At 43.5% G+C, this 115,343-nt stretch carries 78 protein-coding genes, 1 tRNA gene and 1 riboswitch (2 of these 80 cut by a window edge); of the genes, 46 read left to right on the top strand and 33 right to left on the bottom strand.

The features are described from left to right. The 7 genes from DW640_RS08430 to recJ form a co-directional block, all read right to left on the bottom strand. A protein-coding gene (locus tag DW640_RS08430; protein WP_008760853.1) for a prephenate dehydrogenase/arogenate dehydrogenase family protein crosses the window boundary here: on the bottom strand, nucleotides 1–642 show its 5' portion. Its footprint begins 132 nt before the window's first position; only the first 642 of its 774 coding nucleotides appear in the window; it begins with the start codon at nucleotides 640–642; its stop codon lies off the left edge, out of view. A 216-nt stretch (nucleotides 643–858) separates the two neighbouring features. After that, on the bottom strand, nucleotides 859–1,920 hold the full coding sequence (locus tag DW640_RS08425; RefSeq protein ID WP_008760854.1) for a bifunctional 3-deoxy-7-phosphoheptulonate synthase/chorismate mutase type II: 1,062 nt from the start codon (nucleotides 1,918–1,920) through the stop codon (nucleotides 859–861). A gap of 92 nt (nucleotides 1,921–2,012) precedes the next feature. Further along, complete coding sequence (locus DW640_RS08420) at nucleotides 2,013–3,194, bottom strand: pyridoxal phosphate-dependent aminotransferase (protein ID WP_048697019.1); 1,182 nt, start codon at nucleotides 3,192–3,194, stop codon at nucleotides 2,013–2,015. Continuing rightward, complete coding sequence (locus DW640_RS08415) at nucleotides 3,169–4,017, bottom strand: prephenate dehydratase (protein WP_008760856.1); 849 nt, start codon at nucleotides 4,015–4,017, stop codon at nucleotides 3,169–3,171. The genes DW640_RS08420 and DW640_RS08415 overlap by 26 nt, the downstream gene beginning before the upstream one ends. 350 nt (nucleotides 4,018–4,367) lie before the next feature. Next, a complete protein-coding gene (locus DW640_RS08410; protein ID WP_008764184.1) occupies nucleotides 4,368–5,330 on the bottom strand; it encodes a lipopolysaccharide assembly protein LapB in 963 nt (320 codons plus the stop codon). Nucleotides 5,331–5,369: 39 nt separating this feature from the next. Continuing rightward, a complete protein-coding gene (locus tag DW640_RS08405) occupies nucleotides 5,370–7,274 on the bottom strand; it encodes an ATP-dependent DNA helicase RecQ (RefSeq protein WP_048697022.1) in 1,905 nt (634 codons plus the stop codon). Further along, nucleotides 7,267–8,985 (bottom strand): single-stranded-DNA-specific exonuclease RecJ, encoded by a 1,719-nt coding sequence (recJ, locus tag DW640_RS08400; protein WP_008760859.1) that lies wholly within the window; start codon nucleotides 8,983–8,985, stop codon nucleotides 7,267–7,269. The genes DW640_RS08405 and recJ overlap by 8 nt, the downstream gene beginning before the upstream one ends. Before the next feature lie 861 nt (nucleotides 8,986–9,846). Between recJ and DW640_RS08390 the strand changes: the two genes are divergently transcribed. Then, complete coding sequence (locus tag DW640_RS08390) at nucleotides 9,847–10,701, top strand: phosphodiester glycosidase family protein (protein WP_032840570.1); 855 nt, start codon at nucleotides 9,847–9,849, stop codon at nucleotides 10,699–10,701. Nucleotides 10,702–10,891: 190 nt separating this feature from the next. On the opposite strand, the gene DW640_RS08385 is transcribed toward DW640_RS08390, so the two are convergent. After that, nucleotides 10,892–11,329 carry a thioesterase family protein gene (locus tag DW640_RS08385; protein WP_011109028.1) on the bottom strand — a complete coding sequence of 146 codons (438 nt, stop codon included), beginning with the start codon at nucleotides 11,327–11,329 and terminating at the stop codon, nucleotides 10,892–10,894. 78 nt (nucleotides 11,330–11,407) lie between these two features. Here DW640_RS08385 and DW640_RS08380 point away from each other — a divergent pair, with 78 nt between their 5' ends. From DW640_RS08380 to DW640_RS08270, 23 genes are all read left to right on the top strand, one after another. Further along, nucleotides 11,408–11,971 (top strand): L-threonylcarbamoyladenylate synthase, encoded by a 564-nt coding sequence (locus DW640_RS08380; RefSeq protein ID WP_008760863.1) that lies wholly within the window; start codon nucleotides 11,408–11,410, stop codon nucleotides 11,969–11,971. After that, complete coding sequence (locus tag DW640_RS08375) at nucleotides 11,972–13,768, top strand: chloride channel protein (protein WP_008760864.1); 1,797 nt, start codon at nucleotides 11,972–11,974, stop codon at nucleotides 13,766–13,768. Nucleotides 13,769–13,830: 62 nt separating this feature from the next. After that, on the top strand, nucleotides 13,831–14,799 hold the full coding sequence (fmt, locus tag DW640_RS08370; protein WP_011109030.1) for a methionyl-tRNA formyltransferase: 969 nt from the start codon (nucleotides 13,831–13,833) through the stop codon (nucleotides 14,797–14,799). A gap of 52 nt (nucleotides 14,800–14,851) precedes the next feature. Next, the gene (gene rpe / locus DW640_RS08365; RefSeq protein ID WP_022470924.1) at nucleotides 14,852–15,502 is read left to right on the top strand and encodes a ribulose-phosphate 3-epimerase; all 651 of its coding nucleotides are present in this window, start codon (nucleotides 14,852–14,854) and stop codon (nucleotides 15,500–15,502) included. An 8-nt stretch (nucleotides 15,503–15,510) separates the two neighbouring features. Then, nucleotides 15,511–17,613: a ComEC/Rec2 family competence protein gene (locus DW640_RS08360; RefSeq protein ID WP_048696030.1), complete on the top strand. Its 2,103-nt coding sequence runs from the start codon at nucleotides 15,511–15,513 to the stop codon at nucleotides 17,611–17,613. A 45-nt stretch (nucleotides 17,614–17,658) separates the two neighbouring features. Further along, a complete protein-coding gene (locus DW640_RS08355; RefSeq protein WP_008760868.1) occupies nucleotides 17,659–18,696 on the top strand; it encodes a bifunctional oligoribonuclease/PAP phosphatase NrnA in 1,038 nt (345 codons plus the stop codon). A gap of 118 nt (nucleotides 18,697–18,814) precedes the next feature. After that, the gene (locus DW640_RS08350) at nucleotides 18,815–19,459 is read left to right on the top strand and encodes a DUF4827 domain-containing protein (protein WP_008760869.1); all 645 of its coding nucleotides are present in this window, start codon (nucleotides 18,815–18,817) and stop codon (nucleotides 19,457–19,459) included. 29 nt (nucleotides 19,460–19,488) lie between these two features. Then, complete coding sequence (gene glmM, locus DW640_RS08345) at nucleotides 19,489–20,877, top strand: phosphoglucosamine mutase (RefSeq protein WP_048694982.1); 1,389 nt, start codon at nucleotides 19,489–19,491, stop codon at nucleotides 20,875–20,877. Between the two features lie 194 nt (nucleotides 20,878–21,071). Further along, nucleotides 21,072–25,046: a two-component regulator propeller domain-containing protein gene (locus tag DW640_RS08340; RefSeq protein ID WP_048695110.1), complete on the top strand. Its 3,975-nt coding sequence runs from the start codon at nucleotides 21,072–21,074 to the stop codon at nucleotides 25,044–25,046. Nucleotides 25,047–25,342: 296 nt separating this feature from the next. Continuing rightward, the gene (locus DW640_RS08335) at nucleotides 25,343–28,486 is read left to right on the top strand and encodes a TonB-dependent receptor (protein WP_008760872.1); all 3,144 of its coding nucleotides are present in this window, start codon (nucleotides 25,343–25,345) and stop codon (nucleotides 28,484–28,486) included. 21 nt (nucleotides 28,487–28,507) lie between these two features. Then, entirely contained in the window at nucleotides 28,508–30,442 is a 1,935-nt protein-coding gene (locus tag DW640_RS08330) for a RagB/SusD family nutrient uptake outer membrane protein (RefSeq protein ID WP_016269470.1), read from the top strand. Nucleotides 30,443–30,479: 37 nt separating this feature from the next. Beyond that, on the top strand, nucleotides 30,480–31,835 hold the full coding sequence (locus DW640_RS08325; protein ID WP_008760873.1) for a basic secretory protein-like protein: 1,356 nt from the start codon (nucleotides 30,480–30,482) through the stop codon (nucleotides 31,833–31,835). Between the two features lie 24 nt (nucleotides 31,836–31,859). Further along, complete coding sequence (locus DW640_RS08320) at nucleotides 31,860–33,215, top strand: hypothetical protein (protein WP_224200590.1); 1,356 nt, start codon at nucleotides 31,860–31,862, stop codon at nucleotides 33,213–33,215. Between the two features lie 78 nt (nucleotides 33,216–33,293). Further along, nucleotides 33,294–34,685 carry an alpha-L-fucosidase gene (locus DW640_RS08315; RefSeq protein WP_008764196.1) on the top strand — a complete coding sequence of 464 codons (1,392 nt, stop codon included), beginning with the start codon at nucleotides 33,294–33,296 and terminating at the stop codon, nucleotides 34,683–34,685. A 304-nt stretch (nucleotides 34,686–34,989) separates the two neighbouring features. Beyond that, nucleotides 34,990–38,937, top strand: a complete 3,948-nt coding sequence (locus DW640_RS08310; protein WP_048694989.1) for a helix-turn-helix domain-containing protein — start codon at nucleotides 34,990–34,992, stop codon at nucleotides 38,935–38,937. A gap of 631 nt (nucleotides 38,938–39,568) precedes the next feature. Beyond that, nucleotides 39,569–42,721 carry a TonB-dependent receptor gene (locus tag DW640_RS08305; protein ID WP_008764197.1) on the top strand — a complete coding sequence of 1,051 codons (3,153 nt, stop codon included), beginning with the start codon at nucleotides 39,569–39,571 and terminating at the stop codon, nucleotides 42,719–42,721. A gap of 24 nt (nucleotides 42,722–42,745) precedes the next feature. Beyond that, nucleotides 42,746–44,710: a RagB/SusD family nutrient uptake outer membrane protein gene (locus DW640_RS08300; RefSeq protein WP_011109040.1), complete on the top strand. Its 1,965-nt coding sequence runs from the start codon at nucleotides 42,746–42,748 to the stop codon at nucleotides 44,708–44,710. A gap of 57 nt (nucleotides 44,711–44,767) precedes the next feature. Then, nucleotides 44,768–46,294 (top strand): C2 family cysteine protease, encoded by a 1,527-nt coding sequence (locus DW640_RS08295; protein ID WP_011109041.1) that lies wholly within the window; start codon nucleotides 44,768–44,770, stop codon nucleotides 46,292–46,294. A gap of 25 nt (nucleotides 46,295–46,319) precedes the next feature. Beyond that, on the top strand, nucleotides 46,320–47,555 hold the full coding sequence (locus DW640_RS08290) for a DUF4302 domain-containing protein (protein ID WP_008760880.1): 1,236 nt from the start codon (nucleotides 46,320–46,322) through the stop codon (nucleotides 47,553–47,555). A 281-nt stretch (nucleotides 47,556–47,836) separates the two neighbouring features. After that, nucleotides 47,837–50,122, top strand: coding sequence for a GH92 family glycosyl hydrolase (locus DW640_RS08285; RefSeq protein WP_117577826.1), 2,286 nt, complete (start codon nucleotides 47,837–47,839; stop codon nucleotides 50,120–50,122). A gap of 6 nt (nucleotides 50,123–50,128) precedes the next feature. Continuing rightward, nucleotides 50,129–52,468, top strand: a complete 2,340-nt coding sequence (locus DW640_RS08280; protein WP_117577824.1) for a GH92 family glycosyl hydrolase — start codon at nucleotides 50,129–50,131, stop codon at nucleotides 52,466–52,468. A 29-nt stretch (nucleotides 52,469–52,497) separates the two neighbouring features. After that, nucleotides 52,498–53,292, top strand: a complete 795-nt coding sequence (locus DW640_RS08275; protein WP_008764203.1) for a basic secretory family protein — start codon at nucleotides 52,498–52,500, stop codon at nucleotides 53,290–53,292. Between the two features lie 13 nt (nucleotides 53,293–53,305). Continuing rightward, entirely contained in the window at nucleotides 53,306–55,645 is a 2,340-nt protein-coding gene (locus DW640_RS08270; RefSeq protein ID WP_117577822.1) for a GH92 family glycosyl hydrolase, read from the top strand. A 130-nt stretch (nucleotides 55,646–55,775) separates the two neighbouring features. Here the strand turns inward: DW640_RS08270 and DW640_RS08265 are convergent, their stop codons facing one another. The 4 genes from DW640_RS08265 to DW640_RS08250 form a co-directional block, all read right to left on the bottom strand. Continuing rightward, complete coding sequence (locus tag DW640_RS08265) at nucleotides 55,776–56,567, bottom strand: LytTR family DNA-binding domain-containing protein (RefSeq protein WP_054960201.1); 792 nt, start codon at nucleotides 56,565–56,567, stop codon at nucleotides 55,776–55,778. 17 nt (nucleotides 56,568–56,584) lie between these two features. Further along, the gene (locus tag DW640_RS08260) at nucleotides 56,585–57,643 is read right to left on the bottom strand and encodes a sensor histidine kinase (protein WP_008760884.1); all 1,059 of its coding nucleotides are present in this window, start codon (nucleotides 57,641–57,643) and stop codon (nucleotides 56,585–56,587) included. Between the two features lie 62 nt (nucleotides 57,644–57,705). Next, nucleotides 57,706–58,635, bottom strand: coding sequence for an efflux RND transporter periplasmic adaptor subunit (locus DW640_RS08255; RefSeq protein WP_055229269.1), 930 nt, complete (start codon nucleotides 58,633–58,635; stop codon nucleotides 57,706–57,708). An 82-nt stretch (nucleotides 58,636–58,717) separates the two neighbouring features. Next, nucleotides 58,718–63,043: a CusA/CzcA family heavy metal efflux RND transporter gene (locus DW640_RS08250; protein WP_117577820.1), complete on the bottom strand. Its 4,326-nt coding sequence runs from the start codon at nucleotides 63,041–63,043 to the stop codon at nucleotides 58,718–58,720. Nucleotides 63,044–63,651: 608 nt separating this feature from the next. Here DW640_RS08250 and DW640_RS08245 point away from each other — a divergent pair. Together DW640_RS08245 and DW640_RS08240 are read left to right on the top strand one after the other, a co-directional pair. Beyond that, entirely contained in the window at nucleotides 63,652–64,035 is a 384-nt protein-coding gene (locus DW640_RS08245; RefSeq protein WP_016268251.1) for a transposase, read from the top strand. Between the two features lie 8 nt (nucleotides 64,036–64,043). Then, on the top strand, nucleotides 64,044–64,928 hold the full coding sequence (locus DW640_RS08240; RefSeq protein ID WP_230475076.1) for an IS3 family transposase: 885 nt from the start codon (nucleotides 64,044–64,046) through the stop codon (nucleotides 64,926–64,928). Nucleotides 64,929–65,927: 999 nt separating this feature from the next. Here the strand turns inward: DW640_RS08240 and DW640_RS08235 are convergent. From DW640_RS08235 to DW640_RS08195, 8 genes are all read right to left on the bottom strand, one after another. Further along, entirely contained in the window at nucleotides 65,928–67,916 is a 1,989-nt protein-coding gene (locus DW640_RS08235; protein ID WP_011108029.1) for a glycoside hydrolase family 97 protein, read from the bottom strand. A 32-nt stretch (nucleotides 67,917–67,948) separates the two neighbouring features. Next, on the bottom strand, nucleotides 67,949–70,228 hold the full coding sequence (gene bglX, locus DW640_RS08230) for a beta-glucosidase BglX (RefSeq protein ID WP_117577817.1): 2,280 nt from the start codon (nucleotides 70,226–70,228) through the stop codon (nucleotides 67,949–67,951). 193 nt (nucleotides 70,229–70,421) lie between these two features. After that, nucleotides 70,422–71,405 carry a glycoside hydrolase family 43 protein gene (locus DW640_RS08225; RefSeq protein ID WP_008765460.1) on the bottom strand — a complete coding sequence of 328 codons (984 nt, stop codon included), beginning with the start codon at nucleotides 71,403–71,405 and terminating at the stop codon, nucleotides 70,422–70,424. 58 nt (nucleotides 71,406–71,463) lie between these two features. Beyond that, nucleotides 71,464–73,422, bottom strand: coding sequence for a RagB/SusD family nutrient uptake outer membrane protein (locus DW640_RS08220; protein WP_008765461.1), 1,959 nt, complete (start codon nucleotides 73,420–73,422; stop codon nucleotides 71,464–71,466). Between the two features lie 11 nt (nucleotides 73,423–73,433). Next, nucleotides 73,434–76,796 (bottom strand): TonB-dependent receptor, encoded by a 3,363-nt coding sequence (locus tag DW640_RS08215; protein ID WP_117577815.1) that lies wholly within the window; start codon nucleotides 76,794–76,796, stop codon nucleotides 73,434–73,436. Between the two features lie 271 nt (nucleotides 76,797–77,067). Beyond that, nucleotides 77,068–78,081, bottom strand: coding sequence for a FecR family protein (locus DW640_RS08205; protein ID WP_008765463.1), 1,014 nt, complete (start codon nucleotides 78,079–78,081; stop codon nucleotides 77,068–77,070). A 70-nt stretch (nucleotides 78,082–78,151) separates the two neighbouring features. Then, nucleotides 78,152–78,742 carry an RNA polymerase sigma-70 factor gene (locus DW640_RS08200; RefSeq protein ID WP_008765464.1) on the bottom strand — a complete coding sequence of 197 codons (591 nt, stop codon included), beginning with the start codon at nucleotides 78,740–78,742 and terminating at the stop codon, nucleotides 78,152–78,154. Between the two features lie 126 nt (nucleotides 78,743–78,868). Then, a complete protein-coding gene (locus DW640_RS08195) occupies nucleotides 78,869–81,061 on the bottom strand; it encodes a GH92 family glycosyl hydrolase (RefSeq protein WP_048696997.1) in 2,193 nt (730 codons plus the stop codon). Nucleotides 81,062–81,319: 258 nt separating this feature from the next. Between DW640_RS08195 and sppA the strand changes: the two genes are divergently transcribed. The 5 genes from sppA (at nucleotide 81,320) to DW640_RS08170 (ending at nucleotide 86,287) form a co-directional block, all read left to right on the top strand. Continuing rightward, on the top strand, nucleotides 81,320–83,098 hold the full coding sequence (gene sppA, locus DW640_RS08190) for a signal peptide peptidase SppA (protein WP_117577813.1): 1,779 nt from the start codon (nucleotides 81,320–81,322) through the stop codon (nucleotides 83,096–83,098). A 10-nt stretch (nucleotides 83,099–83,108) separates the two neighbouring features. Continuing rightward, nucleotides 83,109–84,251 carry a tetraacyldisaccharide 4'-kinase gene (gene lpxK, locus DW640_RS08185; RefSeq protein WP_055301199.1) on the top strand — a complete coding sequence of 381 codons (1,143 nt, stop codon included), beginning with the start codon at nucleotides 83,109–83,111 and terminating at the stop codon, nucleotides 84,249–84,251. Then, nucleotides 84,190–84,999 carry a purine-nucleoside phosphorylase gene (locus tag DW640_RS08180; RefSeq protein WP_008761225.1) on the top strand — a complete coding sequence of 270 codons (810 nt, stop codon included), beginning with the start codon at nucleotides 84,190–84,192 and terminating at the stop codon, nucleotides 84,997–84,999. The genes lpxK and DW640_RS08180 overlap by 62 nt, the downstream gene beginning before the upstream one ends. Before the next feature lie 15 nt (nucleotides 85,000–85,014). Then, nucleotides 85,015–86,049 carry a thiamine-phosphate kinase gene (thiL, locus tag DW640_RS08175; protein WP_008761224.1) on the top strand — a complete coding sequence of 345 codons (1,035 nt, stop codon included), beginning with the start codon at nucleotides 85,015–85,017 and terminating at the stop codon, nucleotides 86,047–86,049. 165 nt (nucleotides 86,050–86,214) lie between these two features. After that, nucleotides 86,215–86,287: transfer RNA gene (locus tag DW640_RS08170), tRNA-Phe, on the top strand. A 77-nt stretch (nucleotides 86,288–86,364) separates the two neighbouring features. On the opposite strand, the gene DW640_RS08165 is transcribed toward DW640_RS08170, so the two are convergent. From DW640_RS08165 to DW640_RS08140, 5 genes are all read right to left on the bottom strand, one after another. Then, nucleotides 86,365–87,591, bottom strand: a complete 1,227-nt coding sequence (locus tag DW640_RS08165) for a glycoside hydrolase family 76 protein (RefSeq protein WP_022470651.1) — start codon at nucleotides 87,589–87,591, stop codon at nucleotides 86,365–86,367. A 270-nt stretch (nucleotides 87,592–87,861) separates the two neighbouring features. Then, complete coding sequence (locus DW640_RS08160; RefSeq protein WP_008765470.1) at nucleotides 87,862–88,320, bottom strand: cold shock domain-containing protein; 459 nt, start codon at nucleotides 88,318–88,320, stop codon at nucleotides 87,862–87,864. A gap of 54 nt (nucleotides 88,321–88,374) precedes the next feature. Continuing rightward, entirely contained in the window at nucleotides 88,375–89,499 is a 1,125-nt protein-coding gene (locus DW640_RS08155) for a DEAD/DEAH box helicase (protein ID WP_008761181.1), read from the bottom strand. Between the two features lie 94 nt (nucleotides 89,500–89,593). Continuing rightward, nucleotides 89,594–90,667, bottom strand: a complete 1,074-nt coding sequence (locus tag DW640_RS08150; protein ID WP_199610296.1) for a nitronate monooxygenase family protein — start codon at nucleotides 90,665–90,667, stop codon at nucleotides 89,594–89,596. A gap of 363 nt (nucleotides 90,668–91,030) precedes the next feature. Beyond that, complete coding sequence (locus tag DW640_RS08140; RefSeq protein ID WP_008761179.1) at nucleotides 91,031–91,333, bottom strand: RNA-binding protein; 303 nt, start codon at nucleotides 91,331–91,333, stop codon at nucleotides 91,031–91,033. A 319-nt stretch (nucleotides 91,334–91,652) separates the two neighbouring features. Here DW640_RS08140 and DW640_RS08135 point away from each other — a divergent pair, with 319 nt between their 5' ends. Then, on the top strand, nucleotides 91,653–92,429 hold the full coding sequence (locus DW640_RS08135) for a LuxR C-terminal-related transcriptional regulator (protein ID WP_117577809.1): 777 nt from the start codon (nucleotides 91,653–91,655) through the stop codon (nucleotides 92,427–92,429). On the opposite strand, the gene DW640_RS08130 is transcribed toward DW640_RS08135, so the two are convergent. After that, nucleotides 92,430–93,014 (bottom strand): phosphoglycerate mutase family protein, encoded by a 585-nt coding sequence (locus tag DW640_RS08130; protein ID WP_117577807.1) that lies wholly within the window; start codon nucleotides 93,012–93,014, stop codon nucleotides 92,430–92,432. It lies immediately after the preceding gene. 141 nt (nucleotides 93,015–93,155) lie between these two features. Between DW640_RS08130 and DW640_RS08125 the strand changes: the two genes are divergently transcribed. The 6 genes from DW640_RS08125 to DW640_RS08100 all read left to right on the top strand — a co-directional run bounded on the left by DW640_RS08125 (nucleotide 93,156) and on the right by DW640_RS08100 (nucleotide 101,189). Continuing rightward, on the top strand, nucleotides 93,156–95,216 hold the full coding sequence (locus DW640_RS08125; protein ID WP_117577805.1) for a UvrD-helicase domain-containing protein: 2,061 nt from the start codon (nucleotides 93,156–93,158) through the stop codon (nucleotides 95,214–95,216). A 706-nt stretch (nucleotides 95,217–95,922) separates the two neighbouring features. Beyond that, a complete protein-coding gene (locus DW640_RS08120) occupies nucleotides 95,923–97,578 on the top strand; it encodes a lipopolysaccharide assembly protein LapB (RefSeq protein ID WP_117577803.1) in 1,656 nt (551 codons plus the stop codon). Nucleotides 97,579–97,740: 162 nt separating this feature from the next. Beyond that, complete coding sequence (locus DW640_RS08115; RefSeq protein WP_016269651.1) at nucleotides 97,741–98,145, top strand: hypothetical protein; 405 nt, start codon at nucleotides 97,741–97,743, stop codon at nucleotides 98,143–98,145. Nucleotides 98,146–98,157: 12 nt separating this feature from the next. Then, entirely contained in the window at nucleotides 98,158–99,444 is a 1,287-nt protein-coding gene (locus DW640_RS08110; protein WP_182423048.1) for a leucine-rich repeat protein, read from the top strand. A 245-nt stretch (nucleotides 99,445–99,689) separates the two neighbouring features. Continuing rightward, on the top strand, nucleotides 99,690–100,241 hold the full coding sequence (locus DW640_RS08105) for a LemA family protein (protein ID WP_008761174.1): 552 nt from the start codon (nucleotides 99,690–99,692) through the stop codon (nucleotides 100,239–100,241). A 15-nt stretch (nucleotides 100,242–100,256) separates the two neighbouring features. Then, complete coding sequence (locus DW640_RS08100; protein ID WP_008761173.1) at nucleotides 100,257–101,189, top strand: DUF3137 domain-containing protein; 933 nt, start codon at nucleotides 100,257–100,259, stop codon at nucleotides 101,187–101,189. Between the two features lie 82 nt (nucleotides 101,190–101,271). On the opposite strand, the gene DW640_RS08095 is transcribed toward DW640_RS08100, so the two are convergent. Beyond that, complete coding sequence (locus tag DW640_RS08095) at nucleotides 101,272–101,979, bottom strand: TIGR02757 family protein (RefSeq protein ID WP_008761172.1); 708 nt, start codon at nucleotides 101,977–101,979, stop codon at nucleotides 101,272–101,274. Between the two features lie 12 nt (nucleotides 101,980–101,991). Beyond that, on the bottom strand, nucleotides 101,992–103,314 hold the full coding sequence (locus DW640_RS08090) for an MATE family efflux transporter (RefSeq protein ID WP_117577799.1): 1,323 nt from the start codon (nucleotides 103,312–103,314) through the stop codon (nucleotides 101,992–101,994). Between the two features lie 438 nt (nucleotides 103,315–103,752). On the opposite strand from DW640_RS08090, the gene DW640_RS08085 reads away from it, so the two are divergent. Beyond that, on the top strand, nucleotides 103,753–105,063 hold the full coding sequence (locus DW640_RS08085; RefSeq protein ID WP_055298627.1) for an aspartokinase: 1,311 nt from the start codon (nucleotides 103,753–103,755) through the stop codon (nucleotides 105,061–105,063). 33 nt (nucleotides 105,064–105,096) lie between these two features. Next, nucleotides 105,097–105,897 carry a pyrroline-5-carboxylate reductase gene (locus DW640_RS08080; RefSeq protein WP_117577798.1) on the top strand — a complete coding sequence of 267 codons (801 nt, stop codon included), beginning with the start codon at nucleotides 105,097–105,099 and terminating at the stop codon, nucleotides 105,895–105,897. Nucleotides 105,898–106,150: 253 nt separating this feature from the next. On the opposite strand, the gene DW640_RS08075 is transcribed toward DW640_RS08080, so the two are convergent. Continuing rightward, entirely contained in the window at nucleotides 106,151–106,375 is a 225-nt protein-coding gene (locus DW640_RS08075; RefSeq protein ID WP_008761168.1) for a winged helix-turn-helix domain-containing protein, read from the bottom strand. 312 nt (nucleotides 106,376–106,687) lie between these two features. Between DW640_RS08075 and DW640_RS08070 the strand changes: the two genes are divergently transcribed. Then, nucleotides 106,688–107,545 (top strand): GyrI-like domain-containing protein, encoded by an 858-nt coding sequence (locus DW640_RS08070; RefSeq protein WP_117577796.1) that lies wholly within the window; start codon nucleotides 106,688–106,690, stop codon nucleotides 107,543–107,545. A 122-nt stretch (nucleotides 107,546–107,667) separates the two neighbouring features. Here the strand turns inward: DW640_RS08070 and DW640_RS08065 are convergent, their stop codons facing one another. The 3 genes from DW640_RS08065 to DW640_RS08055 all read right to left on the bottom strand — a co-directional run bounded on the left by DW640_RS08065 (nucleotide 107,668) and on the right by DW640_RS08055 (nucleotide 109,947). Next, nucleotides 107,668–108,033 carry a VOC family protein gene (locus tag DW640_RS08065; protein WP_011108047.1) on the bottom strand — a complete coding sequence of 122 codons (366 nt, stop codon included), beginning with the start codon at nucleotides 108,031–108,033 and terminating at the stop codon, nucleotides 107,668–107,670. A 94-nt stretch (nucleotides 108,034–108,127) separates the two neighbouring features. Next, nucleotides 108,128–108,931 carry a helix-turn-helix domain-containing protein gene (locus DW640_RS08060; protein ID WP_048692083.1) on the bottom strand — a complete coding sequence of 268 codons (804 nt, stop codon included), beginning with the start codon at nucleotides 108,929–108,931 and terminating at the stop codon, nucleotides 108,128–108,130. Nucleotides 108,932–109,077: 146 nt separating this feature from the next. Next, a complete protein-coding gene (locus tag DW640_RS08055) occupies nucleotides 109,078–109,947 on the bottom strand; it encodes a hypothetical protein (protein ID WP_117577794.1) in 870 nt (289 codons plus the stop codon). A gap of 530 nt (nucleotides 109,948–110,477) precedes the next feature. On the opposite strand from DW640_RS08055, the gene DW640_RS08045 reads away from it, so the two are divergent. From DW640_RS08045 to pncB, 4 genes are all read left to right on the top strand, one after another. Continuing rightward, nucleotides 110,478–111,416 carry a DUF1848 domain-containing protein gene (locus tag DW640_RS08045; protein WP_008766262.1) on the top strand — a complete coding sequence of 313 codons (939 nt, stop codon included), beginning with the start codon at nucleotides 110,478–110,480 and terminating at the stop codon, nucleotides 111,414–111,416. A 383-nt stretch (nucleotides 111,417–111,799) separates the two neighbouring features. After that, nucleotides 111,800–112,579 (top strand): SDR family NAD(P)-dependent oxidoreductase, encoded by a 780-nt coding sequence (locus DW640_RS08040; RefSeq protein WP_008761163.1) that lies wholly within the window; start codon nucleotides 111,800–111,802, stop codon nucleotides 112,577–112,579. 149 nt (nucleotides 112,580–112,728) lie between these two features. Next, the gene (locus DW640_RS08035) at nucleotides 112,729–113,001 is read left to right on the top strand and encodes a hypothetical protein (RefSeq protein WP_176702621.1); all 273 of its coding nucleotides are present in this window, start codon (nucleotides 112,729–112,731) and stop codon (nucleotides 112,999–113,001) included. An 83-nt stretch (nucleotides 113,002–113,084) separates the two neighbouring features. Beyond that, nucleotides 113,085–114,254: a nicotinate phosphoribosyltransferase gene (pncB, locus tag DW640_RS08030; RefSeq protein WP_016269635.1), complete on the top strand. Its 1,170-nt coding sequence runs from the start codon at nucleotides 113,085–113,087 to the stop codon at nucleotides 114,252–114,254. A 212-nt stretch (nucleotides 114,255–114,466) separates the two neighbouring features. Here the strand turns inward: pncB and DW640_RS08020 are convergent, their stop codons facing one another. Next, nucleotides 114,467–114,790: a thioredoxin family protein gene (locus DW640_RS08020; RefSeq protein WP_008761158.1), complete on the bottom strand. Its 324-nt coding sequence runs from the start codon at nucleotides 114,788–114,790 to the stop codon at nucleotides 114,467–114,469. Between the two features lie 192 nt (nucleotides 114,791–114,982). Next, nucleotides 114,983–115,189: riboswitch (cobalamin riboswitch) on the top strand. Nucleotides 115,190–115,324: 135 nt separating this feature from the next. Here DW640_RS08020 and accC point away from each other — a divergent pair. Continuing rightward, nucleotides 115,325–115,343 carry the beginning of an acetyl-CoA carboxylase biotin carboxylase subunit gene (accC, locus tag DW640_RS08015; RefSeq protein ID WP_008761157.1) on the top strand. It continues 1,493 nt past the right edge of the window, so 19 of the gene's 1,512 nt are visible here — the first part of the coding sequence; it begins with the start codon at nucleotides 115,325–115,327; its stop codon lies off the right edge, out of view.

The raw sequence follows: 115,343 nt of genomic DNA, 5'->3' as shown, positions 1-115,343 counted from the left end.
CAGGATTTCCTGCAGCAGGTAGTCATCTTCGCTCAGCAGCCCCTTTGCGATAGCCATGTGCTTCTTGAAAGTTGTTCCCGGAGCTTCCTGATGCTTCATCACGGCAGCAAATACGAAAGTCGAAACGAATGGGATGGAGAGCGAGTATGCCACCGTTTCATCATGTTCGTCGAACGTATATTCGAAGATGTTCAGGCGCAGCGTCTGGTAAAGGTCTTTGAAGAAAATCTTTCCCAAATGATCTCCTTCGCTGATGATAATCGCATTCTCGCTGCTCAGATTGCTGAGACTGGCAAACGTCGGTCCGAACATAGGGTGACTGGAAACGTAGCGGAATCCGCTTTCTTCGTAGAACTTCTTCAGTCCTGTCTTTACGGAAGCGATGTCACTGATGATACAGTCTTTGGGCAGCACAGGCAATACCTTGCGGAAAGCATCCAGCGTGTATTTTACGGTGACGGCATTGATGACCAGTTCGGGTTCGAATTCTTTGATTTCCTCCAGTGTGGTGAAACGATACGTGTTATACACGAAACGCAACTGGTGCGGGTTGACGTCAAACACGGCCGTCTCGTGCTGAAAACTCAGTATATCCGTAAAGAAGGAACCCATTTTACCGGCTCCGAGGATTAATATTCTCATATCTATTATTATTGGGGAGTTTCTCAAAAGTCAATAGTATCTCTAAAAGTTAATAGTATCTCACATTGGGGTGACTAACAAGTCGATTCTATCTTTATTCTCCTCCTTCCAGAAGGAGGAGAGTTAAGATACTACCGACTTTCTAGTCGGTCTCAGTTGTGTTACTGCTGACTTATTTGTTAGTTTCCATTTGATTTTTGAGTTCTTTTGGGCTTTTTATTTATTAATAATCTCTATCTGCTGGCGGACAGACTCTTCGTGGATTGCTTCGAAGATCAGCTTCATAAAGTCTGCGCTCATACCGCATTGTTCTCCTTGCGCACCGCGCTTTTCCAGGATTTCATTGTAGCGTCCTGCTTGAAGAACGGTGATTCCGTGTTCTTTTTTGTAAGTACCGATCTCACGTGCTACGCGCATTCTTTTAGCCAGTTCCTGGATGATGTTATCGTCGCATTCGTCGATTTGCTTACGCAGTTGGCTCAGGCTTTCTGTCGTCTGGGTTTCGGTACGGATCACCAATAAGTTGAGGATGTAGTCGAGTACATCGGGCGTTACCTGTTGAGAAGCGTCGCTCCACGCACAGTCCGGATTGCAGTGACTTTCCACGATCAGACCATCGAAGTTCAGGTCCATTGCCTGCTGGCAGAGCGGGGCAACCAGTTCGCGTTTTCCTCCGATGTGACTTGGGTCACAGAAAATCGGCAGGTTAGGCAGACGGCGACGCAGTTCGATAGGAATGTGCCATTGCGGAAGGTTGCGGTATATTTTTTTGTCGTAGCTGCTGAAACCACGGTGGATAGCTCCCAAACGCTTCAAGCCTGCGTTGTGGATACGTTCCAGTGCACCGATCCACAATTCCAGGTCTGGGTTTACCGGATTTTTTACCAGCACGGGGATGTCGACCCCTTTCAATGCGTCGGCAATTTCCTGTACGGCGAAAGGATTGGCTGTGGTACGTGCGCCTACCCAAAGGATGTCGATTCCTGCTTTCAGACATTCGTAAACGTGTTTGGCAGTCGCTACTTCGGTAGAAACATACATACCTGTTTCTTTCTTCACTTCCTTCAGCCAGGCAAGTCCTTCCACACCGATTCCTTCGAAACCTCCCGGTTTGGTACGCGGTTTCCAGATACCGGCACGGTATATCTTTTGTCCTTTGGCTGCCAGTTGTTTGGCGGTTTCCATTACTTGTTCTTCAGTCTCTGCGCTACACGGGCCGGCGATAACAATCGGTCTTTTGGCTTCGATGCCCGGTAATAAAATTGATTCGAGTTCCATATTCTTATTGTTTTTATTTTATTCTTGTTCTTACTCTTTCGGGCAGGCGTTTCCTGGTCTGCCGCTGATTTACTTTTATCGGTCTTTTCTTTTTAAGAAAGCTTCTTGATTCTTTCCAATGCTTCCGCCAGTTTGGCATCCTTGCAACAAAGGGAAATACGGATAAACCTTGCTCCGTTGCTGCCAAAGATGAATCCCGGCGTGATAAATACCCTTGCCTGGTGCAATACTTTTTCGGTCAGTTCTTCTACATCCTTGCACGAAGCGGGAATCTTTCCCCAAAGGAACATACCCACCTGGTTTTCGTCGTAGGTACACCCCAGTGTTTTCATGATTTCGCCGGCCAGATGGCGACGGCCGCGATAGTTGTGGTTGTTACCTTCGTACCAGTCCGCTTCGGCTTCCAGAGCTGTGGCGGCTGCCAGTTGCATGGCACGGAACATACCGCTGTCGATATTGCTTTTTACTTTCAGTATCCATTGTACGAATTCGGCATTCGAAGCCAGCATTCCGATACGCCATCCCGGCATATTGTGGCTCTTGCTCATGGAGTTGAATTCGATGCAGCACTCTTTGGCTCCCGGTACGCTGAGAATACTGATCGGCTTTTCGTTCAGGATAAAGCTGTACGGGTTGTCATTCACGATGACGATATTCTTGCGGCGTGCGAAGTCTACCAGACGTTCGTAGAGTTCCGGAGTGGCGTTGGCTCCTGTCGGCATATTCGGATAGTTGGTCCACATTAGTTTCACGCGGCTCAGGTCCATCTTTTCCAATGTTTCGAAATCGGGCATCCAGCCGTCTTCTTCTTTCAGGTCGTAGCTGATTACTTCCGCACCGAGTATTTTACTCAGAGAAGTATAGGTGGGGTATCCCGGATTCGGCACCAGTACCTGTTCGCCCGGATTGACAAAAGCCAGTGTGACGTGAAGAATACCTTCTTTGGAACCGATCAGCGGCTGTATTTCCGTATTCGGATTCAGTTCCACTCCATACCAGCGTTGATACCAGGCTGCGAAACCTTTACGGAGTTCCGGTATGCCCACATACGGTTGGTAACCGTGTCCGTTGGGATCGTGAGCATTGTTGCACAATGTTTCGATGGTAACCTTTGAAGGAGGCATATCGGGACTTCCGATACCCAGACTGATAACGTCTTTTCCTTCTGCATTCATTTGTGCTACCTCTTTCAGCTTCTTTGAGAAGTAGTATTCGCTGACACTTGCCAGTCTTTCGGCAGGAGCGATTTTATACGTTTGACTTTCCTTCTGCATATTCGCCTAATATTTTAAGTTCTTTGGTTAATGGAGTAATTGCTGCTATAGATTGTTTATATCTCAGATAATCATTGAAAGATACATCGACGTAAAACTGATATTCCCATTCCCGTCCGATGATCGGCAGCGATTGTATCTTTGTCAGATTGATGTTGTAGAACGAAAGAATGGATAATACTTGCGACAGGCTTCCTTCTGTGTGTGGCAATGTGAATACCATGCTTGCCTTGTTGGTCGCCTTTGCGTGATGCTGGCGGAGTTCGTCCACTTGCCACGGATCGGCAACTACCAGAAAACGGGTGAAGTTGTGCTTGTTGGTTTCGATGCCTTCTTGGAGCACTTTCATTCCGTAGCGTTCTGCCGCCGTTTTCGAGCAAATGGCTGCATGCCCTTTCAGGTTTTCTTTCTTGATGATTTCCGCGCTGCGTGCCGTATCTTCTCCTTCCACTACTTTGAGTTGCGGATGCTGATTCAGAAAATCACGGCATTGCATCAGGGCGATAGGGTGGGAGTTGACTTCTGTCAGGTCTTCCCAGCTTTCTTCGGGCAGGCAGACGAAGCTATGTGAGATGCGCAGCTTGTATTCGCCGATAATCTGCGTACCGCTTTGTCTCAACAGTTCATTGTTGTGCAGCAGGCTTCCCGCTATCGTATTTTCGATGGCTAGCATTCCGATGACCTGGCTGTCTTTCCGTATCGAAGTAAACACGTCTTCGAAGTTGGCACAACAGATTAACTCTATTTCTTCTCCCTCGAAGTACTTGTGTGCGGCGATATCGTGATATGAGCCGAGTGTTCCTTGAATTGCTATCTTTTTCATTGTTCTAATAGGGTTATATAAAAAAATCCCGCGTCCATATGGAAGCGGGATTTATATGATTAATTTCTTCATCTCAGTCCTTAAGCATCATGTCACTTGATACATACAAACTCCCGCTCTACTTTCTGGCTAAAGTAAAAGTAAAAAAAGAAGTAATATGCATAAGAAAATGATTTCATACGAATCTTTGTTTCTGCTTTGGTTTCTAATTCTGGGGCAAAAGTAATAATTTTCTGTTAGATGCAAACAAAAAGCGATACTTTTTTTGTTTTCTTCTCTAAAAAAGATGAAAAGGTCACCTGATATGACAGTAATGTTTCAGTTAAAAATGAGTATATACCGCCGTCTGCCTAGAAGATTCCCGGGAGTGCTTCCGGTTTCGGTCCCAGGTTCTTGAATTCTCCGTTCAGACTAGCTTCGTCTTTTGGATTCAGCTCCAGTGACTTCTTCATGTCTTCTACGGAACCGTCTTTATCACCGTTCAGTAGTTTGGCGCGTCCGCGTTCTTTATAGGCTTCGGCGAAGTTCGGGTTCAACTCGATGGCTTCGTCAAACAGGGCGATTGCTTCCGCCAGTTTCTTCTGATTGATATAAAGCTGTCCCAGATAGAGATAGGCTTGTTCGTTGAATGGGTTTATTTCCGTTACAAACTTGTAGTCCGTTTCCGCTTCTTCTTCCTGTCCGTTGGCTTCTTTCACCTTGCCACGCAGCAGGATGGCGGTCTCTTCTTCCGGATTCTGGGCGAGTACGGCGTCTATGTCTTCCATTGTTTCCTTGTATTGCTTCATTTTCAGCAGAGCTTCCGCACGCATCAGACGGGCTTCGATGAAGTCGTCTTTCAGAGTGATGGCTTTCGTCAGATGAGCGATGGTCATGATTTCGTCATCCTGTCCTTTGCGGGCTTTTCCGAGCAGGAAGTGTGCGACTGCATTTCCTTCTTCGATGGCGATTGCTTTGCCGGCAGCCTCTTCCATTGCTTTGTAATCTTCCTGGATGTAGCAGACATTGGCCAGTGTGAGGAATGTGCTGGTCACATGAGGTTCCATTACTGCCATTTTCTCCAGAAGTTCGCGGGCTTTTTCGGTTTCTCCCATCGGGATGTAAAGTTGGCTGAGATAGCCCATCGTTTCGAAATCCTCTTCGATGGCAAGCGCCTCGGTAAAGCACTTTATGGCATAATCCGGACGTCCCATGCGTTGTGCACGCAAGCCGTCATATTTGAATATCTCGAAGTTTTTCTGATCGTTTTTCTGTTTTTCACTCTCCGGAGTTTCGGACTTACCGGAGAAAAAAGACTTAAAAAAGTTCGGCATGATAGTGTTGTTTTAGAGTTTATCTGCAAATGTAATAACTTATTTTGAAATATGTAGCATTCCGTCCTGCATCTTCAGCTCGCCTTCGTCCAATAAATATCGGATTACTTGTCCGATATCCTCTTTTTCCGCCTTTATCTGATCGGCTGTTTCGGCAGGAGTGAGAGGGCTGTGGCTGAGTAAGTTGAGTATTTGCCTTTTCACTTCTTCGTAAGATTTCTCGGATAAGTTGTCGGTGGCACGCTTGCTGAGGCAGACATCGCATTGCCCGCAGTTGTGTTCGTTTTTCTCTCCGAAGTAGCGGAGAAGCATCCGGCTCCGGCATATGTTTTCGGTGGTGACGTATTCTTCCATTGCCTTGATGCGTGCTTCATAGCGTGCTTTGCGCTCTTCGTAGACGCTGGGGGGGATATGCAGGAAACGTAATTCCAGTCGTTCGCGCGTATATATAATATAAGGTGTCTTTTTGCGGGGAATGTAGTCCACGATGCGGCGTTTGGTTAACGTCACCAATATATTATAGATTTGCTGGCGTGTCAGTCCGGTGCGGATGGCAAGAGACTCTTCGCTGATGTAGGCATAATCGGTGAAAACTCCTGTGTATGAGCGAAGAATACTCTGTATCAGAGCTTCCGCCTCCTTTCCCATCTCCCGCAACTTGTATAGTTCGTCCCGACGGATGGTAAAGAGAATCCGTGATGAATTATCCTGTTCGTCCGTGTATTCCAGATAGCCTGCCTGAGTCAGTATTTTCAAGGCACTGTCTACCGGCACCGGAAAGTATTTGAACTTCCGGCAGAACTCTTCCAGATTGAATTCGCGGATACATTGAAAACCGTCGCCCATCGCCATTTGGTAATAGTACTGGAGATGTTCGTAGACATTCAGAATGTACTCCTTGTCGGGGAAGGTGTCGACCACTCGTTTATGGAGTGTTGTCTTGTCCGATTTGGAGTACAGGATGACGGCATAGGCTTTCTCTCCGTCTCTTCCGGCACGTCCGGCTTCCTGAAAGTAGGCTTCGGGAGAATCGGGCAGGTCGAGATGCAGCACGATGCGGACATCCGGCTTGTCGATACCCATGCCGAAGGCATTGGTTGCCACCATGACGCGGACTTCTCCGCTTTGCCAGCGTTTCTGCCGGAGGTCTTTGACGGCATTGTCCAGCCCTGCATGATAGAAGTCGGCGGTTATACCTTCGTTCATCAGCAGTTCGGTGATTTCTTTGGTGCGGCGTCTGTTGCGGACATAGATGATGGCACTGCCCGATATTCGTTGCAGGATATACGGGATTTCTTTCGTTTTATTGTCGGTTTTGCGCACGATATATGCCAGATTCTTCCGTTCAAAGCTCATGCGGAAGACATTTCCTTCCCGGAATTTCAGACGGGCCTGAATATCTGTTACGACTTCCGGAGTGGCCGTAGCTGTCAGTGCCAGTACCGGAACTTCCGGCAATAGTTCCCGTATCTCTGCAATTTTCAGATATGCCGGGCGGAAGTCGTATCCCCATTGTGAGATACAGTGGCTTTCGTCTACCGTAATCATGGAGACTTTCATCGAACGCAACTTGGTGCGGAATATTTCCGTATCCAGCCGTTCCGGAGAAATATAAAGGAATTTGTAATTGCCGAAGATGCAGTTTTCGAGTGCGGTAAGTATTTCCTGCCGCGTCATGCCCGAATAGATGGCAAGAGCTTTGATTTCCCGCTTCCGCAGATTCTGCACCTGATCTTTCATCAGGGCGATAAGCGGGGTGATGACGATACAAATGCCCTCCTGGGCGAGAGCGGGCACTTGAAATGTAATAGACTTACCGCCTCCGGTAGGCATCAGTCCCAGTGTGTCTTTGCCTTCGCCGATACTGGTGATGATCTCCTCCTGCAAGTCGCGGAAGGAGTCATAACCCCAGTATTGTTTTAATATCTCCTGATACTTATTCAATCGGCTTTATATCCTCGATTTGAAGTTGGACTTCGCCACGCTTGTGCGTGTTCTCCTCGATCGTATAGCAGATGTCGAATGAACGCTTCGTCTTGATATAGCGCACATGAGAACTCTGTCCGAATGCGATGCCGTTCATGACGTTATTCGACTTGTTGTCAACTAGTTCCAGCTTGATATGTTCCTGGTCGCGTCCCACTACTTTGCTGGTTCCGTAGTCATAGACGTGATGCGTACAGAAGATCGGTTTGATATTGTCCGGACCGAAAGGATTGAATTTCTTCAGGTCATTGAAGAATTTCGATGTGATGTCTCTGAAGTCGATCTCCGCATCTATATTGATGACGGCGCTGGTTTGTTCCGGCAGAATATGTTGTGACACATATTCTTCAAATCGTCGGGTAAAGGCTTCCACATTCTCCACTTTCATGGATAACCCCGCTGCATAGGTATGTCCGCCGAAGTTCTCCAACAGGTCGCGGCAATGTTCAATCGCTTTGTACACATCAAATCCGGAGACGGAACGTGCGGAACCGGTGGCCATATCATCCGTCCGTGTGAGTACTACTGCCGGGCGGTAGTAAACTTCTGTCAGACGGGATGCTACGATGCCGATGACACCTTTGTGCCATTCCTCATTATAAAGCACGATGGAACGGCGTTCGGACAGCCCTTCCAGATTGGCCACAATATTGTTAGCTTCTTCTGTCATGCTCTTGTCGAGGTCTTTCCGGGTTTCGTTGTACTGATTGATCTGTCCCGCTTTCTCCAGTGCGGCAGAAAAGTCCTTCTCTGTGAGGAGGTCCACCGCTTCCTTACCGTTCTGGATGCGTCCCGATGCGTTGATACGTGGTCCGATTTTGAACACGATATCGCTGACGGTGATCTCCTTTTCGGAGAGTCCGCATACATCGATGATGGCTTTCATGCCGACGCTGGGGTTGCTGTTCAGTTGCTTCAGACCGTGATAGGCGAGAATACGGTTTTCGCCCATGATCGGGACGATGTCCGACGCAATGCTCACCGCTACGAGGTCGAGCAATGGAATCAGATGATGAAATTCAATACCATTGTTGATAGCAAATGCCTGCATAAACTTAAAACCGACTCCGCAACCGGAAAGGTGGGTGTATGGATAAGTGTTGTCCAGGCGTTTGGCATTCAGGATTGCGACGGCAGGGGGGAGGATATCGTCCGGCACATGATGGTCGCAGATGATAAAGTCGATTCCCTTTTCTTTCGCATACGTTATTTCCTCCACTGCTTTGATTCCGCAGTCGAGTACGATGATCAATCCTACGCCGGTCTCTGAGGCATAGTCAACTCCTTTTTTAGAAATGCCATACCCTTCGTTGTAGCGGTCGGGTATGTAATAGTCAATGTTCGAATAGAACTGTTGAATAAACTTGTAGACCAGTGCTACGGCAGTAGTACCGTCTACATCATAATCTCCATAAATCAGAATACGCTCTTTCTTTCCCATCGCCTTGTTCAGACGTTCTACTGCAATGTCCATGTCCTTCATCAGGAACGGATCGTGCAGGTCGGGCAATTGCGGGCGGAAAAACTTCTTGGCATCTCCTGCCTTCGTTATTCCCCGCTGCACCAAAAGTTGTCCAAGTATCGGGCTAATGCCTAATTCCTGGGCCAATGTCTGGCTTGTCTCTGCCTGTTCGGGTGTAATGGGTTGATAATTCCATTTGTGATTCATTTTATATATTGTTTTTTCTTTTTCTGTTCTCAGGGGTCAGAAAGGCGCTACTTTCCAACAAGGGGTAAAAGTACGAAAAAAAGCGGAAGGGTATAGTAGATATGACGAAAATATTTCAAAACCTGTGGAATTAGCTCCTTACGGGCTTGGTATTCAAATGGAGCAAATGCATACAGATTTGAATCAACCGCTGATTCGTATTAATAGCTAATAAAGCGAAAATAAAAATTAAGTCCGAAGATTATTCTCCTCATAACATCATAAGGTATTCAGTTATATGACACAAAAAGAGAAAGGTAGTATTGTAGCAATAATTCATCGATTTACCTAGAAAATAAAGAACTTTTCAAAATCAGCACCAACATCTATACGAAAGACTTTGACTAATTATGTAGTAACCTCCAATCATTTATTAATAAATTCTTTCATCGTTTATTATAAACGTCCTCCAAGTTTATTATAAACTCGGATTTCGTTATTCCTGCAATAAATATCAATATTAAGCAACAAAAAGGGCCGCAATTCCCATAAAGAATCGCAGCCCTTAGCTTGTATCAGACTATCCAACAAGCATTACCCGGAGTGGGAATGCCTGTAATCTGTTGTTATATAATACTTATTATTGCTCATATTTCGTCTATATTATCAATGTTATCGAATTTACTTCCGGTTTTCACTTACAAAGATACAACATTAAAAGCGGTTTGTCAAGTCCTCCATGCTTCTTTCATACATCTGATTACAAATCACATATAAATGAATTAATTTATATCCGAATATATTAGTTATATGACGGGAGAAGTATATCTTTGTGTGATTAGTTGCTACACGAAATATGAATCCAAAACTTACAGACTGTTTATGAGAAGAAATCTTGTTGGTATCATTGTTCTAATCTTGTTGTCCGTTAGGGTCGTAAATGCACAGACTGTTGCTGACTCTATAGCAATAGTGACAGCTCCTTGGGAAGTGGTGACCGTAGAAAATGGAATTGTACATAAGCGGGCTTCCATCCCTTTTCTTTATCAAGGCGCTCAGTCCATTAATATATTGGAGATAAATCCGAGGACTGGCAAAAAGATCGGCATTGCCTTTACCGGACAATTGGAGAAAATAAGCCGGATTGCCCGGAAACATCAGGCCATCGGAGCCATCAACGGCTCCTATTTTGATATGACGAAAGGAAACTCCGTCTGTTTTCTGAAGGTGGGAAGTCAGGTTGTGGACACTACTTCGTTGGATGAATTGAAGTTGCGGGTGACAGGAGCGGTTTATGAGAAGAAAGGAAAAGTGAAGCTCATTCCTTGGGACAGGCAGATCGAGAAGAACTACAAGAAAAATAAAGGTTCTGTGTTAGCTTCTGGCCCGTTGATGCTGAAAGACGGGGAATACTATGACTGGAGTCAGTGCAATGCCAATTTTATAGAAACCAAACATCCGCGTAGTGCTATTTGTCTGACTGAAGAAGGAAAGATTCTGTTTGTTACTGTCGATGGGCGATCTCCGGAAAATGCTGTCGGAATCAACATTCCGGAACTGGCACATCTGCTTCATGTATTGGGTGGAAAAGATGCGCTGAATCTGGATGGAGGAGGTTCTACCGCCTTATGGCTGTCCGGTGCACCGGAAGAGGGAATTGTGAACTTTCCCTGTGATAACAGAAACTATGATCATCAAGGAGAGCGTAAAGTGGCAAACTTCCTTTATGTTCATTAAGAGAGTATTCACATGGTTGCTGTTCACTTTTGGAGAGAGGAATTATATATAATATAATGTATAAGCAAGTAATTTCTATTATATAGCGGACATGATTCAGTATAAAACTTTTCTTATCGCTCAGGTTTTGGCTCTCCGAAGTCAGGCAGCGATGAGGAATGGTCCTGGCACCGGGGAAGGCTTATTTCTTTCAGTTTTTCTTCTTGCGTACGTCCTTCCCTTCGAATTTGCAGATTGCCTCTATCCAGTCTTCGGTTAGCGGCATCGACTCATGTTTTTCCAGGTCGAAAGTTACCATGATCGATTTGCAGATACATTTCACCTCTAGGGTTTCCGTGTCGATCACCCGTTGGATGAGATGAAAGCTTTTGGTTCCAATTTCAGAAACGGCGGTTTGTACGGCAATATGATCGGATGCGAAAATCTGCTTTACAAAATTGGCTTCGATATGAACGACCACTATACCGATCTTTTCCCAGTCCACTCCCGGACATACGGAGGCGAAATATTCAGTCTTCCCTAAGTCATAGAAAGAAAAGTAGACAGTGTTGTTGACGTGACCGAATTTATCTACGTCGTTGAAGCGCAACTGGATAGGCAGTGCATGATGAAATACGATTTCTTCCATTGTTTTCCCTTAATCTTTTTTATTTCGACGCAAAAGTACTACTTTTGCGTGTTATTCTCAACAGAAATAGTTCAAGAAATGATAGAAGATATTAAAAAAGCCTGTCAGGTGATGAATGAAGGAGGTGTCATCCTTTATCCTACCGATACTGTATGGGGCATAGGCTGCGACGCTACTAACGAAGAGGCTGTACACCGGGTGTATGAGATAAAAAAACGTGCCGATAGCAAGGCTATGCTGGTACTGGTAGACTCTCCTGTGAAGGTGGATTTTTATGTACAGGATGTCCCCGATGTGGCATGGGACCTGATAGAAGTAGCCGATAAACCATTGACTATTATTTATTCCGGTGCACGGAATTTGGCTCCGAACCTGCTGGCGGAAGATGGCAGCGTGGGTATCCGGGTGACCAATGAAGAATTCTCCAGACGACTTTGTCAGCAATTTCGTAAAGCCATTGTTTCCACTTCTGCCAATATCAGCGGACAGCCGGGAGCGGCCAACTTTACTGAGATCAGCGAAGAAGTCAAGTCGGCAGTGGACTATATAGTCGGCTTCCGACAGGATGATATGAGCCGTCCCAAGCCCTCAAGTATTATAAAGTTAGATAAAGGCGGAGTGATCAAGATAATTCGTGAATAGATGAAAAGAGAGGAGAGACAGAGTTTACTACAGCGTTGCATCAAATGGCGGGAAGCTAATATTAAGGAAAAGCAGTTTATCCTGATATTGAGCTTTCTGGTCGGGATCTTCACTGCGATTGCCGCTTTATTTTTGAAGTTCCTTATTCATCAGATACAGAATTTTCTGACAAACAACTTTAATGCGACATCGGCCAACTATTTGTATTTGGTATATCCGGTGATCGGTATTTTCCTGGCGGGATGGTTTGTGCGTAATATCGTGAAGGATGACATCAGTCATGGTGTTACCAAGATCCTGTATGCGATTTCGCGTCGTCAGGGGCGTATCAAACGACATAATATCTGGTCGTCTACAATTGCCAGTGCCATCACGATCGGCTTCGGTGGATCGGTTGGAGCGGAGGCACCGATTGTGCTGACGGGTTCGGCCATCGGCTCCAATCTGGGAAGTGTTTTCAAGATGGAACACCGCACGCTGATGCTGCTCGTCGGCTGTGGCGCGGCAGGGGCGATTGCGGGAATCTTTAAGGCCCCGATTGCCGGACTGGTATTTACGCTGGAAGTGCTGATGATCGACCTTACGATGTCTTCTCTACTTCCTTTGCTGATTTCCGCCGTGACTGCGGCAACTGTTTCCTATATCACAACCGGAACGGAGGCTATGTTCAAGTTCAACCTCGACCAGGCTTTCGAACTGGAACGTATCCCTTACGTGATCTTGCTGGGAATCTTCTGCGGACTGATTTCTCTCTACTTCACACGGGCGATGAACTCCATTGAAGGGGTATTCGGAAAACTCAAGAACCCTTATCAGAAACTTGCTTTTGGCGGTGTGATGCTGAGTGTGCTGATTTTCCTTTTTCCTCCGCTCTACGGTGAAGGCTATGATACAATCGAACTTCTGCTGAACGGAACTTCGGCAGCGGAATGGGACACGGTTATGAACAACTCTATGTTCTACGGCTATGGTAATCTGTTGCAGGTTTATCTGATGCTGATTATCTTGCTGAAAGTGTTTGCTTCCAGTGCGACGAACGGTGGCGGCGGGTGTGGTGGTATTTTCGCTCCTTCGCTTTATCTAGGGTGTATTGCCGGATTCGTGTTTTCTCATTTCAGCAATGACTTTGCCTTTTCCGCCTATCTGCCCGAAAAGAATTTCGCCTTGATGGGAATGGCGGGTGTTATGAGTGGGGTTATGCACGCTCCGTTGACAGGAGTGTTCCTGATAGCCGAGCTGACCGGAGGTTACGATTTGTTCCTGCCGTTGATGATTGTGTCTGTCAGTTCTTATTTAACGATTATAGCTTTCGAGCCTCATAGTATTTACTCCATGCGTCTTGCCAAGCGCGGTCAACTCCTCACACATCATAAGGATAAGGCAGTGCTGACCTTGATGAAGATGGAGAATGTGGTGGAGAAAGATTTTGTAGCCGTGCATCCGGAAATGGACTTGGGAGAGTTGGTAAAAGCCATTGCCGCTTCCCACCGTAATATGTTTCCGGTGACGGATAAAAAGACCGGCGAATTGTTGGGAATTGTCCTGCTCGACGATATCCGCAACATCATGTTCCGGCAAGAACTTTATCACCGTTTTACTGTTAATAAATTAATGACATCTGCTCCTGCCAAGATATTCGATACGGATGGAATGGAACAAGTGATGCAGACGTTTGATGATACCAAAGCATGGAATCTGCCGGTAGTGGACGAAGAAGGACGATATCAGGGATTTGTCTCCAAATCAAAGATATTTAACTCATACCGCCAAGTACTGGTACATTTTTCTGAAGATTAACCGGCAAGGTGCCGGAGCCAGGTTACTATGCAGATAACTTCTACGAAGATAATAAGAAGATTATGAAGAAAGAAGATTTAAGGATCGTTTATATGGGTACTCCCGATTTTGCGGTGGAGGCCCTGCGTCAGTTGGTAGAGGGTGGTTATAACGTGGTAGGCGTGATAACGATGCCCGATAAACCGGCCGGACGCGGACACAAAATTCAATATTCTCCTGTCAAGCAATATGCACTCGAACAGAACTTGCCGTTGCTGCAACCGGAGAAACTGAAGGATGAGGCTTTTGTGCAGGCACTTCGTGAGTGGAAAGCTGATCTTCAGATTGTGGTTGCTTTTCGTATGTTGCCGGAGGTGGTCTGGAATATGCCGCGGTTGGGTACTTTCAACTTGCACGCTTCGTTGCTTCCTCAGTATCGGGGTGCTGCTCCTATCAATTGGGCGGTTATCAACGGCGATACGGAGACTGGTATCACTACCTTCTTCCTGCAACACGAGATTGATACCGGAAAAGTGATTCAGCAAGTACGTGTCCCCATTGCCGACACGGATAATGTGGAAGTGGTGCACGATAAACTGATGATCCTCGGTGGTAAGCTGGTGCTCGAAACCGTGGATGCGATCTTGAATGATACGGTGAAACCAATTGCTCAGGAAGATATGGCAGTGGTGGGCGAACTACGTCCCGCTCCGAAGATATTTAAGGAGACTTGCCGGATTGACTGGAATTCTCCGGTGAAAAAGGTGTATGATTTCATTCGTGGTCTGTCGCCTTATCCTGCTGCATGGAGTGAGTTGGTCAGTCCGGAAGGAGAAGCGGTGGTGATGAAGATTTTTGAGAGCGAGAAGATTTATGAGGCACATCAGTTGCCTGTCGGAACAGTTGTGACGGATGGCAAGAAATATATAAAGGTGGCTGTGCCCGATGGATTTGTTTCTGTCCTCTCTTTGCAGCTTCCCGGCAAGAAACGTCTGAAGACCGATGAATTGCTTCGTGGATTCCGCTTGTCGGATGGATATAAAATGAATTGATAGAATGAACTGACCACGGTCAAGCTAACTTAGAACTTAAAACAATAGAATGATGAAACCGATTATTTCTCCTTCCATCCTTTCTGCCGACTTTGGTTATCTGGCGAGAGATATTGAAATGATAAACCGCAGCGAAGCGGAGTGGGTACATATTGATATAATGGATGGAGTATTTGTTCCTAATATTTCATTCGGCTTCCCGGTGTTGAAGTATGTAGCAAAGTTGACGGACAAACCGTTGGATGTACATCTGATGATAGTCAATCCGGAGAAGTTTATCCCTGAAGTGAAAGCGTTGGGCGCACATACGATGAATGTTCACTATGAGGCTTGTACGCATCTTCATCGGGTGATTCAGCAAATCAAAGAAGCTGGAATGCAGCCGGCAGTGACAATCAATCCGGCAACTCCTGTTGCTTTATTGCAGGATATCATTCAGGATGTGTATATGGTACTTATCATGAGTGTGAATCCGGGTTTTGGCGGGCAGAAGTTCATTGAGCATTCTGTAGAGAAAGTCCGTGAATTGCGTGCTTTAATAGAACGGACCGGTTCAAAAGCATTGATTGAAGTGGATGGAGGTGTGAATTTGGAAACGGGTGCCCGACTGGTGGAAGCAGGAGCGGATGTGCTGGTAGCCGGCAATGCTGTCTTCGGAGCACCGGACCCGGAAGAGATGATCCGCCAGTTACACAAGTTGTAACGGACACATTGAATACTGCCTCTTTACATCAGTATCCTTATATACGCCTGATTATCCCGTGGATAGCAGGCGTTTTTTGTGGAGATTGCTTCTTTGATCAATCGACGGAACTGTTTTGGAGTATTCTGAACTTTGGTCTCTTTGCCGGACTGTGCATTGCCCTCTATTTTCTGAAACGGCGTTCACTTCGGTGGTGTTTTGGAATATCTGTCTTTGTGCTTTGTTTCGCAGGCGGGTGGCTAGGCATTACTTGTCAATTAAAACAAACGGTATATGACTTTCCGGAGAAGGAAGCGGTTTATCGGGTACGACTAACGGATACTCCGGAGACTAAAGAACGGACGTTGCTCTGTAGGGTATTGCTTAAAGAGCTGCGAGATTCGTCAGGGGTATGTCCGATAGGGCGAAAGGCTATTCTTTATTTGCAGAAAGATTCATTGTTTACTTTATTGAAACTGGGGGATAAACAATTAAAGATAGGAGATGAACTGCTGGTATCTGCCCGCATTGCTCCACCCGCTAACGGAGGAAACTTTGATGAGTTTGACTATGCCCGCTATTTGATGCGTCATGGCATTAGTGGAACGGGGTACGTAGCATCCGGGAAATGGGCGTTATGGTCACCATCTATCAGGTATACTGCGATGTTTTGTCAGGAAAAGGTGATAAACCTTTATCGGAAGCTGGGATTTGAAGGAGATGAACTGGCTGTGCTTTCAGCGTTGACCGTGGGTGAGAAGACCGATTTAAGTGACTCTATCCGTGAAAGTTATTCAGTATCCGGTGCCAGTCATGTCTTGGCTCTATCCGGCCTGCATATAGGGCTTTTGTATGCTTTGCTTTTCCTCCTTTTGAAACCTCTAGCAAGGAAGTGGCAGGCAGGGCGATATTTCCGTTCCGTTCTGCTCCTTGTTTTATTATGGTCTTTTGCCTTTTTTACCGGTCTGTCACCGTCTGTCGTCCGTTCGGTAAGTATGTTCTCGGTTTTGGCAATAGCGGAACTGTTCGGACGCCAATCATTGACTCTGAATACACTGGCTGCTACCGCATGGGTAATGCTGTTGGTCAATCCGGCTTGGTTGTTCGATGTTGGTTTTCAATTATCTTTTCTAGCTGTACTTTCTATTTTGATGATTCAGAAACCGGTCTATCAGTTGTTGCCTGTGAAGAGCAGGATAGGAAAATATGTTTGGGGATTGATGAGTGTATCGATAGCTGCGCAAATAGGAACTGCTCCGCTTGTAATGCTGTATTTCTCCCGTTTCTCCACTCATTTTCTGCTGACTAATTTAGTAGTCATACCTTTGGTGACTGTAACTTTGTATGCTGCCGTTCTTATGCTTCTTCTGACTCCACTGCCTGCCGTTCAGTTTGTTATGGCGGGAGCAGTCAGATTCCTGTTGAAAGTGTTGAATGATTTTGTCCGGTGGGTTGAGCAACTTCCTTATGCTTCCTTGGATGGTATCTGGCTTTATCGTCTGGAGGTGTTGGGCATCTACATTTTCTTGTTGCTTTTTCTTTATTATTTGAAGACCCGAAGGTTCAGGAATCTTGTTGTTTGCTTTTCCTGCCTGTTGTGTCTGGGCATTTATCACACGGTCATGCGCTGGTATGACCGTCCTTGTCCGAGCCTTGTATTTTACAATGTCCGTGGTTGTCCGGCGATTCATTGTATTGCTGAGGATGGGACTTCTTGGCTGAACTATGCCGATACCCTTTCTGATAAGCGCCGTTTGCAGGCTGTAGCGGCTAATTATTGGAGACGTCATCAACTTCTGCCTCCAATAGAAGTAACGGCTGATTGTCAGAACGTTGACTTCTGTCGTCATCAGCAGATTGTATTTTATCATGGCTACCGTATTTGTATGGTGACCGATAATCGATGGCGGAACAAATCTGCCGCTTCACCGTTATTTATTAATTATATGTACTTATGCAAAGGCTATAACGGTCGTCTGGAAGAACTTACCGGACTCTTTTCTCCATCTTGTATCCTGTTGGATGCTTCCCTTTCCGATGATCGCAAACAGTTCTTCCGGGAGGAATGTAAGAGACTGCATCTGCATTTTATCACTCTGTCTGAAGAAGGTTCTGTGCGGTTTTTGCTCTAAGTACGAAGAATTATCGTACATTTGCAACTCGAAAAAGAATATGGTATGTTGACTAAAGTAATAGAACAGGCAAAAATCGACCACTTTACCAAGTGGTTTGAGCGCGCTGACAAAATAGTAATCGTTTCTCACGTGTCGCCCGACGGCGATGCTATCGGCTCTTCACTGGGGCTTTATCACTTCCTGGATTCACAGGAGAAGACAGTAAATGTAATTGTTCCTAACGCTTTCCCCGATTTCCTCCGCTGGATGCCGGGCAGCAAGGATATCCTTTTGTATGACCGCTATAAGGACTTTGCGGACAAATTGATTGCCGAAGCTGATGTGATTTGCTGTCTGGACTTTAATGCCTTAAAGCGTATTGATGAGATGGCGGATGCCGTGGCAGCTTCTCCGGCACGCAAAGTGATGATCGACCATCATCTTTATCCCGAAGAATTCTGTAAGATTACCATGTCTTATCCTAAGATATCTTCCACTTCCGAACTGATATTCCGTCTGATTTGTCGTATGGGCTACTTCAGTGATATTTCAAAGGAAGGAGCAGAATGTATCTATACCGGTATGATGACGGATACAGGTGGCTTTACCTACAATTCCAACAATCGCGAGATTTATTTTATCATCAGCGAACTCCTTTCCAAAGGGATTGATAAAGATGATATCTACCGTAAAGTATACAATACATATTCAGAGAGCCGCCTGCGTCTGATGGGGTATGTGTTGTCAAATATGGTGGTTTACTCAGATTACAATGCCGCATTGATATCGCTGACAAAGGAAGAACAAAGTAAGTTTGACTATATAAAAGGTGACAGCGAAGGGTTTGTGAATATTCCCCTTACCATTAAGAACGTATGTTTCTCCTGTTTCTTGCGGGAAGATACGGAAAAGCCAATGATTAAGATTTCGCTCCGTTCGGTCGGTACTTTCCCATGCAATCAGCTTGCAGCCGAATTTTTTAACGGAGGCGGTCATCTGAATGCTTCGGGCGGTGAATTTTTCGGAACGATAGAGGAGGCGAAAGCCGTTTTCGAACAGGCACTGGAGAAATATAAACCTTTGTTGACAGCCAAAAGCTAAGAATGGAAGGTTAAAAGTAGACAGAGAAAGGTTAAAAGTTACCAACTTTCAACTTTCCCCTTTCATCTTTCAATGAATTTGAGATACATTTGTGCAGAATATAGCTAAATAACAGATAATGAAGAAACTTGTATTTTTATTTCTCTCTTTGTTGGCAGCCGGAGGTATATTCCAGGCGTGCGACGATTCAAAGACTTACGCTGAAATGTTGGAGGACGAAAAGAATGCGGTGAATAAATTCATCAAAGATAAAAGAATCCAGATCATTTCACAGGACGAATTTGAGAAGAATGATACTGTCACCGATTTGATCCGGAACGAATACGTTGCCCTCTCCGATGGTGTATATATGCAGATTGTAGATCGTGGAAGTGCCGAGAACAAAACGGATACTTTCGCTAACAACAATGAAATCTGCGTCCGTTATATCGAAGAAGATATAATGACACGCGACACTACCTGTTTCAATGTCTTCCTCGAAGAGTGGGGAGATGCAAATCAGCTTTACACGAATCCCGCTGTATTCCGTTATGTAGCCGAAGGCAGCTATGTGTACGGTACTTTCATACAAATGGACTATTACTGGGCAAGTTATTATCAGTCAACAGCAGTACCTGCAGGCTGGCTGCTTGCACTACCTTTTGTGCGCAACTACGCTCACGTACGTTTGATCGTTCCTTCCAAGGTAGGACATTCATCAGCACAACAATACGTCAATCCATACTATTATGATATTTGGACATTCAGCAAAGCACTGAATTAACCCCCATATAAATCTTAGTTAAAAGACCTATGACTCTAATCAAATCTATCTCTGGAATCCGCGGAACTATTGGCGGAGGAGCGGGTGAGGGACTAAATCCGCTTGACATTGTAAAATTCACCTCGGCTTATGCTACTTTGATTCGTAAGACCTGTAAGGCACAAAGCAACAAAATTGTAGTGGGACGCGACGCCCGCATCTCAGGTGAAATGGTAAAAAACGTAGTTGTCGGCACACTGATGGGAATGGGCTGGGATGTTGTAGACATCGATCTGGCTTCTACCCCGACTACCGAGCTGGCTGTGACGATGGAAGGCGCCTGTGGCGGTATCATCCTGACAGCTTCTCACAACCCCAAACAGTGGAACGCACTGAAACTACTCAATGAACATGGAGAATTCCTGAATGCGGAAGAAGGCAACGAAGTACTTCGTATTGCTGAGGCTGAGGAATTCGACTATGCCGATGTAGACCACTTGGGATCTTACCGCAAAGACCTGACTTATAATCAAAAACATATCGACAGCGTACTGGCTCTCGAACTGGTAGATGTGGAAGCTATCAAGAAAGCGAATTTCCGTGTAGCTATCGACTGTGTAAACTCTGTAGGAGGTATTATCCTTCCGGAACTCCTGGAACGTCTGGGTGTGAAACATGTAGAGAAACTCTATTGTGAACCTACCGGAAACTTCCAGCATAACCCCGAACCACTTGAAAAAAACCTGGGTGACATCATGAACCTGATGAAAGGTGGAAAAGCGGATGTTGCATTCGTTGTAGACCCGGATGTTGACCGTCTGGCTATGATCTGCGAGAACGGTGTCATGTACGGTGAAGAATATACATTGGTTACTGTAGCCGATTATGTATTGAAGCATACTCCGGGCAATACGGTTTCTAATCTGAGTTCTACCCGTGCTTTGCGTGATGTAACCCGCAAATACGGTATGGAATATAGCGCCTCTGCTGTAGGAGAAGTAAATGTAGTCACCAAGATGAAAGCAACTAATGCTGTAATTGGTGGTGAAGGAAACGGTGGAGTGATCTATCCTGCCAGCCATTACGGACGTGACGCCTTGGTAGGTATCGCTTTATTCCTCAGCCATCTGGCTCACGAAGGAAAGAAGGTGAGCGAGCTTCGTGCTACTTATCCTCCTTATTTCATTGCCAAGAACCGGGTAGACCTGACACCGGAAATCGATGTGGATGCTATCCTGGCTAAAGTAAAGGAAATCTATAAGAACGAAGAAATCAATGACATCGACGGTGTGAAGATAGACTTTGCTGATAAGTGGGTGCACCTGCGCAAGAGCAACACGGAAGCGATCATCCGTGTGTACAGCGAGGCTTCGACTATGGAAGCTGCTGAAGAGATCGGTCAGAAGATTATGGATGTAATCAATGAACTAGCCAAGTAACAGCACAATTTGTTTTAAGCATAATAAAGAGAGGGAGGACTAATAAACGAGTCCTCCCTTTTTTCATGTCTTTCTGAGATACCTATTTGTTAATGTGAGGTTTGTAACCGCTGAAGGCGAAAAAAACTTTTGGTAATTTGCTACCGAAAATATACCTTTGTGCATATTATTATCTGATTACTTTCCAAAATGCTATGAGAATACGCCTGATTCTAGTTTTTATCACATTGATTTGTCCATTGATTAGCATAGCTGACAATGTAAAGGATGCCTATCTTTTCCAAAAGGTGGACTACCAGCAGGGATTGTCCAATAGCGCTGTACTTTGTCTTTTTCAGGATAATGAGGGATTGATGTGGTTTGGTACCTATGATGGGGTAAATTGTTACGATGGGAAAAGTATGGAAGTGTTTCGTTCAGACTTTTCGGAACAAAAGACGCTGAGCAATAACATTATTCATTCTATTCAGCAGGCAGACAGCAGTTGCTTATGGATAACTACACATTTGGGAGCCAATCGTTTTTCGAAGGATTCACGGCAGGTAATCTGCAATTACGAATTTGACACTGATTTCGTGATTCATTCCAACCATGCAGGTAATACATGGGCGTTGAGTTATGACTGGATTGCCTATTACAATACCCACCATCGCCGTTTTGTGCGGATTCCGATGCCCGATATTAAAATGCTGAAAGTAGATGTTCGCGCGTTTGTTACCGACGAAGGTGAATTATACCTTTTCCCTTATGAAAGCGGTGACCTGTATCGTTTCTCTTTAAACTCTTTCGATCAGGATACCTTGTCTACGCGTCTCACTACTACTCCCTCACATTTTCACTCCAAGCAGATACAGTATGTCTGCTATCAGAATGGTGTATTCTGTTTCTATGATTCGGATTATGATCTTTTTGTGTATGATATATCAAGAAAGTCTAAGATTTACATCCGTAACATTGGTGAGATGGTTCATAAATATGGGCAAATAACGGGAATTGTACCTTTCTATGAGGATATTGTTATCGCATTCCAGACGAATGGTCTGATTCGCTTGCGTCTTTCTCAAAAGTATGCAGAGGAGATTATCGATCAGAATATGCGTATCTATGGTATTTATAATGACTCCCGGCAAGGGGTACTGTGGGTAGGAACCGACGGGCAAGGAGCCATTATGTATTCCAAGAAGTATTCTATTGCCACTAATCTGATGTTAAACAGTTTCTCACCTAATTTGACCCGTCAGGTAAGGTCGATAATGACCGACAAATACGGGGGACTTTGGTTTGGAACAAAGGGAGACGGGCTGCTGCATGTGAAAAACTATCGGGACGGGGTACACGCATCCAACACAGAGGTTTACTCGCTGGATAAAAAGCAGAATGCGATGTCGTATGTCAAGCAGAACAGGGAATTTCAGGTATACTCCATGTTGGAGAGCCGTTATAGGAATGGATTCTGGGTTGGAACCGGCTCTTCGGGCTTGTGCTATTATTCTTTTGATAATGGAAAGTTGCATGAACTTTCAAATAGGGAAACAGGAACTGGAGGAGAAGTGGCAGAAGTGCATTCCATCTTTGAGGAAAGTGACAGTGTCCTTTATCTGGCGACTTCGGGTAAAGGTTTTTATAAAGTAATAGTAGATAACAGTAAGCAGGACGTTCAAATCAAATCGTGGAAGAATTATCGTTTTTACCATGAGCAACAAGAGCTTAACCTCTTTTATAGTATGGTGCCACAAGGAGATTCCCTGTTGTGGCTGGGAAGCAGGCAAAAGGGATTGATACGTTTTGACCGGAAAACGGAAGAGTATCAGATCTATTCCCTGAATGAGATTCTGCATAAATCTGTTGACGATATTCTCTGTTTGCACTGGCATGGAGAGCAATTGTATGTGGGCACTACCTCCGGCTTGGTGCGCGTTACTTTTAAAGAACGCAAACTGGAAGCGGATTATATCGGTCGTGAACAAGGGTTGCTTAATGACATGATTCATAGTATTCTGGAAGATGCCAACGGGCTGCTGTGGCTGGGTACGAATCGCGGACTGATCAAATTCAATCCGGAAAATTCATTTTCTCATGCCTATTATTACAGCGGAGGCATTCAGATAGGAGAGTTTAGCGATGATGCATATTACCGTTGTCCATATACCGGTTGTCTTTTCTTCGGAGGAATCGACGGATTGCTCTACCTTGATAAGAAGGTGTCGGCAGCACCGGAATATTATCCGGAAATATTATTGCGTAAGCTGATCATAGAAAAGACATTTGTCAATTTGCAAGACCATTATTTGCCGGACAGGAAAGGGCTGCGGATGCAGGGAGCCAATCTTTCGTTTTCTTTATTCTTTGTTGTACCTGATTATGCCAGTGGTGGCGATGTGGAATACTCGTATATGCTCGAAGGTTATGATAAGGACTGGGGAGCTTTCAGCAGTGTGAATGAAGCATCCTATTTCAGCGTCCCGTCCGGAGATTATCTGTTTAAGGTTCGCTATAAGAAAGATGTGTTTGCTACAGAATACAAGACCTTCACGATTCCCGTACACATTCTGCCCCCTTGGTATCGCACAGTGTATGCGTACATTGTTTATATACTATTGGGTATCGTATTGGTAATGTATGTGATTCATCTTTTCCGCAAGTATTTTCGTCATGAACGGATGATGAAGAAACTGCTGGAGTCGGAAAATCGAAATATATCTCTGGCGGCGGATAGTTATCAGGCGCGTGAGGTGCTCAATACTTGTACTCTCATTTATCAGGCTTGTGATCAGCTAAACGACAAGAATATCTCCTCTGAAGGACATGCAGAGAAAATAGGTCAGATTCGTGAATCCGTGATGTCCTTGCTCTTTGGGTGTGGGTTGGGTGATGAATGTTTCCGTTTGTTGTCGTCGCTGCATTTTTCGGTTTCGGGGCGTTTGTCTCTTTTGAAGATGGCGGAAGAGGTGCTTCAAGTACTTGAAAAAGAAGGCCATGATGTCTCTTCGATACAGTTAGACATTCCGGAAAATTTCACTTATCCCGCCTATAAGAATGCGTTACGTTGTATCCTTTATTTCAGTTACCTTTATATTTCCAGTTGTAAGACAGAGAAGGTATCGGTGACGGTGACAGAAGAAGCAGGTTGTATGATGCTGACATTTGTTTCTCCGGATGAAACAGTGAAAGGATTGAAGGATGTATTGTCCGGAGAAGAACTCTTGTCTATCAGGGCGAAAGATTCGGATGATATGTTCAGGATACGGACCATGCAACGTTTCGTGTTTTCTGCATTGAAGCAGCAGAATAGTGTGATGCGCTATATAACCCCTGTAGGGCAGGATAATCAGTTGACTATCACATTTGATCCGGTTGTTGTGGCAGAGCAGAATGAAGTGAGAAAAACAGTTTTGTTGTTGGAAGACAGGGAAGAGATCGTCTGGTTGATCAGTGCGTTACTTTCCGATGAGTATGAAGTCCGTTCAGTGCGGAGTGTGCAGTTGGCATTTGACGAGATGCATAAGTCCGCACCGACTTTATTTCTGGTGGATATGCTTATGTATGCCGATGCGGAAAGTACTTTTATAAAGTATGTCAATAAGAATCGTTCTATGTTGTCGAGGACAGCGTTTATTCCGATGTTGACATGGAAAGTCAGTGCGTCTATGCAGCGGGAGTTGATTCTATGGGCAGATTCTTATATTGTTCTTCCTTATGATATACCATTCCTGAAAGAAACGATCCATAAAGTGATTTATGGCAAGCGGGAAGCCAGACAGATTTATATGGAAGACCTGGAAGGCTGGGCAGATTCTATTGTTTGTACCACTACGGAGCAGGCGGATTTTGTCAGGAAGTTCTTGCAGGTCATGGAGCAGAATCTGGATCGTGAAGATTTGGGCTCCACGTTTGTGGCAGAACAAATGTTGATGAGTTCCCGTCAGTTCTACCGGAAGTTTAAGGAGATTTCGGGTATGTCACCCAGCGATTTGATTAAAGATTACCGGATGGAGAAGGCCGCCCGTTTGTTGCAGAACGAGGAACTGTCTATTCAGGATGTAATTTCCGATGTAGGTATATCCAGTCGTGCTTACTTCTACAAAGAGTTTACCCGTAAGTTTGGCGTAACTCCTAAGGTATATAGAGAGAAGCTTTTAGGGAATGACACTCATAAAAATCAGGAGTGAACAGCCAGGAAGCGGTCTGGTATTAGTTGCCAAGAAATAAATTCCCATGCTGATCTGTGCTGCTTTTTAAGGTTGGTCTCCTTTGTACTCTCTTTTGTTTTCCATTATTTATTATTCTGATATATAGGGTATTATCCAGTACTCTATTTTACCATCTGTACTTTAAACAGACATTTTTTCTCTTCTCTGTTTTTTGGCGCACAGGAGTATCTCATTTCTTTGGTTATTCCTTTAATTTGCGTCAACGTATTAAACGTATTTGGTAACCTTATTATTATTAATTAAAAACAAGTAGTATGAATTTGTTTGGAATGAAAAAACATCGCATCAGGTCATTATGGCTACTGCTATTGTTACTTACGTGTAGTGTAACAGTATGGGCGCAAGGAAGTTCCGTCACAGGCCGTGTCTCTGATGAAAAAGGAGAACTGCTCATAGGGGTGAGTGTTCAGGAAAAAGGTACAACGAATGGTACCATTACCGATATGAATGGTCAGTATACCTTGAAGCTTTCAACAGGGAATCCTATTCTGCTCATATCTTATATAGGATATAAGCCGCAAGAGGTAAAGGTAGCAAAGCAAAAAATCGTAGATGTCGTTTTGGTGGAAGATGTGTCGTCACTGGATGAAGTGGTAGTAGTGGGTTACGGCAATCAGCGTAAAGTATCCGTGGTAGGCGCTCAGTCTACGATGGATGTGAAAGACATTAAGATGCCTGCTGCAAGTCTGTCTTCTGCTATTTCCGGACGCATTGCCGGGGTGGTTGCCGTTCAGCGTAGCGGCGAACCCGGTCACGATGAATCGGATATCTGGATTCGTGGTTTATCTTCCTTGCTCGGACAGAGTTCCAGTCCCCTTGTGCTCGTTGATGGGGTAGAACGTAGTTTCAACAATATCGACCCTGAAGATATCGAATCGTTTACAGTGCTGAAAGACGCTTCCGCAACTGCAGTATATGGTGTACGTGGTGCCAACGGAGTCGTGATTGTGAAAACCAAACCCGGTAAAGTAGGCAAACCGCAGTTTAGTGTGGACTATTACGAAAGTTTTACCCGCCTGACCAAGAAAGTAGATATGGCAGATGCCTACACTTACATGGATGCACGCAACGAGGCGCAGATGAATACAAGCGGTACACTTAAATATTCGGCTGCTTATATTGAAGCGACAAAGAAGGCCAACGGTTTATTGCCGAATGACAATCCCCGATTGTATAATCCTTACCTGTATCCGGCCATCGACTGGGCAGATAACCTGTTCAATGACTGGGGACACAACCGTCGCGGGAATATTAATATCCGTGGTGGTGTACCTAATGCAAACTATTATGCTTCATTGAGTTACTACGGAGAAACCGGTATGACCCGCAACTTCAAGCTGGAGAACTACAATACTCAGATGAAGTATGACCGTTATAACTTCACCTCCAACCTGAATCTGAAGCCGACTTCCAAGACGACGGTTGATCTGGGTTTTTCCGGTTATCTGGGACAGGGACACTATCCGCAGAGCAGCACCAGTTCGCTGTACGCAGCCTGTATGGATGTGAATCCGGTTATTTATCCTTTGTTGCTGCCCAACGGTACCGTGTCCGGTATCAACTCACAGCAAAAGTTCAACCCTTACGGTCTGCTGGCTCGCGGAGGTTATTATGATGAATTTTCCAGCCAGTTAAATTCTAATATCCGCGTGAAGCAGGACTTGGATTTCTGGAAGTGGAGCAAAGGACTTTCCGCTTCTGCCATGGTAGCTTTCGATACTTACAATTCACGTAAGAGAAAGTATAACCGGAATGAACCGATGTACACCTTTGCCGGTAAAACGGATGAAAACGGAATCTGGATAGAAGACACCTTGTTTGATGAAGAAACAGGCGATTACCTCTACTCGGTGCTGAAAGAAGCGGATGGTAGCCTGTCACTTCAGACACCGGAGCAATGGAGCAGCCGCACGGTGTATACAGAAGCATCCTTGAACTATGATCGTAGTTTCGGTGCTCATCGGGTAGGAGGTCTGTTGCTTTACAATCAGAAAGTATATTGGGATTTGAATGCGACGGATGTCATTGGCGGTATGCCTTACAAGCAACGCGGTTTTGCCGGACGTGCTACTTATTCATGGAACGACCGTTACTTCGCAGAATTCAATCTCGGTATCAATGGTTCGGAGAACTTCAGTCCGGGCAAGCGTTATGGTGTCTTCCCTGCTTTTGGTCTGGGATGGGCAGTCTCCAATGAATCTTTCTGGAATCCGGTCCGCAAATACATTTCCTTCCTCAAATTCCGCTATACGGACGGATGGGTCGGCAGTGATACCGCAACAGGCAGACGCTTCATGTATCAGGGGGTGTTCACCGGTCTGACAGGAACCATGTTCGGAACCAATTATACAAGTGCCAACGGTTATGGAGAAGAAAAGTATGGTGTGAATGTCACTTGGTCTAAATCCAGAAAGCAAGACTTGGGTATCGATATCAAGTTCCTGAATGATAATCTGTCCTTTGTAGTCGACTTTTTCAAGGAACGTCGCGACAACATCTTCCTGCAACGCAGTACAATCCCCAGCTACGCCGGATGGATCGAAAACCCTTATGCTAATCTGGGTGTCGTAGAAAATAAAGGTATAGAGCTGGCGATGGACTATACACAACGGCTGGGTAAGAAGACATTCCTTACGGTACGTGGCAATCTGACTTTCAATAAAGACAAGATTATAGAGAACGACGAACCGCCGGTAGACTATCCTTGGATGGAGACACGCGGTACGAATGTAAATGCGACTTGGGGATTCATAGCCGATGGGCTCTTTACCAGTCAGGCGGAGATTGAAGACCATGCTACCCAGTTCGGGACAGTACATGTAGGCGATATCAAATACCGTGACTTGAACGGAGACGGGGTGATCGACAACTATGACAAGACCGTCATCGGACGCGGTGATGTCCCCAGAATCTATTACGGATTCGGTGCTGACCTACAGATCGGAGACTTTTCTATCAGCGCCCTGTTTCAGGGAACCGGACAGGCCGACCGCTATCTGGACGGCATTTGTATCAAGCCTTTCTGGGATGACGAAGGCCGTGACAATGTCTTTGCCAACATCCACGACCGCTGGAGTCCCGACGATCCGACCAATCAAGATGTGTTCTATCCGCGCATGTATGTCGGCAGTGACGCCAACACGAATAATGTTCAGAAAAGTTCGTGGTGGGTGAAAGACGTCAGCTTCCTGCGTCTGAAGCAACTGAACATATCCTATAATATACCGAAAAAGCTGCTGGACAGATGTTTCCTCAAAAGTGCAAGCGTCTACCTCATGGGTACGAATCTGCTTACCTTCTCTAACTTCAAGCTGTGGGATCCGGAGCTGAACTCAAGTAATGGAACAGCTTATCCGAATGTATCCAGCTATTCGGTCGGAGTCAAGTTTAGTTTTTAACCCTAAAGTCAAATAATCGTTATGAAGAATAGAATAAAACAATACCTGTTGGCTGCATCGATGTGTGTCGGACTGACTGCTTGCAGTGATTTCTTTGAACCGATTCCCGGTGTGCAGTTTGGACTGGACGAAACGTTTGCCTCCAAGCAAAGGACGGAAGAATATCTGAACAATGTATACAGCTACGTGCGTGAAGTGACAGATGCCATTCATCCGAACACCTACGGAGGTATCTTTACGGAAGCATCGTTGGACGGAGCAAACCGCTGGAACAAAACGTATGCGGAATGGACCAACGGCTCCTTTAACTCCGCTTCAGCTCAGGCAAGTGAATACTTTTCAAAGTACTATCAGGCAATAGCCAAAGCAAGTACGTTCATCCAGAACGTAGATAAATGTACAGAAGCCGCCGCCTCTACACGTGGAAAGTGGAAATCGGAAGCACGTGCATTGCGGGCATACTATTATTTTGAATTGCTGCGCCTTTACGGTCCCATTCCGTTGATTGGCGAAGATCCCATTCCTTTGGACGCTTCCTTGGAAGAACTGATTAAAGAACGTAATTCGGTAGATGAATGCGTAAACTTCATTGCTACGGAATTGCAGAGCGCCATTGATTCCGGCGATTTGCTCCAGAGAGCCGGAAAGGCAAACCTGGGACGTATGGATGTCGCCACTTGTATGGCACTCAAGGCAAAGCTGTACCTCTATTGGGCAAGTCCGCTTTTCAACGGAAATACGGATCAGGCGTCAGTCAAGAATAAAGACGGCAAACAACTTTTCCCTCAGACCGAAGATAACTCCAAATGGGCTCAGGCACGCGATGCATATGAACGGTTTATGACCTTCGCAACCGGACAGGGATACAAGCTGACCGAGGTCTATACGAATGGAAAACTAGACCCTTATGCTTCGTGCAGGGCTGCGGGCGAGTTTTTCACCACAACCTGGGAAGCTGTTGATGAACTGATTTTTGTGAAACTGAGAGATTTGTACGACTATACCTACTGGGTATGCCCTAAGTTTACCGACTTCCAGGATACCGATGTGACTGGCGGCGGTGGCTATTATACAACACAGGAAACGGTAGACCTGTTCTTTACGAAAGACGGACTGACCATCGAAGAAGATCCCGGCTATGACAAATTCGAGGGCATACCGAGCGCCAACAACTTCACATCCGGAAGATATTATGACCCCAATAACCCTTCCCGTCTTTACTTTGACGCCGATAAGTCCAAAGTGCTGAAACAGTGGAAAGACCGTGAACCGCGCTTTTATGTGAATATTACCTATAGCGGCTCTATCTGGCTGAACGAAGGTAAGTACAATGAGGAAATGCGCACAGACTTCACCAACGGTGCAAACGGAACCTGCGGCAAGTCCAAAGCCTCCGGCGACTGTCCGGATTCGGGATACTTGATCCGTCGGGGTGCGAAAGCTTCTAACAACAACGGCTCGAAACACTTCTCTCCGGTACTTCGTCTGGCAGATATGTATTTGGGATATGCCGAAGCACTTTGTATGTGCAGCGATCTCGACAATGCCCTGACTTATCTGAATAAAATCCGTGTCCGTGCAGGCATCCCCGAATATACATTTACCGCAACAGCCGGCAAAATAACCTGTCCGAAGACACAGACCGATCTGCTGAACCGTATCCGCCGCGAACGTTTGGTTGAACTAGTCTTCGAATGGAACCGCTATTTCGATGTGCGTCGCTGGAAAGTGGCGGAAGGACAGAATGATCCCGAACATTGGATCTATCCGGCATATCACACCGGAGGCGAAGGAGGCAAAGTATACGGTATGAATATGGACAAGGATTATCCGGCATTCTTCGAAAGGACCTCTTTTGAGACTCGTGTAGCATTTACGAAAAAGCAATATTTCATGCCGATACCTTATGATGACCTCCGTCGTATCCCGTCACTGGTACAAAACTTAGGATGGTAATACGATATTCGAACAATAACGCTTAAACAAGAAGATTATGAAACATTGGAAAGATATAGCTTTCGGGTTGTTTGTCTCACTGACACTGGCTGCCTGCTACGGTGAGGAAGACAGCTTCGCAACTCCTGACATCTATAAAGATTATCAGCCTGTACTGAAAGACGGGAATACCGTAGCCGGATATGCGGCTGCCCCTCTCAAAGAGGCGAAATATGATGAGGTGCTGAATGAACTTTACCTCACGTGGGACGGCAGTAACTCTGGCTGGGAAAAGAGAGATGAATATGTGGGAGTGGAAGTAGAATTCAACTCCCTGCTCTCCGGCAAAAAGATAAAGCGCGTCATGATCCCGAATGTCGGTGATTTTGGCAACCTGACTGTGAAAAGGCGGGATTATGGCAACGAGCCGACCACTCTGCGTCTGAGTAAATATCGTACAGTAGTGGTTACAGACCGTTACGGTGTAGAGGAACTTCGTTTCCGTTCTATCTACAAAGATGCCGACGGTGCCCGGCAGACAAGTGACTGGACGAATCTGAGCGATCAGGCGGATAAGTATGAACTTCAAGTGGATATGAACTATGCTGCCTGGCAGTATTTTAAAACCAGCCAGGCGACACAAGTTCAGATTTCCTTTGAGAGTGATTCGGAGATACGTCCCGTTTCTGCATTGTATAATCTGATAGGTAACGGAGATGAGGCTGCTACTCAGGAAGAGTTCCGGAAATGGTATTATATGGATTGTGCGGCTATGTCATTCGACCCCTATAATCTGGCTTTCGACCCTTACAGCAAACTGCGTGTCTTTATCAAGAAAGACCAGACCGGAGGAGCGTATGCGATAGATTACCCCACCCATAACGAAGGAAGAGGTATTGTTTATCCGGCTTCGGAAAGCAATCCGAACGATGCGTGGTGGAAACTGCCGGACATGCAGCATGTGTTTATGCACGAGATGGGACACTGCGTGCAGTGGATGCCCAAACAAGGAAAATATATCATGGAAGGTGTGCAGGATTGTGACCGGCAGGGATATCAGGAAGGATGGCCGGACGCTGTGAAAGTAGCGAGCAAAGGATATATTCTGGCTACGCAAAAAGAAGAATATCAGGCTGCTATCGCCAAGTCTTACCGGAATCCGCAGAGTGATAAATACTTTGTCTGGCAGGTTGACTATAATACTTCCGGTGCTTTTATGAGTTGGCTGCGTCTTTATAATGGCGACTTCGTACGTATGTTGCCGTGGACGGTGCTGATGGACGAACTGACCAACCAGTGGAGCCTGGAGGATGCGGTGAAGTATATCCTGAAGGAGAGCTACCCGGACCTTACGATGGAAGAACTCTGGAACGAATACAAGACAGAGGTGGAAGTGTTCCTGCAAAATAACTAATAGAGCAACCTTTAAAAAACAACTATGATGAAGAAAGTATTATTTGCATTAGCTGTGCTGTGCACGAGCTTTTGGAGTTGCAATACCTTGGATTTGAATGACGTGGGCTACGGAGATGGTGACCGTCTGAAGGCTTCCTCCGTTAAAGAAATATTGTATGGCACAGCTGATGGCTGTTGGAAAGCTGACTATCAGGGGCACGAGTTTTACTTCCAGTTTCATGAAGACGGAACAGTGACACTGGATTCGGACTTTCTGGAGATGGCGGTAGAAGGAAAAACATCATTCTCTGCCAAAGGCAAGGAAGTGGCACTGGATATTGAGAATTGCGATGTCCATCTGCAAAACCTGGGTAGTGAATTTGCAGATACCAAGTTTGTCGTATCAGAGATTCCGGCAGAAGGAGAGGCGCCACAACTGAACTTATACGGTGAATCTACCGGCAATACCATTGAACTGCAGCCGACTACACAGGCATACATCGATGGTAAAGTTGCTTCAAAAGCGGACTTTACCGAACTCTTTGAGAAAAACTTATTGGATAATCAGTCCATCTGTGACGCTTCCGGCAATTTTATCGGTTATTATGGCTTGGTACTGAATGGTGTCAATGATCTTTCTGTCAAGGTAATAACGATTGAAAACAAGGATGGAAGCGATGCGAACGGCCATACGCAATATTATGAATCTAAACTGACGAAAGAAGGGCAAATCTTCAAACTGGACACGCCGGTAGAACAGATTAAATCGGTGAACGGAGCCACTTATGCCTTCAAAGCCATTGATTGCACCGGTGATGCGGTGGCGGTAGACGGTATGTCAAATGTAACCCTGACCTCCAACAAGGGAGCGGTCAATGACTTCGACTATGTGACTTCCGGAGGAAAATTCACACTCGGAAAAGCGCAGGATCATGGTGCCGCTTGCGATGAAATATGGGCGGGAACAGGCGGACAGGCTACAAGCTCCGGTGGAACAATCGCCGATATAAATGCCATGAGCTATGATTTCGGATGGAGTGGAAGCGCGAAGCAAAGACCGCTCGTTATCTGGACATGGTGGTTTGCAAACCTCGCTTTCCCGAGCAGTGAAGAAGGAGCAAGCATCCTGATGAATAATTCCGATAAAGACCGTGTCTTGTTTAAGAACATATCCGGCAGCGGACAGACTTGCGGCGGCGGTACTCTTAACGCGACTGAAGTAGCTGAGATAAATGCCTACTGTAAAGACCTGATAGATACCTGGTTCAATGAGAAAGGGCTTTTTGTTGTTCGTCACGACCGTCAGAGTGCAGGAGATAAATTCTACATCTATCTTTTGTGTCCCGATACGGAAGCCACTTCGAAAGGTGGAATGTGGATGAAGTATCAGAGAGACTGAGAATGAATGTGAATAAGATAGTATAAGCTAATGATGCTAACGTACTTAACTAATTAATAATTAATAAATGAATAGATGATGAAAAGACTGTTTTTACTGATGATCCTGGGTGTAACTTCGGTGTTATGCCTGAATGCTCAAACTAAGTCGTTGCACCAGCTGCAACAGGAATTCGTTGATTTACGCTGTGGTATGTTCATTCATTTCAACATGCCGACCTTCTTTAATGAGGACTGGCCGGACCCGGATGCTGCTCCCGAGCTTTTCAACCCTGTCAGGATGGACTGCAAACAATGGGCAAAAGCGGCAAAATCAGCCAACATGACCTACGGATGTCTGACAACGAAACATCATAGCGGTTTCTGTATATGGGATACTAAAACGACCGATTATAGTGTAATGAGCAGCCCGTTCAAACGTGACGTGGTAAAAGAATATGCCGACGCATTCCGTGCCGAAGGGATGAAAGTGATGCTCTATTATTCGATCCTCGATACGCATGCCCGGCTGCGTCCCAAGTGTATAACTCCGCAGCATATCGAAATGATCAAGGAGCAACTTCGCGAACTGTTGACCAACTATGGTGAAATAACAGCTTTGATCATTGACGGTTGGGATGCCCCGTGGTCACGTATCTCTTACGATGACGTACCTTTTGAAGATATTTATCGTCTGGTCAAATCAATCCAGCCCAACTGTCTGGTGATGGATTTGAATGCAGCGAAATATCCTGCCGAGGCTTTGTTTTACACGGACATCAAGTCTTACGAACAAGGAGCCGGACAGCATATCTCGAAAGATACCAACCGTCTGCCTGCCTTGTCTTGCCTGCCGTTACAGCAGAACTGGTTCTGGAAAGAAAGTTTCCCGACTACCCCTGTGAAGTCTCCGGCACAAATGGTCAATGATAATATCATCCCGATGGGCAAATCCTACTGTAACTTTATCCTGAACGTAGCTCCCAACAGAGACGGCTTGATGGATGCCAACGCCTTGAAAGCTCTGAAGGAAATAGGTAAACTGTGGAAGAACGACGGTCGTGTAGCAACGGTTCCCGAAGCGGATGCTCCTATTATATCTTCCAACATTGCCAAATATCAGCCTGCCGAAGGTACATGGAGCAGTGACTATGCTATCATGGACTTTGCCAATGACGATGATTTCGGGACCTGCTGGAATTCTAATCCTGAAGTGAAAGTGCCCTGGTATTCGGTTACTTTTGAGCGCGAGAAATCTTTCAATATGGTGGTTATTACGGATCGTAACAATGACCGTTTGCAGGAATACCGTCTGGAATACCGTGCGGGTGGTACATGGAAACCCCTTTACGAAGGTAAGGCTCCTACCGGTCTGCGTGTGAAAATCCACCGTTTCGATACGGTTTGGGGAGATGCGGTACGAATGACTGTCTTAAACTCTAATGGTACTACCTCCATTGCAGAGTTCGGGGTATATTGTGAGAGAAGATGATGAATTTATCTTAGAGTTAAATCATTGATTTTATATAGAATCACCATCAGGTAAAGTCGTGTTTTTTGATGGTGATTCTATTTCATCCAACTCTTTATCGTACGTCCGTACTTCCCTTTTTGTGGGAATTGCGTGTAGAATAATATTTGGATTTAGGCCAAACATTTGTATCAGCTTTCTAATGGTCTATCCGATGGCTTTTGTTACTTTTCTTACTTATTAATGTCTCATTTATATTATATTTAGTATATTTGTTCCCGCTTTATCTAATAAGACATGAACAATAACACTTGCTATTAATATAATGAGAAGATGTCTGATATTATGCCTTTTTACATTTATTGGTTCGTTGGTCTGTTGGGCTGATGCGGGTAAAGATGCTTATCTTTTTCGGAAAGTCGATTATCAACAAGGGCTTTCTAATAGTGCTGTGCTTTGCCTCTATCAGGATAAAGCAGGGCTGATGTGGTTTGGCACTTATGATGGCGTGAATTGTTATGATGGGAAAGGTATCGAGGTCTTTCGTTCTGATTTCTCAATGAAAAAGACGTTGAGTAACAATGTCATTCATTCTATTCAGCAGGCAGATAGCAGTTGTTTGTGGATTACTACACATTTGGGAGTTAATCGTTTTTCGCAAGATTCGCGTCAGGTAGTGGGATATTATGATTTTACAGGTGATTATTATCTGCATTCCAATCCGAAAGGAGATACTTGGGTAGTAAGCGATGAAGGAATCTTTTATTATAATACTTATCATAAAAAGTTTGTCCATCTCAAAAATATAGAGACTCCTGTCGAGAATATGGATCAGCGTGCTTTTGTCACGGATGATGGTGTCTTATGGACTTTTCCACGGAATACAGGTAGTCTGATTCAATGTTCATTAGATGGCTTTGACCGGGATACATTGTCTGTCCATCCTACTGTTTCATCTTCTGATTTTCATGCAAAACCTATCGATAATGTATTTTATCAGAATGGCATTCTCTGTTTTGTGGATGCAGAGCGGGATCTTTATGTATATGATATTTCCAGAAGGTCTAAAATCTATATTCGTAACCTTTCTTCGTTGGTGCAACGATATGGGAAAGTTGTGGGAATTGTTCCTTTTTATGAAGACATTATAATTGCTTTTCAAACCAATGGTTTAGTACGTTTGCGCACCTCGAAAAAATATGAAGAAGAAGTGGTGGACCGTAATGTACGTATATATGATATTTTCCGCGATCCTCATCAGAATATTCTTTGGGTAGCTTCTGATGGGCAGGGAGCTGTCATGTACGCTAAGAAGTACTCGATAGCCACTAATCTGATGCTTAGCAAACTATCATCCAATCTAAGTCGGCAGGTACGTTCTGTCATGACAGACAAATATGGCGGATTATGGTTTGGTACGAAAGGAGATGGACTTTTGCATGTACATGATTATGAAGGTGGTATGGATGCTTCTGCTACTACAGTTTACTCTCCAGTAGGCAGGCAGGATGCCTCATCTTATACCCGTTGGAATAGAGAGTTTCAAGCATACTCATTAAAACAAAGCCGTTATATGGATGGCTTTTGGGTAGGATCGGGTAATCCCGGACTGTTTTATTATTCTTTTGCAGATAAAGCCTTGCATTGTGTTGAGGATAAGTCTGCAGATCCTGTTATCGAAATACATGATATCTATGAAGAGAATGACAGCGTACTCTATGCGGTTACGGCTGGGGTCGGATTTCGTAAATTGATATTGGAGAGGAAACAAGGGGAGATTCACCTCAAATCGCAAAAGCGTTATCATTTCTTTTATGAACAAAAAGAGATAACCATGTTTTATCCTATGTTAGCTGAAGGAGATTCCATTCTTTGGTTGGGAAGCCGGGAAAAAGGGTTAATTCGATTTGATAAACAGACAGAAGAATATAAAGTCATTTCTTTGAAAGAAATATTGCATAAATCTGTTGATGATGTACTTAGCCTGCATCGTGCTAAAGATGGTAGGATGTATGTAGGAACAACATCGGGACTAGTGTGTTTGACCTTTAATAAGGAACAAATCAGTGCCTCCTATATCGGTAGAGAACAAGGGTTGCTTAATGATATGATTCATGGCATATTGGAGGATGCAAATGGTTTTTTATGGCTTGGCACTAATCGTGGACTTATTAAATATAATCCCAAAAACACTTCTTCGCATGCTTATTATTATGCCGCCGGTGTGCAGGTGGGCGAGTTTAGTGATGATGCCTATTATCAATGTCCTTATACCGGACGTCTTTTCTTTGGAGGCATTGACGGTTTGCTTTATCTGGATAAGGAAGTGGCGACAGCTCCGGAATTCTATCCGAACATATTATTGCGTAAGCTAATGATTGGACGTAAGGAGGTTAATCTGGGGGATTATTATACCGATGGTGGCAAAGCGTTAAGTTTTAAAGGAGCGAAGGCTTCTTTTTCCCTTTCTTTTGTTGTTCCAGACTTTCTTACTGGAGGTGATGTGGAGTACTCCTATATGCTGGACGGATTTGATAAAGACTGGACCTCGTTTAGTAGTATAAATGAAGCATCGTATCTAGAAATACCTTCGGGTAGCTATGTTTTAAAGGTCCGTTATAAGAAAGATGTATTTAATACGGAATATAAGGTATTTTCTATCCCTTTGTACATTCTTCCGCCTTGGTATCTTTCTACGGTAGCCTATGTCATTTACTTGCTGTTTTTCATATTAATAGCCGGTTATCTGATTCATTTATTAAGAAAATATTTTCTCCAGAAGCGTATGATGCAGCGGCTGTTGACAGCAGAAAGCAATGAAGCTCTACCGGAGTCCGCCAGTCTTAATCGTGAGTTACTGAATCGTTTTACGTCCATTTATCGCTCTTGTGATCAGTTGCGTGCGGAAAATCTCCCTTATGAACAGCGTCTCAGAATTATGGAGCAGGTACACGAGACGGTTATTGCAACTCTTTTCCGTTCGGGAACTTTGGCTGTAGAGGAACTTAAGTCATTTTTCCCTACGGAATATGCGATTACTGGTTGTATGTGCATGAAAGAGCTCTCTATAGAAGTCTTGCATGTGTTGGAAGGACAGGGCGTTGATATATCTTCTGTAAAACTTGCTATACCAGAACACTTTGTTTATCCTGTTTATAAGAATGCTTTACGCTGTATGCTCTATTGGTGTTACCTTTATATTGGCGGAGTAAAACATAAGTCGGATATTGTAGTGGATGTGAAGGAAGAGGAAGGACGGATGTTGTTGCAGTTCTCTGCTGTAGATGATACTCTGAAGGAATTATATAAGCAACTTTCCGGTTCGGAAGAAGAGGGAAGAAGAGATAGTAAGGAAACAGAAGAGGCGATAACTACCCGCCAATTACTGTTTTCTGTGCAAGCGGCTTTGAGACAGCTAAATGTTACGCTTCACTATGCCGACAGAGAAAAGGATCATTTATTGACGTTAGCCTTTGAACCGGCTATCATCAAGGAGACTGAAGAGCATGGGAAGAAAACGGTTCTTCTGCTGGAGGATAGGGATGAAATGGTATGGCTGATAAGTGATCTCTTAGCAGATGAATTTGTTGTTTGTCCGGTGAAAAGTGTACAACTTGCATTTGAAGAAATACGTAGATCGGCTCCTGCTTTGTTACTAGTTGATATGTTGATGTATGCAAAAGCAGAGAGTGACTTCCTGGAATATGTGAATAAGAATCGTACTCAACTTTCGAAAACGGCATTTATTCCAATGTTAAGTTGGAAAGTAAGTTCGTCCATTCAGCGCGAATTGATTATGTGGGCTGATTCATATATTGTACTTCCTTATGATATTATATTTTTGAAAGAAGCCGTCAATAAAGCTATTTACGGTACTCGGGAGGCAAAGCAGATTTATATGGAAGAGCTTGGTGACTGGGCCGGACGCATTGTTTGTACTACAGAAGAACAGGCGGACTTTATCCGGAAACTGTTGCAAGTGATAGAACAAAATCTTGACCAGGAAGAATTGGGATCAACCTTAATTGCCGACCGTATGGCGATGAGTCCGCGTCAATTCTATCGCAAGTTTAAAGAAATATCCAATGCGGCTCCCAGTGACTTGATAAAGAGTTATCGGATGGAGAAGGCTGCACGATTGTTGCAGAATGAAGAACTTTCTATTCAGGATGTTATCGCTGAAGTTGGTATTTCCAGCCGTTCCTATTTTTATAAAGAGTTTACCCGCCGATTCGGAATGACGCCGAAAGATTATCGGGAGCAACTCCGATAATGCTATCCCCACTATCTTATTCTTTACTAATTGAGTTTTATGGATGTATTACCCGAATCCTTAGATCAGTAATTCCGGATAATTAAGTCTTTCGAGGTCCTTATTTATTCGTTCCACTATAGTTGGGCGCAAGAGGAACTATAGTGCTTCTTGCGTCCAACTATAGTGGAACGAAAGGGAAACTACAGTAGAACGAATGAATTTGGACTGATAAGAAATTAGTTTTTCAAAGTCTTTCGGTTAATGATTCGGGATTCCTTCATTCCTTCTGTTCTTTGGTCGTTTGGGGTGACAGATATATTTGAATTCATGTCTGTATAGATTTTATTTATTACTGCTTACGAATAAACTTTTTAATAAAAGTGGCGAAAAGGCGGCTATTATAACTTGATACAATGTGCGCAAACTTGTGCTCTGTTTGTGCGTGAATGAATGCTATGTGTTGATATATAGATGTTTATAATGTGCTTTATTTCTCCTTTCTGTTCTATAAATGAGCATTTTCATTTTGACATAATTTTGTCACTTCTGCGGAATATTCTTAATATTAAAAGTTTTTAATTTGCTTCCGCTTATAAGAATTATATAGGCGATTGATAACCTTAGTATTAATTAAAAAAAACAAAGTAACATGAATTTGTTTGAAATGGAAAAACATCACACAAAGACATTGTGGCTATTGGCATTACTGCTAACATTTAGTACAGTAGTGTGGGCACAAGGTACTCCTGTAACAGGGCGTGTGTCTGATGAAAAAGGCGAATTGCTCATTGGAGTGAGCGTTCAGGAAAAAGGTACTACGAATGGTACCATAACAGACACCAATGGTCAGTATAATCTGAAACTGACGAGTAACAATCCCATTCTTATCGTATCCTATATAGGATATAAATCACAAGAGGTAAAAGTAGGCAAACAGAAAGTGCTGGACGTAATTCTTGCAGAAGATGTATCGTCACTGGACGAAGTGGTAGTTGTGGCTTACGGACATCAACGTAAAGTATCGGTAGTAGGTGCGCAGTCATCTATGAAAATAGAAGATATAAAGATGCCGACAGCTAATTTATCTTCTGCTATTGCTGGACGTTTGCCGGGTGTAGTAGCTGTGCAACGTTCAGGAGAACCGGGGCATGATGATTCCGATCTTTGGATCCGTGGTATTTCTACACTGGCGGGTCAGAACTCTAAACCACTGGTATTGGTGGATGGTGTGGAACGTAGTTTCAATAATATCGACCCTGAAGATATTGAGTCGTTTACGGTGCTGAAAGATGCTTCTGCCACAGCTGTATATGGAGTACGCGGTGCTAATGGTGTAATTCTGATTAAAACCAAACCGGGTAAGGTGGGCAAGCCGCAATTCTCAGTAGACTACTATGAAGGTTTTGTGACATTGACAAAGAAACCTGAAATGGCGGATGCCTTTACGTATATGGATGCTGCCAATGAAGCGTATATGGATACTAGAGGCAGTATGTTATATTCTCCTCAATATATTGAGGCTACGAAGAAAGCCCATGGATTACTACCGAATGATAATCCACTGATGTTCAATCCTTATTTGTATCCGAACGTTGATTGGATGAACGAATTATTCAATGACTGGGGACATAATCGTCGTGTAAATGTAAGTGTGCGTGGTGGGGTACCTAATGCCACTTACTACGTTTCATTGAGTTATTATAATGAAAAAGGTCTGACACGTACCGCTGAAATGGAGAACTATGATGCTAACATCCGTTACGACCGCTACAATTATACCGCTAATTTGAACTTGAAGCCAACAGAAACGACTACTATTGATTTGGGCTTCAATGGTTTCCTTTCTATGGGTAACTATCCGCAGCAATCTACCAGTGACTTGTTTGCGTCAGCTATGGAGATTAATCCGGTCTATTTGCCGTTAATGATGCCTGATGGTTCTGTACCAGGTATCTCTACCAATGGTGACCTCCGTAACCCGTATGCCGATTTGACTCGTCGTGGTTACAAAAATGAAGCAAGAAATCAGTTGAACTCCAACATTCGTTTGACGCAAGACCTTGGTTTCTGGAAGTGGAGTAAAGGGCTTACCGCCTCTGCCATGTTGGCTTTCGACGTGCATAACAGTCGTGACCTGAAGTATAACAAGCGTGAAGATACTTACAATTTTGCCGGAACTAAAGACGAAAACGGATTGTGGAATGATGATGTATTTGATGCAGATGGCAATTATCGGTATGCACTGACCTATACAGGACATAAAGATCTTGCATTTGACCAGGGCGCTTCCGACTCTAGAAGTACTTACTTTGAAGCTTCTTTAAATTACGACCGTTCGTTCGGTTTGCATCGGATAGGTGGTCTTTTGCTTTATAACCAAAAGATTTACCGTTCGAGTTCTGATAATCTGATCGGTTCTTTGCCCTATAAGCAACAAGGCTTGGCCGCCCGTGCTACTTACTCATGGAACGACCGTTATTTTTTCGAGGCAAACCTTGGGTATAATGGTTCCGAGAACTTCAGTCCAGAAAAACGTTTCGGTTTCTTCCCTGCATTTGGTCTTGGCTGGGCTATCTCTAATGAGGCTTGGTGGGAATCTTTGCAAGAAACTGTTTCTTACTTTAAAGTGCGTTATACAGATGGCTTAGTTGGTACGGATGCTGTAACAGGACGGCGTTTTATGTACCTAGACCAGATGGCGAGCGTAGATGGTTATCGTTTTGGCGACCAGAATAACGGTGTTGGTGGTTGGGGGTTCAGCAAGTACGGAGCCAATGTCGGTTGGTCTACTTCCCGCAAGCAAGACTTAGGTGTTGACTTAAAATTTTTCAAAGACAATCTTTCGCTGACATTAGATATCTTTAAAGAACATCGTAAAGACATCTTTATTACCCGACGCGTTATTCCTGATTATTCCGGGTTCGTAGAAATGCCTTATGCTAATTTGGGAGTGGTAGACAATAAGGGTTTTGAAGCTACATTGGAATATACACAGCAACTCGGTAAGAAATGTTTCCTGACTGTCCGTGGTAACTTCTCATGGAATGAAGATAAAATTATAGAGAACGATGATCCCCGGGTACAGTATCCGTGGATGGAAAAAAGAGGAACGAACGTGAACGGACGTTGGGGATGGATCGCCGAAGGGTTATTCACTAGTGAAGAAGAGATCATGGACCATGCCAAGCAGTTTGGTGAAGGGCATCCGGGACAGATTTCGAAAGTGGGTGATATCAAATATAAGGATTTAAATGGTGACGGAGTAATTGACGATTATGATAAATGTCTGATAGGTCAGGGTGACGTACCTAAGATTTATTATGGTTTCGGTGCAGATTTACAATTAGGTGATTTCTCTGTCGGTGCGCTCTTTGCCGGAAATGCCAAGGCAGACCGTTGTTTGGGAGGAAATGCCATGTATCCTTTTAATGATGGTTCAGGTATTACGAACTTGTTTGCAAACATTACTGACAGATGGTCTGCTGACAATCCGACTAATCAGGATGTATTCTATCCTCGTTTGCATCATGGAAACAATGCGAATCAAAATAATATGAAAACCAGCACATGGTGGCAGAAAGATGTCAGTTTCCTGCGTCTGAAACAGTTGACTATTGCTTACCAACTCCCGAAGAAGTTGATTAATCAAACATTCCTGAAGAGTGCGCGTATTTATGTGATGGGCACCAACCTATTGACATTCTCTAAGTTCAAATTATGGGATCCGGAGTTGAATACCAATAATGGTACTGCTTATCCTAATGTACGTACTTATTCAGTAGGTGTGAATGTAAGTTTTTAATAATAATCAGTTAGCAAGAAGGATATGAAAAATATATTTAAAATAGGAACTTTGGCGCTGTGTTTGGTGGTCGGACTTAGTTCGTGCAATGATTTCTTCGATGCAATCCCCGGTGAACAATATGACTTGGAGGATACGTTTACTAATCGCTCGAAGACAGAACAGTTTTTGAATAATGTGTATAATTATGTGCCCGATGAAACATTAGAACGTTCTGCAAGGAATACGATGTCGGGGATCTGGACAACCGGTTCGTTGGAATGCAAGCTTTCATGGGACGGAAATAATGGTAGCGAATGGGCTTCCGGAGCCACCTATGCAGGTTCCTCATGGATAAACTTTTGGTACATCGAGTATTATAAAGGAATTTCTCGTGCCAGTACATTTATCATGAATGTAGACCGTTGTTTGGAAGCTTCGGCCGCACAACGCAAACAGTGGAAAGCGCAAGCCAGAGCTTTGCGTGCTTTCTATTACTTCATGATTTTCCGTTCCTACGGCCCATTTGTGATTTTGGGGGAAGAACCAATTCCATTGGATATTTCTACTGCTGAACTGCTGAAAGAACGTAATACGGTAGATGAATGTGTGGCTTTTATGGCGAAGGAATTTGATGATGCGGCAAATGAGCTTCCTGATAGATATGACGGATCCAATTTGGGACGTATAGACAGAGCTGCATGTAAAGCTTTCAAAGCGAAAATGTTGTTGTATGCGGCAAGTCCGCTATTCAATTGTAATCCCGATTATGCCGCCATCGTTAATCCGGAAAGTGGCAAGCAACTCTTTCCGCAAGATAAATCGCAGGAAAAAGCGAAATGGGAGGCTGCACGTGATGCTTACAAAGAATTCTTTGATGAATACGGTAACACTTTCTCTTTATATACGGAGAAGACAGCCGATGGAAAGATTGATTTCTATGAATCTTATAGAAAAGTGACATCGGGAGTTTTGTACGGTACAGAGAATAAAGAACAGATTTTCATTCGCTTGGCAGACCATGATTACCGGGCTTACGAAACCACGCCTTATCACAAGGGGTACGATGATAATAATGGTGCTTTGAGAGGTGGTCTGGGATTTGGTGTACCTCAGGAAATGGTGGACTTGTACTTTATGAAAGACGGTCGCCGGATTGTTGACGATACGAACTATAAGGAATATGAGGGGGTACCTTCTAATGAATATTTGGGATGGTCGAGTGACTATACTGACGAAGTAGTTCCTTCCAGAACCTACTTCAAGAGCAATTCGAATCAAACATTGAAACAATGGGCTAATCGCGAACCGCGTTTTTATACGAACATTACATTCCATGGTTCTACTTGGTTGAAGACAGATACTCCGCGTGGAGAAATAACCACAGAACTGACTTATAACGGTAATTCCGGTTATGCTAATGCCAATTGGGATGCCCCTTACACGGGTTATGGTATGCGTAAAATGGCTTCAAAAGAAGGACGTAGCGGGGCTAACAGGCATTGTGCAACTTTGCTTCGTTTGGCAGACATGTACTTGGGGTATGCTGAAACGTTGAGCGCTTGTGACCAACGTAATGAAGCGATTAAGTATGTAAATAAGATACGCGCCCGTGCCGGTATTCCTGGATATGGTGCGGTAGGTACTAAGGACGATAATGGATTTGCATGCATTCCTTATGAAGATACACGTGACGGAGTGGACAAACGTATTCATCGTGAACGTTTGGTTGAGCTGATGTTCGAATGGAATCATTTCTTTGATGTACGTCGTTGGAAAGTAGCCGATATGGCTGTAGGCGATGATTGGATTTATCCTAAATATCATAGAGGTGGAGAAGGCGGACCTATTCATGGTATGGCTTTCCGTTCGGATGCTCCTGCATTTTTTGAGAAGGTAGTAGTAGAAACACGTACATTTTTGCCTAAACATTACCTCTTCCCGATTCCTGACGAAGATGTACGTCGTAATCCGAAGATGGTACAAAATCTGGGATGGACAACGGAGTAATATACTCCGGATGTCCGATCTGCGAATGAATGAAAGAAATTAATGAAAAGAAAAACAATGAAGATACCTCAAATAAGATGTAGCGATGTGAATGCAGTGAAGAGAATCATTTTTCTTTTGGTGCTGCTAATTCCCTTTTGTCTGGCAGGATGTTCGTCCGACGATGATGAAGGAGATAATGGAGGAGAAGGTCCGAACGAAGATGCTCCGGTTTCTTATGTACTTGGTTCGGGTAACACGAATATGCCCTCCAGTGGTACAATTATAGCGCAATATGCTGATGCTCCTGTCGGTTCGGAAATCAGACGTTTGGTAGACGATAATGCTGACACGAAGTATGTTACTTATCATAGTAGTTTCAACATCACTTGGAATGGAAATAGTAGTAAGGCTGTCACTGCCTATTCGTTGACCTCGGCTGCCGATACTCCCGAAATGGACCCGAAAGATTGGACACTCTATGGTTCTAATGATAATACTACGTGGACAGAACTGGATGCGCAGACAAACCAACTTTTTGCAGCGAGAAAAGAAGAGAAAAGCTATGAAGTGGATAATGCAACTTCCTATCGTTACTACAGACTTTCTGTTGAAGCGAACAATGGTGGTGCTGCCACGCAGATAGCTGAATGGAAACTGGTGGCCATGCGTTCATATACGGAGAATATCAACGACTTGATTGCTAGTAAAGGTTCCAGTACGTTTAGTGCGATAACTCCGATGGGCAGACAGCATGAGAATGACAGAGAAGCTACGGCAGCAGACTTGAAATGGCTTGCCGATCCTGCTGAAGAACCTGAACCATTTGGAGATGGTGGGACGAAGATGGCTTGGAATACATTCAATGTTGTATCCATTTATCCAAATGGAAATCCTGTGATGTCTGATGTAAATCAGCGTTGGGTAGGTGACTGCTGTGCTTGTGCGGTGATTGCTTCGATGGCATACCTCTATCCCCGTTTCGTAAAACACATTATCAAGGATAATATGGACAAAACATACACAGTTACTATGTATGACCCGAAAGGAAAACAAATATCAGTTGGTGTAGGTGGCGACTATTTTATCGGTAATAGTGGCGATTTAGGTGCCTTAGGCGGCAGAAATAAAGAAGTCACTTGGGCTACGATTCTCGAAAAGGCTATGATTAAGTGGAATCAGATCTATCAAGGTAGTTCTAATGTCGGTGGTATTGGTACTGAATATGTTTCTGCTATCTTTACCGGCGACGGGGAAAGTGTAGGTTTCGGTGCAAATGCATTGATTGCCGAAGACTTACAACGCGCGGTGGAAGTGTCGCTCAAACAGGGTAGACTGGTGATCGGTGGTTTTACAAGAAGCGGTGAACAGGTAGATCAAAATTGGCAGACGACCAGTGGGCATGCGTTTACGTTTATCTTGCCGGATGATAATACTCATCTTTTCAAGATGCGGAATCCTTGGGGAGGTACTACCGACGGTGTGATGAAAGTGAAGGATGACGGACGGATTCCGCCGATGATTGACTTACGTATTTGTGCGCCGGGAGCAGCCAAGAATTATGGAGTGGGACCGGACTTGGGAGGATATATACCTAATTTCTAATTTCAAATCTTAAAAGAAAAACATCATGAAGAAACTTATTTATATAATGTTGTCGTTGTGTTGCCTGGTTTTTTATAGTTGTGGCATGACGGAACCTTGGAAAGACTGGGAACATGAAGGTGACATGAGTGCAGACCGCTTGCGTCCTTCAGAGGTAAAAGAACTACTGTGTGCGGCAGACGGATGGAAAATGATTTATCAAGGAGTAACGTTCTACTTTCAGTTTGATGAAGAAGGAAATGTAGCATCGGATTCAGACGAAACGTTGTTGAAGAATGAGGTTGGAACAGATTATTCTCTGGATTTCCAGGGGGAAAAAGCGGTGTTGCTTACCTTGCTGAATGGAGGAATGCTACAATATTTGAACGAAAACTCGGAGACGACATTTGTCATTACGGGGTATTCTGATTCACAAATTACAGCTGTAGGACAGACGCATGGCAAAGAAATGATCTTGACTCCGGTCTCAACTGCAGCTTTGCAACAAGCTAAGGAGAGAAAACGATTGGCCATTATTGCTTATAATAAAGCACAGGCCATGGATTTGCTTAAGGGAGAGTTGAATAATGGTGTATTTCGTAGGTCATCCTCTTCTTTCCTTGCACACTATTTGATTATTTGCGACGAGAGCAATAATTGGAAAGTGAAGATTTCTGCAATAGATAACGGTGTGGTAAAACACACAGAGTATCCGATGATAATTGATACAACGAATGATGAAAATGCAGTGTTGACTTTGGGTAGCAATGTGACGGTAGATGGAATAAGTTTAAATAAACTCTATTACAACTATTTGAATGGTGAAATTGAAACTGACAATGCTAATGTTGTATGTGATACTCGGAAGGCCTCTGATATTGCAGCATGGTATGCAGATGGTTGGAAGACCCATATAGTAGATCAGGATGAGATTCATGCAGACTTTAAGGGAATCTTCCACTCTGGTGTGGAGTTTGATGATCGTAATCCGAGAAATTTGATTGCTTGTCCGTGGAGTGGTATGGGATCTTATATTGGCTTTGCGGTTACTATGACAGCAGATAATGCTACTGGTCGTATATTCATCAGCTTGGGCGAACCATATGATTTATTCGGATGGAATAATAATCCGGCTGATTATAACCGTGTACAGCAGGATTACAGTAAATTCCTCTCTTTCTGTGTTTCGGAAGACGGCTTCTATTGGAGTTATGATGACAATGACAGTATGGTGTATGTGCTAAGTGCTACAGGCGAGCGTTGGTTTAGAATGAAGAAGTAACCAGTCTTTGAAAAAAGCAAGAAAGTAAACAGAACATAATCTCGATTACTTTCTTGCTTTTGTTTTTGTTTGTACTCTATTTGTATTTTCTTATGGGCAATTATTTGATTATTAGTAATTTAATTTGTGCTCTGTTTGACTCCTAGTTCTCTACTCTGACATTCTCGTCCGGACGTGCTTTTTGTCACGTTAGAGTATAGTTATTAATTTTCTATTGCGTTAATTTGTAACGTGAATAATAACACTCGCTAATCTAATATTAATAGTTTAACTCTTATATCATGAATAAACAGAAACTACTGTCTATCACAATGACTCTATTGTTGGGAGTCTCCTCTATCTTTGCGCAAAAGCAGCCGGTGGATTACGTGAATCCCCTGATGGGAACCGACTCCAAGATTTCGCTCTCCAACGGAAACACCTATCCTGCCATTGCACTGCCTTGGGGGATGAACTTTTGGATGCCGCAGACCGGAAAGATGGGGGACGGTTGGGCTTACACGTATGCTTCTGACAAAATCAGAGGTTTCAAGCAGACCCACCAGCCCAGTCCCTGGATCAATGACTACGGACAGTTCTCCATTATGCCGATGACCAAACAGCTGAAGATTGATCAGGACAGCCGTGCTTCCTGGTTTTCGCATAAGGCAGAGAAAGCAACTCCTTATTATTACAGTGTTTATCTGTCAGAGTATAACATGACAACGGAGATTGCCCCGACGGAGCGTTGTGCGTATTTCCGTTTTACTTTCCCCGAAGCGTCCGATGCTTATGTGGTAGTAGATGCTTTCGACCGTGGTTCGTATGTGAAGGTGATTCCCGAAGAAAATAAGATTGTAGGTTATACGACACGTAACAGTGGCGGTGTTCCGCAGAATTTCAGGAACTACTTTGTGATAGAGTTCGACAAGCCTTTTACATTTAATAAAGTATGGGCGGACTACCATCTGGTAGAGACGCATCTTGAACTGCAATCCAATCACGTAGGTGCTGCCATCGGTTTTTCGACAAAGAAAGGAGAGCAGGTGCATGCCAAAGTGGCTTCCTCATTCATCAGCCCCGAACAGGCGGAACTGAATCTGAAAGAAATCGGAAACAAGACATTCGAACAGACCAAGGAAGCCGGACGTAAAGCTTGGAATGACGTACTGGGACGTATCAAAGTCGAAGACGATGATGAGAACCGGATGCGTACCTTCTATTCTTGTCTGTATCGTTCGGTATTATTCCCCCGTATGTTCCACGAAGTGAATGCGAAGGGTGAAACGGTACATTACAGCCCTTATAACGGTGAAATCCGTCCGGGATATATGTTTACCGATACCGGTTTCTGGGATACGTTCCGTTGCCTGTTCCCGTTTGTCAATTTGATATATCCTTCAATGGGAGAGAAGATGCAGGAAGGACTGTTGAATACATATCTTGAAAGCGGATTCTTCCCCGAATGGGCGAGTCCGGGACATCGTGGCTGTATGGTCGGAAACAATTCGGCTTCCGTAGTGGCAGATGCTTTTATGAAGAATGTGACCAAAGCGGATGCGGAGAAAATGTATGAAGGTTTGCTCAAAGGAGCCAACAGTGTACATCCGAGAGTTTCTACAACAGGGCGCCGTGGATACGAATATTATAATAAACTGGGTTATGTGCCTTACGATGTAAAGATTAACGAGAATGCGGCGCGTACATTAGAGTATGCATACGATGACTGGTGCATCTACCGAATGGGTGAAAAGCTAGGGCGTCCGGCAGAAGAACTGGAACTCTATAAGAGCAGAAGCCAGAACTACCGCAACCTGTTCGACCCTGAAACAAAACTGATGCGTGGCAAGAACGCCGATGGCGCCTTCCAGACTCCTTTTAATCCGTTCAAGTGGGGGGATGCCTTTACCGAAGGAAACAGCTGGCACTATACGTGGTCTGTATTTCATGATGTACAGGGACTGGCCGATTTGATGGGCGGCAGAAAGATGTTTGTCAGTATGCTCGATTCTGTGTTCAACCTTCCACCGATATTTGATGATAGCTACTACGGAGGTGTGATTCATGAAATCCGTGAAATGGAAATTGCCAATATGGGTAACTATGCGCACGGCAACCAGCCTATCCAGCACATGATTTACTTGTATAACTATGCAGGCGAGCCCTGGAAAGCCCAGTACTGGCTGCGTGAAGTGATGAACCGCCTCTACTTTGCCACTCCCGACGGTTATTGTGGTGATGAGGATAACGGACAGACTTCTGCCTGGTATGTGTTTACCGCTTTAGGCTTCTATCCGGTATGTCCGGGCAGCAATGAATATGTGATGGGTGCTCCTTATTTCAAGAAAGCGACGATCACACTGGAGAACGGCAAGAAACTGGAAATCTCCGCTCCTAAAAATAGTGATGCCAATCGTTACATCCGTTCGCTGAACTATAACGGTAAGAACTATACAAAGAATTATCTGAATCATTTCGACTTGCTGAAAGGCGGACGTCTGGTATTTGATATGGATAATAAACCGAATAAAGGAAGAGGTATTAACGAATCCGACTTCCCCTATTCCTTCTCTCGTGATAACAAGTAAGCAGGTATGAATAAGATGAAAAAGAAAGTATTGATGATGACTATGGCGGCGGTAACCTTGTCCGCCGTAGCTCAGCAACCGGTAGATTATGTAAATCCGATTATCGGGACAAACGGAATGGGGCATACCTTCCCCGGTGCTTGCACCCCTTTCGGATGGGTACAGCTGAGTCCGGACACAGACACAATTCCACATAATGTGAATGGAGCTTATCAGAAGAATGCGTATGAATATTGTGCCGGTTACCAGTATCGGGATAAAACCATCGTAGGTTTCAGTCACACCCACCTCAGCGGCACGGGACATTCCGACCTGGGAGATATATTGCTGATGCCTGCTGTCGGCGATGTAAAATTGAATCCCGGACGGGCGGACCATCCGGAAGAGGGTTACCGTTCGCGCTTCGATCATGCCACAGAGAAAGCGACACCCGGATACTACGAAGTGATGCTGGACGACTATGGCATTAAAGCGCAACTGACAGCTACTCAACGGACGGGTGTACATAAATATACCTTCCCGAAAGGAAAAGACGGTCATCTGATCCTGGACCTGGTGCATGGTATCTATAATTATGACGGCAAAGTATTGTGGGCAAACCTGCGGGTGGAAAACGATACATTGCTGACAGGATACCGCATCACCAACGGATGGGCACGTACGAATTATACCTATTTTGCCATTTCCTTGTCACAGCCGATCAAGGATTACGGATATAAGGATAAGGAAAAGGTATTGTACAATGGCTTTTGGCGTCGTTTCAAGCTGGAGAAGAATTTCCCGGAAATCACTGGCCGAAAGATCGTGGCTTACTTTAACTTCGAAACGGCCAAAGATCCCGAACTGGTTGTAAAGGTAGCTTTGTCGGCAGTCAGCACGGAAAGCGCTGTAAAGAACCTGCGTGCCGAGGCTTCCGGAAAGAGCTTCGAACAGTTGGCGGAAGCTGCCCGGACAGACTGGAACAATGAACTGGATCATTTCGAAATAGAAGGTACACCGGATCAGAAGGCGATGTTCTACACTTCGCTTTATCATACCATGATTAATCCGTCCGTGTATATGGACGTAGACGGTTCCTATCGTGGTCTGGATCATAACATACATCAGGCGAAAGGATTCACTAACTATACTATATTCTCACTTTGGGATACATATCGCGCGGAACATCCGTTCCTTAACCTGGTGAAACCGGAACGCAATGCGGATATGGTGGAATCAATGATCAAACATGAACAGCAGAGCGTGCATGGCATGTTGCCGATATGGAGCCTGATGGGAAATGAGAACTGGTGTATGAGCGGTTATCATGCTGTGTCTGTGCTGGCGGATGCAATAACCAAAGGAGTTTTTTCAAATGTGGATGAGGCATTATCGGCGATGGTTAGCACATCTACGGTACCTTACTATGAAGGTGTAGCCGATTATATGAAGCTGGGATATATCCCGCTGGACAAGAGTGGTACGGCAGCTTCCTCTACGTTGGAATATGCATACGACGACTGGACTATTTATCAGACAGCCTTGAAAGCCGGTAATAAAGAGATAGCGGATACTTACCGCAAACGTGCTCTCAACTATCGTAACATCTATGATACAAGCATCGGTTTTGCCCGTCCCCGCTACAGTGACGGCACATTCAAAAAAGAGTTCGATGTGTTGCAAACTTACGGCGAAGGCTTTATCGAAGGTAATTCATGGAACTTCTCCTTTCATGTACCGCATGATGTGTTTGGTATGATCGACCTGATGGGAGGAGAAAAGACATTCGTACAGAAACTGGACGAACTCTTCTCCATGCATCTGCCGGAGAAGTACTATGAACATAATGAGGATATTACGGAAGAATGCCTGGTAGGTGGATACGTACATGGCAATGAACCGAGCCATCATGTACCTTATTTGTACGCATGGACCTCCCAACCGTGGAAAACACAGTACTGGCTGCGTGAAATCCTGAACAAGATGTATAAGAATGACATCAACGGACTGGGTGGAAATGATGATTGCGGACAGATGTCGGCATGGTATCTTTTCTCTGTGATGGGCTTCTATCCGGTTTGTCCGGGTACAGACCAGTATGTCCTTGGTGCTCCCTATCTGCCCTATCTGAAGCTGACACTTCCCAACGGAAAGACACTGGAAATCAAAGCGCCGGGCGTCAGCGACAAGAAGCGTTATGTACAGTCACTGAAACTGAACGGCGAGTCTTATGATAAAATGTACATCACACACGAGGATATCCTGAAAGGAGGCGTATTGGAATTTAAAATGTCGGCATCGCCCAACAAACGTCGTGGAGTATCGGTGCAGGACAAACCTTATTCATTAACTAATGGAATCAATTAACAGCATCAATAAATAATCAAGAAAAGAATATGAAAAAGAGACATTTGGTATATGCAATTGCCCTGATTGTGGGCATGGGAGCTTGTGCGGCAAGTGCGAAGAAGCAAGCCGAAGCAAAACCGGACGTATGGAAAAGCTACAATGTAGGAACTGTCTTGTTCGAAGATAAAGCTTCGGAAACAAAAGGTTCGGACATTTATCACCGGATCATTCCGGATGCGGAGTCTTATATCAAAGAGCAGGCACGCACTGTATTGGCTACTCTTTATAACTCACCGGAAGACAGCATAACTCCGGTGAACAAGATACATTATACACTGGAAGACATCGAAGGAATTTCTGCCAAAGGCGGTGGTAATGGAGACGTTACTATCTTCTACAGCACACGGCATATCGAGAAATCATTTGCGGAAAACGATACGGCAAAGCTGTTCTTCGAAACGCGTGGGGTACTGTTGCACGAACTGACACACGCCTATCAGCTGGAACCGCAAGGCATCGGCTCTTACGGAACCAATCGTGTATTCTGGGCATTTATTGAAGGAATGGCAGATGCCGTACGTGTAGCCAACGGCGGATTCGACGGACCGAATGCCCGTCCGAAAGGAGGAAACTACATGGACGGTTATCGGACAGCAGGTTATTTCTTCGTCTGGTTGCGCGACAATAAAGATCCTGAATTCCTGCGTAAGTTTAACCGCAGCACACTGGAGGTGATTCCCTGGTCGTTTGACGGAGCTATCAAGCATATCTTGGGAACAGAATATAGCATAGATGAACTATGGCATGAATATCAGGTTGCTGTAGGTGATATACAGGTGTAATATACGATTGGATATGGTTAATAAAGTTGGTAGAAAAAGGTTGTTTTTGGTTTGGTCGTGTCTGGTGAGTATCTTGCCGGGCATGGCTCAAACTGAAAAGCTGACGGACTACGTGAACCCGTTTGTCGGTACGGATGGTTATGGAAATGTTTATCCCGGTGCACAGATTCCTTTCGGGGGAATCCAGATAAGCCCCGATACGGACAGCCGCTTCTATGATGCAGCTTCCGGATACAAATACAATCATCTGACATTGATGGGATTCAGTTTGACGCACTTGAGCGGAACAGGTATTCCGGACTTGGGCGACTTTCTGTTTATCCCCGGAACGGGAGAAATGAAACTGGAACCCGGTACTCATGAAGATCCCGATCAAGGCTATCGTTCGCGTTACTCACATGATAAGGAGTGGGCGTCCCCCAATTATTATGCTGTGGAACTGGCAGACTATGGAGTCAAAGCCGAAATGACTTCCGGTGTGCGTAGCGGTATGTTCCGTTTTACTTATCCAGAGTCGGATAATGCGTTCATCATGATTGATATGAACCATACGCTCTGGCAATCCTGCGAATGGTCGAATCTGCGAATGATTAATGATTCGACTATCACCGGATACAAACTGGTGAAAGGGTGGGGGCCGGAACGTCATGTGTACTTCACGGCTACTTTCTCGAAGAAGTTGACCGGACTGCGCTTTGTACAAGACAAAAAGCCGGTTATTTATAACACTTCCCGATTCCGCAGTTCTTACGAAGCCTGGGGAAAGAATCTGATGGCTTGTATCTCCTTTGATACAAAGGCAGGAGAAGAAGTGACGGTGAAAACAGCCATCTCTGCAGTCAGCACAGACGGTGCCCGGAATAATATGAAGGAACTCGACGGATTAACTTTCAACGAGTTAAGGGCGAAAGGGGAAGCCCTTTGGGAAAAGGAACTTGGAAAATATACGTTGACTGCTGACCGAAAGACAAAGGAAACGTTTTATACTTCCGCCTATCATGCCGCTCTGCATCCGTTTATCTTTCAGGATTCGGACGGGCAGTTCCGCGGACTAGACAAGAACATAGAAAAAGCGGAAGGATTCACGAACTATACGGTGTTCTCTCTTTGGGATACCTATCGGGCTTTGCATCCCTGGTTTAACTTGGTTCAGCAGGAGGTGAATGCGGACATTGCAAATTCTATGTTGGCTCATTACGACAAGAGTGTGGAGAAGATGCTTCCTATCTGGTCTTTCTACGGCAACGAAACCTGGTGTATGATTGGCTATCACGCCGTATCCGTATTGGCGGATATGATCGTGAAAGAAGTGAAAGGCTTTGATTACGAGCGTGCATACGAAGCGATGAAAACCACAGCGATGAATCTGAACTACGATTGCCTTCCGGAATATCGTGAAATGGGCTATGTACCATTCGATAAGGAAGCGGAGTCAGTGTCAAAGACACTGGAATATGCTTATGATGATTATTGCATCGCACAGGCAGCCAAGAAATTAGGCAAAGAAGACGATTATCATTATTTCCTCAACCGTGCTTTGTCTTATCAGACCTTGATTGATCCCGAAACGAAATATATGCGCGGACGCGACAGCAAAGGTGACTGGCGCACTCCGTTTACTCCGGTTGCCTATCAGGGTCCGGGATCGGTACATGGCTGGGGTGATATCACGGAAGGATTCACGATGCAATATACCTGGTATGTGCCGCAAGATGTGCAGGGATATATCAACGAGGCCGGTAAGGAACTGTTCCGCAAACGCCTGGATGAGCTTTTTACGGTAGAACTGCCGGATGATATCCCCGGAGCACATGATATACAGGGGCGTATCGGAGCCTATTGGCATGGAAATGAACCTTGCCATCATGTTGCATACCTCTACAACTACCTGAAAGAACCGTGGAAATGTCAGAAGTGGATACGTACCATCGTCGACCGTTTCTACGGAAATACACCGGATGCATTGAGTGGTAATGACGATTGCGGACAGATGTCTGCGTGGTATATGTTCAACTGCATCGGTTTCTATCCGGTGGCTCCGTCCAGCAATATTTATAATATCGGTTCGCCATGCGCAGAGGCTATTACGGTCCGGATGAGTAATGGAAAAAACATTGAAATGACAGCGGACAACTGGTCGCCGAAGAACCTGTACGTGAAGGAGCTTTATGTCAATGGTAAAAAGTACGATAAGTCCTACCTGACGTATGATGATATCCGTGATGGAGTGAAACTTCGTTTTGTGATGAGCAGCAAGCCGAATTACAAACGGGCGGTGTCCGATGAGGCTGTACCTCCTTCGATTTCCTTACCGGAGAAGACGCTGAAGTATAAATCATCAATTGGGTTTTAATAAGGTTAGGTATTAAGATAAAAATGGAAAGGATGAGGCTGGGCTTCATCCTTTCCATTTTTAGAACTGATATCCGATACTTATAAAGAACGAATGCATATAGTGGGATTTCAATATAGTCCCGCTTGTTTTACTTTTTGCTCGAAAACCATTCCTTAAATTCCGCTACCCGTGCTTTGCTTACCAATATCTTCTCTGTCATTCTGGAGTGGTGCAGATTAATGGACAACCGGCTGTTGAACCATAAATCAAGATCCTTTATCGCCTCCCTTGAAATCAGAAACTGCCGGTTGACTCTGAAGAAGAGACTAGGATTCAAACAATCGACCAACTCATCCAGCGTAAGAGAAAAGTTGTATTCCACCCCGTCCGTTAAGACAGCTTTTACCTGACAATCTTTGATATAGAACAGTTGAATCATGTCGATCGAGACAGGAAGTAGCTTATCGCCTTTTATCGGTATGAGGAAATGCGTCTTATAATTCTCCTGTTTTTTCAGCGAGTGAATGAGGTGAAGTAGTTCCTCTTCCTTATTTTCCCGTCTGCTTCCGTTTTCGGGGATGGTATCCTGCAAGTTGTCCAATTTTTCAAACGCATGTTCGATGTCCTCTTTGCCGATAGGTTTCAGCAGGTAGTCGATACTGTTCACTTTGAAGGCACGCAGGGCATATTCGTCGTAAGCCGTGGTGAAGATAATGGGGCAGGTGATGCTGATATGATCGAATATTTCGAAAGCAGAACCATCCGCCAGGTGAATATCCATAAAAACGAGTTCCGGCATCGGGTGGATGTCGAACCATTCGATGGTGGAATTGATGCTGTCCAGTATGGCAATAATTTCAGCTTCCGGTTTCACTTCGTTGAGCAGGGAAGTCAGATTGCGTACAGCAGCTTTTTCATCTTCAATAATAACTGTTTTCATAACACTTGGCTTGTCGTTCATTGTACTTCATCAATAAGAGGAATGCAAACGGAAAACTCTTTGTCCTCTGTGATTTGTATGTCCTGTTTGAATAATAGCCGGTAGCGTTTGGCGAGATTGACAAGGCCGATGCCGGTGCCGGAGGCAGCGGTCCGTTTGGGCTGAATGTCGTTGCTTACGGACAGATATCCCTCGTTGTTGGTGACGATATGGATAGTCAGTGGTTTGCGGTCGCTGATTTCATTGTGCTTCACGGCATTCTCTATCAACACTTGTACCGCCATCGGAGGGAGGCGGTAGTCTTCGAAAGACTTGGCTATCTGTATATCAAACTGCAAGTTGTTCTCAAAACGCATCTTCAGCAGGAAGATGTAAGCAGAAGCGAACTCCATCTCTTCCCGGAGGCTGACGCTTTGCGATTCGTTGCTTTGTAGCGTATACCTCAGTACCCGCGAGAGTTCCTGAATATAATCCTGTGCCTTATCCTGATTCTCCCGTACCAGTGAACGCAGCGTATTCAGTGAGTTGAACAACATGTGCGGATTGAGCTGATTCTTCAATACTTCATACTGGTTGCGGATGTTTTCCGCCTGTAACTGTTCGTTCTCAATCAATACCAGTTGCTGGCGGCGGACAAGGTAGATGATGCAGCAACTGCTGGTGACGAGGCAAGCCATGATGAAGTCCCGCAACGGATGGAGGTAATGGTGTACCATCGCATCGATGGCGGGAATGTCGAATGTCCGGTGCAGGAAGACAAACACTTGTCCCAGCAGATTGCTGAGTATCCATGTCAGGATGAAGGAAAGCAGAATCTTTGCAGCCGTTATTTTAATGGACGCCTGGTTGAAATGGAACAAGCGCGTATTGATGGCAAAAAGTATGAGTAACGAAACGAAGGTAAACAGAATTTCATTTGCCACATCCATAAACTTCATTCCCGGGAAAAGCGAATGGCTTTCGAAACGGTCGAAGAGAGAGACCGATTCCGGAAAATGAATGAGCACAGCCACCATCAGCGAGATGATGACCGTGGACAGGAAATACTTATCTTTATTGATAGCTTTCAATACCATGTTGCAAAGATAATGGTTAATTACGAATTATGCATGATGAATGGCTGTCGCTGCACGGCAGATTATTGTTTTTGGATATGTGCCGTGACGTACATCCCCGGTCGGAACTGCGGATTCGTCTCCTTGATGGAAGCGTATACTTCGAGTGAGCGGTTCACTTCGTCCACTTTTTGTCCGATGGAGATGACCGTGCCGTTGAACGTTTGTGTACCCATGCCGTTGACACGGAATTGTACGGGACTGCCTGTTTGCATATCTGCAAGGTCTTTTTCGTAGGTAGTCAGGCAGAGCATCGGTGCGCTTTTATCAATCACTTCGCAGAGAGCTTCTCCCGGATTGATGTACTTTCCCATGTTCATAGCTACATTGACCACATATCCGCTGATAGGAGCTTTTACTTCCAGAAGCGGCTGGATGCCATCCCGAAGCAGTGTTTCCGGATTCACGCCCAAAAGCGAAAGTTGTGCGGCGGCAGCATCCTGACGGCTTTTCATCGAAAGATAATCCGCTTTGCTTTGCTGGAACTTCTTCTGCGAAGCCGCTTGTTCGGCAGAGAGATTCTTTTGCCGTTCGTATTCCATACGCAGATATTCTGTTTGTGCGTGGCTGTCCAGATAAGTCTGTTGGAGGGTGATAAACTCCGGATTCTCCAAAGTGGCGATTACAGAGTTCTTGGTAACGTGTTGTCCGGGGAGTAAGGAAGTGTTTTTGATCACTCCGCCGATAGTCAGTGCGACGGTTGCCTGCCGTTGGGGCGGAAGGACGATCCGGCCGTTGAACGAAACCTGATTGGGGCGGGAAGTAGCGGAAGTGATTGCATCCACTTCGGGCTGTGCAGTGGCATCGGCGTCGCTTTGACTATTGTTTTTTCCCATTTCCGGATTCACGCTTTCTGTTGCAGGGTCCGCCACAGACTCTGATTCCGCCGTTTGTTGTTGTCCCTTGCAAGCTACTAAGGCGAGCAGAAGGATGAGGTAAAATATCTTTCTCATAACTTTTTTATATTAAGTACTCTTGCAAAATAATCTTCTATATTAACAGGAAAACTGTTCATTAAAACTCTCCACTCTCCACTTATTCAAACAATTCATGTTCCAGAGCGGCAATGTTATACTGATAAACGGTTTCGATATACCCTCGCCGGATGTCCCGTGCCGTCGTCACGGACTGTATGTATTCGGCAATGCCCGTTTCGCTCTGTTGCAGTTGCAGGTTGGCGGCTTTGGTCAGTTCTTCCGCTTCTTTGAGAGCTGAAGTAGTATAATAGCGCAGGCTCTCGTTGTATCTCCGGAGAGAGGCTTCCAGCTCCATCACCTTATTGCGAAGTTCGCGGATGTTGGCATCCGCCTGAATCTGTGCCGAAGCGGCAGCCAGTCTGGCTTGCTTCACCTTGCTTTTCTGGGGCAGGAAGTAAACGGGGAAGGAGACTCCCACCATCCATGCATTCAGATTCTTCAAGGGAAGAATGTCCTGACGGGTATATCCTATGCTGATCTCCGGAAAGAAGTGGCTGCGTTCTACATGAAGCATTGCTTTCGCTTCTTCCGCCTGACTCCGGAAGTATCCGGTATGCGCTTCGGACAGATTACCGTCCGAAAGGGTGGTATAAAAGAGAGATAAGGTCGAATCTGCCGGCACAATCGGGCTGTCGGCATAACAGCACCACTGGAAACGTGCCAGTGCCGTCTTTTCCTCTTCTTGTGCCTGATACCAGCGGTTGTGCAGGTCGGCGGCGGTAGTCGTCATCATGTTCTTTTCGAGCAGGGTGATTTCTCCTTGTTGATAACGTATTTCGCCGATACGTTTCAACTCTTCCGCCATCTTGTCCTGATCACGGTACATGGAGCAGAGGTTGGCGGCATATTGATAGTAAGCCCATGCCCGTTTTACTTCCGCTATCACTTCTTTTTCCACCATCCGGCGATAATAAGTACTTGTCTTTACCTGTCGGCTGACCAGTGCATTCTTGTAAAACGGAGTCAGCAGCGAACCGAGGCTCTGTTCGAAGGCAAGTTCCTTGTCTTGCTTGTTTTCTCCGTTGAGTTGTCCCCATGAGTAACTGAATGAGGTGGGAGCTGCCTCGACAATCTCTCCGCGAGTGGCTTTTGCCTGACGGATGGCGTTGGCGGCTATTTTCAGTCTCGGATGATTTTGTTTGGCTATCTCGATGGCCTGTTCCAGACTGACCGCTTCCGGTTGCTGCGCTGAGGCGAAAGAAGGAATCAGCAGTAACAACGGCAGGATGACGAAGAACGGCAGATGAAACTTGCTTCCGGGACGTCTCCATACAGCGAATGAGTTGACAATCTTGTAGAATACCGGAATGATAAGCAAAGTCAGCACGGTAGAGATAATCAGTCCGCCGATGACGACCGTAGCCAGCGGGCGTTGTACTTCGGAACCGGCGGAAGTGGCGATTGCCATCGGGACAAATCCCAGCGAGGCGACCAGTCCGGTGAGGAATACGGGACGCAGCAGATGCGGGGTGCCCAGAGTGAGGATTCGGTTGGTAGTCATAGCATATTTATTTCGTTTACGAAGTTCGTTGAAATGGTTCACCATCAGGATACCGTTCAGTACAGCCACACCGAACAAGGCGATGAAACCGACTCCTGCCGAGATGCTGAACGGGAGTCCGCGAAGCCAGAGGGCTACGATACCTCCGATAAGTGACAGCGGGACGGTGGAGAATACCATCAATGTATAAGTAATGTTCTTGAAAGCGAAAAACAAGATCAGCAGAATCAGCATTAGTGCTACCGGAATGACGATCATCAGCGTATTGATGGCGTTTTGCAGGTTCTCAAACTGACCGCCGTATTCGAAGTAGTATCCCGGTTGCAGTTTGATGTTCTTGTCCAGTGTCTTCTGGATGTTGGCCACTACTTGCTGAATGTCCGCGTCGCGTACGTTCACACCAATCACGATGCGGCGTTTGGTAGCGTCGCGGTTGATCTGCAACGGACCGCTGACAAGTTCGATGCTTGCCACCTCGCCGACCGGAATCTGAATGCCTTCGGAAGTACGCACAAAGAGCTTGTCCAGATTTAAGTCTGCCACTTTCTCCTGATCCAGACGTACGACAAGGTCGAACTTCCGTTCGTTTTCGAAAACCACACCGCTGGCTTCCCCGGCATAGGCTGTCCGGATAATCGTGTTGAGTTCTTCGATATTGATGCCGTAACGGGCTATCTTGCCGCGGTTGTATTTGACAACCAGCTGAGGCAATCCCATCGTCTGCTCTACGATGACGTCTGCTGCCCCCGGCACTTTCTCTACATATGTGGCGGCTTCCTTTGCCCTCTGATAAAGTTCGTGCGTGTCTTCGCCGTATAACTTGACTGCAATATCGGCTTTCGCACCTGTCATCAGTTCGTTGAACCGGAGCTGTATCGGCTGCGAGAAGTTAAACTCGGCACGTTCCGAGAGGGGTTCGAGCGCTTCTTTCATCTTCTCTACCATTTCCGCACGGCTTGTTGCGCTGGTCCATTCCTTGAAAGGTTTCATGATGATCATCACGTCGGCGTCTTCCACTGCCATCGGGTCGGTGGGGACTTCTGCCGTACCGATCTTCGCCACTACGTGCTTGATTTCGGGAAACTGATCCATCAATGTCTTTTCCGCTTCTTCGGAGAGTTTGATACTTTCCGAAAGCGAACTGCCGGCGGGTAAGGTCATCTGCATGGCGAAGTCGCCTTCGTCCAGTGTCGGGATGAACTCGGCACCCAGGCGGGTGAAGAGGAAGAGGGAGCCGATCAGTGCGGCAAAAGCAATGACTACGGTGCGTGCTTTGTGATGCAGGCAGGCATGCAGGCAACGCTGGTAGAGTTTGTTCAGCTGCTCGAAGAATCGGTCGGCAAGTGTCGGCTTCACTACGATGGCATGTTTCAGGAAGAGCGACGCCATCATAGGGACGTATGTCAGCGACAGGATCAAGGCGCCGATGATGCAGAACACCAGGGTTTTGGCCATTGGAGTGAAGTATTTTCCTTCGATTCCGTTCAGAGTCAGTATCGGGAAGAACACGATGAGAATAATCAGTACGGCGAATGTAGCCGAGCGGACTACACCGGAAGCGCCTTTTTCCACCTCTTCGTCCATCTCTTTGCGGGTCAGTGTCCGTCCGCGGAACTGCTTGCTGTAGATGTGTGCCAGGATACCTTCCAGTATGACGATGGAACCATCTACCACAATACCGAAGTCGATGGCGCCGAGGCTCATCAGATTGGCGGTCACGTTGAAAAGACGCATCATGATGAATGCGAAAAGCATAGCCAGCGGGATGACCGAAGCTACAATCAGTCCGGCACGGACGTTGCCCAGGAAGATAATAAGTACGAGGAAGACGATGATGGCTCCTTCAATAAGGTTGTTGACAACGGTGGAGATGTTCCGGTTGACCAGTTCCGAACGGTTCAGATATGGTTCGATGCTGATGCCTTCGGGCAATAAGTGCTGTATCTTTTCCACCCGTTTTTCCAGTTCCTGCGTTACTACATTGGCGTTGGCGCCTTTCAGCATCATGGCAATTCCGCCTACGCATTCGCCCTTTCCGTCCATCGTCATCGCACCGAAACGTTTAGGTGCGCCGAAGCGGACAGTGCCTACGTCACTGATGTGTACGGGAATCCCGTTCCGGTTGGCTACCACGATCTGTTCGATGTCTTTGATGCGGGTGATCATCCCTTCCGAACGGATGTAATAAGCACTCCTTGCTTTCTCGATGTAGCTTCCGCCCGTATTCTGGTTGTTGCTGCTCAGTGCTTCGAACACTTCGCCGATGGTGATGTTCAGCGAAAACAGGGCGTCGGGGTCTACCGCCACTTCGTATTGTTTCAGATAACCTCCGAAACTGTTTATTTCCACGATGCCCGGTATGCCCGATAACTGGCGTTTCACCATCCAGTCCTGAATGGTACGGAGTTCCATAGCGTCATATTTCTCTTCGTATCCCGGAGCTACTTTCAATATGTATTGGTAGATTTCGCCCAGTCCGGTGGTGATCGGCATCATTTCCGGTGTTCCCAGTTCGGGGGAGATTTCGCCGGATACGGTCTGTATCTGTTCGTTGATCAGCTGGCGGGCATCGAGTGTGGGCACGTCTTCCTTGAAGACGACCGTTACCACTGATAGCCCGAAGCGACTGACGGAACGGATATCTTCTACATTCATGATGTTGCTCATTGCTATTTCGATGGGCATGGTGATGAGCTGCTCCACTTCCTGCGGCGCAAGCGTAGGAGATACGGTTACAATCTGCACCTGATTGTTGGTTATGTCCGGCACGGCGTCAATGGGGAGCGTCAGCATGGCATAGATTCCCCCGATAAACAGGAAGAGGGTGGTTAACCCTACGAATAGTTTTTTCCTGATCGAAAAACGTACGATAGCTTTAAACATGATTTTACAGTGTTATTGTTTCATGTTACAAAGTTACGGACTATCCTTATCCGTGATTATCGGGAAAGGATGAAGCGGAAAGATTGACAGGTGAAATGACGAAATCAAGGTCTGAACGTGAAGGGCTGTTGTCTGTCGAATCAAGGAGTTTGAACCTCCTTTGGTTATTCGCCACAACGTTTTATGCAGCGTTTTTATTGTCACTTGTCACTTTTGCGACTTAATACGTTGCAAATTAGAATGGTAAGGGTGATAATAAGAGGTGACAATAGGGTGATAATAGGCGGAACTTAGTTTTTTATTGTCACCGCAAAGAGTTGAAGCCGGGCGCTACGTCAGGTGAGACGAAACATTGAGCATTACTAAATCGAATGAAAAATGAATCAAACAGCAGTATCTCCATTGGGGGGGAGACTAAAAAGTCGATTCTATCTCTATTCTCCTCCTTCCCGAAGGAGGAGATTTAAGATACTATTGACTATCATTTGACTCAAAACATGTTTGGACATGAACATAAACTCTATAACATTATCGATAGAACTCTATGTGGTTAGATCTCAATGTGTAGTGTACTGAATAAGTTGACACTTCAAAAATCGAAAATAAAGATGAAATATTCGAAAAAGCAGTACAACTATTACAGTGATGATGAACGAATGTCTTATATTCGTGAGTATTTATCAAGTCCCGAGAGCAAATCTGAGTTTTGTAAGCGTCACGGCTTTTGTGCCAAGCTTCTTACTTATTGGCTTAACAAGTATCAAATAGAAGACAAAGATATGGGTAGATCCTCTAAACCAGTAAATAGCGATGCTATTGATTCTAGTATTTCTGAGCTCCAGAAAGAACTATCGCTATTGCGTGCTGAGAACCGTAAACTTCATCGGGCTCTTGCTGATGAGAGTTTACGTCACGAGGCGTGCGAAGAACTCATCAATCTTGCTGAATCCACGTATCATATCAAGGTACGAAAAAACTCCGATGCCAAGTAATCGACACCTTGTCACAGAGGCACTCACCCCGACGCAAACGTGGTTGTATAAAGTTCCTCTGTGATTACTTCGGCATAACCCGACAAGGTTATTACAAGCATGTGAACCGACATTTGGAAGTTGATATCCTTACCACAAGCATCGTGTTGTACTGCAAAGAACTGTTGGAACTCATGCCCAAAGCTGGTATGCGCGAGTTATACGCCTGCTGCGTGAGTAAGTTTGGACCAAAGATGGTTATCGGTCGTGATCGTTGTTATGACATTTTTCGCTCCAATGGTTTGTGTCAACGTACAAGTCGCAAGCGTCCTAGAACAACGAATTCGAACCATAATTACTATATCTACCCCGATCTGTTGAATGTTGCACCCAAATTTGTCGCTACGAGATTGGGCGCTATGGTAGTGGCGGATATAACCTACGTAAACACCGGTCAGGGCTGGGCTTACCTCTCGTTGCTTACCGATGCGTCAAGTCGTGCCATCGTGGGATATGCGCTTTACAAAACTCTTGAGACGGAGGGGCCCTTGAAAGCTTTGGAGATGGCAATATCATTCTATGAGAAGTATCACATAGACATGAGCACTCTTATTCATCATTCCGACCGGGGTGTCCAATATTGTTCAAATAAATATGTAGAGAGGCTTAAAGAGCATCAAATCAACATCAGTATGACGCAGTGTGGTGATCCTTTACATAATGCATTGGCTGAAAGAATGAACAACACCATTAAAAACGGTTGGCTATTCGACTGTGATGATGAGAGCTTCGAGCAAGTAAGCAAGCGCATTGAAGATGCTGTATATGTATATAATCATGTGCGGCCTCATCAAGGGATAAACATGAGGACACCTATGGAAGTGGTCAGCGAAACGGGAGGATTAACAGCATAATACCCGCTCGTCGGGACGGGTGGTCCCGCCCCTTGCCGCTAGGGCGATCCCCGACCGAAGAGTTTTTGGTTGTTGGCAACATTACATTTTCCTGAAGAAGGCTTGCGTAAATAAAGGAAGATGCATAAATTTGCAAGCACCAACAAAAGACAACTAACATAGGAATAAGAATAACAAAAGTAAACCTATTTAGATATTAAAGTATATTGAGTAAACTAATTCAGTTATAACAAACGAAGTTGTCAACTAAAACCAGTACACATCATTCTATATAGAGCTTTTTAGTTTCTCCCGTTTGAAACTTTTGTTTCTCCTGCTTGGAACTAAAGTTTCATCGGCTTGAAACTTTAGTTCCAAAGCCGTGAAAACAAAGTTTCGGACGCTTGAAAACAGTGGTTCCAGCCGATGGAATGAATGAAACAAGGCAGGAAACTGATCCCTTACTTATATGATTCAATTAACATGACCGCACCAACTGTTCGATTAACCTGCTCTTCCAAGAAACAATAAAACATTTATCACTCAAAAACAGCGGAGTTATCAACTATTAAAGGATGATTTATCAATTATTAATGTCTGAAATATCAATCGTTAATAATTGACACCTCAGACATTAATACACTGTAAATCAAATGACAACATCAAACAAATGACAGATAATGATACATGGAAGAGTGAGAGCAAACACTTGCTCTCATAACTGCTACCACAGTTGCTGCCATACCTGAAACTAAGATGAATAAAGGGATGCAGACAAATTGTTAGAGCATGAGAGCAAAAACGCATTCAAATTACGTGGGGAGCCTGATTATCTCTAGGAGAATAATATGCTAGACCAAGAATCAGTTTACAACACAAAAAGTGACGGCAAAAAGCGTAAAACTCTTGCCGTCACTTAGCCATCAGCATTTGCCGTCACCGCTATTGGTCTATATATTAATACTTTATTCTAAAAAGTGACGGGTGACGATAAAAAACATAGTTTCAACTCTAAAATAATTATTTTATCTTAAGGGCAAAACCTCCTCCCGGTGCCAGATGAACTTTCAGTTTACCGTCTTTCTTTATCGGGAAGGACTCACACTTATAATCACGACCTGCCCGATGAGCATTCACACCATCTTTAAACAAAGTAGCATGATAAGATTTATCACCCAGGAAAGAACAATCGACTTCAATATCACGTGCACTCCAATCTGTAATTCCACCTACATACCAGACATCCCCTTTCCGGCGTGCTGTCACAATATACTCTCCCATTTTACCGTCAAGAACGATACTTTCATCCCATACAGTTGGTATTTCTGCGATAAATGCCGTTGATTCCGGTTCGCGCATATAGTTGCTCGGAGTATCGCACAACATATTAAAAGGAGATTCAAACACCACGTACAAGGCTAGTTGGCGGCAACGGGTTCCCTGACTCATCGGTTCTGAATAACAAGGATAATAGTTACCCTTGGAAGCATTCCTCATCGCCCCCTGCGTATAATCCATCGGACCGGAAACCTGACGGATGAAAGGAATCATCACATCATACTTCACCTGATCTACTGACGGTGAACTCCATTTCATCTGCTCCAACCCATTGACTCCTTCGAAATTCAACACATTCGGATAAGTACGGTTCAATCCGGCAGGCTTATGAGTGCCATGCAGGTCAAGAATCAGCTTGTATTTAGCACACATTTCAGCGGCACGATAGTTGAATGCAGTCATTTCCTGATCGTCACGGTCCATAAAGTCCACTTTGAAACCCTTTACTCCCATTTCGGCATAATGACGGCACACATTTTCCATATCACGCTCGAATGCATGATAACCGGCCCAAAGGATGATACCTACATTTTTGGAAGCTGCGTAATCTACCAGTTCTTTCAGGTCAATCTCCTTGACAACCTGCATCAAATCCGCCTGTAAGTTCACTGCCCATCCCTCGTCAAGTATCACATACTCGATACCGTTTGCAGAAGCAAAGTCTATATATGCCTTATAAGTCGGATTATTTACTCCGGTCACAAAATCAACGCCATCCAGATTCCAGTCATTCCACCAGTCCCAAGCAACCTTTCCCGGTTTAATCCATGAAAGATCGGACATACGTGAAGGCGCACCTAACAGGTAGCTGAGATTGGTAGCGGCAAGGTCCTTATCGGTGGTAGTAACCACGGCTATACGCCAGGGGAAGTTTCTCGGCTTATCCACTTTGGCAATGTAGTCTTCATGCTCCTTCACCAACATCTGAAGCTGGTTGTGACCACCCTGTACCGTACGCTTCGGATAAGGAGCATGCATACTGCTCAGACGATTCGCGCCTTCCGAAGCAGAAAGATAAAGTCCCGGATAATTTTCCAGATCGGACTCTGTGATACAGACTTTCACTCCATCGCCCGCATCTACTACCAACGGCAAGAACATCAAGCGCTGTTTATTCAGCTTCGACAGTTTGTCCGTTGTATACGTATTCTCGAAAGAATTAAAAAACTGGGAGTTATAATCACCGTCTTTACCGCTTTTTACATAAGGCACGGAGGCAGTCATATCCGATGGAAAACAATAATCAGATACTTCCGTCACCACACGAAAAGGCTTCTTCCCCTGATTCACAAAACGGTAGGCGATACCGTCATTGTATGCACGAAACTCTACATTCCAGTCTTTTTTGAAACGCAAGGTCAGTCCATTATAATGATTTCTCAATTCGCTGGCACGGTAGAAAGGAGATGGTATCATCTCGTCCACACTCTTCCTGGAAGTTCCGGATAATTTCGCATTTTCTCCCCAGACAGTCCCGTTATCCAACGTCATTGATATGGGAGAAGGAGTCAGAATCTGCCTGCCGTTGCATGTAATGTCATAAGTCAGCCGGTCGCCAATGGTTATTGTCGTTTTCAGATTTCCATCAGGTGAGGCTAGTGTAAATTGCTTCTGAGCTTGCAACGAAAGCGTACACAAGACACATAATAATAAAAATGTAAGTTTTTTCATGGTTGTAACTAATATATTAGATTTCAAAATAATTATTCCGCAATAAAGCGCTTTGTCTGTACATCACGACTGTTCGTACCTATCATCACGTCAAACTCTCCCGGTTCGTAGATATATTGCAGCCCGGAATTATAAAATTTCAGGTCATCTTCCGTAAGTACAAACTTCACTTCACGGCTTTCTCCTTTTTTCAGGAAGATACGATCGAAGCCTTTCAGCTCTTTCACCGGACGCGCTACTTCCGCATAGATATCACGCAAATAGATTTGTACCGTTTCATAGCCGTCATGGTTCCCTTTGTTGGTGACAGTAACGGAAGCTGTCAGGTTTCCATTTTTCGGCAAGGTTTCCGAACTGAGCTGCAGGTCGCCATATACAAAGTCGGTATAACTCAAACCGTATCCGAAAGGATAAAGAGGTTCGTTACTCTCATCCAGATAGTTGCTGGCATACCGGTTGAAAACACGGTTGTCCGGGTCCGGACGTCCGGTGTTCAAATGATTGTAGAACAAAGGAAGTTGCCCTACCGAACGAGGGAAGGTAGTAGTCAGCTTACCGCACGGGACGGCTTTGCCAAACAGAACATCGGCAACGGCATCCCCTGTCTCACTACCTCCGAACCATACATTCAGAATAGAAGGAATGTGTTCGCTTTCCCAGTTCAAGATCAAAGGACGACCGGTGAACAGGAGCAGTACCACAGGCTTACCTGTTTTCACCAATGCTTTCAATAAGTCCTGCTGAGCGTCAGGGATTTCCAGATTAGTACGGGAAGGAGATTCACCACTCATTTCCGCACATTCACCCACAGCAGCCACAATCACATCGGCACGGGCAGCCGTACGCAATGCCTCGGCCAGCAGTTGCTGATCATTACCACGTTCCAACGGACGGATGCCGACAGCTCCTTTTTCCATTTCCGCATCATAATATACATTGCTGCCTTTGGCATAAAGTATTTCAGCCTTGTCTCCTACTGCCGACCGGATTCCTTCGAGTAATGTACCATGTCTGGACGGAGTACAGGTCATGCTCCACATTCCGCACATATTATTGCGTGCATCTGCCATCGGACCTATTAATGCAATTTTCCCTTTTTCCTCCAACGGAAGCAGGTGATTCTCATTTTTCAGTAGAACAAACGTCTCTGCCGCAACCTCGCGTGCAACTGCACGATGCTCAGGCGTATAAAGTTCTTTTTCCGCACGTAACGTATCGCAATATTTATATGGATCGGCAAACAAGCCCAGTTTATACTTAGCCTCCAGCACACGACGGCAAGCTGCATCAATCTGTGCTTCGGTGACTTTCCCCTCTTTCAGCGATTCTTCCAGCGTATTGAGAAAGCCGCAGGAAACCATGTCCATATCCGTCCCAGCCTGCAAAGCACGGACAGAGGCTTCCTTCAAAGGAGCCACACCATGAATGGACATTTCAGCAATGGAATTGTAGTCTGTGACCAAAAGTCCCTGAAATCCCCATTCGTCACGAAGCACGTCTGTCAACAGCCATTTATTTGCCGTAGCCGGTATGCCGTCTACTATATTAAAAGAACTCATCACACTACCGACATCAGCCTCAACCGCCGCCCGATAAGGAGCAAAATATTCGTTATACATACGCAGATGGCTCATGTCGACTGTATTATAATCCTTACCGGCTTCTGATGCTCCATAGAGGGCGAAATGTTTTACACAAGAAAGGATTTCATCTTTTCCCTGCATACTGTCACCTTGATAACCGTGCACATAGGCCTTTGCCAACAGTGAACCCAGATAAGGGTCCTCACCGCTTCCTTCGGCAATACGTCCCCAACGGGCATCCCGGCAGATATCTACCATCGGGCTGAATGTCCAGCAAATGCCATCCGCACTGGCTTCAATGGCAGAAATCCGCGCCATCCGCTGAATAGCCAACGTATCCCAACTGCATGAGAGGGCCAACGGTATCGGGAAAATCGTTTCATAACCATGTATGACGTCCGCCCCGACTATCAAGGGAATTTTCAATCGGTTTTCTTCCACTGCCAGCCGTTGCAGATCATAGATTTTTTTGATTCCTTTTACATTGAAAAAGCCACCGATCTCTTCTTTGCGAATCATATCACTAAGCTCACTATTCATCACCGAGCCTGTCACCAAGTCGCCACCGGAAGGAAGGTTCAACTGTCCCAGCTTCTCACGGATCGTCATTTTACCCATCAGGTCTGTGACAAAGCGATCCATCTCTACCTCTTTTCCCCCACCAGACTCCGAACAGGAAAAGAATATAATGCCACAAATGGCACCAAACACCAGATTTCTTATTTTCATAAGCTCTTCAAATTATTTATTTACTTTTCTGACTTTACCTTCTATACAATAACGGCAACATCGGTCAACAGAATCTATTTCGCCAAAGTTAACACTTCCTTCTAAATAATGAGACATATACCCGCAAAATAGATTATTTATTTCTGTCAACTGAATCTATATACAATAGACGGTTCAGAAAGAAAAAGCCACATTAATTCAGAGCTACAAATTTTCCATCCTTAATATAAATAGGTGTTATCACCGGATGTTCCGTCTGCGAATTCGGTGCATGATAAGAAATCATCAGCCTGCCTTTAAGATCCTTGAATACCATCGCGTGTCCGCCATCGTCACTATTTAACGTTTCGGGCTCCTGCACCCAAGGACCAAGAACATTACCCGATGCCGAGACAGCCTGCCCGATGGCATATTTTCCATCTGTCTTTCGGAAACTGGACCATAGCATAATCAGTTTTCCATCATCCAGACGATAGATAAAAGGAGCATCCGTAACATTGCCCGTCACCCCGGAACTTGTAATAGAGCCTACCCAGGGAGCTTCCGAAGCCTTGAACAACAGATACGGATCACCTTCTGTCGTTTTCAGATCTTTCGCCAGCCGTTGGGCATAAATTTCACCGTCGATGGTCTCCAGCCACTCACGACAGAACAACAGCCAGGGATTTCCTTCTTTGTCAATATACAAAGATCCATCCAGACACATCCAGCCGGAAGGAGTAATCGCCTTGTTTACAAGTGGAGTGAAAGGGCCTTTCGGACTATCGGAAACTAGAATAGAAGTTCCCCGCTTCACTCCCGCATTACTGAAAGTAGCAAATAAATAATAACGTCCTTCATATTCATACACATCCGGTGCCCAAAAATCCTGTTGCCCCCAGAAATCAGTTTTAGCTATAAAAGAATATCCTTCGTCTTTCCACGTGGACAGGTCTTTACTTTTATAAACTCTGATTTTCAAGTTATTATTGAAATGAAGATAATACATCGAAGTTTTCTTGTCGACCAGAATAAACGGGTCCCGCAAACGCAAACTCGATACAGGAATCGTGAAACTTTCTCCCCCTACTTCATCCGGATCGGTGGAGGAAGTCTGTCCATCATCATTACTACAACTGACAATACACGCTCCCATCAATAACAAGAGCGAAAGAATAGAATGCTTTAACTTTTTCATATATCAATGATTATTTAATAAAATACCTATTGAAAACTGATAAATAAATTGTTCAAGATCAATAATGAGGATTCTGCTCGATATGAGAATTTTCAATAATAACCGATGTAGGAATCGGGAACAAAAGATTCTTCTCTGAGAAATTAGTACTATACTTCTTACCGGTTTCTACATATTTCCCCATCCGGATCAAATCTTCCCTGCGCTTTCCTTCATACCAGAACTCCCAGCCTCTTTCTTTCAGAATCCAGTCTCTCAACGACTCCTTATCCGGGAAATCGGATAATTGCTTTATGATAGCGTCTCCACCATCAGCAGCCTGTTCCATTGCTGTAAACTCGATTTCATCAATCCAAAGTTCATATCCGCTTCCGGAATTTCCCAAAGCAAGGAACAGAGCACAATTTTGATCTTCCGTAGCTTTACCTGTCTGTGTGGAGAATTCCTTTACTTCGCCTGCTTTCAAAGAGATGGATTCCATGTGGCTCAATGGTCCTTCAACGCGTATTTCAAACTGAATGTCTTTCGAGGCTTTCAGCTTCATCTTTATTGAATACTTACGCCCTTTTGCAACCAAAGGTTCTGTTCGCATCTGCAAAGTCCAGAATTCTGTACCCGAAGATTCAACTTCCACATGTAAGCTGTTTCCGTTATTCAACGTGTTGTTTTTATCCACATCATACTTCCAGGCAGATCCACCGGCCTGATCGTAGTTATTCATCGAGAATATCCCTATAACATTGTCAACAAACTCTCCGTCAAAGCTCTCTTTAAAAACGGGTATTGCAGGCAGCGAGGTGCCAAAGCCAAAAGCACGTTTCCGGATATCATTAATCAGATCGACACTCCCTTGATTAGGACCATTCAGTTCATTCAATGCTTCCGCCTTAAATAACAACACTTCTGCATATCGGTCGAGTACCTTGTCATTGCCTGCCCATGTGCCTGTAGCTTCAGGATCAATCCCATATTTCAAAGGCAAAGCACCTACATCACCACTGGCTCTCAAATCAACTGTAGCACCGGACTTTGATGTATATTCGGCCTGTGCCAAAGCTCTTCGCCGGTCATTTTCATCAAACGTATCATAGAATTCCCACGGCATCCGGTGTCCGGACCATCCTTCTACGATGTTTCCATAAGGTGAAGCGTAGTCACCCGGCAAAATATTTGCATATGTATGATTACCATAATCTGCCAGTGGTTCAGCTCTCACAACAAACATCAGTTCTTTATTACCTTCGTTCTGAGCTGAAAATATACTTGCATAATCCTTCTCCAGTTCATAGTAATTCAGACCGATAATCTCATTTGCCGTTTCGAGAGCATTCTGCCACTGCTTTTCATGCATATAATATTTCAGTAAATAATGCAGGGCAGCTCCCTTTGTGATACGTCCGTATTCAGCTTGTTCTACCGGAAGTGCGTCGGCAGCAGCACGTAGTTCTGTCGTCAGGAAAGTTCCGACTTCTTCAGACGTAGGTCTGTAAGGTTTATAATCCGGGTCCGGATTGATTGCCTGGTCGGCTTCCAGAATCATTGGCATAGGACCATAAAGCCGATATAAATCGAACATGAAAAAGGCTCTGAGCGCCCGGACCTCCGCAATATACAAGTCTTTCACCGACTGAGCTACCGGAGACTCTTCCATCTTCGCTATCGTATAAGTGCAACGGGTGATATTAGGGGCAGTCCAGTTATAGAATCCTTTCACCATCTGGTCAGCATCCGTCCACGAACCATTCAGAAAAGCAACCCATGACCACTTGGTAGTCCATTCTTCGGTTGAAACTTCATCCATTACAAAAGAACTTCCATCACAAAACAAATAAGGTCCCCAGCCTTTTTGGCGTAATTCATAATAAAGGGCAACCGTTGCAGCCGAAAGGTCTGCAGGAGTATTAAACGCATTCCCAGTATCTACAACTCCATACAAGTGAGGTTCCAAGCTCCCCTCACAGGCTACAAACTGAATGCTTATAAATAGTAATAATAGTTTTTTAGCTAATTTCTTCATGACATTCCAGTTTAAAATTTCACATCAAGTCCAAATGAAAAAGTCTTCTGTTGAGGATATGACGCCCGGTCGTTTTCAACTTCCGGATCGAGTCCTTTATATCCGGTAAACGTCAGCAGATTCTGACCGGAAAAGTAAAATCTTACTTTCAACTTATCAGCTTTAAACAGTCTGCTCAAATCATATCCCAACGTTACGTTCTTCAGACGTAAATATGTATTCTTCTCCCAGTTCGGAGCACCGTAGCTATCATAGCTGTTCACTTCGCCACTAGGCATAGCAGAACTCATGTTGTCGGAAGTCCAACGATTTTTTATATCCGCCAAAAAGTTATTATTGTCTTTCAGCCTCTGGATGCCGTTTCCACCATACACCCCGTGTTCTACCTGAGTGTAAGGATAGGAGTATCCGCCAACCGAAGCATAAAGATAGATATTCAGATCAAATCCTTTGTACCGGAAATCATTCGAAAATCCCATAGTAAACTTCGGTGCACGTGTCCCCAGATATACGACATCTGCCTGATCTATTTTCCCATCAGGCTTTCCTGTCAGATTCCCTTCCTCGTCGAGTCCGTTCACATCTTTATATTTGCGCTGTCCCGGTAACAAGTCCGGCATAGCCGGCGTATCTTCACCCGCCTGCTTTATACCGTCCGGAATCAGCGTATAGATAGCACTTACCGGATCGTTTTCTTTGACATAAGGAGCCAGAATTACTTTCGGATCACGTTCTTTCCATCTGTCACGATAGGAAGTATACGTCAATGTCGATTCCCAATGTAACGGTCCTTCCAGGTTCACTGTATTCAGCGTCAGTTCAAAACCGGTACTTTTTGTTTTTCCAATGTTGGACCATATACCGGTAGTGACAGCTGTATGCGGCAGCGAACGCCAGCTCAGCAGGTCTTTTACCTCTTTAAAGAAAACATCTACACTACCATTGATACGATTCCGGAAGAAACCGAAATCCAGTCCGAAGTTAACTTCTGTAGTCGTTTCCCACTTTAAATCAGGATTACCGAACTTTCCCAGATTTACTCCTCTCTTTTCTGTATCTCCCAGATAATAATTTCTGCCGTCAAAGGCAAAGTACTCGGAAGCAGCATCGTTAGGCAGATTTTCATTACCCACCTGTCCCATGCTGACACGCAACTTGGCATCGGAGAGCCAGTTGACATCTTTCAGAAAATCTTCCTGATTCATTCTCCACGCAAATGCTCCCGAAGGAAAGAAAGCATAACGGTTGTTCTTTCCAAAACGGTCGCTACCATCGATACGGGCAGTAAAAGTAAACAGATACTTGTCTTTGAAAGAGTATTGGGCACGACCAAAATAAGAAGCCAACACGTGTTTATTTTTATAAGAACTGACCACCGGACGCGTTTCACCTGCCTGTAGTTTATAATACATCAACGCATCAGACATAAATCCCATAGCACGTGCATACGCTCCGTCATCATTCTGCACCTGATACGAATATCCCAGTAATGCAAGAAGTTTATGTCTCTCCTTGAAAGTCTTCTGAAAATTGAAAACCATATCTGCCACATAGTCTTCACGGTTGGCGGAATTGATATTCGCATCTCCATTCACACTACTTCCATATTTCGTAGTCATCGGATAGTAGCTATGGCGGGACCCGTCGCGGATATCCGCACCGGCAGACAGTTTCAACCAGAACACATCTTTTATAAAATAGAAATTAGTGAATGCTGTTGCCAGAAAACGCTTGGTCTTTGTCTCATCCTCAATGTCGAGATAAGACAAAGGATGATTGAGCAATGCCTGCTTAGGATCTTCCATCCATTTGCCGGTCGTCGGGTCTCGTTCCGCCTTCACTGTCGGACTATAACTTAACGCCGATTCAATAATACCTGCCGTACTGTCATATCCTCCCCCCAGTGTCGCATTCTGATCGACTACATAAGAGGCTGTGGCAGAAATACCATAATCCCACCATTTCGTTATTTTATGGTCCAGATTATAACGGAAGCTATAGCGTTTATAACCGGATGTTTTCACCACTCCTTTCTGATCGAAGTAGTTCAGCGAAATCAATGATCTCATCTTTTTTTCATTACCATAAGTCACTGTGAGGTTATGTTGCTGGATAAGACCTGTACGGGTAATCATATCATACCAGTTGGTCCCTTTTCCGGCTTTTGCTATTTCTTCATCCGTGTACATAGGCACATAAGGGCTGACAGCACCCGGATCTGTATTCCCATAAGGATATACCAGATTCTGCATTAAATACTGTTCTTTATAGTAACTGTTCTGAGTAGTCATTAACTCTCCGGCCGTCAATAATTCCGGTCGTTTATTTATAGTCTGAAACGACATATTCATGTTATACTCTACTTTCGTATCCTGAGTACCTCTTTTTGTCGTAATCAGAACAACTCCATTAGCACCCCGCGCACCATAAATGGCAGTTGCCGAAGCGTCCTTCAAAATCTCTATGGATTCGATATCGTTAGGGTTAATACTGCTCAAAGGGCTGTTGCTTCCTGCCGTCCACTGATTACCGCTTCCCGGATTGACACCGGCATTCACTATGGGGAAACCATCGACCACATACAGCGGATCATTCCCCGCACCGGTAGAAGCCGCACCCCGAATCAGAACTTCAATACCACCACCGGGCTGTGCACTCCCCTGTTTTACAGTAAGTCCTGCCGCACGTCCCATCAACATTTCAGAGAAGTTCGGTGAAGCTGCTTTATTGAGTTTCTCAGACTTTACAGAAACAATCGAAGCATTCAAGTCACTTTTCTTCATTGTACCGTATCCCACTACCACAACTTCATCCAGCAATTCTTGCTTTTCATACAAAACGATGGATAAATCTGTCTGATTTCCAACTTTCACTTCCAGAGGCTGATAACCGATGTAAGATAGTTCCAATACCGCTCCCGGCGATACTTCCAACGTAAACTTCGCATTTATATCCGATACCGTTCCGTTAGTTGTCCCTTTCTCCTTGATGGTAACACCGATAATAGGCTCGCCGTTAACATCGTTCACCACACCTGTGATCTTACGTTTTTTACCATCCTTTGAGGTTTTCTGCCTGGCTTGTCCTTTCTGAACAATTACATTCTTCCCTTTCACTTCATAGACAACGTCTTGTCCGTACAATATCTGATCGATAGCCTCATTCAGCTCTTTCGCCTTTACAGTTATAATCTTCTTTGTATCCAGATCTCCGACTTTATAAACGAAAGAATATCCGCTTTTATTCTTCAACTGGGTCATTGCTTCTTTCACTGAAACGTTATCCATTTTCAATGAAACAGCCTGGGCTAGTATTGCTATGTTAAGGCAAAACAGAGCCATGACCATTAATATGGCCTTCTTCCTGTAATTCATAAAATAAACAAATTATTAATTAAAACTTGAATAACTCGTTTTAAAAGAGATGTATTTTGCTAACTTTGCACATTCTCTTTTGAAAACATATTCACACTAGATGATTGTTGAAAGAAGAGATTCAAGGAGCCGGGAGATGTCCGAAATCTTCCGGTTTTTTATTTGTCTCTCCTTATTTGTCAGCTAAAGATTATTCTGTATTTTTCTCTTTATTCATACTTTTCAATTTTTAAGGTTAAACAATCATAGCATTATAATCTCTGGTAACCGGTTAGTAGATAGTTATATTACGTTCTTCAATCTTATATTGCATTTTTTCCGTAGAAGCCAGTGCTTCCAGTACTTCCTGGATATTTTGTTCACGACGAACGAAGTTGCCATAGAAGCGGAATGTTTTTAAGGAATCATTGGCTATGTGAATCTTCACATTATAGCTACGTTCCAATTCTTTGGCGATATCCGGTAAGAGTTCTTCATCAAAAAACAAGTAACCGTCCGTCCACTGAGACGCATTGGATGCGGTAACCGACTCTACAGTCAAAAGCCCGTTCGCCTTATTTAATACGGCCCTTTCATCAGGTGAAAGGACTGCTTCTTTTTCTTCTCTCAACAAGTTGTTCAATCCGACCTTACCTTCCAGCAAAGAAACGACCACTTCATGATCTTCCGGATAGTCACGGAAATTGAATTTTGTTCCCAACACCTGTAATTGCAAGTCTTTAGTCTTTACGAAAAAGGGAATCTTCTCATTCCGCTTTACCTCAAAATATCCTTCCCCTTCCAGTTCTACTTTTCGGTTATCGACACCAAACCCCTGCGAGTATGTCATGCGTGAACCGGCATTAAGCCAGACTAATGTGCCATCCGGCAAATAAAGTTTTGTTTTTGATCCTAAAGGGGCTTCTACTGAAATATCTGCAAAAGTATCTTTCACATTCACCTCTCCCTGCCAATAAGAAATACATCCCACCGCTATTATGATTGCAACAACCGCAGCATAACGCCACAACGCTGACAGGCTAAAACCTCGACGGGAAGTGCTCTGAATTTCCTTCTGACTTTCGACACGGTTTCTAAAATTCTCAAACGCTTTATCCTTATCATAGACAGATGCGGCTTCACGACTTACAGCTGAAAACCAGATCTCCCGCTGACGGATAAAATATTGCTGATTTTCAGCCGATGCGGCAATCCATGTTTTTAGTTCATCTAAAGCGTTCTTATCCAGACCTTCAGTCAGATAGTTGGCAATCAGTTCATCAATATGTTTATTTTCTTCTTCCATATTTATGCTTTCTATAAAGGAGACAGTTGTTTTTTAATTAAGGGTAGTCAGAAAATGATTTTTTTTCGCTTTACCTGAAAAAAAATAGTAATAGAGAAATCAGGTACTTACTCAAATGAGCGTGTAAAGAAGCTAAAGCATTCTTTATATGATACTTAACTGTATTAATAGATATTCCCAGTTCACCGGAAATTTCTTCGTATGATTTTCCTTCAAAGCGACTTTTAGCAAAAACCCGACGGCATTCGTCCGGCAATTTATCGATAGCCTTATATATTTCGTTTTCAAGTTCACGTTCCAGTAAAATACCTAACGGATGCGAATCGGACAGTATGATTTTATCATCCGTTATCTCATCGGGCATAAGAGCAGAAAATGCTATTTCTCTCTTTTCACGTTCCGAATTAAGATAGTTAATGCAACGATTACGGACAGCTCTCAGCAGGTAACTACGGATAGAGACTGAAATATCCAAAGTCTCACGTATCTCCCATAAATGAAAGATAGTATCTCCTACAATGGTTTCGGAAAGGAACTGATCTTTTAGATAACCATTGGCAACATAACAGAGCAGGGCATAGTGATGATCATATATGTAACGATAAGCATTTTCATTGCCTATCTTCAGTTGTTCCACTATTAAAGTTTCAGTATTCTCCATGAATGTACCAGTCAGATTAATAGCACAAATTTAGAGAATTATTCGAATTTAAAGCATATAAAGCCAAAAATCCCTCCAAAGAAAAAAACTTTGGAGGGATCTTCTTTATACTACTCTGTATACAGTCTATTTCATCTTATATACGAGTGTACCACCTTTCAGAATATCTTCATGAGAAATCGTATTCTTTGTATAAGGTTCGCCATTCAGCGTGATACTATCCACATATTTATGTTCCTTCGATAAGTTTTCAGCGATCACAGTAAAGGTCTTTCCATCAGCCAGATGTAGCACAATCTTCGGTAACTGAGGAGCTCCGAATACATAATCACCGCTTACCGGATCTACCGGATAGAAACCCATTGCACTGAACATATACCATGCGGACATCTGACCACAGTCATCATTACCACAAAGTCCGTCAGGCTTGTTCTTATATTGAGTATCAAAGATTTCACGGATTAGTTCCTGTGTACGTTCCGGACGCCCTGCCAAAGCATATAAATAAGTAACATGATGACTGGGCTCATTACCATGTGCATACTGTCCGATCAAACCTGTCACATCAGCCTGGGTTGTTTCCAGTTTCACTGTAAACAGGGAATCCAGCTTGTTCAGGAAAGGTTCTTCTCCACCGAAGAGAGCAATCAAACCGGGAACATCGTGTTGCACATGCCAGGTATATTGCCATGCATTTCCTTCCGTATAGTCACCGCCTGTACTTTCCGCATGTCCTACATCACTAGGATTAAACGGAGATTTCCAGGTTCCGTCAGCTTTACGCGGACGCATAAAATTCGTCTGTGAATCGAATAAGTTCTTATAATAATCTGCACGTTTCGCAAAGTAAGCAGCATCTTCTTCTTTTCCCATACGACGGGCCATGTCAGCTGCCGCATAATCGTCATATACCGATTCCAGAGTTGAAGAGACGGATTCCGCTTTTGTCAGATCTGTCGGGAAATATCCGTATTTCGTATACACTTCCCAGTCGGACTTCAACGGATGAGATACAGTCTGTGTCTTCTTCACCATATTGAAAGCACGTTCCGCATCAAAACCACGGAAACCTTTTCGGTAGGCTTCAGCAATAACAGATACACCATGATTGCCGATCATACAGAAGTTTTCTTTTCCCCACAATGCCCAAATAGGCAGGAAGCCTTGTACTTCACCTTGTTCTATCAATGAATTAACAAAACCATCCACACGTTCGGGAACCATTAATGTATAGAATGGATGAGCGGCACGATAAGTATCCCATAAAGAGAAGGTTGAATAGAATGTTCCTGTTCCGGCCTTCACAATCGAATCGGCAGCATTACGATACATACCGTCTACGTCTGAAATCTGGTTAGGCTGAATCAGTGCGTGATAGAAACAAGTATAGAAATTCGTCTTTTCATCATCCGTACCCTCTACGTCAATGCGACTCAGATAGCTGTTCCATTCGTCATGGGCAGCCAGCTTCACACCGTCAAAGTTCCAGTCTGGTATTTCAGCCTGCAAGTTCTTCTTTGCTCCCTCTACGCTGGTAGTCGAAAGGGCCACCTTCATCATCAGTTCATCTCCCGGCTTCAAGTCGAAAGTAGCAATGATTCGCTTTCCTTTCTCAGTTTCTCCCATCGGAAGGTAAAGCGAATCTATTACCGGACGATTAAACTTCATCACAAAGAAGTAGTCCTGATCAACCCAGACCGTGTTATTCACGTGTCCGGTCAGCGTCTGAGCATCTTCCCAGTTCACTTCGCAACTATTCACTTGTGAATGATATTGTTCTTCTCTCCAGGCAGGTCCGTGCTGCAAGTCAATCAGCAGAGAAGCTGAATCCGCTTTATGATATGTATAACGATGAAGAGCTGCATGGATAGAAGCAGTCAGTTCCGCCTTTACCTGCGGATCGGATAATTCGACTGTATAATATCCCGGAGTAGCAGCTTCCTTGTCTTTCGGGAAATGGCTGCGGTAAGCATCCCATGCACGGGCACGGGTACCGGTAACCGGCATCACCAGAATATCCCCCAAATCCATACATCCGGTTCCGTTCAGATGAGTCTGAGTGAAGCCCCAGATCAGAGAGTCCTGATAAGTATATTCCGAACAATATCTCCAACCTACTGCACCCGTCACCGGACTGGTCTGTATCATTCCGAAAGGATAGCAAGCTCCGGGGAATGTATGCCCATTGTCAGCAGCACCAATAAAGGTATTCACATACTGAGTGTAATCTTTCGTTTCCGCTTGCTCCGTCGGAGAACAGGAAGTGTACATAAACAGTCCCGCCAAAGCAACGGCCATCACAGGGGATTTTCTTTTCATGATAATCATAATGTTAAGTTAATGCTACAAATTTAGAGAATAATTCTCAATGCTACACTAAAATACAATAGAAAAATGGTCCCCAAGTCCGATCATTCAAAATTTATATCTACCCTGTTCCGGGCAGCATTCTAAAAGCAAATAAACCTGATTCATTGTGACAAAACAAAAATTCGCACGACTTATTGAATAAATATCAACTCAATTATTTATCTTTGTTAGCTTTAAAACAAGCTGACTCAAAAAAACAATAGTATAATGAAAGATTTCTTGAAATTTACGCTCGCCACTGTGACCGGTATCATCCTGTCAAGCATTGTATTATTTATTATCGGCATGGTAACATTGTTCGGCATTGTATCAACCGCGGATACAGAAACAATAGTGAAAAAGAATTCTGTGATGATGCTCGACCTGAACGGTGTATTAGTCGAACGCACTCAGGAGAGTCCGTTAGGTATCTTATCACAGTTGTTCAGCGACGACTCCAATACATACGGGCTGGACGATATTCTTTCTTCCATCAAAAAAGCAAAAGAAAATGAAAATATCAAAGGAATTTATCTGCAGGCAAGTATGCTCGGAACTTCGTATGCATCTTTGCAGGAAATCCGTAACGCATTGCTCGACTTTAAAGAAAGCGGAAAGTTCATCATAGCCTACGGAGATAGCTATACACAAGGACTTTATTATCTTTCCAGTGTAGCGGACAAGGTATTGCTCAATCCGAAAGGAATGATTGAGTGGAAAGGCATCGCTTCCGCTCCTCTGTTTTATAAAGACTTACTGCAAAAGATCGGGGTAGAAATGCAGATATTTAAAGTAGGTACTTATAAATCCGCCGTAGAACCGTTTATTTCTACAGAAATGAGTCCTGCCAATCGTGAACAGGTGACAGCTTTTATCAACTCGATCTGGGGACAGGTTACCGAAGGGGTATCTGCTTCCCGCAGCCTCCCCGTAGATTCACTGAATGCTTTAGCTGACCGTATGCTGATGTTTTATCCGGCAGAGGAAAGTGTGCAATGTGGCTTGGCGGACACATTGATTTACCGCAATGATGTTCGCAATTATCTTAAACAGTGGGTGGACTTGAAAGAAGATGACCGCCTTCCGGTGCTAGGGTTGAGTGATATGATCAATGTGAAAAAAAACATGCCGAAAGATAAAAGCGGTAACATCGTAGCGGTCTATTATGCCTCCGGAGAAATCACAGATTACAGCGGTTCTTCAACTTCTGAAGAGGGAATTGTAGGCACAAAAGTTATTCGTGACTTGCGTAAGCTAAAAGATGACGAGGATGTAAAAGCTGTCGTTCTCCGTGTTAATTCACCGGGTGGAAGTGCTTTTGCATCCGAACAAATCTGGCATGCCGTGAAAGAACTGAAAACAGAGAAACCAGTAATTGTTTCTATGGGTGATTATGCCGCATCAGGTGGTTATTATATCTCTTGTGTAGCCGATACAATCGTTGCAGAGCCGACTACATTGACGGGATCCATCGGAATTTTCGGTATGGTACCGAATGTTAAGGAATTATCAGAAAAGATCGGTTTGACCTACGATGTGGTAAAAACAAATAAATTTTCAGATTTTGGAAATATCATGCGTCCTTTCAATCAGGATGAGAAGACACTGATGCAGATGATGATTACCCAAGGTTATGATACATTCGTCAATCGCTGCGCTGAGGGGCGCCATATGAGCAAAGAGGCCATTGAGAAAATAGCTGAAGGTCGTGTATGGACAGGAGAAGCTGCTAAAGAACTTGGACTGGTAGACGTACTCGGAGGTATTGATACAGCTTTGGAGATTGCTGTCAGGAAAGCAGGAATCGAAGGATATACAGTTGTTTCTTATCCGGCAAAACAAGACCTCCTTTCTTCACTGCTCAATACGAAACCCACTAATTATGTGGAATCACAAATATTGAAAAACAAGTTAGGAGAGTATTATCAACAATTCGGTATGCTGAAAAATTTAAAAGAGCGTTCCATGATTCAGGCACGCATTCCGTTTGAACTAAATATCAAGTAAACTGTACTGCATGGACGAACACTTTATCAAGATACATAAGTGGCTTTACCCTGTCTCATGGATTTACGGGGCAGTGGTAACAGTAAGAAACAAACTCTTTGACTGGGGATTCCTCCGGTCAAAGAGTTTTGGTGTTCCTGTCATCTGCATCGGCAACCTGTCTGTAGGCGGCACGGGAAAGACGCCGCACACCGAATATCTGATAAAGCTGCTTCGTGATAACTATCATGTGGCAGTATTAAGCCGGGGATATAAAAGGCATAGCCGAGGATATGTGCTTGCCACTCCCCAAAGTACTGCACGCAGCATCGGTGACGAGCCTTACCAGATGCATACCAAGTTCCCGTCTGTCACACTAGCTGTCGATGAGAACCGCTGCCATGGCATAGAACAATTACTATCCATCAAAGAACCGTCCATTGAAGTTGTATTGCTGGATGATGCTTTCCAGCACCGTTACGTCAAGCCGGGACTAAGCATCCTGCTGACGGATTATCACCGCCTCTTCTGCGACGATACTTTACTTCCGGCAGGTCGTCTGCGCGAGTCTGTCAACGGTAAAAACCGGGCACAAATCGTCATTGTCACAAAGTGTCCGCAGGATATTAAGCCGATTGACTATAATATTATCACAAAACGACTGAACCTTTATCCTTATCAGCAGTTATACTTCTCATCGTTTCGTTATGGAAATCTGCAACCGGTATTTCCATCAGCAAATTCAGAGATTGATTCTACAGTGAATGAGTTACCGCTGAGTGCTTTAACGAATACGGATATTTTGCTGGTAACGGGCATTGCATCACCTGCGCCTATTCTCGAAGAGTTGAAAATGTATACCGATCAGATTGATTCGCTTTCATTCGACGACCATCATCATTTCAGTCATCGGGACATACAACAGATCAAGGAACGATTCGGAAAACTGAAAGGTGAACATAAACTGATTGTCACCACCGAGAAAGATGCAACCCGCCTGATTCATCATCCGGCATTGAGCGAGGAACTGAAACCGTTTATTTACGCCTTGCCGATTGAGATTGAGATATTACAAAATCAACAAGATAAATTTAACCAACACATTATTGGCTATGTTAGAGAAAATACAAGAAACAGCAGCTTTTCTGAAAGGGAAAATGCACACCAGTCCTGAAACAGCCATCATCCTTGGCACCGGACTTGGCAGTTTGGCAGACGAGATCACCGAGAAGTATGAAATAAAGTATTCGGATATTCCTAACTTCCCAGTGTCTACTGTCGAAGGTCATAGCGGTAAACTGATTTTCGGCAAGTTGGGCAACAAAGACATCATGGCAATGCAAGGGCGTTTTCATTATTATGAAGGTTATTCCATGAAGGAAGTGACTTTCCCTGTACGTGTAATGCGTGAGCTGGGTATCAAAACATTGTTTGTATCCAACGCCAGCGGTGGTACAAACGAAGCTTTTGAAATCGGTGACCTGATGATTATCACCGATCATATCAACTACTTCCCCGAACATCCGCTTCGTGGCAAGAATATTCCTTATGGTCCACGCTTCCCGGATATGAGCGAAGCATATGATAAGGAACTGATTCGTAAAGCTGACGAGATTGCTCAGGAAAAAGGCATTAAGGTACAACATGGAATTTATATCGGTACGCAAGGCCCTACTTTCGAGACTCCTGCTGAATATAAACTATTCCACATTCTGGGTGCCGATGCAGTCGGTATGTCTACCGTTCCCGAAGTGATCGTAGCCAACCACTGCGGAATCAAGGTATTCGGAATCTCCGTCATCACTGACTTGGGAGTAGAAGGAAAAATTGTAGAAGTATCGCATGAAGAAGTTCAGAAGGCAGCGGACGCAGCTCAACCTAAAATGACCACTATCATGCGTGAACTTATCAACCGTGCTTAATACTAAACTCTATTTATGCGAACTGAAATAGCAACTCTCGGCGAGTTCGGTCTGATCGACCGCCTCACCGAGGGAATTAAACCAGAAAACGAATCAACCAAATACGGAGTGGGTGATGATGCCGCCGTCCTCTCCTACCCTTCGGAGAAACAACTATTAGTAACAACCGACTTATTAATGGAAGGTGTTCATTTCGACCTGACTTATGTCCCTCTGAAACATCTGGGATATAAATCGGCCGTAGTCAATTTCTCCGATATCTATGCAATGAACGGTACGCCCCGGCAGATCACCGTATCGCTCGCTCTTTCCAAACGCTTCAGCGTAGAGGACATGGAAGAGCTTTATTCAGGCATTCGTCTGGCATGCCAACAGTATCATGTTGACATTATCGGAGGCGATACATCCTCTTCTCTTACGGGACTTGCCATCAGCATCACCTGTATCGGAGATGCCGATAAAGACAAAGTGGTCTACCGCAACGGAGCCAAAGACACTGACTTAATCTGTGTCAGCGGTGACTTGGGCGCTGCCTATATGGGTCTGCAACTCCTGGAACGTGAGAAAACAGTACTGAAGGGTGAAAAAGATATCCAACCGGACTTCACCGGCAAAGAATACTTACTGGAACGCCAGTTGAAACCGGAAGCCCGTAAAGATATCATCGAAAAACTGGCGGCTGCCAATATTGTCCCCACATCCATGATGGACATCTCCGATGGTCTGTCGTCCGAATTAATGCATATCTGCAAACAAAGTAATACGGGATGCCGTGTCTATGAGGAACATATTCCTATTGACTATCAGACGGCTGTCATGGCAGAAGAATTCAACATGAACCTGACCACTTGTGCCATGAATGGCGGTGAAGATTATGAATTGCTTTTCACTGTCCCCATCGCCGATCATGAGAAAGTATCACAGATGGAGGGAATCCGCCTCATCGGGCATATCACCAAACCCGAACTCGGTTGCGCATTGATTACCCGTGACGGACAAGAATTTGAATTGAAGGCTCAGGGATGGAATCCGCTAAAAGAAGATAAATAGATTTTCTCAGTTATATACTGAAAAATATTTCATTCCATACAACACTGATAATAAGCAAAGTAGCTTTTTATCAGTGTTTTTTATTTATAGAAGCCTTGCAGAATCCAAAACTTTAACTACCTTTGCAACCGCAAAAGAGAAACAACTGAGTTGAATTAGCCTTACGGTGCCATAGCTCAGTTGGTAGAGCAAAGGACTGAAAATCCTTGTGTCCCCGGTTCGATTCCTGGTGGCACCACTATCAACTCAGTAACAAAAATCCCTTGAACTTCAAAAGTTCAAGGGATTTTTGTTTTATCTCTTTTCTTATTCACTCTATCGGTGTTTAAGTACACACATAGCTTCCATCAGCATACAACCGGTCAGATGCGATGTCAATCCCACACTCTCATCATCAGCAGGTGCTTTTCTCCAACGACCGCTATATAACATAGTCTTCTGATTCACTCCTTGCTCTGCCATAACCGTAGCACAATGAGTTATGTAGTCGCGAAACTTATTATAATTGGCACTATCCAGTGCAGGGTCATTAATCAGTTTCACAAAATAACGGAAGAAGATGCCATGAAACAAGCCACCGTCACCACCTTCTGCATCGGAGAGTACACCTTCATTGGTCGACAAATGGTCAATCACAAAATTGGCCGCTTTTACTGCATCTGCCAGATATTGCTTATCACCGGTTATCTTATACAGTTCATGAGCTGCTCCCAGGAAAGTACCCGAGTTGTACGAAAATACCCATTTGGTAATCTTGCCTTCTCCATTCATGCTGTCATACACTGCCCCCGTCTGACGGTCGAACAAGTTATTCTTCTCCCATGTATATATTTTAATGGCCTCATTCAGATAAGCCTGTTTGGGTTTTCCGGCCTTTTTACCCATAGCATCGTAAAAATTATACAACCGGGCAGCAATAAGGGCAGCAGGACCATTGGAACAAGCGTTCTTAGATTTTGCCACATCCGTCTTCCAGGTAATGCCACCAAACCACGGAGCCTCATCTTCCGGTCCCCAAGTAGACCAAACCCAATCATCGTAGGTCTGTCTCGCCTTTTTCAGATACTTGGTATTCTTAGTGCTTTCAAACATGCGAATCTGTGCCAGAGCAATCCATTCCATATCGTCTACAAACACATTCCACCACGGGTCTTCCTCTCTGCCCGCAAAATTGAATTTCGGTGCACCTTCCCACCACAACGGGTATATATTCAAATACTGTTTGCTTCCGGTACGCATATATGCATCTACCATGACATCCATAGCATGTGCCTGTGGCCAATAATGATTGGTAGTCATATTGGAAAGATCACTACCATAATTAAAATAAAACCGATTCTCATACCCTTTGAAGTTTGCGCCCCAAAAATGCTTGATAAGGGCTTGCGACATACCATCTGCCATTTTCTGCCAATAAACAGGCGTCTTTTCCGCCAGACTTGCTGTAGTTTTTTCTACAATTACAGGATTGCTTCCCCCTGTCTCCGCAGAGAGCTGCAAAGTCAAGCTGAGAAAAAATACCGTAATCAATAAGTTCTTCATGTTTTCTGCGTTTAAAAGTTAATAATATTTCAGACTCAGCGGGCAAAGGTATGAAATAGTAGAGATAATGAATCATTATTTCTTGCCATTTTTGTACGATATGCTGCATTCTTCTTCCGGTTACCCTCCGTTCCCCTGTCTGCCTGCAATACTATTTTTACGCATAAAAAATCCCTTGAACCTCTGAGACTCAAGGGATTTTTATTTTATCATATTACACTTAAGCAAATGAATATCTAAAAATAAGTTTCAATACTTACATTTTTTGTTTTAATTCTCCACCGGTTTCTTTTCGAGACAGATATTGACCGCATTCATTCCTTTCACACCACGTTCAAGATCGAATGTTACAATATTACCTTCCGAGATATTACCAACGACATTATTAACATGGAAAAAGTACTTATCAACTCCGGCAAGGTCCTTTATAAAACCAAAGCCTCTTGCCTCATTAAAGAATTCAACTCTCCCTCTCAATATAACGGGTTCCTCGTCTTCTTTCTTCGGAGTTGCAATGATTATCTCATCCAGGTTTATCTCTTCCTTTTTGATATTTTCAGCCGGAGGAGTCGAAGTTATCATTCCATTCTCGTCCACATAAGCAATCATATCATCGAAGCTGCTTTTACTGGATAACTTCTTGCTATCCTTTTTCTTTTGTTTTTCTTCTCGTTTAGCGAGTCTCTTTTTTTCATTTTCACGTTTACCTACCGTAATGGATTTTGCCATAGAACTTATATTTAATTTATACTATATTTTAATGAATAATGTAAGGGAATGACCTTAAATTGTAAAATCAGCCCTATTTAGTTTTTTGCCTGTCAATTTCTGAATATCATTAATCTGTTTGCGTTCTTCCTGAGAGCAGAATGTAAGTGCCATACCTGCATTTCCTGCTCTTCCCGTACGCCCGATTCGATGTACATATGTCTCGGGAACATCAGGAAGATCATAATTGATAACCAACGGCAGCTCATTAATATCAATTCCCCGGGAAGCGATATCTGTGGCAACCATCACTCGCGTTTTACCCGACTTGAAGTTACCCAATGCGGACTGCCGCGCCGCCTGACTCTTATTTCCATGAATAGCCTGGCTGCCAATGCCGGCTTTACCCAATATTTTAACTATCTTATCAGCATTGTGCTTGGTACGCGAAAAGATAAGTACCGACCGGTCCTCCGATTTTTGCAAAATTGAAATCAGCAACAGGCTCTTTTCTTTCTTCTCTACAAAGTAAACCAGTTGCTTTATAGAATCTACCGTTGATGATTTCGGTGTAACATAAATCTTCAACGGATTCTTCAGCAAGGAATTAGTCAGAGCAATAATCGTATCAGGCATTGTAGCCGAAAAGAACAAAGTTTGCTTTTCTTTCGGAAGTTTCGGCAATATTCGTTTAATATCATGTATAAAGCCCATATCAAGCATACGGTCTGCTTCGTCAAGAACAAAATACTGAATATTATCCAATCGTATATGTCCTTGATTCATCAAATCGAGCAAACGCCCCGGAGTAGCAACCAGAATATCGATTCCTTTATGCAGCATATCCACTTGCGGACGTTGATTCACGCCTCCGAAGATGACCCCGTGACGGATACGTGTATACTTTGAATAATCTTCAATACATTCACTGATTTGCAATGCGAGTTCGCGGGTAGGAGTCAAAATCAGAGCTTTGATTCCCGAACGCTTGCCTTCTCCCTTATTGAGATGCAAATGTTGTATAATAGGTATTGCAAATGAAGCAGTCTTTCCGGTTCCAGTCTGCGCACAGCCTAAAATGTCTTTTTTTGCCAATGCTACAGGAATCGCTTTCTCCTGAATAGGAGTAGGTACTGTATATCCTTTTTCTTCAATTGCTTTTAAAATAGGTTCGGTTATATTTAATTCTTTAAATGTCATAAATGTTATTTTTGCTGTTTCAGCACAGCGGTTAATTTTATATATAGTAAGAGAGCACAACACATTCAATACTGAATATGCAAGGTCTCCGATATTAAACCAGTTTGTGAGTCGCTAAGAAAAACTCGCGTTCCAGTGTATTCATCACTTCTTTCACACTGCTTATTTTATCTGCGAAAAAGGCGTTGCTACCGGCAAAAGCATAACCTTTTTTCATATTTCCTTTGGCCGCATTATACAGCGCTTTAATAATGCAATAAGGACTTTTTGTATAGTCACACGTCTTAATGCAATGGAATGAGCATTTCCTCGGCTTTTCCAGACCATTATTCACACTATGAATAAATTCTCCGTCAATAGCCCGTCCCGGCATTCCGACAGGACTTTCAATAATAAGAACATCTTCGGATTTGGAGTGAATATACACTTCTTTGAAAGTTTCCGAAGCATCACATTCAAGGGTCGTCACGAAAATACTTCCCATCTGCACTCCCGAAGCTCCCAGTTCCATAAAGTGCGCAATATCTTCCCCTGTCGAAATTCCACCGGCAGCAATCACCGGAATATGTTTCTGTTCTTTATAACTGGCCGCAATCGCCACCACTTCGGGAATCAATACATCCAAAGCATAATTCTGGTCTTGGAGCTGTTCTTTCTTAAACCCCAGATGCCCTCCGGCTTTGGGACCTTCTACCACTATCGCATCCGGCAGATAGTTATAATTCTTTTGCCATTTGTCACAGATTATTTTGGCAGCTCTTGAAGAAGATACAATAGGTACTAATTTCGTAATACTCCCCGTAGTCAAATAGGAAGGCAAATCAAGTGGAAGCCCGGCACCGGAAAATATCACATCAATCTTTTCATTAATCGCAGTACGCACCATATCAGCATAATTCGATAAGGCCACCATGACATTCACACCAATAATACCTTTTGTTTTCATGCGTGATTTGCGAATCTCTTCTTTCAGGCCGCTGATGCATTTTTCTGTATAAGTGCCTTTTTCTTTGGGATAAAGCAACCCCAGACCTGCACACGATATAACTCCCACTCCTCCTTCGTTTGCTACTGCTGACGCCAGACCGGACAATGATATCCCAACTCCCATTCCACCTTGTATAACAGGTACTTTAATTTCAATATTTCCTATAAAAAATGATTTCATATATTTTATTCTGTGCTTGGCCATTTCAAAATCAACACACTCCGAACATACTCTATTCAAGTATTCAAAGTCGCCTTCATCATTGGCTGTTCGCTTGATTGGATATTATTTATTAAACTCTCACTCCTGTTTCTTCCAAGAGCATTGTATTACAAAAAAGCCTAATAATCTATTGTCAGAATGGAAAGTGCAGGATTATATACTCCTAATATTGCGCATAAAAGAGGCAGAATTAGCAGAACTTAAATGTAAAATGATTTTTCGTTTTCTCCGTATAACAGAAATTCCTCCGTTGAATCATGAAACGGTAATAGTCTGTATAAAAGCAGAAGACATTATCTTCTGCTTTTATTTATTCTGATATTAATATCTTCTTGAATTGTTATAACCACCTCCACGGTTACCACCGTATGACGGTTTTTCAGCGCGAGGACGTGCAACGCTCACTGAAATAACCTTCTGGTCATATTCAACTCCGTTCAATTCGTCAATAGCTTTTTGTCCTTCTGCATCATTCGTCATTTCTACGAAAGCGAATCCTCTGGATCTGCCGGTTTCTCTATCAAAAATAACTTTGGCTGAAGAAACTTCTCCATACTCTGCAAATAAATTTGTCAAGTCAGCATCATTTGTGCCATAACTTAAACCTGAAATGTAAATGTTCATCTAAAATTTTATTAAAAATAAATACTAATTTGGAGTGAGGAGGATAATTACAGAAGAGGACTACTTACTAATAATATATTATAAAGAAGAACTACACAATAATGATTCGTGACTCAAACTCTGGGAACAAAGATAACACAATTAATTAGATAACTATCTTTTTATTATTTATTTTTCAAGAGATGTTCAATAATTATCATTTGTTAGCACGATTATTGTATGGAAACAATAAGAATAAGCAAATCTCTACTCCTTCCTTGATAATATCACGGATTATATCTACTTTTGTCATACTTCAATCAAAAAAACAGTTCCATACATGCGGGAAATCAAGCTAACAGATATCACACGGGAAGAATTGTGGGCAAAGCAACGTTTGTCCTTTACCGACATCGACTATGCCGTGTGGGAACGGAATAAATCCATGCTTCATCAATTCTCGAAGATGAACCGGAACTGTACATTTGTAGTAGACGTATATAAATGCAGATATACCTATGCTTCTCCGAACTTTGTAGATTTACTGGGATATGATGCCCACAAGATAGCAACATTGGAAAGGCAGGGTGATTATCTGGAATCGCGCATCCATCCCGACGACCGCGAACAATTGCTCATCTTACAAATAAAATTAAGTCAGTTTATATACAGTTTGCCTCCGGAACAACGAAATGACTATTCTAATATTTACAGTTTTCGTGTTCTCAATGCGAGGCAACAATACGTGCGTGTTGTCAGCAGGCATCAGGTTCTGGAGCAGACCATCGATGGAAAAGCATGGCTGGTAATCGGGAATATGGATATCTCACCTGATCAACAAGAGGCCGAAACGGTAGACTGTACTGTACTCAATCTGAAAAATGGAGAGATGTTCTCCCCTTCTCCGTCACTGCAGACCTTCAGTCCTCTCACCAAACGGGAAGCTGAAATTTTACGCCTGATCCAAAAAGGACTGTTAAGTAAAGAAATAGCAGACAAACTGTGTGTCAGCATTCATACCGTCAATATTCACCGACAGAATCTATTACGGAAATTAGGAGTACAAAATTCCATTGAAGCCATCCGAATAGGATATGAGACGGGGATATTAAGCTGATTAAGGCATCCATTCCAGCACTCCTCCCACCGGATGCTCTTTTCGCCATTCTTCAAACCCGGCATAAGTCCGCACTCCATCCCGTATGACAGCCTGATAATATTCTACCCCCATAATCTTTTCACTTTCGGGTGTCTCATTTTTCAATTGAAGAATTGTCCGCTTAATCTCATCTGTCAAGACGGAAGAAATACGTTCGGCTACTTTCTCAAAATATCCATCGTATCGGGAACCTTTCCGGATATGTATCATATCAATTTGCCAGAGTGCATTATCCGAATCCTGATACCAGGCATGCCATTCCACACACGCCTCAACAGTATGCAGCAGATTCACGCACTCTATCTTCTTCACTGACGTGTTTTCCGCCAGCTTCGCCATCGCCCTGAAACTATCGGCTAAACTTAAAAAAGACGTATATATATGAAAATCAATATCCCGGTGTTTCATCAGCAACCCCATACGAAGAGAACCAACCAGATTAACCTGTGCACCAATGCTTTCCCATATCGGGATAACATTGACTTTCTCTATTATTTCCCATGCTTTCTGCTGATTTCGTCTTGCAATATCAAGGATATCCATCTTTCTTCTAGATTAAATGAGCACGCAAAAATAAGAAAAAGGCTTGATATATAGCTATAAATAACTATTTAATACCCCACCGGATCTAGCTAACTTTGCCACCCTTTCAATCAACTTTTAATACCCAAACTGAATTTATATATGATATTCAACGAAACAGAAGAGCAGGAAAAAGCATATTTGCAACAGGTGCTCAATATCATCAATGATACGATAAACAGCACAGACAAGTCTGTTAAAGAGCACATAGATACTCTGCAGGAATACAAAGATTATCTATGGTCCAATAAAGACATCGATCCTCATGAAATCCGTTCCATGCGTGAAAGTATACTGAATCATTTTGCACGAGGCGAAAATGTGATAGACAAACGCAATCGCCTGAGTAAGATATTGGATATTCCTTACTTCGGACGAATCGACTTTAAGGAAAATGGAAGCAGCGGCAAAAAGCTTCCTGTATATATAGGTATACACACATTCTACGATTTCAAAAACAAAAGAAATCTGATATATGATTGGCGGTCACCTATTTCGGGTATGTTTTATGACTATGAGTCAGGTGAGGCCACTTATTCTTCTCCGTCAGGTGAAGTGCATGGAGAGATTTCACTCAAGCGTCAGTACCGCATTCGCAAAGGTAAGATGGAATATATGATTGAAAGTTCCGTCACTGTTCATGATGATATCCTGCAAAAAGAGCTCTGTTCCAATGCAGACGACAAGATGAAAAACATCGTTATGACCATCCAACGCGAACAAAACCGGATTATCCGCAACGAAGATACGCCCGTACTCATCATACAGGGAGTCGCCGGCTCGGGAAAAACGTCTATTGCCTTACACCGTATTGCTTACCTGCTCTATGCACAAAAAGGAAAAATTTCATCCAAAGACATTCTGATCATCTCACCTAATAAAGTATTTGCCGATTACATATCCAATGTCCTTCCGGAACTTGGTGAAACGACTGTACCGGAAACCAGCATGGAACAGATTCTCTCCACCGTCCTTGACAACAAATATAAGTTTCAGAATTTCTTCGGACAAGTCTCGGAACTACTGGAAAAGCCGGCTCCGGATTTTATCGAACGGATACAATACAAAGCTTCTTTCGAATTTGTTTCCCGACTCGACAAATTCATCCTCCATATGGAAAATCACTATTTCAGAGCGACTGATGTAAAACTCACCAAGTATATCACTATTCCCGCAGAATTCGTAGGGGAACAGTTCAAACGATTCCATCGTTACCCCATACGCCAACGATTTGAAACCATGGCAGATTACATTCTGGAAATGATGAAAATCCAGTATAACCTTACAGTGACTACCGCTGAGAAAAACCTGCTGAGAAAAGAAATTAAGAATATGTTTTCAGGAAATAACGACCTCCAGATCTATAAAGACTTTTTCGAATGGGCCGGAAAACCTGAAATGTTCAAGATGCGAAAGAATCGTATGCTGGAATATGCAGATATGGCCCCCCTGGCTTATTTACATCTCGCATTGGATGGAAATAAAACTCAAACTCATATCAGACATCTTCTGATAGATGAAATGCAGGACTATTCTCCCATACAATACAAAGTGATCCAAAAACTTTATCCCTGCCGGAAAACAATTCTTGGAGATGCTTCTCAATCTGTCAATCCCTATGGCTCTTCAACTGCTGCCATGATTCAAAAAGCTTTTACCACCGGAGAAGTAATGAAACTATGTAAGAGTTACCGCTCTACTTTTGAAATTACCAGTCTGGCGCAGAAAATTCAGGCAAACAATGAACTGGAACCCATTATGCGACATGGAGAACAACCTGAAATTTTTCCATTCAAGAATGCAGAAGAAGAAACGACAGGCATTGTTAATTTGGTATCGGACTTCAGAAACTCCGGATATACATCTTTGGGAATAATCTGTAAAACAGAAACTCAGGCAAAAGCGCTTGCTCAGAAACTCCAAGTCCATACAGATAACATATCGTTTTTGTCAAGTCTAAGTTCAGCTTATACAAAAGGCATTGTTGTCACTTCCGCACACATGGCAAAAGGGTTGGAATTTGATGAAGTGATCGTTCCACAAGCTGATAATCAGAATTATCATTCCACCATAGATAAAAGTATGCTTTATGTGGCGGTGACAAGGGCGATGCATAAAATCACATTGACCTATAGCGGGATACCCAATCGGTTCATCGAATAATTCCCATCAAGATGGTGGTTATTTGCCCGTTTACCGCTTCTTTGCATATAGTATACCCTGGCTTAACCTGTTTATCAACTAAAGTTTGTGTATTATCTAACTGACATCTTCATCGTTCCACCCGGGTGAACAGTCTCTATCACCTAGGTGAATAAGCCAGTTCATTATTGTGCAATGATCTGTTCACCCGGGTGGAACGATGAAGATGTAGGTTAGATAACAGAATAAGATATATAGGATAACATCTAGGATACAGTGACTTAACATACAAACAACTGCTGGTTTTAAACAGATATAGCGGACCACATCTTATGTACTTACTTTGATGTGAGAGATAGCAATGAGAGATAACCGAAAACTAGTGGTTTTGATGGAAAAACAATGAGAGATACCTGTTCGGAAAGGTATCTCTCATTCATTATATTAATGATTGTCAGCATACTAGATATTCCACAGTGAGACCGTGAGACTAAAATTATTTTTTTTCTTTCTAGAAGAGTCTTTTTCCAATAATGACAAAGGATTCATTGTAACAGGCAAAAGCAGCACATACCGCTTTGATGATATTGGAGAACTGCCCTCTATGAATATGACAATGATGCATATGGAATCACAATGATAAAAAATAATGTGTCAATGCAGTCATCATTAAAAAAAGGCACTACTCCTTATTTCAAATCCGAGAGATTTTCACTACATTCACAGCATGAAATACAGAATTATACTTGGACTATCAGCCATTCTCTTTTTTACAGGATGTTATAATAGAGAACATATTTCCCGGCTTGACGAGGCGGAAGCTCTGTTACAAAACAAGCCGGACAGTGCCTTGACAATATTAAAGCAGCTCAGACAGGAAGGCAGTCAGGCCGAACAGGCCAGATATGCCTTGCTTTACTCGGAAGCATTAGATAAAAACCATATTAAAGTAACGGATGATTCACTGATTCGCCAGGCTTGGAGCCATTATAAACACTATTCCAAAGATTTACGACACCAATGTAAGACTCTCTATTATTGGGGACGAATTAAACTACGGGCAGGAGACAAACCGGGAGCATTGCGCCTTTTTCTCAAAATAGAAGAGAAACTGAAAGACACCAATGAACCTTATTATACAGGACTGTTATACGGGCAAATCGGTGAAGTATATTATGAACAGATGAACTACAGCCGGGCTTATCATTATTTCCGTGAAGCCCGCAATAACTTCCGGCAGTCGGATAATGTACGTGAAGAAACGGAGTCAACACTTGATATGGCAGCCGCAGCTTTTCATTCGAAAGACATAGAGAAAGCAATGCGTCTCTACGCCGCCGCTCTTGATCTGGCCGACGAACAAAAGAACGATCACCTGGCAAAAGCCAGCCTCACGAACCTTGCCTCTCTTTATGTAGTATCGGGCAAGCGGCAAATTCCTCATGACTTGCTGCAACGCATCGAGCTTTCCGCCCGACAGGATACCCTGTACGGCTACCATACACTGGTAGATGTGAACCTTCTGAAAAATCGTATAGACAGCGCACGCTACTATCTGGCTCTCGCAGAAGCACAGACTACCGACATCCGCGACTTGGCCGACCTGCAATATACCGCATATCGTATTGAAGCACAAACCAGGAACTTTGAGAAAGCAACCGATAACATACATCGTTATATCTATCTGACTGATTCGCTGACACGCTCAAACATGCAGTTTTCCGCCGGCATGGTGGAACGCGAATATTTTAAAGAACGGACTGACTTTGCCGAATACCGGATGAAAAACCGTACTACCTGGGAAATCGCAGCAGCAACTGTAATCCTTCTGATGATAGGAGTGGCTTATTACATCACCCGCCAACGCCTGCGACTGCAACGCGAACGTACCGACCGCTATCTGCTACTGGCAGAAGAAGCTAATTCCGAGTACAAAACTCTGACCGAACGCATGGAAGGACAACGCAATACTGAAAACCATCTAAAAGGATTGATAGCCTCTCGTTTTGACATTATCGACAAATTGGGAAAAACTTACTACGAACGCGAGAATACCGCATCACAACAGGCCGCCATGTTCCACGAAGTGAAACAAATAATCACCGATTTTGCAGAAAACAATGAAATGCTGCAAGAACTGGAGCTTATCGTAAATACCTGCCATGACAACGCCATGCAAAAACTCCGGAATGATTTCCCTGCAATGAAAGAAGCTGACATCCGGTTACTCTGCTATATCTTTGTAGGTTTTTCACCACAAGTAATAAGCCTGTTCATGAAAGATACGGTAGCCAATGTATATGCCCGTAAGTCACGACTTAAATCACGTATCAAATCAGCAGAGACTGCTAACAAGGACCTGTTTTTATCACTTTTCGGATAGGTGTTAGGCCAGTGTTAGAAATCTGAGAACCCATTCAAAATAACTATCTGAATATCAACACTATTAAAACACCAGTGTTAGATTTACAAGATCGTATCATAACTCAAAAATGATACGATCTTACTACTTTTGCATTCGAAAAAATTGAAAAAAGAGAAGATTATGAGAAAGATTGTTATTCTGCTAGGTATCATACTTTTTATGATAGCGTGCGAAAAAGGAAACGAAGAAGTGAGAGAAGCTAAAGTAGTGGTTGTCGTTTATGATGAAAATGGAAAAATTGCAACGGGTATTCCCGTAAAGATGTATAATGAAAAAGATTATAAAGTTTTTGAGAAAGATAATCTGACCTTACCTACTGCGGTTGCCCGAACCAATGAAAGCGGGATAGCCACCTTTATTTTACCGCAAGAAGAATGGTTCGCAGCACAGTCGCAGCGGTTCTTTACATTCGTGGTACAAGAAGGTGGCGGACCTGATAACTACCAGATATGGTCTTCCGGCAGAACCGTAGAAGCAGGTAAGGTAGTGAAAATAGAAATACGTTTAACCCAATTCCCTAACTAAGCTTTTATCACAATGAAACAAACTAAACTTAATATATTAATAGTACTTTGCCTGCAAATGATGACAGGACTTACATTACTGAGTTGCAGCACTGAAAACGATGAATTCAAGAAGGAACTGCCTCCAACGGAGCAACCATCTGAACCCACAGGAGCCTTACTTGAACGTTTTTCCATAGACCAGCTGCCTGCAAAAACGATTTATGCATTAGGAGAGAGTATAGACTTAACTGGACTCAAAGTGACAGGTGAATATGATGATGGGAAACAACGGTCCGTGAATGTTGCCCCAAAACAGATCAGTGGTTTCTCGTCATCTGTCCCTGCCGACAAACAGGAAGTGACCATAACAATAGAAGGAAAGCAGAAAAGCTTTACTATTCAGGTGGCGCCTGTCCGTGTGGAAAACGGAGTTCTGACAGAAGTCCTGAAAGGGTACGATAAAATCATACTCCCCAACAGCGTGAAATCCATTCCTAAAAACGCTTTCAACGGCAGTAAAATAAACAAGGTGACACTCAATGAGGGACTGAAATCCATCGGAGATATGGCTTTCTTCAATTCAACTATTCAGGAAGTTATATTTCCCTCGACTCTGGAACAGCTTGAGGAAAACATATTCTACTATTGCTATCACCTTAAAAAAGCAGATTTAAGCCGGACTAAACTCACTAAACTTCCCGCAAGCACCTTTGTATATGCAGGCGTTGAAGAAGTGTTATTACCTGCTACGTTGACAGAAATCGGTGCACAGGCATTCCTCAAGACGTCTCAACTGAAAACGATTGAGATTCCGGAGAACGTCAGAACAATCGGGCTGGAAGCATTCCGGGAAAGTAGCATTACAACCGTGAAGTTACCGAATGGTGTTACAAACATAGCGCAAAGAGCCTTTTATTACTGTCCGGAATTAACGGAAGTGGCAACCTACGGAACTGTTTTCAATGATGATCCCGAAGCTATGATTCACCCTTACTGTCTGGAAGGATGCCCCCAATTAACACGTTTCGAAATTCCACAAAGTATCCGGATATTGGGACAAGGATTATTGGGCGGTAACAGAAAAGTCACTCAACTGACCATTCCGGCAAATGTGACACAGATTAATTTTTCAGCGTTCAATAACACAGGTATCAAAGAAGTCAAGGTAGAAGGGATAACACCTCCACAAGTATTTGAAAAGATATGGTACGGATTTCCGGATGATATTACTGTCATTCGTGTTCCCGCCGAATCTGTAGAGAAATATAAAACCGCAGCCGGTTGGCAAGACTACACAAACAAAATACAAGCGTCCTGATGATTTATCTGAATTTTCGGTTATCATTGTAAAAGTCGATTCCACATCTGCTTTTTATGATGATAATCGGAAATTCTTTTTTATTCGGTTTCTGTCAGATATATTCAGTAAATATTCCGCTATATATTCTTCTTTACTCCCAAATACTGTTCTATTTTCCAGTTTTATTCTTTATCTTTGACGCAATAAAACTACTTCGAATTCACAAATATAGAAAACGGCAAGAGGATGCCAGACATATAGTTATGACTATACTAATTATTATAGCTGTAGTAGTAGTGATTTTCATCGCTATTTACAACTCACTGGTGCGAAAAAGAAATGAGACGGAAAATGCTTTCGCAGCCATCGACGTAATGCTGAAAAAGAGATACGACTTGATTCCTAATCTGGTAACTACAGTCAAAGAATATGCAGAACATGAAAAAAGCACATTCGCACAGATTACGGAAATGCGCAACAAGTCGTACGCATCTTTCTCTAATCAGGATAAAGAAAATCTGGACTCTGCTTTCTCACAAGCCTGTACACACTTTTTTGCCATTGCAGAAAACTATCCGCAACTGAAAGCGTCTGAAAACTTCGAACAGTTACAACGTGCACTTAACGAAACTGAAGAGCAGCTTTCGGCAGCACGCCGAACTTTTAACGCTTGCGTCACTGACTATAATAATGCAGTACAGACTTTCCCGTCAAATCTGTTGGCCGGTATGTTTGGTTTCACCCGCAAAAGCGTATTCTCCATTTCCGAACAGGAACGTACTGTTCCGAATGTGAATAACTTGTTGAATCAGTAAAAAACAATATATAATATGGCAGAAAGTCCGCAATTTGAGACATTGGTACAAAGTCTTTCCTCTACTCTGCAAAGTCTTGAACAGAAACGCAAAGAACTAAAAAAGCAAGGACATTCCACCGGAATATGGGTAGGAGGGATTATTCTCGTGATTGGTATTGCATTTTCCCTTTATGCCCATGTAGCACTTATTGGAATCGGTATTGCGGCAGGTCTTGCTTTGTTGGCATACTACAGTTGTATAAATGCCAAATCGCAGGAGTTATCCACCTATTATAAACAGGAAGTAATCGCACAAATATTACAATCTTTTTGTGAAAATGCCGTCTTCACACCCGAAGAGGGAATCAAGGAAAGTACATTCAGGAACTGTGCCCTATTCACTTCTCCCGACCGTTATCACACAGAAGATCTGATACAGGGACGTGTAGGAAAAACGGACTTCTGCTGTGCGGAAATTCATGCCGAAGAACGAAAAACACGTGTCAATTCAAAAGGACAGACAAGTCATTATTGGGTAGATATCTTTAAAGGTTTCTTTTTCATTGCCGATTTTCAGAAAGACTTTCAGGGACATACCACTATTTTAAGGAATAGCCTGTTCAAACTAAGCTCCAGCGGTTCGCGGGTGAAACTGGAAAATCCGGATTTCGAGAAAACATTCGATGTTTACTCTACAGACCAGATTGAAGCACGCTACCTTCTTTCTCCTTCAATGATGGAACGACTTCTTGCACTAGACAGAGAATTCAATAAGAACATCACAATTAGTTTCAGAGATTCAAATATTCTGATAGCTATTCCTGAATCAAGAAATCATTTTGAAGCCAGCATCTGGAAACCGATGGATGACCTTAGCCAGCTCAAAAACGATTTCAGCATGATTCATGCATTGGTCTCTATTGTAGAGGACTTGAATCTTAATACACGAATCTGGAGCAAAAAATAAAACGAATCAGCAGAAACAGAACCCGTTTTATATGTCGAACTTAATTGAGGTTTGATTGATACTTCTATAGAGTTTCTGCAACTCAAATCTCCCCGTTGACTCCTAATCCAAATAAAGCAAAATCACCCAGGCAAGGATCATCCGGAAAGACTTCAGCCAATGCAGCGGTGATCCGACGGGCATTCTTCAAAGAAAAAGTTTCCGTATCCGTCAACTTGAAGTAATAAGCTACCCTACAGACATGAGTATCTAACGGAACAATCAGGTCTTTACGATCAAAACTCTCCCAAACACCCAAATCAACCTCCGAATCCCGACGAATCATCCAACGTAAAAACATATTCAGTTTCTTTTGAGGACTTTTGGCAGAAACTTCGAGAAATGCACATAACTTCTCCATAGGTATTCCGGAATATATATTCAAAGCATCTTCCAAACTTCCGAACTGCGTATAGGCCGTATATAACCGACGGAAGTATCCATGAAAATCAGCATACGACAGCATCCGATAAAAACTATGGGTTGCCCCGGAAGGAAAATCTTCCTCCCACCGGCGGGATAATACATATTGATAAGGTGAAGTTCCCATTAGCTTATGTAACTCATCCGCTTTCTTCAATATCTGCTTGCGATTGCCAAAACTCATAATTGCAGTCAGCAGTCCGCTAATCTCTATATCTTGTTTCAGCGTATAACGATGAGGGAACTGTACCGGATCACTTGCGATAAAGCCTGCACAATGGTACACCTCTGCACACATCAAAAGTTTATTCTTTATATCTTCAGTCATTTCGAGAAAGTATCAATCATTGAAAGTACAAAAGTACATATTCTGTTGGGATTTCCTCTTCAAGTACAGAATGGATTGTATTCCCAATAGAATAACGAACAGATATTCCGCCGTCATATACACCGTCAAAGAGGCATGAAAACACTCACTCAGCAAATATAGATAAATCAGATAGATCAGGATAGTAACCAGTTGAAAGACAAAGGCAAGTCTTGTCTTTCCCGTACCTGTAACAGCATTGATATAAACATATCCGGGCAATGCAAACACATAATTCAACAACATGACTATAAAAGGCCAGAAAGCAAGTTTTACTAAATAATCGTTATTTGTATAAAATCCGATGATCCATTGATTGCCCCAAAGAGCTGTCAGTATCAATGGAAGCCCTACCACATAGCCTAATCTGAGAACTTTGCGGCAAACGGGAAAAAGTTCCTTCCCCTGTCCTCCCCCGATCAGATTGCTAACTAACGATCCGGTAGTAGAAGCGAAAGAATTGACTATCACAAAAAAGAGGGTAGACACACTTCGGGTAATATTGGAAATAGCAAGTTCTGTCTTCCCCAAATGTTCAATAGCCACAAAAAACAAAAACCAGGGAGCGACACTGATAAAAGCATGAAGCATACTCCATACGGACAGTTGCAGTAGTTTCATCAGCAATCTGCCATCATAGACGGCACTCAGACCATATTTTTTCTTATCTACCGTTTTACACATATATAACAAGAGTATGAGAAACGCTCCAAACTCAGCAATGGAGGAGGCCATCGCTGCTCCGGATATGCCCATATCTAGTTTGAATATCAGTAAATAGTTGAAAGGAATATTGATACAGACTGCCGTAAGAGCTGCTCCGGAGAGGAGTTTAGTATTCGTGACCCCAACCAGGAAAGCCCGGAAAGCTAAGAAAGGAAACGAAAATAACAATCCGAAACTACGCCAGTCCAGATAACGGATCACAGCCTGATAAATTTCATCAGAAGTAATCAGCTGTTGCAGAATAAACGGAGAAACAAGATGTATCAGCAGACAAAGCATGATTGCCATCACCATCAGAAAATATAATCCCTGAAAGAAGGTGCGCCCTGTTTCTTTGTAATGCTGCTCCCCATTTCTTCGGGCAATCATAACCTGCAGACCAATGCTGAATCCAAATCCCAGCATATAAATCGCTAAATAATATATTCCCGCAAGTGCGGATGATCCCAATTCGATTTCTCCTACGTGTCCTAAAAAGACAGCATCGGTAATGTTGATTAATTGCTCCATCAGAATGCTCATCATCACAGGAAAGTTGATGAGCCATATTTGCTTATATGTATATTTCATTGCTCAACTAAAAATAGCACGATACAGCATACTACACTCATAGCAGTACACAGTTTCGTAAATTCATAAAAATGGGTATAAAAACTCTTTGGCAAGCGGGTCGTTGCTTACCGGATAGCTGAATAGCCTGATTTAGAAAGGATGCTATTCGTTGAGCGTAGCTATATGCAGAGTTTCATAAATAATGGATATACTGTCAGTTCATTAATCACGCTACAAAGATAGTCATTTTTATTTCATCTCCTAATATGGTATGGTATTAGCAGATTACATCTAGGAATGGACTGCTACAGAAGCAGGAATAATGGAATTAATAATTTGATTCTGAACAACATACCTGATAATCAAATAGCAGATCGATGGTAACAGACCATCTCTATTTGAAAAAAGGCATATCATTTTGAAAAAGATCAGTAACCAATAAATTATCAGATAACAATGAAAGTTTGCAAATTTGAAAAAATGAAAGAAGAGGATGAAATCAGGCAAGTAATCAATTACATCCTAAAGGAACATCCTTACGTAGTTGTGGTTCCGACACTGACGCAACTACAAGAATGGCTGCAGGATATTTCTATCAGCTGGTTTCATGAAGAAGACAGTGCTTCGCATACAACAATCAATAATATCGAAGAATATTGCCGTACACTGGCAGATCACCTCATAACAGATTTGCCACTAAATACGGATATAAAGAAATATATCCGGGAATGTATCGAAAAGATGCACAAACTGGTGGAAGACAAAGCCGATTTATTAATTGATAAAATAATAAAAGCCGAAATATACCGGTTATCCGGAGAATTGTTTGCCTGCTGCCTGCGTCAGTATGGACTGAATGCCCGCACATTGGATACCGGTACTTTTATGCAAATGAATCTGGAAAGGAAACCGGATATCCCCTACATTCAGGAATCTATCAGGCAGTATATCAATGAGAATCGGGATACTGACATTTTCATCGCTCCCCTTTCCTTATGCAAAAATGTATATGGCGAAATTGATTTCATGAATGAGAAGCGTAATGATTATTATGCTACCGTACTCGCCAGCATATTCGAAGCAGACGAAATCATTCTGTCAACCGAACTCACAAATATCTATACCAACCGGAACTGTGCCAGGGAACAACATTCTCTGACCTACACCGAAGCCGAACAGTTGATTAACAGTGGAGTACACTTAATTTATACAGACTGTATCACTCTTGCAGCCCGTTCCAATATCGTTATCCGCTTAATAGACACCCATGATCTGGAAACAGAACGGCTCTACATCTCTTCCCATGATACGGAAAGCAGTGTTAAAGCCATTATTGTCCAAGACTCAGTGACGTTTGTACGCTTCACGTCATTGAACGTCCTGCCCGGCTATTTACTCATGGGCAAATTACTGGAAGTCATTAATAAATATCAGATAAACGTTATCTCAATGGCCTCATCCAATGTTTCTGTCTCCATGATTCTGACAGCCAGTCGTGATACCCTGCGAATAATTCAAAGAGAACTGCACAAATACACAGAAATGGTCGTTGACGAAAATATGTCCGTAATACATATCATAGGATCACTTCATTGGGAACGTACACAACTGGAAAGTAACATCATGGAAACAATCAGGCATATCCCCATATCACTGATTTCTTATGGCGGCAGCGATCATTGTTTCACAATATCAGTTCACACGGCTGATAAGAAGCAATTACTCAATTCGCTGTCACAGCGTTTTCTTGAAAGACTTTCAGCCTGATTAACAAAGTAATAAATACAAATCCATAAAAACATGAAAATTACAATTATAGGAACCGGAAACATAGGGAGCGCAGTTGCTGCCTGTCTGGCAAAAGGACATCTCTACAACGAAAAAGATATTATCATTTCGACCCCTCATACAGACAAGCTAGAAAATCTGCACAAACAATTTCCTGCGATACGCATAATGACAGAGAATCAGTATGCCATATCGGAAGCCGACATTATTATTCTGGCTGTCAAACCATGTATAGTAGACGAAGTATTATCTCCGTTACGATTCTCACGCACCCAAATCCTGGTTTCACTGGTAACCGGAATATCCATTTCTCACCTGGCACATTTATCGGAAACCGAAATGCCTATATTCCGGGTTGTTCCAAACATCGCCATTACGGAACATTCGAGCCTGACCCTGATAACTTCACGCAAAGCCGGCAAAGAACACCAGCAACTCATAAAACAGACATTCGAAGAAGGAGGAAAGTGTTTGTTCGCAGAAGAGAAACAGCTGGATATCATTTCTGCATTAACTTCCAGTGGAATCGCTTTCGCATTAAAATATATTCATGCAGCCATGCAAGCCGGCATAGAATTGGGTATCTCCGCTGAAGATGCAATGCGAATGACGGCATATAGCATGGAAGGAGCTACAGAACTGATCTTAAATCACAATACCCACCCGCTGTTAGAAATAGAAAAAGCAGCCACTCCCGGTGGAGCCACCATTAAAGGATTGAATGAACTGGAGCACAGGGGATTTACTTCCGCCGTTATCCATGCCATAAAAAGTAGCGCCACAGTATCGACCGATAAAGAGACTGAAGAATAGGCAAACGATCCCCTAAATTTTCACACACATAATTTCGCACTAATATAAAGTATATATTTTTCATATAAAGAAGAAGATACTAACAGCATTATTATACGTTTATTATACATTAAAAAGAGTTACCCTATACACAGAGTAACTCTTTCTAAATTCAGTTCTTCAGGTTCAGATTTAACTTACGATACTTTATATCAACAATTCTTTACTTATAAGTTAATGGAACTTCAAAGATGTTCACGAACAGCATTCTTTATTATCCAAAGCTAAAAGGGAAAGTGCTTTCATCAGATAAAGCAATTAATCCATTTTTCCGCTGGATACAAATTTTGTTCTCTCTCGCCAGCCAACCGGCGGCTAATGCTGTACTCTCTACGCTAAGGTTTAATCTTCTCGCCAATTCTGGTATCGAAATTTCACCAATTTCTTTCAGGGCACCCCAGACCTTGCCGGCATTATTCCCTACTACTCTTTTATCCATGGCTATTCTCTATTAATAATTCGAAACTAAGATAGCGATTTTAATAACAGTTCACAACATATTATCTTGTTTTATTTAACAGATTGACATTATTTAAAGATTCAAAAAAGAATCGGGTTCAAACAGTTAAATATTCGGTCATGTTTTATACTAAAGCACCATTCTGGAATACTCAAAATCATCAAATAAATTCATAGCATAACTAAAAGAGAATCAACAGGTTTTATTAAAAAAAATGAATAATAGCAATATCGGACAAGTTCGTTCCCTTTTTTACCAATACCTTTGCGAAGTGAAATACCAAAAGAAGTTATGCAACAGAAGAAAACAACCAAAGAAGAGTATCAAAAGTGCGTAAATGTTGTGGTGGAATATATCAATCAACATTTAGGAGAAGACATTGATTTGAAATCGCTGGCCAAGATATCAAACTTTTCTCCTTTTTATTTTCACCGGATTATGAAAGCATTCCTCGGTGAACCGATCGGTACCTTTATTGTCCGGACGCGGACAGAAGCAGCCGCACGTTTATTGCGCTATTCGGATATTCCAATTGCCGATATTGCCTATCGCATCGGATATTCATCCCCTTCTTCTTTGTCGAAAGTGTTCAGACAGTTTTATGGTATTTCTCCTTTAGAGTATCGAAACAATAAAAACTTTGTAATTATGAAACCAGCGATTATCAGACCAGACCTGGAACTGAAAAGTGAAATTAAGAGTATACCTGCACGCAATGTTATTTATATCCGCTTGTCCGGTGACTACAAACTGAATGACTACGGTGGGACATGGGGACGTCTGTGGCAGTTCATCAAAGAACAAAAACTGCCAATGGGAGATTTCAGCCCGCTCTGCATCTATCACGACGACCCCAAAGTGACACCAGCCGAGAAATTGCGCACCGATGTATGTATGGTGATGCCCGTACAGGTAGCTCCCAAAGGAGATGTAGGATTCAAGACACTTCCGGCAGGACGTTATGCAATCTTCTTATATAAAGGTCCGTATGACAATCTGCAAGCGGTATACGATACTATCTATGGAAAATGTCTGCCCGAAATGGAATGTACGCTACGCGATGAGCCCAGTGCCGAACGCTATCTGAACAATCCGTGCGAAACCGCTCCCGAAGAACTGTTGACAGAAATTTATATTCCGGTAGAATAAGAAGGATTTAAAAATAAATGAGACTGCATATCTTTAGGAATGCAGTCTCATTCTACTTTCGCTCATCATTACCCATCAGAGGGCAACTACGCCGGACAGATAATCTTCCTCTCTTTTACCTGTTATTTATCAGCGTAAAGCCCTACCCTGTTTCCCTCGCTATCCGCAAACAAGGCAAACCAGCCTCTGCCCTCTACTTCGATTTTCGTCTTGGGCATCATGATTTTTCCACCTTTCCGAAGGACTTTTTCCAATGTCTGATCGATGTCTTCACAATTAAAAGAGATAATCACTCCTTTTTCCGAAGGAAGATAATCGGGAGCATGAAAAATAGCTCCGACCGTTTCACCTTCTTCTGTGAAACACGCCATCTTCTCCTCTTCACATTCAAAAACCGGAAGCTGTACCCCAAACACTGTTTCATAAAAATCGACAGCCCGGTGAAAATCAACTGTAGGAATCTCAAAAAATGCAATAAACTTTTTCATTTCGTTCTTTTTTTATGGTTACTATTGAGCCTTTGCAAAGACACTGCAAAAGTAAGGGATGCCACAAAGCTCTGATAGGAAAAAAAAGACATTTTCAAAATTCCGAGAAGTAATCAGAATAAGGAGCACAAACAGAAAGATATTCTGCAGGCGTATAACCGGAAAATAGTTTGAATTCCTTGATCATGTGGGACTGATCGGAGTATCCACATTCATAGGCCACTTGTACAAAAGGCAAAGTCACATCCTGTTGCAACAGAAATAAAGCACGTTGCATACGCACAATACGAAGATATTCCTTGGGAGTCGTACCGACATGATCGGCAAAAACACGTCCGAACTGCTTGCTACTCAAACAAGCCGCCTCCGACAATTGAGGAATATTTATCTGTGGTTGAAGATTGATTTCCTGAAAGACAGCAGACATCCTCTTCAGATTATACTCGGAAAAAGCATATAAACGACGAAGAAAAAACTGCTCTATCAGACGAATACAGACTATATTATCAGAAGTATCAGTGACTTGCTTCGCCAAATCCGATAGTTCGACATCTTCCACTTCATCCATCGCTACATCTTTCCCATGAAACAAGTGAACGGGAATGTGGAGCAAGGCTTTCGCTGCATAAGGTTGAAAAACAACCGTAATCATCTCTATCCTACCCGTCGACAACACATCGGAGAATCCGATCGACTGTCCGCAAATAAAAGACTGTGGCTGCAACTTTAAATCATTCTGCAGGAAGAGCTGTTTCCCTTTATGAAAAACAAGCTGCATACAACCGATGGGGAAAGTCCGTTCGGAAACAGAAACTGCTGCATCATCCTGCAATATCCAATAATGGCGGATGTAAGGCGATAGCACAGGAACGGGCTTTATAATCTGAAATGACTGCATATGGCAAAGATATCACTTTTTTAATTATGGAAGCAAAAGTAGAGAGTCTCTTTGAATCTGTATTGTAAAAAAGAGACATTCTGACAAAAAAGAAGCTGCCCCATTATAGAATCACGAGACAGCCCTACCAAAAACCGTATTTATTTTCAAATAACAGAAAGCCCGTATTCATAGGCTTCTGACATCGCCTGATATTCTTTGTCCGAATATGCGCCTTTACTTCTTGCCTTCTGCATATCATTCATAAAGGACTTAACGGTAGAGAGGAAACTCTGAAAATTCTTCAGTTCTTCATCATAACCGGTAACAGCCGGAATTTTTTCCGCAGCCTTCAGTTCCTTCTCCAGTTCCGCCATTTTCAAATCAATCCGTACTCCGTCCATTGCATGTTTGCGGGAATACAAATTCATTATGCTCTGCACCGTGCCTGACATCTTGCGCATCGCCATTATCTGATCTTTCAACGGCTCATCAGCCAAAAGTTCACTCTCCGCTTGTTCGGTCAAAGGACTTAGGATATCAAAAATCACTTGCTTATACTCGGACAGTTCTACGCTCAACTTATAGTTTTCGTCCAGAAGCTGAGCCGTTTTTGCTGTATCTTTCGACTTCTTATAAGCAAGAAATTTATTGAAGTTATCATAGAACTGTGTCCGCACATTAAACAATCCGGCATAATTCTGCTTTAGATTCTGACGGACTTCAGGATTAAAATAGTCTCCCGGGTCCAACAATTCCGCTGTATCACGGGCAGCTATTTCCAGAGGTGCAATCGGTTCAACTTCAGGCACTTTCCCAGTCTGTTCCATGTACCCCAACACAGCGTTTATATCTTTCGCATTAGCCACATGCCTCAATACAGCGAGCGACATATGATAATAATTGATCACCTTACTGGCATCATCCAATTCCTCCGTACTTTCCGAGGATACAGTCTGCTTTTTACTTCCTCCCGAACAGGAAGACAACAGCAAAGCACCGACCAGTGCTCCAAACAATAAAAATTTCTTTTTCATAATGTTCTCCTTATTAGTTACTTTCCGTACTATAACAATAAAAAACGATTTTTGTTATGTACAAACAATAGGTATCACATACACTTACAACGGTGGAAAAATTCAAGATGCTATTAACGATGATTAAAGAATAAACAATTATCGACGTATAAAAACAAAAAATGGCTACTCATCACGAGCAACCAATCTTTTGTTAACCTTAAATCTAATACTTATGAAAAAAACACAGTACAAATATACCACCTTTCAAGTAAATAGCAAATTTCAGAGCCGAATCGGACGATAATATAACACGGTTTAATATTCTCGGAAGCGCATTAACATTTCAGACTTTTCATGTTAACATTTAACATATTCATTCACAGTTCCTGCTTAAAGAGATTCTTGAAAAAGCAACTAAGTCCGCTTTTTCCTCTCATCTCTTATTAAACCTTTATCAGTATGCTCTATTCTCCCATCCATCCGTTCTATTGATTATTTTTCATCACGGAATTATTGCAATACAACCAATTTTACCGTAACTTTGAAATATGATAATTAGCGCCAGCCGCCGGACAGATATTCCGGCATTCTATTCGCAATGGTTCTTCAACCGGATTAAAGAAGGATACGTGTTAGTTCCCAATCCTTTTAATCCTAAAATGATCAGCAAGGTCAGCTTACATCCTGCTGTGGTAGATTGCATCGTGTTCTGGACCAAGAATCCTGCTCCGATGATTGATAAACTGGATCATCTGCAAGACTACAAATACTACTTTCAGTTCACCCTCAATCCTTACGGAGAGAAATTAGAAAATAATCTGCCGTCTATCGACAAACGAATAGACATATTCAAACGCCTTTCGGATAAAATAGGAAAAGAGAAAGTGATCTGGCGCTATGACCCGATACTGACTAACGAGGAATATGACGTTTCTTTCCATAAGGAGGCATTCGCCCAAATTGCCTACGGACTTAAAGACCATACCGAAAAGTGTATGCTGGGATTTATTGACCATTACCAGCATATCCGCACCGCAGTCGGCCAGTTCAACATACAGCCGTTGCGAAAAGAGGAGATTGAAGAAATAGCCGTCTCTTTCAGGAATACCATCAACGAATATCCTGCTATCCAACTGGATACCTGCACCTCCAAAGTTGATCTGAGACATTTGGGAATCCCTGCCGGACTGTGTATCGACAAAGAACTGATCGAAAGAATCACCGGCTACCCCCTCCTTGCCAAAAAAGACAAAAATCAGCGGAATGTCTGCAATTGCATTGAAAGTATCGACATAGGCACTTATGAAAGTTGCCTCAACGGATGCATCTATTGTTACGCCATCAAAGGCAATTACAACAGTGTGGAATATAACACTAAGAAACATGACAGGAATTCGCCTTTACTGATCGGGCATCCGGCAGAAGATGATGTAGTGAAGGAACGGGAAATGAAAAGTCTGCGAAACAATCAATATTCATTATTCTGAATCACGCCCGGACTCCAAATAATTCCTTCGCATAAGAGCAAAAAAAAGGCTATCTATCCCAGACAGCCAATCTTTGTTAACCTTAAATCTAATACTATGAAAAACACAGTACAAAGATACGGACTTTTGCCTCATCTCCAAATTTTCCGGCTAAAACGGGATATCTTATAACATGGTTTAATAGAATCAGAACCGCATTAACAAATAAGCAACTTCATGTTAACATTTAGCAGTCTTCTTAAATATTTAACCCATAAAACTGGATGAGATGCAAAAGTTTTCGAATCTGTTGCCGATTCCTATTAATAAGAGTTTACAGGCAACAACAAATCCATTCATTAGCTGTTAATTAGAGGAAGGTAATCATCAAATTCTCAACATATATGAAAAGATTTGAAAACAAAGTAGTCGTCATCACCGGTGCTGCCGGTGGCATTGGCGAAGCAACCACACGCCGCATCGTCTCCGAAGGAGGAAAAGTAGTCATCGCCGATCATTCGCAGGAAAGGGCCGACAAGCTTGCCGCCGAACTCACTCAAGCAGGGGCCGACGTGCGTCCCATCTATTTCTCCGCTACCGAACTCCAAAGCTGTAAAGAACTGGTTGATTTCGCCATGAAGGAATACGGTCAGATAGACGTACTTATAAACAACGTAGGCGGAACCGACCCCAAACGTGATCTGAATATTGAAAAGCTGGATATCGATTACTTCGACGAAGTATTCCATCTGAACCTTTGCTGCACGATGTATCTTTCTCAGCAGGTCATTCCCATCATGACCACTCACGGAGGCGGAAATATCGTAAACGTAGCATCTATAAGCGGACTGACAGCCGACGCCAATGGCACTCTCTACGGAGCCAGCAAAGCAGGTGTCATCAATCTGACTAAATATATCGCCACCCAAATGGGAAAGAAAAATATCCGCTGCAATGCCGTAGCACCGGGACTGGTTCTTACCCCTGCCGCACTGGACAATCTGAACGAAGAAGTACGCAACATATTTCTGGGACAGTGCGCCACGCCTTATTTGGGAGAACCCGAAGACGTTGCCGCCACCATTGCATTCCTGGCCTCCAACGATGCACGATACATCACTGGACAGACGATTGTGGTAGACGGCGGCTTAACCATTCACAATCCTACCGTTGAATTATCATAAATATACCCCGGACAGTACATCCTGCTTTTTATCATAAGAACGATTGGCTATCAAAAAGTATCTTACTCTTTGCTAATAAAGCCAGATGTACTGTCCATTTATTCTCTTTTTCATCCCCTCTCTTTCAACATACTCCAAAACAGTTCTTCATGACGCGACCAAAGAAACTTACTCCCTATCTGGAATGCAACATTGGTGGCTCATTGGCGGCTGCCAAAGAAACCAATGGCGGATTTTATCTTTCCCCGTCTGTAGGAGCACAAGTAAAGCTCACTCAAAAATTAAAAATGAATATTGCCTTAAGCTATGAAATACAGCAACTGGAAACGCTGAAACAGCGGACCGATGAATATTTCCATACCGAATTCAAGGAAGAACTGTCTCACCACTCCATCACCCTAAAAGTGGGATTAACTTACTAAAGAAGGAATTATTGCCAATTAATCAGTAGGATTGTCCAACAAATGCTAACTTTACGACGTTTTACATATAAAGAATAAACGGTATGATTGTAAGAACACTGCTGGATACAGACCTCTATAAGTTTACCACCTCGTACGCTTATATCAAATTATTCCCTTACGCAATGGGTACTTTCAGCTTCAATGACAGAAACGAAACTGAATATACCGAAGAATTTCTGGAAGCGCTCAAAAGCGAATTCAGCAACCTCAGCCGGTTGAGGCTTACGGAAGAGGAACTGGAATACATGACACGCAATTGCCGGTTTCTTCCGAGAGTCTATTGGGAATGGCTGTCTTCTTTCCGTTTTGATCCGGACAAGATCGATATTCATCTGGACACAACGGGCCGGCTGCATATTGAAGTCAGCGATTTTCTTTATAAAGTCACACTGTATGAAGTACCGCTGCTTGCCATCGTATCCGAAATCAAAAACAAGTTTTTCGGCAACATACCCGATATGAGCGAGATACTCTGCAAATTGTCGGAGAAAGTGGAATTGTCCAATCAGCATCAGCTCCGCTTCTCGGAGTTCGGCACGCGGAGAAGATTCTCAATCGACGTGCAGGAGACGGTGATCAAACGTCTGAATGATACGGCCAAATACTGTACCGGAACTTCCAATTGCTACTTTGCCATGAAGTACGGCATGAAAATGATGGGAACTCATCCGCATGAGTGGTTCATGTTTCATGGGGCACAGTTCGGATATAAGCACGCCAACTATATGGCGCTCGAAAACTGGGTAAATGTATACGACGGAGATTTGGGCATTGCGCTGTCCGACACTTATACTTCAGGAATATTCCTGAGCAATCTCAGCCGCAAGCAGGCCAAGCTATTCGACGGAGTACGCTGCGATTCTGGCAATGAATTTGATTTTATTGATAAACTGGTAGCCCGCTATAAAGAACTGGGCATTGATGCCACTACCAAAACAATCGTCTTTAGCAACGCTCTCGACTTCACGAAGGCACTGGAAATTCAGGAATACTGCAAGGAGAAGATTCGCTGTTCCTTCGGAATCGGTACCAATCTAACGAATGACACAGGATTTGCCCCTTCCAACATTGTCATGAAACTCACGCAATGCAAAATGAATGTCAATCAGGAATGGAGAGAATGCATCAAACTATCGGATGACGAGGGAAAACATACAGGCAGTCCGGAGGAAGTACAGGCTTGTCTGTACGAACTAAGGCTGGCGAAATAAAGACCGCTCTGAACAGAAAGCCGGGGTACGGGCATAAAAAAAGGAGCAACGCCTTGCTCCAACCTTTGTTAACCTTAAATCTAATACTATGAAAAACACAGTGCAAAGATACGTACTTCTGTGTTATTAGCAAATTATCCAAATAAAAAAGTATGTTTTATAACACGATTTAAAACTTTCATAGAAAAACATCCCTTTTTATTAATACTTTTTCAAGATTTAAACTCTTTGACCGCTCTTCCCAATCTTTCCAGCGTCAGTTCACCGGATTGTCTCCAGAGCTGTTCACCTTTTCTGAAAAGAATGAATGTGGGAGTGGATTCAATGGTATAGAAATTAGCGAGATCACTTTCCTCGTCTACGTCCACCTGTACTACCTCGACTATCCCTTCCATCTCTTTCTTGAACTCTTTTATCAAAGGCTGCATACGCTGGCAGTGAGGACACCACGTTGCATAAAATTCTGCCATTACCCAGTCATCACCCGCCAGTTTCTCTCTGTTTCTCGTATCACGAGCTATTTTCTTTTCTTTCATATCGATTCTCCTTTTAATTAATTAGTGGGAGTCTTAACAATACAAAAAGAGGAAGGTTTAACGCATAAACATTAATACACAGAGATTTAGTTCTATTGGAAAAGTAAAGGAGAGGAAATATCTGCCGGAGTATTCATTGCACAAAACTGAAACTTTCGTGCAAAAACAGAACACAGTATTCAATATTTATTTATCTTTGCCCCCCGAAATGGTTCGGAGTCCGTGTCCAACGGATGACGATTAAAAGGGAATCGGGTGTAAATCCCGTACAGTCCCGCTGCTGTGAAGCTCTATACAATGTCTTATTAATGAACTAATTTATCGCCACTGATGTTATTTTGGGAAGGCACTATAAGACAAGAGTCAGTCAGAAGACCTGCCACTTCGCGTAAAGCGTTCTTCTGCCTCGTGGGTTAGGAGAAAGAACATCATTTGTTAAGCCCCAAATCAAGAAAATACTGTGTTTCTGTCGGATGGACTATGTCTGTGAAGATGGGAAGGCATTAAATAAGTATGTACTTAATTGAGTAAAGTATGATAAAAAAAATCTTAG

It is taken from the genome of Bacteroides sp. AM23-12 (assembly GCF_003434395.1).
Classification (GTDB): domain Bacteria; phylum Bacteroidota; class Bacteroidia; order Bacteroidales; family Bacteroidaceae; genus Bacteroides; species Bacteroides thetaiotaomicron.
Note: the sequence above shows the minus strand (reverse complement) of the source record. Positions and strands in the feature narration are given on the sequence as shown.

Excerpts from the sequence above, each read along its gene's own strand:
- DW640_RS08415 (WP_008760856.1), bottom strand. The coding sequence starts at position 4,017 with ATGAAAAAGATAGCAATTCAAGGAACACTCGGCTCATATCACGATATC.
- DW640_RS08290 (WP_008760880.1), top strand. The coding sequence starts at position 46,320 with ATGAAGAAACTTATTTATATAATGTTGTCGTTGTGTTGCCTGGTTTTT.
- DW640_RS08080 (WP_117577798.1), top strand. The coding sequence starts at position 105,097 with ATGAAAATTACAATTATAGGAACCGGAAACATAGGGAGCGCAGTTGCT.
- DW640_RS08045 (WP_008766262.1), top strand. The coding sequence starts at position 110,478 with ATGATAATTAGCGCCAGCCGCCGGACAGATATTCCGGCATTCTATTCG.
- lpxK (WP_055301199.1), top strand. The coding sequence starts at position 83,109 with ATGGACGAACACTTTATCAAGATACATAAGTGGCTTTACCCTGTCTCA.
- DW640_RS08105 (WP_008761174.1), top strand. The coding sequence starts at position 99,690 with ATGACTATACTAATTATTATAGCTGTAGTAGTAGTGATTTTCATCGCT.
- DW640_RS08215 (WP_117577815.1), bottom strand. The coding sequence starts at position 76,796 with ATGAATTACAGGAAGAAGGCCATATTAATGGTCATGGCTCTGTTTTGC.
- DW640_RS08245 (WP_016268251.1), top strand. The coding sequence starts at position 63,652 with ATGAAATATTCGAAAAAGCAGTACAACTATTACAGTGATGATGAACGA.
- thiL (WP_008761224.1), top strand. The coding sequence starts at position 85,015 with ATGCGAACTGAAATAGCAACTCTCGGCGAGTTCGGTCTGATCGACCGC.
- DW640_RS08385 (WP_011109028.1), bottom strand. The coding sequence starts at position 11,329 with ATGGAAGAAATCGTATTTCATCATGCACTGCCTATCCAGTTGCGCTTC.
- DW640_RS08135 (WP_117577809.1), top strand. The coding sequence starts at position 91,653 with ATGCGGGAAATCAAGCTAACAGATATCACACGGGAAGAATTGTGGGCA.
- DW640_RS08425 (WP_008760854.1), bottom strand. The coding sequence starts at position 1,920 with ATGGAACTCGAATCAATTTTATTACCGGGCATCGAAGCCAAAAGACCG.
- DW640_RS08120 (WP_117577803.1), top strand. The coding sequence starts at position 95,923 with ATGAAATACAGAATTATACTTGGACTATCAGCCATTCTCTTTTTTACA.
- DW640_RS08115 (WP_016269651.1), top strand. The coding sequence starts at position 97,741 with ATGAGAAAGATTGTTATTCTGCTAGGTATCATACTTTTTATGATAGCG.
- DW640_RS08095 (WP_008761172.1), bottom strand. The coding sequence starts at position 101,979 with ATGACTGAAGATATAAAGAATAAACTTTTGATGTGTGCAGAGGTGTAC.
- DW640_RS08225 (WP_008765460.1), bottom strand. The coding sequence starts at position 71,405 with ATGAAAAAGTTAAAGCATTCTATTCTTTCGCTCTTGTTATTGATGGGA.
- DW640_RS08390 (WP_032840570.1), top strand. The coding sequence starts at position 9,847 with ATGAGAAGAAATCTTGTTGGTATCATTGTTCTAATCTTGTTGTCCGTT.
- DW640_RS08060 (WP_048692083.1), bottom strand. The coding sequence starts at position 108,931 with ATGCAGTCATTTCAGATTATAAAGCCCGTTCCTGTGCTATCGCCTTAC.
- DW640_RS08410 (WP_008764184.1), bottom strand. The coding sequence starts at position 5,330 with ATGCCGAACTTTTTTAAGTCTTTTTTCTCCGGTAAGTCCGAAACTCCG.
- DW640_RS08075 (WP_008761168.1), bottom strand. The coding sequence starts at position 106,375 with ATGGATAAAAGAGTAGTAGGGAATAATGCCGGCAAGGTCTGGGGTGCC.
- DW640_RS08300 (WP_011109040.1), top strand. The coding sequence starts at position 42,746 with ATGAAAAATATATTTAAAATAGGAACTTTGGCGCTGTGTTTGGTGGTC.
- DW640_RS08125 (WP_117577805.1), top strand. The coding sequence starts at position 93,156 with ATGATATTCAACGAAACAGAAGAGCAGGAAAAAGCATATTTGCAACAG.
- DW640_RS08155 (WP_008761181.1), bottom strand. The coding sequence starts at position 89,499 with ATGACATTTAAAGAATTAAATATAACCGAACCTATTTTAAAAGCAATT.
- DW640_RS08325 (WP_008760873.1), top strand. The coding sequence starts at position 30,480 with ATGAAACATTGGAAAGATATAGCTTTCGGGTTGTTTGTCTCACTGACA.
- DW640_RS08165 (WP_022470651.1), bottom strand. The coding sequence starts at position 87,591 with ATGAAGAACTTATTGATTACGGTATTTTTTCTCAGCTTGACTTTGCAG.
- DW640_RS08380 (WP_008760863.1), top strand. The coding sequence starts at position 11,408 with ATGATAGAAGATATTAAAAAAGCCTGTCAGGTGATGAATGAAGGAGGT.
- DW640_RS08205 (WP_008765463.1), bottom strand. The coding sequence starts at position 78,081 with ATGGAAGAAGAAAATAAACATATTGATGAACTGATTGCCAACTATCTG.
- bglX (WP_117577817.1), bottom strand. The coding sequence starts at position 70,228 with ATGAAAATAAGAAATCTGGTGTTTGGTGCCATTTGTGGCATTATATTC.
- DW640_RS08335 (WP_008760872.1), top strand. The coding sequence starts at position 25,343 with ATGAATTTGTTTGGAATGAAAAAACATCGCATCAGGTCATTATGGCTA.
- DW640_RS08130 (WP_117577807.1), bottom strand. The coding sequence starts at position 93,014 with ATGGATATCCTTGATATTGCAAGACGAAATCAGCAGAAAGCATGGGAA.
- DW640_RS08180 (WP_008761225.1), top strand. The coding sequence starts at position 84,190 with ATGTTAGAGAAAATACAAGAAACAGCAGCTTTTCTGAAAGGGAAAATG.
- DW640_RS08330 (WP_016269470.1), top strand. The coding sequence starts at position 28,508 with ATGAAGAATAGAATAAAACAATACCTGTTGGCTGCATCGATGTGTGTC.
- DW640_RS08265 (WP_054960201.1), bottom strand. The coding sequence starts at position 56,567 with ATGAAAACAGTTATTATTGAAGATGAAAAAGCTGCTGTACGCAATCTG.
- glmM (WP_048694982.1), top strand. The coding sequence starts at position 19,489 with ATGACTCTAATCAAATCTATCTCTGGAATCCGCGGAACTATTGGCGGA.
- DW640_RS08250 (WP_117577820.1), bottom strand. The coding sequence starts at position 63,043 with ATGTTTAAAGCTATCGTACGTTTTTCGATCAGGAAAAAACTATTCGTA.
- fmt (WP_011109030.1), top strand. The coding sequence starts at position 13,831 with ATGAAGAAAGAAGATTTAAGGATCGTTTATATGGGTACTCCCGATTTT.
- DW640_RS08320 (WP_224200590.1), top strand. The coding sequence starts at position 31,860 with ATGATGAAGAAAGTATTATTTGCATTAGCTGTGCTGTGCACGAGCTTT.
- DW640_RS08085 (WP_055298627.1), top strand. The coding sequence starts at position 103,753 with ATGAAAGTTTGCAAATTTGAAAAAATGAAAGAAGAGGATGAAATCAGG.
- DW640_RS08295 (WP_011109041.1), top strand. The coding sequence starts at position 44,768 with ATGAAGATACCTCAAATAAGATGTAGCGATGTGAATGCAGTGAAGAGA.
- DW640_RS08020 (WP_008761158.1), bottom strand. The coding sequence starts at position 114,790 with ATGAAAGAAAAGAAAATAGCTCGTGATACGAGAAACAGAGAGAAACTG.
- DW640_RS08160 (WP_008765470.1), bottom strand. The coding sequence starts at position 88,320 with ATGGCAAAATCCATTACGGTAGGTAAACGTGAAAATGAAAAAAAGAGA.
- DW640_RS08195 (WP_048696997.1), bottom strand. The coding sequence starts at position 81,061 with ATGAAAAGAAAATCCCCTGTGATGGCCGTTGCTTTGGCGGGACTGTTT.
- DW640_RS08350 (WP_008760869.1), top strand. The coding sequence starts at position 18,815 with ATGAAGAAACTTGTATTTTTATTTCTCTCTTTGTTGGCAGCCGGAGGT.
- DW640_RS08040 (WP_008761163.1), top strand. The coding sequence starts at position 111,800 with ATGAAAAGATTTGAAAACAAAGTAGTCGTCATCACCGGTGCTGCCGGT.
- DW640_RS08310 (WP_048694989.1), top strand. The coding sequence starts at position 34,990 with ATGAGAAGATGTCTGATATTATGCCTTTTTACATTTATTGGTTCGTTG.
- DW640_RS08110 (WP_182423048.1), top strand. The coding sequence starts at position 98,158 with ATGAAACAAACTAAACTTAATATATTAATAGTACTTTGCCTGCAAATG.
- DW640_RS08340 (WP_048695110.1), top strand. The coding sequence starts at position 21,072 with ATGAGAATACGCCTGATTCTAGTTTTTATCACATTGATTTGTCCATTG.
- DW640_RS08420 (WP_048697019.1), bottom strand. The coding sequence starts at position 3,194 with ATGCAGAAGGAAAGTCAAACGTATAAAATCGCTCCTGCCGAAAGACTG.
- DW640_RS08070 (WP_117577796.1), top strand. The coding sequence starts at position 106,688 with ATGCAACAGAAGAAAACAACCAAAGAAGAGTATCAAAAGTGCGTAAAT.
- rpe (WP_022470924.1), top strand. The coding sequence starts at position 14,852 with ATGAAACCGATTATTTCTCCTTCCATCCTTTCTGCCGACTTTGGTTAT.
- DW640_RS08355 (WP_008760868.1), top strand. The coding sequence starts at position 17,659 with ATGTTGACTAAAGTAATAGAACAGGCAAAAATCGACCACTTTACCAAG.
- DW640_RS08270 (WP_117577822.1), top strand. The coding sequence starts at position 53,306 with ATGGTTAATAAAGTTGGTAGAAAAAGGTTGTTTTTGGTTTGGTCGTGT.
- DW640_RS08255 (WP_055229269.1), bottom strand. The coding sequence starts at position 58,635 with ATGAGAAAGATATTTTACCTCATCCTTCTGCTCGCCTTAGTAGCTTGC.
- DW640_RS08055 (WP_117577794.1), bottom strand. The coding sequence starts at position 109,947 with ATGAAAAAGAAATTTTTATTGTTTGGAGCACTGGTCGGTGCTTTGCTG.
- DW640_RS08280 (WP_117577824.1), top strand. The coding sequence starts at position 50,129 with ATGAATAAGATGAAAAAGAAAGTATTGATGATGACTATGGCGGCGGTA.
- DW640_RS08200 (WP_008765464.1), bottom strand. The coding sequence starts at position 78,742 with ATGGAGAATACTGAAACTTTAATAGTGGAACAACTGAAGATAGGCAAT.
- DW640_RS08090 (WP_117577799.1), bottom strand. The coding sequence starts at position 103,314 with ATGAAATATACATATAAGCAAATATGGCTCATCAACTTTCCTGTGATG.
- DW640_RS08150 (WP_199610296.1), bottom strand. The coding sequence starts at position 90,667 with ATGAAATCATTTTTTATAGGAAATATTGAAATTAAAGTACCTGTTATA.
- DW640_RS08260 (WP_008760884.1), bottom strand. The coding sequence starts at position 57,643 with ATGGTATTGAAAGCTATCAATAAAGATAAGTATTTCCTGTCCACGGTC.
- DW640_RS08220 (WP_008765461.1), bottom strand. The coding sequence starts at position 73,422 with ATGAAGAAATTAGCTAAAAAACTATTATTACTATTTATAAGCATTCAG.
- DW640_RS08140 (WP_008761179.1), bottom strand. The coding sequence starts at position 91,333 with ATGAACATTTACATTTCAGGTTTAAGTTATGGCACAAATGATGCTGAC.
- DW640_RS08305 (WP_008764197.1), top strand. The coding sequence starts at position 39,569 with ATGAATTTGTTTGAAATGGAAAAACATCACACAAAGACATTGTGGCTA.
- DW640_RS08235 (WP_011108029.1), bottom strand. The coding sequence starts at position 67,916 with ATGAAAAAACTTACATTTTTATTATTATGTGTCTTGTGTACGCTTTCG.
- sppA (WP_117577813.1), top strand. The coding sequence starts at position 81,320 with ATGAAAGATTTCTTGAAATTTACGCTCGCCACTGTGACCGGTATCATC.
- DW640_RS08315 (WP_008764196.1), top strand. The coding sequence starts at position 33,294 with ATGAAAAGACTGTTTTTACTGATGATCCTGGGTGTAACTTCGGTGTTA.
- DW640_RS08035 (WP_176702621.1), top strand. The coding sequence starts at position 112,729 with ATGACGCGACCAAAGAAACTTACTCCCTATCTGGAATGCAACATTGGT.
- DW640_RS08275 (WP_008764203.1), top strand. The coding sequence starts at position 52,498 with ATGAAAAAGAGACATTTGGTATATGCAATTGCCCTGATTGTGGGCATG.
- DW640_RS08375 (WP_008760864.1), top strand. The coding sequence starts at position 11,972 with ATGAAAAGAGAGGAGAGACAGAGTTTACTACAGCGTTGCATCAAATGG.
- recJ (WP_008760859.1), bottom strand. The coding sequence starts at position 8,985 with ATGAATCACAAATGGAATTATCAACCCATTACACCCGAACAGGCAGAG.
- DW640_RS08100 (WP_008761173.1), top strand. The coding sequence starts at position 100,257 with ATGGCAGAAAGTCCGCAATTTGAGACATTGGTACAAAGTCTTTCCTCT.
- DW640_RS08065 (WP_011108047.1), bottom strand. The coding sequence starts at position 108,033 with ATGAAAAAGTTTATTGCATTTTTTGAGATTCCTACAGTTGATTTTCAC.
- DW640_RS08285 (WP_117577826.1), top strand. The coding sequence starts at position 47,837 with ATGAATAAACAGAAACTACTGTCTATCACAATGACTCTATTGTTGGGA.
- pncB (WP_016269635.1), top strand. The coding sequence starts at position 113,085 with ATGATTGTAAGAACACTGCTGGATACAGACCTCTATAAGTTTACCACC.